Origin of the sequence: Shewanella sp. (genome assembly GCF_047975355.1) — a bacterium.
GTDB lineage: Bacteria > Pseudomonadota > Gammaproteobacteria > Enterobacterales > Shewanellaceae > Shewanella.
The window spans coordinates 172684-288026 of sequence record NZ_JBKEDJ010000006.1 but is presented as its reverse complement, the minus strand read 5'-3'; the positions used below and the strand labels follow the sequence as shown (position 1 = coordinate 288026).

Sequence of the window (115343 nt, the reverse complement as noted above, 5' to 3'; positions counted from 1 at the left end):
GAATAAGCAGTTCGAGAGTCTGCTCGACGGTTTCCTGGTAAGCCCTATCATCCGAACCCTTAGTCAGTTCAATATCATAGTGCGACTGCTGTTTACGACTCGGGAAATTCTCTTTGCAGTGGATGGAGCAACTGATAATGCCTTGATGCCTGTGGCTAAGGGTGGCGGTGCCATCGCCTTGGTGCACATCACAATCAAAAATCAGCACTTTATGTAGCTGTTGCTCGGCCATCAGTTTTCGAGCGGCAATAATTAAATCATTGAAAATACAGTAGCCACTGCCAAAGTCATAATGAGCATGGTGATAGCCACCCGTTAAGTGAAGGGCGATACCCGTTTGCAAGGCTAAACGAGCAGTCAAACTCGTCCCCGATACCGAGTGCAAGGTGCGCTCGACCAAGGCTTCACTCCATGGAAATCCGATTCGTCTTAAGGCCGCGTTTGCTAGTCTGCCTTGGATAAATTGCTCGACATAATCTTGGTGGTGTACCTGTATAACATCCTCTGCCGTCATCGGTGAGGGCGTATGAAACTGAGCTGGAACAGCCAGTTGTTTATCGAGTAGATACTGATAGAGCCGTGCGTATTTGGTTGTGGGAAAGCGATGGTGGGCGGGTAACGCCAGCTTAGAGTAGCTGGCGTGATAAACCAATGGGATCATCTTAATTAGAGCTGTGAAATGGCCCAGCTCATAAACTCTTTACGTGTTTTCTCATCGGCCTGTAACCACCAGTATTGCAACATCTGCTGTGGATTTGCACCAGCTGCTTTAGAAGCATCAACCGGAGCGGTTAATGAGGTGGCATTAACTGCCGCCTGCGCCGAAGTCGGTGCTGGTGTCGCTGCTGCAACTGCCGCAGTACCTGCTGTGCCAGTGGCTACGACTGCTGTACCCGAAACATCTACCGCTTGGTTACCGCTAAAGAGACGGGAGACAAAGCTCTCCTCTTCAATATTGGTGTTTGTCACTTGGTAATTTACCTGACCTTTGTCAGAACGAGTTAACACCACTTGCGGGTTTTGAGCGAAGGTTTTAGGCTTTTTAACGACCTTGCCTTCAGCGGCTTGCAAATAATATTGATGATCGCCATCGACTTCTAAGGTCACGATAAAAGGCGATGACTTAACGAAGGTTTGGCTGTCACTGAAATCGTCTTCCACCATTTCGTGGTAACGGATGGCGATTTTGTGAGTGCCTGGCGCCAACTCTAAACTGCTTTTATGATTGAATACGCTGGACTCGACTTTTTTGCCATCGAGGGCAAGGTATTCGAAGGACATAGGGATATTCAGATCTGCAGCAAAGGCTGAGGCAGAGCCGAGTAACACTAGCAGGCTGCTGATTGGCAAAAGTGATTTCATTGTTGCTCCTTAACGATTATGGCTCTGATGCGGACGTTCGAATGCTTGAATGCGATCTTCGATATAACTGATGGCTTGCCTGCATTTACCCAAGCGACGATGCATCAAAAGGATGTCATTTTGCAAACGGATTTTGTCAGCACTATGACAGTTTTCAAGTTTTGACTCCATTTCTGCAATTTTTTGTTCAAATTTCTTCGCCCAATTCAGATGCTTATTCAGTTCGGCATAGATTTCGTGGCTATTTTGTAACACATTGCTGGCTATCCAAGCAAACCCGCTGGCTTGGTGCGACTGGGTCTGTTGTTGGGTAAAACGCGCGCGTTTACTGGCACGTTGTTGATTTTTAGATTTTATATCGATTGAGGTTGTCAGTAATGCCCGCTTTACCGCGGTGAAGCGGTCTTGAATACGTTCACAGCTCATTGCGATGGTTTGCGGCGCGAGTTTTAGGGCGATCTGCTTCTCTAACTGGCCGATACTACTTCGAATTTGCTCAATGCAGGGCATCAGTTGAGCGCCGTTTTGAATAAATAGCGATTGATTAAAGCGTTCTATATCTTGCAGAAGTTTGCGCTGGCTCGGGGCAAGATGACTGTCGTGTTGCAGCACTTCTTGTTCTAGAGTTTTTAGCTGATTTTTCAACATGCTGATTAGCTGCGAAGTGTTCAAAACCATGCGCTCCACGCCAGATTAGCGGCAATTGATAGGACAATTAATATAAACAAAGGCCGAATAAAAGGCATACCAAATTTTATCGCGCAGCGTGCACCGATAAACGAGCCGAGCATCATACACAGTCCCATCCACAGGCCGATTTGCCAATGAACTTGCCCAAGAAAGCCAAAGATCGCCAGCGCCGTCAAGTTACTGGTAAAGGTCATGGCTCTGGCGAGCGCACAGCTATGTAAGAGCGGCAGTTTGTATAAAGAGCCGGAACTGACCGTCCAAAAGGCGCCAATACCTGGGCCGGCAAAACCATCATAAGCACCCAATAATAGGCCCTGAAGGCTTTGTTTGAGTTTGGATTGGGCTTTTGTTGGTGCCTGACAGTCGGTATCCGAAATCGCATTGGGGCTCAGCAAGCTGTAAATCGCGATGCCAATAATCAATAGCGGTAAGGCTTTTTCAAGCCACTGTGCATTTAATAAGTAAACCAACACACTGCCAAGCACCGCGCCAATAAAGGTGGCGATAAACGCCATATACCAAAAGCTGGGTTTGAGCAGATGTTGGCGATAATAGGTCCAAGCCGCCATGGAGGAGCCAAAACTGGCGGCAAATTTATTGGTGCCTAAAGCGGTATGGGGCGGGATCCCAAGGGTAAGCAGGGCTGGAATGGAGAGCAAGCCTCCACCACCGACAACGGCATCGATAAAGCCTGCAATTAAGCCAATGACAGCCAACAGGGCCCAGTTACTGGGCTCGAGTAACAACTCCAAATCTTAATCCTACTCAATGACTCGTCTAAAGGGGGGCAGAGCGTCTAACAAGGATTTGCCGTAACGTTTGGTCACTAATCGTCTATCTAGAATAGTGACTCGGCCATAATCCTGCTCTTTACGCAGTAATCTACCACAACTTTGGATAAGCTTTCGCGATGCATCTGGAATGGTGAGTTGCAGAAATGGATTTCCGCCCTTTATTTTCACATACTCGGCATGGGCTTGCTCGACGGGCGAGGTCGGCACAGCAAAGGGCAGTTTAGTGACGATGAGGTTGGTGAGGTAATCTCCGGGTAAGTCTAAGCCTTCAGAAAAACTGCCGGTGCCGAACAAGATACTCGGCTCACCTTTGTCGCACTTGGCTTTGTGGGTCTCAAGCAATTGTTGGCGCGGGGCATTACCTTGAATAAGAATTTCCTGCGAGAGTTTTCCCTCGAGCAATTCGGCGACTTTCTCCATTTGCCAGTAAGATGCAAACAACACTAAGGTGGCCATTTCGCCTTCAATCAGCTCCTGAATGTGCTCGGCAAGTTCTGCGGTATAGGCATCGTCCGTCGGCTCGGTTTTCATCTTAGGCAAGTAAAGCGTGGCGTTATTCGGATAATCGAAGGGGGATTGCAGGGCGAGATAACGACTACCGTCCTTTACCGATAATCCCACCTGATGGGCGAAATGGTCGAAGTTATTCAGCGCCCGCAGCGTTGCGCTACATAGCACGACGCCAGCCGCCTTTTGCCACAGCATAGATTCGAGCATAAAACCGACTTCAATTGGTGAGGCGCTAAACAGATAATCGACTTGTTTGCCTGTAATTAACTCGATCCAACGGGCCATTGGGGCCCCTTTAGTGGAATCTTCCTTGGCCATCATTTTCCAGAGCTTTTGCAGGTTTTCGAGTCGCTGCAACATAAAGCCCATTTCGGCCTGTAGCGCTTCCGCTTGGTGCTTAGGAATGTCGCCATCTTTTATCGCCTCGGCCAGCAATAATTGCATCTTGTTAAATTGCTTGAGGGCAAGATTGGAGGTGGCCGCGAGATTCTCGGCTGGGATTTTTAACGCATCGGGCAATTTGCCGTGTTCGAAGCGATAGCGGCTCTCGAGATTGGCAAACTGTTTGGTCTGGGTATCACAGAAGTGGGCAACTTGATTGAGCTGAGCGATTAAGTCACCGATATGATCCTGCATCGCCTGCGCTGGGGCGATGATGTTATTGCTCTTTATCTGATTTTGTAATTTTGCACTGGTCTTACCGACTTTTTCGAGCCAGTCGGCGGCGCCCCTAAGCGTTGCCTGGGCGCTAGAAAAGTCCCGGGCGACGATAGGTAAGTGGTGGGCTTCGTCAATGACGTAAAAAACGTCTTCTGGATCGGGCAAAATCACCCCGCCACCGAGCTCTAAGTCGGCAAACAGCAAACTGTGGTTGGCGATCAGTACGTCCCAGGTGTCCACATCCTCGCGGGCCTTGTGAAACGGGCAATTACGATGACTGGCGAGTTGCCGGTGACAACTGTGTTTATCGCAGGCGATTTGCTGCCAAAGATGATCCGGTATCGGTGTCGATAGGGTATCGATTTCACCGTTCCAGCGGCCTTCATTAAAGTCGCTTAGCAGCTCCTGCAGCATGGCAATTTGGCTGTTATCCGGCTTTGTTTGCCACATGGCCATTTGGGTACTGTTATCATCGCCGATCAGCATGGCAAGCTTGGATAAACAGACATAACGCTGGCGCCCTTTTACCAGACCGAAGCGAAAGTTTAACCCTGATTGTTCGAGAAAAAACGGCAAGTCTTTGTGCAGCAACTGCTCCTGCAGCGCAACGGTTGCCGTGGCGATACAGACCTTTTTTTTACTCGCGAGTGCAAGCGGGATCGTGCCTAAAATATAAGACAATGATTTACCAATCCCCGTACCTGCTTCGACTACTATGATGCGTCTATCTTTGTCATAGTCGCCCGCAAGGGTCTTAGAGATTTCTGCCACCATAAAATTTTGCTCGCGCCGTGGCCTAAAATTAGGCAAAGCGGCGGCAATATCTTTGTAGATAGCGCGGATCTGGTTTTTTACGTTGTCAGGTAACATGCGGCACTACTTTATTGAATTAATGCTGTACATAATAACAGTGATTGCATAGCCTAAGAAACTTTTATGCCATTTAATGGCAATTTTATTGTATGCCCCGTGAATCAATAAGCAGCGAGAGCCTTAAGATTGAAACCTGAGTTGAATCACCCCGAGCGCTTGACGCATGAAACGGCCTCACCAGTGAGTGTACAGGGACGGGTCCTGACGCGCCATGCTAATACGCACGGTGCATCGCTAGTGCTGCAGTATTATCTCGCAACCGTTTCAGGTCCTGTACTGGTGGAGTTACCTGGCTCTGAGTACATTTGTTTTTGCCATCAAAGCGATATACCAGCTTTGCAGTTACAAACGCCGGGGCTTGCGCTGCGCTTTGTGCCACTCGCGCTTAAAAGCTTTAAAAGGCAAGCAGTAGCGGCGATTTATGCTCAATCGAACAGTATGTTTCGTAGCTTACAGCGGATAGCAACGGATGCTGGCATTCCCTTATTTGAGGCCGATATTCGCCCTGAGCAGCGCTTTTTAATCGAACGTTTTGTGGCGCTAGATGTGGCATTTTTAGGGCATTATGTCAGCAAAGCTGGCATAGATGGGCAGTTGCCTGTTTTTAGTGCCATTCGCGCTAAAGCGGTTGCGCCGCAGCCAGCAATTAAACTGCGCTCAATCTCCCTCGATTTTGAATGCAGTTTTGACGGTTTACTCTATTCCGTGGCCCTTTATGGGCGCGATGCTCAATCTCAGCCCTATGAAAAAGTCATTATGGTGGGCGAGACGCAGCCTGGTGCTGCAATCTATATCGAATGGGTGAACGATGAGGCGACGCTTATCCATCGTCTAATCGCTTGGTTTGCTGAGTTCGACCCCGATGTGATCATTGGTTGGTCTGTGGTGACCTTTGACTTAGCCCTGTTATATCGGCGTGCCTTGTTGCATCGAATACCGCTGCGTATTGGTCGAGGTGGCGCGGTCCTTGAGTGGAAAGTTGAGAATAAATTTCGGCCAGAAACCTTAATTTTGCCAGGGCGAGTGGTGCTCGATGGTATCGATTGGTTAAAGGCGGCCTTTTATCAGTTTGAGCGTTTCTCCTTGGAGTTTGTCGCCCAAGCGCTACTCGGTGAAGGCAAAGCAATTCACGATGTGGAAAATCGAGCTCAAGAGATTGATGCGCTATTTGCCGAAAATAAACAAGGCCTTGCGCATTATAATCTGACCGATAGTCGCTTAGTGTGGGATATTTTTGAACATACTCAATTGTGGGATTTTGCCCTCGCTCGCGCCGAGTTAACGGGGCTAGAACTTGGGCGAGTGGGGGCGTCAGTCGCGGCATTTAATCATTTGTATTTACCCCATTTACACCGAGCAGGCTATGTCGCGCCAGCAGAACCTGCCAGCCAAGGGATTGAAAGCCCCGGTGGCTATGTGATGGATTCTGTCCCTGGTTTTTATCAGCATATTTTAGTGTTTGACTTTAAAAGCCTTTATCCATCGATTATCCGAACTTTTTTGATTGATCCTAAGGGGTTGATTGAAGGTTTAGATAATGAGGACGGATCTGCATTAACTGAGCCTGAAACTGTTCCGGGTTTTTTGGGGGCTCGTTTTAGTCGGCAGCAACCAATCCTGCCAAGACTTATTCAAAATCTCTCAGAACAGCGTGAAAAGGCAAAGCGAGAGGCGAACGCACCTCTATCGCAAGCGATTAAAATCATAATGAATTCGCTCTATGGGGTTTTAGGCTCCCAAGGTTGTGTGTTCCATGATGCCAAACTGGCAAGCTCTATTACCATGCGTGGTCACCAGATAATGAAACAGACCCGCGCTTGGATTGAGGCGATGGGCTATCAAGTCATTTATGGGGATACCGACTCTACCTTCGTTTATTTAGGCCCTGAACCTGAAATCAATGATATTAATGCATTAGGTAAGCTGATTGCCGTGCAAATCAATCAACAATGGCAGACTAAAATCGCGAAGGATTTTCAATTAGAAAGTTTCCTCGAATTACAGTTTGAACGCCACTACGAACAGTTTTTTATGCCGACATTAAGGGGCTCGGAAGAGGGGAGTAAGAAACGCTATGTGGGTGCTTGGCGTAATCAAAATGGATCGTTAGAAATCACTTTTAAGGGAATGGAGCAGGTTCGCAGTGATTGGAGCCCCTTGGCGCGCAAGGTGCAGGCGGAACTCTATGAACGCATGTTTAATCAGCGCGATATTAGTGGTTATTTGGCGAATGTGATAAGCGAGCTATTGGCCGGAAAGCGTGATGATGAGTTGATATTTAGTAAACGCATGCGCCGTAATTTAGACGAATACACGGCCAAGTCTTCTCCCCATGTGAAAGTCGCTCGACAACTTTGTGAATTAACAGGAAAGTCATCCTTTGGCAAGCGAGGGGCGCAGATTGATTATGTAATTACTGTAAACGGTCCTGAACCAGTTTCGCATAGATCGTCTACAATTGATTATCAGTACTACATTGATAAGCAAATTGGCCCTATCGCCGAGCCTGTATTTTCAATAATGAAACTAAATTACACTAGCATTACGTCGAACCAATTGTTGTTAATTTAGTGTTTGCATTGTGTGTTTTGTGTTTTGTTTGCTGGTCTTTGTAGTGTTTTAACCTGTTTTATAGAGGTTAAACACGCTGTTTTTGTGATGTTTCTCTACATAATCTTTAGGTTTCGCTTGGAGAGTGTAATGAAAATTTGCTACTCTCACTGGGAAATTGTAAGGAAATATAACAACGGAATGACGTTGGTAAAACATAAACGAAAAGGTTAAGCACCAAATGAACAAAACGTTAGTAGCAACTGCGCTAGCAGCACTCTTTCTCGCTCCAACTGTATCTGCAATCGAAATCTACAAAGATGATAAAAATGCGGTAGAGATCGGTGGCTTTATTGATGCGCGTGTAATCAACACTCAAGGTGAAACTGAGGTTGTTAATGGTGCTTCTCGAATTAATTTTGGTTTCAGCCGTGAGTTAACCCACGGTTGGAATGCATTTGCCAAATTGGAATGGGGCGTTAACCCTGTTGGCAGCAGTGACATTGTGTATAACAACCGCTTTGAATCGGTGCAGGATGAGTTCTTTTACAACCGTTTAGGGTATGCAGGCATCAGCCACGATGAATACGGCACTATCACTATTGGTAAACAATGGGGTGCTTGGTATGACGTGGTTTATAACACTAACTACGGTTTTGTGTGGGATGGTAACGCCGCTGGTGTTTACACTTTCAATAAAGACGACGGCGCGGTAAACGGCGTCGGTCGTGGTGATAAAGTCGTCCAATACCGCAACAGCATCGGTGATGTGAGTTTTGCGGTTCAGGCGCAATTAAAAAACAGCAGCTTCTACACCTGTGACATTGAAAACATTACAGAAGAAGCCTGTGAAATGGAATGGAATGCAGGTAAGAAAGAAGCGCAACAAGTCACCTATGATTACACCTATGGCGGCTCTGTAACTTATAAAGCGACAGATAAGCTTAGCTTGATGGCGGGTATTAACCGCGGTGAATTTGATATTGCCTATGGTAATGGCGATCAGAAGACTGCTGTTGATCTGATCTACGGTGTGGGCGCAACTTGGGGTGACTTCGATAAAGATGGCTTATATGTAGCAGCCAACGTTCACAAAGAAGAAAACCATGATACCGATAACATTGGTCGCTTGATCAAAGATGCCTATGGTGTTGAAACTTTAGTGTCTTACAAATTTGACAATGGCCTACGTCCATTTGTGTCTTACAACATTCTGGATGCAGGTAAGGATTATGTTATTCAACCTAACTTTAACGCCGATCCTAACGATGTGTTCAAACGTCAGTTTGTAGTTGTAGGTTTACACTTTGTTTGGGACCCAAACACAGTACTCTATGTTGAAGCACGTAAAGACTACAGCGACTTTACCAGCACCGACAAAGCACAAGAAGCCAGAATGTCATTATCAGAAGATGATGGCATCGCCATTGGTATCCGCTATACGCTTTAAGCCTCATTAGTTATCTAGTCTCTAGATAACTAAAAATTTAACAAAAACGCCAGTCAGCAATGACTGGCGTTTTTGTTTTAAAGTTTTAAAACTTTAGTATTAAACGGAAATATTTTAGTTGTAAAGATAAAGTATTATTTTTTGTGGTAATAAATAAAACTAAAGGTTTATATTTTAGAGGGTTTTTGATGTTCAAAAAGATGTAAAGTTAAAATGTTTCATTTAATTTATTGTTTAATAAGGTAGATTTTTTTGCTTATTTAATCGGGTGGCATGTTGTTTGTTTTTCCCATTTACAGTGCTAAGCGTCTATCATGTTGCTGATGTTTTTATTATGTGATTACAATGTTAATAAATATAGGATTAAGCCTTTATTTAAATTTCCGTATCGTCGTCAATGGAAATAATAATAATTTTTCAAGGGAGATTGACAATGCACAATAATAATTTTTTAGCGACCTCTATACGACTCGCTTTAACTAGTTCTCTTGCTTTGGGGGCCTTTTCCGTATCTTCAGTGTCCATTGCAGAGGAAGATACCGCCAAAGTTGAGCGTATTGAAGTAACTGGCTCTCGCATTAAGCGTAGCGATTTGGAAGGCGCTTCGCCCGTTACAACAATTACAACAGAAGACATGAAGTTAGAAGGTAACTTCACTGTTGCCGATGCTTTACGTAACAGTAACTTAAACACTTTCGGTTCTTTTTCTGAAAGGTCTGGTAGCTCTGCCCAATCACAAGCAACGATAGATTTACGCGGCGCAGGTTCTGATAGAACGCTTGTTCTGATTGATGGTAAACGTTTCCCTGGGTCACCAACATTAGGCGGGGGATCGGCAAACCTTAACGCGATCCCAATGGCTGCCGTTGAACGTATTGAAATTCTCACTGATGGTGGTTCTTCTACCTATGGTTCTGATGCTATTGCTGGCGTTGTGAATATCATCATGAAAAAGAATTACCAAGGACTAGAATTTAATGTCGGAGGTGGTTCACGTGAAGCTGATGGCGGATTAACCAGTAAAGAGTTTTCTGTCGTTGCTGGTTATCAAATGGATAAAGGGAATATTACATTCTCGTTCGACCATCAAGATAGAAAAGGGATTGCGGATGGTGACAGACCCTATACTGCGGCAAGTATGTCAGATCTAAATGGCGATGGGATTATCCAAGCATATACTGAAACGACAGGTTGGAGTATCTACGGTGCAACGGTTGCATCTCCTGATTTTTCTGAAACCCAAGCTTCTCCATTATGTGACGACTTAGCAGCTCAGTATGGTTCTGATGTATTCAAAAAAGTTGCGGCAGATGATGATTGGGGACCTGGCTCAACTTATTGTATGTATGCCAACGCGAACGTTTCATACAACAAAGCATCAACGGACCGCAATACAGTTTATGTTGATGCTAACTATGAGGTTGCAGAGAACATTGAGTGGTTTGGTAGAACCATGATTACTCAAGGTAAATCTTTTGGCCGCTATGCTCCTCCGGCTGCTGCATGGAATAAAATGTCTGCGGATAATCCAAACAACCCATATGGTGTTGAAACGACAGGTTATTGGCGTTGGGTTGGTATTGGCACTCGTGATGGTAATGTCGACGATTATAACCAAGATTATTTAACTGGGCTACGCGGAACTCTGCCTTCATTAAATGATGCAACTTGGGAATTTTATTATCATTACAATAAAGCAGATAATAAATCGATCGGCGAATATTATCTAAGTTATGCGGGTCTAGCCTACAACGAGCAAAATGGAATTGATCTTGGCTCGGAAGAAGGCATTGCTAATATGAAAGCAACGACACTGACTCAAGATACGGCAACTTTCCATCAATATAATGCTGGGATTGGATTCGATGCTTTTGAACTTCCTGGCGGTGCAGTTGCTCATTATTTCGGTATGGAATATTTTGAGCAAGATTTTGCATCTGTGTATGACGCACAATCAGAAGCGGGCCTAATTGGTGGTAGTGCCGGTAACTCTGCAAGTGGTGACCGTCAAGTGTGGGCTGCGTTTTATGAAGCAGTGCTTCCAATTACAGATACAATCGAGTTAAACGTAGCTGCCCGTTATGATGATTACAGTGACTTTGGCACAAACGTTGCCCCCAAAGCTGCAATTCGTTGGCAAGCTCTTGATAATTTAGTTGTTCGAGCATCCTACTCCGAAGCTTTTAGAGCTCCTAGATTGGATCAGTTAAATGCGGCCGATACATTTAGTGCAGAAAGTGGTAAAGATTATCCATTCTGTGGCTCGAATGGCCAAGAGTCTTGTCCGACAAAACAATTTGACACATATATCTCATCTAACGATAGTTTAGATGCAGAAACTTCAGACTATCTGAATCTAGGTATTGCTTGGGATGTTGTTGAAGAGTTTTCGGTTAAATTAGATTACTTTAATCTGAACATTGATAACGCAATTTCTCAGCGTTCAGTCACTAACGTAATTCGTGGTATTGCGAACGGACAGCTAACGCCTGATAGTACTTTCTATGTCGAACGTGCTCCTTCATCACCAGATGGTTCATTGGGACGCGTATTGAAGGTCGGTACTGGCTACGCCAACGGCGATAAATTAACAATCGAAGGCATAGATTTAGCATTTGCGGCAAACTTTGCGACTGGAATTGGTGATTTTGGTATCAATTGGAATAATAGTTTTGTCCTAGATTATACTTCAGAGCAAGTCGGTGGAGCAGCTGCTCAAAACACCGCAGGCTGGGAAGGACAACCTGATTATAAATCTGTATTAACCACAACCTATACCATTACTGACCATAAGTTCTCATGGAATATGAATTATACATCTGGTACTTATGCTAAAGAGAATGCGATCCAAAATGGTTCGGTTCTGGTGCCGGAAGGTGATTTAGATTCATGGCTGATCCACAACCTAACTTACACATACGACATTGGTAACTTTGGCGCTATCACTTTGATGGTGAATAACCTAACTGACGAAGACCCTGTGTTGAATAATGGAAAGTATGAAAATGCGGATCTATATAATAACTATGGTCGTGAATATCGAGCGAGTTATACTGTCAAGTTTTAAAATATAGACTTAAAAAATGCCGCTTCTAGAAGCGGCATTTTTATTTTGTAAATTTTTACTCATTTTATGAAGGAGAACAATTTTAAATTATTATAGGAGGCTGTCCGCATTCTTCTTACTAAGTTTATTTTCCGCAATTTTTGCATTTAATGAAATGTGAGTATCAGACTTATTGATTATCGTGTTCAACAATCATGTGTTGAGTAGTGGTTTCTTAAACCGTCCCATCAATACAGTAGCTTTGCCTACATTAGAAATGCTCCCTCTACTACATCCATAGTCAAAAATTCGAACAGCATATAAATTGGCATCAAACTTTATCACCAACTTGTCGAGCCCCCTTAAGTTAGTCACATTTTTTTTACATCCGAAATTATGCCTGCATAAGTCTTTCAGATTTAACTTATTTATGAGTATGAAAAATAAGCAAACTTTAGACTTAGTTCCAAGTGTACCTAATTGAGCCTGGTGCTGGTAATTGTTGTATCTTTTTGTTTTTGTTGATTTATTTTTAGCGTCTGTACAGTGTGGTGTACGGTGAATGTAATTCTATTGTCGTATTTGTTGATTTTATGTTTACCATGTGTTTTTATTGTGTCGACTTGGTTCCGCCTGTTAACAGACTGATCTAAGTTGTTTAGTAAAAATAATAAATAACAAATATCCAGGGAGATAGACAATGCATAAGAATAGCTTGCTAGCTAAGTCAGTGCGTTTTGCGTTGATTAGTGGTGTGACTGCTGCGACGTTAAGCGTACCATTCACTTTTGCTGCTGAAGAAGATGGTGCAAAGGTTGAGCGTATTGAAGTTACTGGCTCACGTATCAAACGTAGTGATTTAGAAGGTGCTTCTCCTGTTACCTCTATCACGACTGAAGATATGAAAGTTGAAGGTAACTTCACCGTAGCTGATGCACTGCGCAACAGTAACTTAAACTCATTCGGTTCATTCTCTGAGCGCTCGGGTAGTTCTGCTCAATCACAAGCTACTATTGACTTACGTGGTGCTGGTTCATCTCGTACTTTAGTTCTTATTGATGGCAAACGTTTCCCTGGCTCTCCAACATTAGGTGGAAGTTCTGCAAACTTAAACGCCATTCCTATGTCTGCTGTTGAGCGAATCGACATTCTGACTGACGGTGCATCATCTACATACGGTTCTGATGCAATCGCTGGTGTTGTTAACATCATCATGAAAAAGAACTACCAAGGTGTTGAATTCAATGCTGGCGGTGGTTCACGTGAGGCCGATGGTGGATTAACCAGTAAAGAATTCTCTGTAGTCTCTGGTTATCAAATGGATAAAGGTAATATTACTTTCTCTTTTGATCATCAAGATCGTAAAGGCATTTCAGATGGTGACCGCCCATACACTGCGGCAAGTATGAATGATGCTAACGGTGACGGTATTATCCAAGCTTACACAGAAACCATCGGTTGGAGTATTTATGGTGCAACAGTAGCTTCTCCAGATTTCTCTGAAGCTCAAGCATCACCTTTGTGTGATGATTTGGCTGCACAATACGGTTCAAATGTATTCCAAAAAGTGGCGGCTGACGACGATTGGGGGCCAGGTTCAACTTACTGTATGTACGCGTTTGCTAACGTGTCTTACAACAAGGCTTCAACTGACCGTAACACTGTTTACGTAGATGCTAATTATGAAGTCGCACAAGATGTTGAGTGGTTCGGTCGTGCAATGGTAACTGCCAACTCTTCATTTGGTCGTTACGCTCCACCTGCGGCGACTTGGAATAAAATGGCTGCTGATAACCCTAATAACCCTTATGGCGAAGTGACTACTGGTTACTGGCGTTGGGTGGGAATTGGTACTCGTGATGGTAATGTTACCGACTATAACCAAGACTATTTGACCGGTTTACGTGGAACGCTACCTTCGCTGAATGATGCTTCATGGGAAGTTTATTATCACTATAACAAAGCTGATAACAAGAGCGTTGGTGAGTATTATTTAAGCTATGCGGGTCTTGCATATAACAATGCAAATGGTATTGACCTAGGTTCAGAAGAAGGTATTGCTAACATGAAAGCAACTACCTTAACTCAGGATAGTTCAGTATTTAATCAGTGGTTTGCGGGTATCGGGTTTGATGCTTTTGAATTACCTGGCGGTACAGTAGCTCATTACGTTGGTGCGGAATATTTTGAGCAAGAATTTGCTTCTGTTTATGATGCTCAATCTGAAGCTGGCTTAATTGGCGGTAGTGCTGGTAACTCTGCAGGTGGTAGCCGTGATGTTAAAGCGGTGTTCTACGAAGCGGTATTGCCAATTGTTGATAGTGTAGAGGTTAACTTAGCTGCTCGTTACGACGATTACAGCGACTTTGGTGGTGAGTTGTCACCTAAAGCATCTGTTCGTTGGCAAGCATTGGATAGTTTAGTTGTTCGTGCTTCATATTCAGAAGCATTCCGTGCACCTTCTCTAGACCAATTATATGCAGCTACATCATTCAGTGCTGAATCTGCTCGTGACATTCCATATTGTACTGACCAAGGTATTGCTGAAGCTGACTGTCCAAGCAAGCAGATTGATACATATTACTCGGCAAACAAAAACCTAGAGCCAGAAACTTCTGACTATATCAACCTAGGTGTTGCATGGGATATTGTTGAAAACGTTGGTTTGACAGTCGATTATTTCGACCTGACAGTAGAAAATGTGATCAGTTCACGTACAACTCAATCTGTGTTGAAAGGTATTGCTGACGGTACTATCACTGCTGACGATACATTCTACGTTATTCGTGCTCCAAATGGTGCAGATGGTTCTTTAGGTAAAGCCTTAGAAGTTGGTACAGGTTATGCGAACGGTGATAAGTTTGAGATTGAAGGTATCGACGTAGGCCTGAATGCAAACTTTGAAACAGGCATCGGTGATTTTGGCATTAACTGGATGAACAGCTTTATTCTAAGCTATATCACTGAAGACACAGCTGGTGTATCAGAAGATATCGCTGGTTGGGCTGGTTCTCCTGATTATAAGTCTGTATTCACTACAACTTATTCATTTGGTGATAACACACTCGCTTGGAACATGAACTACACCAGCTCTACCTATGAGTCGGGTACTACTGGTCATTTAGATTCATGGTTAATCCACAACATCAGTTATAGCTATGACGCTGGTAACTTCGGTAAAATTATGTTAGGTATTAACAACTTAACTGATGAAGATCCAGTATTGAGTTCAGCTGGTGTTTATGAAAATGCTGACTTGTATAACAACTACGGACGTGAGTACCGTGCTTCTTATACGATCAAATTCTAATAAATACTTGATAATCGTTTAACACTAAAAGGCCAGTTCTAAACTGGCCTTTTTATTGGTATCTTTTAGTTAGTTATAGTTGTTTTTAATGTAGTAAGAGTTTGAGTTTCATTCGATAAAATTGCTCCAACCTGTTACTATGCTGTTAAATGAAAAGTCTTTATAATTCATGGCTATACATAAGCAGGTTCATTGCCAGTATTATTAACCCTTCTTTACTAATCTTGGATATTAAATAGTTGTTTTATATGTAGTCTATTAAATGTTTTTTTATTGGGATAGATATCAATGAGTGAGCACTGGAGTGAGTACTGGAAGTCAGGACACTTAACATCATTTGGTAATGAGTTCAGTGATAATTATACAGGCCAGTTACGTAGCATATGGGAGAGTATATTTAATCGTTTACCAAATAACTTTAAATTGTTGGATGTTGCTACTGGAAATGGAGCATTGCCACTTTTAGCTCAAGATTATCTCAAAAAGTTTAATTTTATAGGTACTATTAAAGGAATTGATTTTGCGAGTATAAATCCTCAGCCATTGATAGAGTATCATCAGAATAAGAAAATCAATATTGATCTGCTCGGTAACGTGAGAGCAGAGTCTTTGCCTTTTTCAGATAATGAATTTGATGCAGTTATTTCACAATTTGGCATTGAATATTCTGATATCAAAAAATCGTTTTATGAAGTTAATCGAGTGCTCGTTAATGGAGGGATTTTTGAGTCGATAATCCATCATAAAAATTCCTCAATTATAAAAAATAATACAAGGCTGCTTAATTTTTTGGGTCTTGCTCAGATTGAATCGGTCATAATGGTCTTGAGGCAACTTGCTCAAGATATGGGAAATATGCGTGGCCCTGATGATTTGAAACGAGTAAAGTCTTGCCCCAAATGTGAGAATAGTCGGTTAGAGGTTAATCGTCTTCTAGCTGAAATCGCTACATTTGATGAAATTGCATTTCGAGATACAGAATTACTGACTTATGTCAATAATTTTTTCAAGAGTGGGCTTTTCTGGTCTGTGGATAAAAAACTTGAATATCTTGATTTTGTCGAATCCCAACTCCTTGTTTACAAAAATCGGCTCAACGAACTCGTTGCTGCGGCTATGGATTCCGACAACATAAACAACCTCAAACTATATCTCACAACATTTCATGTCGCAGATCTAGTTGTAGATGAGGTACATAGTGATAAGAATGAAATCATTGCTTGGCACATGCGATATACAAAATTGAGAAATATTGATAGCTAATGCAAGTTCTTCCTTAACTTTAACTGGTACTTATCCTCATGCATAGTTAGCTATGAAGTCATAAATTTTTTAGCAACTATAAATGTAAAATTTTAGATTTATTTTGAAAAGTCATTTTTTTCATGTGTTTACATGGGTTTGTTAAGTGTGATTAAAGATTTTTATTCTACATGTTTTGTTGATGTTGTTTAAAAAAACACCTTTCGTAAAAAAATTCATAACTAAGACTTCTTTACACTAGTTTTTACGTGTCTCGAATGTTGACACAGGTCAACATTTTGTGAAATGATGCCAGCGGGTCTATGCCTGTAAAGGCATAGGAAAGGGAAGAAAAAACTAAGAATCACAAGAGAAAGATATACTTACAGTAAGCATTTACTAAAGTAAGTCTTGCTTAAAGTGATGTTGCTGTTAAGTTAACTTTTTATTCACTTCAAATTGGTTGGGAACTATGTCCAAGGTAAGCAATAGAACAAAAATCGCTACTGCACTTGTTGGCGTGCTGGCATTAGCGAGCAGCAACTTAGTAGTTGCAGACCCTCTTACCGACGTGCAAAAAGCGGATAGTATGATCCATGCTGATGCTGCTGCGTCGCAAAAGAATGTTGATAAATATTTCGATCAAGCACAGGACATGCTCTTTGAGTATGGTTCAGTTGCTGATGAGCGTGAATCACTGAAGTCATATAACGATTACGTTGCCAGCTTAGTTGCTGATCAACAAAAAACAATGGACGCGATTCAAACAGACATTAACGGCGTAGATAAACTGCGTCAGGGCGTTGTGCCTTTAATGTTTAAAATGGTTGAGTCTTTAGAACAGTTCGTTCAATTAGATTTACCATTCAACTCTGAAGTTCGCGCTAACCGCGTTAAAGAGTTAAAAACACTGTTAAACACAGCTGAAGTGACTTTGGCTGAAAAATACCGTTTGATCCTAGATGCGTACAGCATCGAGCGTGAATACGGTAGTGCTGTTGCAGTTAACCAAGGTAAATTGACCTTAGATGGTAAAGAAGTATTAGTAGACTTCTTTAACTTAGGTCGTGTTGCTTTATACGCACAGAGCTTAGATCAGAAGACTGGCTGGATGTACAACTCTCAAACTAAGGCTTGGGATAAGTTAGATGACAGCTACTTGCGTGAACTGACAAAAGGTATCCGCATTGCCCGTAAACAAGGCGCTCTAGATCTATTCGCGTTACCAATTCCTGCTGCGGAGACTGCACAATAATGAAGAAGTTAATTACTACAGCTGTATTAGCTGCAAGTTTTTCTTTAACTGCTGGTATGGCAAGCGCTGCTGATGCGCCTAAGACCATCGACCAATTATTGCAGCAAGTTAAAGTTGATCGCGCTGCTGAAGGCAAAGTTAACAGCAAGCGTGAGCAAGAGTTCCAAGCTGAGCGTGGCGATAAAGCGGCTCTGTTAAAGCGTGAAAAAGATGCTTTAGCGGCTGAAAAGCAACGCGGTAAAGACCTTAACCAAGCTTTCTTAGATAACGAGCGTAAAATTGCTCAGTTAGAAGAAGACCTGAAAACTGCTCAAGGTGACTTGGGTGAGATGTTCGGTGTGGTTAAAGGTGAAGCGGGCGATTTCGCTGGTAAATTAGCGAGTTCAAACGTAAGTGCTCAATACCCAAATCGCGATAAATTCATTGCTGATTTAGGTGCTCGTAAGCAATTACCAAAAATCGAAGAGTTAGAGCAATTCTGGCAAGAGCAGTTATTCGAAATGGTACAATCTGGTAAGGTTGTTAAATTCGAAGGTTCTGTGACTGGTATCGATGGTAGCGTTAAAAACACCACTATTCACCGTATCGGTGCTTACAACATTACTGCAGATGGCAAATATGTTGTTTATAACCATGACCTAGGTCTAATTCAAGAGTTATCACAACAGCCAGAAGGTTACCAAGTTAGTGCAGTAGGTAAGTGGGAACAAACTACTTCAGGTACTGCGCCATTCTATATCGACCCAGCTCGTGGTGTTCTGTTAAATATCTTCACTAACAAAGCTAGTATGGAAGACCGTATTGAATCTGGTGGTACAATCGGTTATATCATTATGATTTTATTAGCTTTAGGTCTGTTAATCTCTGTCGAGCGTTTAGTGACAATGACTATCATTGGTGCTCGTGTGAACAGCCAACGTAAGAATATTGATAACCCAGGTAACAACGCCTTAGGCCGTATCCTGAAAGTGTATCAAGAGAACAAAGACGTTGACGTTGAAACATTAGAGCTAAAACTCGACGAAGCGATTTTGAAAGAAACGCCTGCGTTAGAGTCTCGCATTTCAATCATCAAAGTTTTGGCCGCTATCGCACCAATGATGGGTCTGTTAGGTACAGTAACCGGTATGATTGCAACCTTCCAAAGTATCCAATTGTTCGGTACTGGCGATCCAAAACTGATGGCTGGCGGTATCTCTATGGCGCTGGTCACTACAGTTCAAGGTCTGGTTGCGGCTCTGCCTCTGATGTTAATGCACGCAGTTGTTGTTGCTCGTAGCAAGTCAATTGTGCAAGTTCTGGAAGAGCAAAGTGCTGGTATCATCGCAGCGCACGCTGAGAAGAGGGCTGACTAATGATGATTCACCTGATGGACATATGGGATTCCGTCAGGGGCTTCATGGCCTCCGGAGGCGACGTCCTCTGGTTAGTCGCGTTTGTGCTGTTCTTAATGTGGGTATTGATGCTTGAGCGTTACTGGTATCTCAATTGGATATCACCAAAGCAACATAAAGCAATCATAGCTGCATGGGATGCTAGAGAGGAAACGACCTCTTGGTATGCACACCGTATCCGTGAAGCTTGGCTGTCCCAAGCGAAGCAAGATTTGAATGCACGTATGCTGGTCATTAAAACCTTAGTAGCGATTTGTCCTATGATAGGTTTGTTAGGTACTGTTACCGGTATGATTTCAGTGTTCGATGTGATGGCAGTTCAGGGGACGAGTAATGCTCGTTTAATGGCGGCTGGTATTTCAATGGCAACAATGCCCACTATGGCGGGAATGGTTGCAGCATTATCGGGAGTATTCTTCAGTACTCGCCTTGATGCAAAAATGAAAATCAGCTTAGAAAAGCTAAAAGACAGCATGCCGCACCACTAGAGAGAGATTGAACATGGCACGTAAAAAGCATTCCAGTGTAGACGAGGAAGCGCAAATTGATATGACACCGATGCTCGACATCGTGTTCATCATGCTGATCTTCTTCATTGTAACAACGTCATTCGTGAAACCATCTGGTTTGGACTATAACAAACCAAAAGCTTCACAAGCGACATCTAAGCCTTCGGCCAACATCTTTATCGGCGTCAGCAAAACTGGCGTGATCATGATGGAAAACCGTCAGGTTGATATCGAGCGTGTAACTGCAAACGTTGAGCGTATGCTAGCTGAAGCGCCTGAAGCAGCAGTGCTGATCCAGGCGGATAAAGATACGCAACACGGCTTAGTTGTTAAAGTTCTAGACCAAGTCAAAGCGGCTGGTATAGATAAGATTTCGGTATCTGCGGGGAACGATTAATATGCTAAGAGCACTAGTATCAATCATTATTGGTGCTGCTGTGACTTTTGGTCTGTTCGCTTTTATGGCGTTCTTGGTCGGTGGTGGGGCGCAACGCGCTGAAACATCGGCCGAGACCCCTGTAATTGAAATCACAATGGATAGACAGGATTCAAAAGCACAGAATAAGCCAAGGGTAGTGCCTAAGCCACCACCACCACCAGAGCAACCACAGAAGCCTGATACTACGCCACCAGACTCTTCATCAAATATTGATACGTCTATGTCGTTCAATATGGGTGGTGTTGAAGCCGGTGGTCACAGTGCCGGTGGCTTCAAATTGGGTAATATGATGACTCGTGATGGTGATGCAACACCAATCGTTCGTATCGAGCCACAGTACCCAATTGCGGCAGCACGTGATGGTAAGGAAGGTTGGGTGCAATTGCGCTTTACGATTAACGAGTTAGGTGGTGTTGATGATGTTGAAATTATCAATGCTGAGCCGAAGCGTCTATTTGATAAAGAAGCAATCCGTGCACTGAAAAAGTGGAAGTACAAGCCGAAGATTGTTGATGGCAAGCCACTTAAGCAACCAGGTATGACAGTGCAACTAGACTTCACTTTAGATAAAGGAGGCAAATAACAATGCGTAATGCACATAAAATCGCAGTTGCGTTATTGCTCTCTCTTTGTGGTGGCGCCTTATCCGTTTCTTCGGCTGTTGCAGCCGAGAAATGTGAAATTGATAAGCGCCAATCTAAAGCGGTAGGCGAAAGTGCTGCGAAGAAAGTTCAAAAATCATTCGAAGCTTATACTAATGGTCAGTTAGATCAGGCTATTGCTATCCTGCTTGAAGCGAATGCAAAGAATGATTTCGATAAAGCGTATGTTGCGCGTATGCTCGGTAACTTCTATGCCGAAAAAGGCAAGATGGATACCGCGATCAAGTACCTAAAGCAAGCCGTTGAGGCTGATATTTTAGGTGGCACAGATCACGCTGCAACACTGCGCCTCTATGCCGATTTATTGTTACAAGAGAAGAAGTTTAAGGAAGCAATTCCTTACTATTACAAGTGGATGGATTTCACTTGTAAGGCAGACTCTCAAATGTATCGTCGTATCGGTATTGCATACACAGAACTGAAACAGTGGGACAAAGTGATTGAAGTGGCTGATAAAGGTCTTTCACTTGCTGAAGCTCCTGATAAAGGTCTGTATCAGATGAAACTGACGTCTTACTTCAACCAGAAGAAGTATAAAAAAGCCGTTGGTGTGTTGGAAGTCATGGTGCCGTTATTCCCGGATGATGGCAGATTATGGGTTCAGTTAGCACAGTTTTATCTGATGGTAGAAGACTATGATAAGTCGCTAGCGACTTATGATTTGGCTTACCGTAATGGTTTCTTGGATACTGGAGCTAACATCACTCGTTTAGCTCAGCTGATGGCACAGAAAGGTGCGCCATATCAAGCGGCTAAAGTATTCCAAAAGAACATGAAGTCTGGCCTCATCACTGAAGATGCTAAATCTTATGAGATTTTGGCTGGTTTCTACCAAAACGCGAAAGAGTTCAAAGAAGCTGCTGAGTTTTATGGAAAAGCGGCTGCTATCAATAACGATGGCAAGCTGTATCTGAAACAAGGCCGTTTACTGAGCTTGAATGAGAAATACTCTGAAGCGATCCCTGTGCTTGAGAAAGCCATCTCTTTAGGTATTGAGCATCCAGGTGAAGCAAACTTCGAATTGGCGCTAGCCCATTTAAGTTTGAAACAGTACAAGTCAGCTTATAACCGCGCTGTATTAGCCGCGAAGGATAAGAAGACTGAGAAGAGTGCAAACAGCTATATCTCTTATATTAAAGAGAAAGCACGTATGCATAATGTCGAACTGTAATTCACTGTATTCGCAATGCAGATCTAAAAAGCCCCGTAAGGGGCTTTTTCTTTATTGGAGTTTTACAAGCACTTGTGACTGTTGCTGGTTGCGTTCGAGCTCAAGTGATAGCTTAGAGACGTTGTTAAACAAAGATTCTATACGCTTTTCTTGCGTGGGTAAGCACAAACAAGCTGCGAGCTTATAGTCAATTTTCAGTTTGTGATTTTTACCAAACTCTTGATTAAATTCTTGAATATGGTGTGCTATTCGCTTTAACACCACTTCAGTACCTTCCTCATCAATATTGAAAAGCCCTAAAGCAAAATGGTTGTGATCTAATCTGGCAATCAGATCAGTCGCTCGTAATAGTGCTTCTTGTACCTGTTTAGTAAAGAATTCGAGTAAATGGGGTTGTTTGACGGTTTCATGAATGTGAGGGCACAGATACAATAACGCCAAGCTTTGCTGCTCACGTATGTGCCTGTGCCACTCTCGGTTGAATACTTCCATGAAATAGGTTTGGTTGTAGACCCCTGTTTCAGGATCCCTAAAACCTGAGTTACGAAATGAGTAGATCATAGATGAATCCCGTAAGCAGACTTTGAACTAAGTATAGGAAGAGTTTGGCTATCACGGACCCAAAAGGAGAAATATAAAAAATGAAATTAAGTTTATTAGCGGGAACGATAGCGTTAGTGTTTGCTTTACAAGGTTGCTCAAAGCCTGAGACAACTACAGTTGGGCAGGAAGGGACGGCCCAAACTGCACCGGTGCAGGCAGAAACTCAAACTGTTGAGTCAAAATACGCCGCACTAGTCGATGCCTATTTTAAAGATTACTTAAAGTTAGAGCCGATTTACGCCACGTTTGTTGGTGTTAATGACTACAACGCGCAGTTCGGCGGCGACTTAACCGAGGAATATCTTAAGGCGCGTCATGATCTTAATACTCGTTATTTAGCGCAAGTGAGGGCGATTGACCTTGAGCAATTGCCAGCCGATTTACAACTCAGTTACGCGCTGTTTGTTTATGACCGCGAAATGGCCCTAGTGGACGAAACCTTCCCATCACGCTTTATGCCGATCAGCCAGTTCTACAGTACTGTGATCACTATGGTGCAATTGGGTAGTGGTGAGAGTGCGCAGCCTTTTAATACAGTGCAGGATTATCGCAACTGGGAGCAGCGTGTTAACGGCTTTATTGATTGGATCCAATTGGCCGAGAATCGTATGAATGAAGGTATTGCGAGTAAGGTGGTGTTACCGCGCGTGTTAGTTGAGCGGATTATTCCCCAGCTTGATGCCATGCTTACCACAGATGTCAGCCAAAGCATCTTCTATTCACCGATTAATCACTTCCCTGAAGGGTTTTCGGATCAAGATAAAGCGGAGCTAACAGCAAGTTATCAGGCGATGATTAATGAGCGTTTAGTGCCTGCATTAGCGGGGCTGCGCGATTACTTCAAGCAGACTTACTTACCTAAGTCCCGTGCGACGGATGGTTGGTCTGGTCTGCCAAATGGTAAAGCTTGGTATCAGCATTTAGCCAATTCTCATACCACCACAACCATGCCAGTGGATGACATTCACCAAATTGGTCTCAATGAGGTCGCACGAATCCTTTCTGAGATGGACAAAGTGCGTGAGCAAGTGGGTTTTAAAGGTGACTTAAAAGCCTTTTTTGCCTCTTTATCGTCTGAGCCACAATACTTCTATGACGATCGCCAAGGCTTAATCGATGGTTATATGGTGTTGAAAGATAAGATTAACCAAGTATTGCCACAGTATTTTAATGTGATGCCAAAGGCCGACTATGTGGTTAAACCGGTTGAAAGTTTTAGAGAACAATCGGCTGCGGGCGCATCCTATGAATCACCAGCTGTGGATGGTAGCCGTCCTGGGGTGTTTTATATCAACACCTATAACCTAAAAGCTCAGCCGAAATGGGGTATGACGACGTTGTCATTACATGAGGCCGCGCCTGGTCACCATTTCCAAATCGCCATTAAGCAAGAGCTAACGGGCGTTCCTGAGTTCCAACGCTTCAGTGGTTATACCGCCTTCGAAGAGGGTTGGGCGTTGTATGCTGAATACTTAGGCATCGAAATGGGGCTCTTTAGCGACCCTTACCAATACTTCGGTAAGCTTTCAGATGAAATGCTGCGTGCGATGCGTTTGGTGGTGGATACAGGATTACATGCCAAAGGCTGGAGCCGGGAGCAAGCGATTCAATATATGAAGGATAATTCGCCCATGGCCGAGTCGGATATTATTGCTGAAGTTGAACGTTATATGGCGATTCCGGGTCAAGCTCTGTCCTACAAAGTAGGTCAGCTAAAAATCCTTGCCCTACGTGAGCGTGCTGAAAAAGCCCTAGGTGATAAGTTTGACCTAAAAGCTTTCCATGATCAGATCCTCACCTCTGGCTCGCTACCTATGGCGGTGATGGAGCAGAAGATAGACCGCTGGATAGCGGCGACTAAGGCTTAACACTGAGTCAATTATGCTGCGCCGTTATCGATAACAAAATCAATGACGGCGCAGTTTAAGACTTTTTAATTAAACAGAATGTTTTTATACTCAACATTCACATCCCGTTTAGATGTCATATAAACGGGAACCATATGATATTTGGGGCAAATGTCTCAGGATTATTCAGGGAGTTTTACCATGGTTCAGGCTACAGCAAGACATTTGTTAGTGAGCAGCGAAGAGCAGTGCCAAGCACTTAAACAACAGATCCTCGATGGTGCCGATTTTGCGCAAATCGCCCGCGCCCATTCTTCATGTCCATCGGGCGCACAAGGTGGTGAATTAGGTTCATTCGGCCCTGGGATGATGGTGCGTGAGTTTGATGAAGTGGTATTTAGTGCGCCATTAAACGTGGTTCAAGGCCCAGTCAAAACCCAGTTTGGTTACCACTTACTCGAAGTGACCAGCCGCGGTTAATCGTCTTCTTGCCGAGACAATGGCAGCGTTTGGCTGCCATTTTTTTTGAGTTTGTTCGCTCATCGGGGAGTCACTATGCTTGAACTATATACCGACAGATTAAGACTTCGCAGTTTACAAGCGAAGGATTGGGACCACTTCTTGGCATTACATCTAGATCCTGACATCAATCGCTATGTGCGTATTCCTGAAACTCCCGAAGTGATCCGGCAAAAGTTTGAGCAGCGCTCAGTCACATGGGACTATACCTCTGGCGATTGGCTTACGCTGGTGATCGAAACTCTGGATACCAGTGAGTTTATCGGTTTAACTGGTCTTCATTGTCACAGTGTGGAGGAGCAACGTGCCGAGGTCGGTTATTTGCTGGCGCACGCAGGGCAAGGTAAAGGCTATGCCACTGAGAGTTTACAGGCGGTTGTCGATTGGGCGTGTTTAAGTCTGTCAGTCCATAAATTGGTTGGGTACTGCGCCAAAGATAATATCTGCTCAGCCCGGGTGATGGAGAAATGTGGCTTTCAACTCGAGGGCGTATTTCGGCAGCATTTTAAGATAGGTGATGAGTGGCTAGATGAATCCGCCTATGGGCTGCTCGCCGATGAAAGGCAAAGATAAGTTAAATTATCTGCATCCCATGGTACATGCTGCTATAATGCCGCAGGTTTATTTTTTGAGGCGTGTTTAAGTGGCGCAAATTAATCAGTTAGCTTTGTATCCTGGCGAAGATTTTATTGAATTGTACAAAGTATTAAAGGTACAAGGCATGTCGAATGCCGGCGGCGAAGCCAAGCATGTTATTGATGAAGGTTTGGTTACCGTCAATGGCGAAGTGGAAACGCGCAAACGTAAAAAAGTCGTTGCGGGTGACATCGTTAGCTTTAATGGTGAATCGGTTCAAATCATTGCGGCTGAATAAGCCAGATACTGTGGAGTAGGATATGCAATTTCCAGACGACGATAATGGCAAAATGCTGGCTGCGATGGCCGAAGCCGGAATTGACCTCACTAAAGCCCTCGATGTTGATTTCTTTTTAGTTTTCGATGATCAGCGCGATGCTGAAACTGCACTCGAAGAGTTAGCTAACTCCGATTTAGAAGGCGAAGTTGAGCTAAACCTTAACGATGAACTCGGTAAGTGGGAAATCATCGTATGCATCAACATGGTGCCAGACTACGATGACTTGGTTGAACAAGAGACCATTCTCAATGATTTTGCGGCCGAGTTTGGCGGCATGACCGATGGATGGGGCGTGATGCAACATCAAGAAGGTGATGATGAGTTTATGGATGACGACCATGTTCACGATGAACATTGCCATCACTAAGCCTATCGCCGGATAAGCGTTAAAAACCACCGCTCAGGTGGTTTTTTGCTATCTAGGCTTTGTCTATATCTGACGATTGCCTATATGGGGCAAATAACTCGAGCATCCAATCGATAAAGGCCTGCACCTTTAACGGTAGGCTAGGGGATTTGGGCGTGAGTAAGTAATAAGCGTATGGGCTGGTAAAAGGCGCTTGAAACGGGATCACTAAGCTGCCATTGGCCAATTGATCTTCGATAAAAAAACGTGGGATCAACGCTGCGCCCATGCCACTGGCCGCGGCTTGACTCAACATATAAAAATGCTCGACGCCAAAGGTTTGCGCCTGTGTGAGTACCAGTCCCACTTTGTCCGCCCAATACTCCCACAGCTCTGGCCGTGTGGTGTGTTTCAGCAGAGTAACCTGATTGATGTCTTCGATGCTTTTGAGTTTAGGCGCGAGTGACGGCGCACAAACTAAGCACAAGTCTTCATCCATCAGCTTGATGTAATTAACCCCTCTGGGGAGTTGAGTGCTGCTGCGGATGGCAATGTCGTAACGGCCTTGGCTGAAATCGACAGCAAAGTCACCAATCGAGAGATCCACATACAAATGCGGATGCCGAGATTTAAATTGCTCCATCCGGGGGATTAACCAGTTGATGGTTAAACTAGGCAACACATTGATAGCTAAGGTTTGTGGTCGCGAGCCTTGGCTGCGTAAATCGGCGGTGGCACTGGACAAAGTTTGCAGAGCCGCTTGCACATGCGGCAAGTAGCGCTTGGCTTCGTCCGTGAGTGCGACTTTTTTATGCAGGCGCACGAAGAGGGCAAAACCTAAGAATTCTTCTAGTACACGGATTTGTTTACTGATGGCGCCATGGGTGACATGCAGTTCTTTACTCGCAAGTGTCATGCTTTGCAAGCGGGCGGCAGACTCGAATGCTCGTAATGCATTGAGGGGCGGCAAGGAAGTAAACATAGGCGTATCCGAATCGAGTAAATGATAAGGGTATTTAGTGTGAGCTTTGCTCACGCTAGCGCGACAATAACTCCTTTGCGTTTATAAGGCAAACGCAGTCTAATGCGAAGCCTTAGCTCCTATTACTCAATAATAACAATCATGGAATTTGAACTGACTCTACAAATTGCGGCATTACTCTTTGGCGTGGCTATGGTGGCGGGGTTTATCGACTCTATCGCCGGCGGCGGGGGATTGCTAACTATCCCTGCGTTAATGTGGGCGGGTTTACCGCCGGCGGTGGCACTCGGGACTAACAAATTACAGGCCTGCGGTGGCAGCTTTTTTGCGAGCTTGTACTTTGTGCGTAAGGGATTAGTTGATTTGAAGGCCGTTAAACAGTCCCTTATCTGTGCCTTTGCGGGCGCCGCCTTAGGCACTATTCTGGTGCAGTTGGTCGATGCCAAAGTGCTAGAGTTAGTCTTACCTTTTTTAATCCTCGCGATTGGTTGTTATTTCTTGTTTTCGAAAAAGATTTCGGAAGATGACCGCCACCAAGTGTTAACGCCTACCGTCTTTGCCTTTACCGCCGCGCTCGGTGTGGGTTTGTATGATGGCTTTTTTGGTCCTGGCACAGGGAGTTTCTTCGCGCTGGCCTTTGTGACCTTGGCCGGTTTTGGTCTGGCAAAGGCGACGGCACACGCCAAGGTGTTAAACTTCTCGACCAATATTGCTTCGCTTATCTTCTTCACCTTAGGTGGCAAAGTGATTTGGGTGCTCGGCTTAGTGATGCTGGCTGGGCAGGCAATCGGTGCGACTTTAGGTTCGCGCTTAGTCGTGACCAGAGGCACTAAGATCATTAAGCCATTGGTGGTGACTATGTCATTGGCCATGAGTGTGAAACTGTTAGCGAGCCAATATCAACTGTTTTGATATAGCCGCTATTGTATTTGACTCTCCCTTGATAAGGCCGATTGCCTATTTGTGCTGCATAGTCCCATGAGCACAGTTTTCGGCCTTATTGCTGTAAATCTCCTCAGTCCCTTGGTATTCGCTATACTCCGCAGCAATGTTTAGGATAACCTAGCATTTTTAAAGCGTTTTTAGGGTCAATTGACTGTGTTATTGCCAAGCGTTTGCGCCGGAACTTCGCAAGTTAAACGGTAAGCGCCAGTGCGATAGAATCGGCTTAGCATCCATTAAGGTTTAACAACGATGAGATTTATCCATACCTCGGACTGGCACATTGGCCGCCAGTTACATAATCAATCACTTTTAGAAGACCAAGCCTATGTGCTTGATCAAATTGTGATATTGGCAGAGCAGCACTCTGTCGATGCGGTGATTATTGCCGGGGATATTTATGATAGGTCGATTCCACCTGCCAGTGCCGTGGCTTTGCTCGATGAGGTGCTTAATCGCCTTATCACAGAGTTAGGATTGCAAGTGCTGATGATTGCCGGTAACCACGACGGGCATGAACGCTTAGGCTTTGCGGCCAAACAAATGGCGGAGAGTGGTTTGCACATTATTGGGCCACTGCAGGCTGATTTAACGCCGATCCGCTTTACCAGCCCAAGTGGCGATGCTTACTTTTATCCGCTGCCTTACGCCGAACCTGCAACCGTGCGCCAAGTATTTGAGGCGGATGCTAAGGGGCTTAGCGTATCCAGCCATGAAGAGGCAATGGCGCTACTGTTAGAACAAGTCCGCTCCCACGACAGCCAAGGGTTACCTAAAGTCGTTGTTAGTCATTGCTTTTTAGATGGTGGCAGTGAGTCAGAATCTGAGCGGCCGTTGAGTATTGGTGGCGCTGATAAAATCTCCCCACGGCTTTTTAGTGAGTTTGACTATGTCGCCCTCGGCCACTTACACGGACCGCAATATAAAGGCAGTGAGCATGTACGTTATTCCGGCTCGATTTTGAAATACTCCTTTAGCGAACAGCATCAACACAAGTCAGTCACTTTAGTGGATATTGCCGCACAAACTCCGGCACAGATCCAACTCTTGCCCTTAACCGCGCTGCGCGATGTGCGGATTATCGAAGGAGAATTGGCGCATTTATTAGATCTTGGGAAGACCGATGCCAAGCGTGAGGATTACCTGATGGTCAGACTCCTTGATAAACACGCCATTTTAGATGCCATGGGCAAATTGCGCAGTGTCTATCCCAATGTGCTGCATCTCGAACGTACTGGATTAATGGCGGGCGAACAGGCCGTCGCACTCAATCGTGACCATATCAAAAAAGGCGAAATGGCCATGTTCCGTGATTTTTTCAGTCAGATTTCTGGCGAGGAATTGAGTGATGCGCAGCAAACGGTCATGGATGAAATTTTAACTAAGCTTCACAGGGATGAAGGCGATAGCGGTGAATCTACTCGCGTTGCAGCAAAAGGGGAGCAATCTGCATGAAGCCTCTCTCGCTGTCGATGTCGGCCTTTGGCCCCTTTGCCTCGACTCAAACCATTGATTTTACCGAACTGGGGAATAACCCCTTATTCCTGATCAACGGGCCAACAGGCGCGGGCAAAACCACACTGCTCGACGGAATTTGTTTTGCGCTCTATGGCAAAACCACGGGTAACGAGCGCGAAGGCAGCCAGATGCGCTGCGATATGGCCGATGATAACTTACTGACTGAGGTAACCTTTCATTTTCAATTAGGTAGTACGGGTTATCGTATTCGCCGCGTCCCCGAGCAGGAAAGATTAAAGAAAAGCGGTGATGGCTCAACGGTACAAAAGAGTGAGGCGCAGCTGTATAAGATTGCCCCGGATGGCAGTGAAACCCTTATTGTCGCCAGTAAAGTGTCAGACGCCACGGCCGAAATCGAGGCATTAACCGGCCTAGATGTGGAGCAGTTCCGCCAAGTGATGGTACTCCCGCAGGGGAAGTTTCGCGAATTGCTGATGGCCGACTCTAAGGCGCGTGAGCAAATTTTTAGTCAATTATTCCAAACCCATATCTATAAGCGCATCGAAGATACCCTAAAGGCTAAGGCGGCGGATATTCGCAACCTTGTCAAAGAGCAGCGCGCCCGCCGTGACGGTATTTTGCAAACCGCAGCACTGACATCCGATGACGAACTTGTTGCAGAGTTTAGTCGCATTGAACCCGAATTCGCGGCGGCAACGGCAGCAAAGGAGCAGAGCGTTGCGGCGCATTTAGCGGCATTAAAACAGCGTGATAGCGCGCAGCAACTCTTTGCTGAATTTACTCGCTTACAGGAATTGCAGGCTGAGGTATCTCGCCTTAATGAGCAACAAGGGAACATTGCAACGCAGACTGCACGGCTTGACGTCGCCAAGCAAGCATTACGGGTAAAACCCTTATTAGATAATGTCTTTTCGCGGGAGCAAGAAGCGAGTCTCGCCGCCACTCAGCGCGATAGCGCGCAGTCGACACTCGATGCCGCTAAGCTCGCACTCGTTCATGCTGAAACTGCGGCGCAGGAAATTATCCCCCTTGAACATAAGCTGCGCGACGTTGAGCAGCAAAATAGTCATCTCAGTGCCTTAGTGCCGCAGCTGGCTGAGTTTGCTAGCCTTGAGGAAGCTTTAGCACAGGCAAAAGAGATACTACAACACACCAAATTGCAGGGGCAGGAGAGTAAAAATACGCTTGCAACGCTAGTGGAGCAGCGCAGCCATTGTGAGAATCAACTGCCAGCCTTGCAGCAGCAAAGCGAGCAGCAACTTGCCACCGCGCAGGCGCTGCAGCAACACCGTCATATGCTCGAGCAGTTCAAGCAGTGGCAACAGATCTGCGCTAAAGTCGCGCATACTCAAGGGGTTCTTGAGCAGGTCGGCTCACAAGGAAAAGCGCTTAATACCCAATATCAAGCTGCCTCAACGGCTTACAAGTCTTTGCAGCTGAAGTGGTTTCAAGGTCAGGCAGCCATTTTAGCTAGAGAGCTAGAACCCCATGAACCATGCCCGGTTTGTGGGAGTTCGGCCCATCCTCATCCCGCGGTGAGTCATGAGGATTTACCGACGGATCTACAATTGCAGGCGGCGCAGGATGCCGAGGCCTTGGCGCTCGATAATCTCAATAAAGCGCGGGCAGAATATCGCGGGCTGCAAAAGCAATTAGAAGCACAGCAACAGCAGGCGAATGAGCTGGCAACAGCCCTTGGCGATAAGGTTGAGTTGTCGCTTGAATCCCATCGCCAAACGTTAGACGAACTGACACTGCAAGCGAAACTGGCCGACGCTGCGGCGCAAGCGCTGCAGCAGTTACAGCAACAGATCAAAACCTTGCAACAGCAAGAGTCTACATTGACGCAGCAATTAGAACTTGAGCGTGACCGTTATCGTGAACAAGAAGGCAAAGTGGAGCGTCTATCGGGTCAATTAGCGGAAAAAGCGCTGAGGATCCCAGAAGAATACCGAACACTTGAGGTGTTAAATCAAGCGATTGCGAACAATCAGCAGCAGCTAGAACAGACGCGTCAGCGGATTGAAGCGCTCAGAATTGCGTTACAACAGGCGGCGCAGCACAGTGTGGCGGCGCAAGCGGCTTTCACTGCAGCGATAGAGCATTGTAATCGCGCCAATGAGCAGCAGGCAGAAGCACAGCTGGCACTTATGTCAGCACTTGATAACGCAGGCTTTATTGATAGGGATGCATTGCGCGAGGCCTTGTTAACGGATGAGCAAATGCAGACGTTGGCCGAGGGCATAGAAACCTATCACAGACAGTGCGCCTTAAATCAGTCGCAACTGACTCAGCTTACAACCAAGTTAAGCGAGTCGACATCACCTGATCTTGATGCCTTAGAGGCCTTGCTCACTGAGCGACTTGCACAGCTTAAAACGGCGGAAGAGGTATGGAGCCAACTCAACACTCGGCTCACCCTGCTTAACAATACCCAAACTCAGCTGGCGATTGTCGATCAAAAGGCCAAATCCCTCGAGGATGAATACGCTGTGATTGGCACCTTGGCCGATGTTGCCAACGGTAATACCGGCAACAAAATTTCCCTGCAACGCTTTGTACTCAGTGTATTACTCGACGATGTGTTGCTTGCGGCAACGCAGAGGCTGCATTTAATGAGTAAAGGTCGCTACCGATTATTGCGCAAGGAAGATAGAGCTAAGGGCAATAAGGCCTCAGGGCTAGAGCTTGAAGTCGAGGATGCCTACACCTCTAAAGTGCGTCCCGTGGCGACCTTAAGTGGTGGTGAGAGTTTTATGGCGGCCTTGTCTATGGCCTTGGGCTTATCGGATGTGGTTCAAGCCTACGCGGGGGGGATAAAACTCGATACCTTATTTATCGACGAAGGCTTTGGCAGCTTAGATCAGGACTCCCTCGAACTTGCCATTCGAACCCTGATGGATTTGCAGTCGGCAGGCAGGATGATTGGGGTGATTTCCCATGTGTCTGAAATGAAAGAGCAGATAGGCACCCGAATTGATATCTTGAAAACCTCCCATGGGAGTGAAATCAAGGTGATTTTGCCTTAGGCTAACTTAATCGGAGAAATATTGGCTTAACACATTGTTTTTATTGATATGATAAACGAAATTTTGCGCTATTTAACATCTATATACAGAACACACAATAGGTTTAAAGTGCTAACTGACGCATGTTTTTAGTAAATAGTGCTATAAAAGTGCAAAATAGCGTTTGTCATAATCGGTTTTTTGGGATAAGTTGACAAAATTCGGGCTTCCCCCTGAGGGACTGGTTCAAAAATATAACGCAATAACGATAACAAAAGGTGAAAGCGTTGCAGACAGGTAAACCCAATTTGGCTAATTTTCCGCAAATTCGTTTGCAGAATTTATCTTCAGCCCATAAAAATATTCTCCTCGTTGGTGGTTTATTAATCGGTGCGGCGATGTTGATGCCGAATGCCAACCATGTGGTTCCTACTGCTCAACGTATTCCCGTCGCGCTCGATCTTGAGACGATTTTGCCACAGGTTTCTGAGCCTGTTGAAACAGCTCCAATTGTCGATAATACCCCTCATTTTGAACGTGTCATTGCTTCTGGCGATACCTTAAGTGCTTTATTTTCTAAAGCCGGTGTTGATCAGCAAACCATGTATAAAGTATTAGAAGCCGACTTAAACATTCTGGCGCTCGATACCTTATTACCCGGTAACCGTATTCAATTTTGGTTGGATAATGAAGGCCAACTGCAAAAGTTAGAGCTGTATTTTAACGCTGCCCGCCAAGTGGTATTTACCCGTTACGAAGATGGCAGTTTTAACGTTGAAGAAATTAACGTTGAAGGTGTGTGGCAAAACCGTATTCTCACCGGCGATATTAAAGGTTCATTCTACGTTTCGGCGCAAAAAATGGGTTTAGCGGCGGCCGATATTCAGCGGATTGAAGATTTACTCAAAGAGAAAGTGAATTTTGCACGGGATTTACGTGCAGGTGATAAATTTTCTGTTTTGGTAAATGATCAATATGTTGAGGGCGAAGCAACGGGAAGCAGCCAAATATTAGGCGTGAGCATTAAAACCGGACGCTCAGAAATTAGTGCATTCCAACATACCGATGGAAGTTATTATGATGCTAAAGGTCAAAGTTTAGTACGCGCGTTTCAGCGCATTCCATTGGCTAAACAACCACGCATGAGTTCTCGTTTTAACCCTACTCGTAAGCATCCTATTACTGGTCGTATTTCTCCCCATAACGGTACCGACTTTTCAGTGCCTATTGGCACTAAAGTAGTTGCGCCTGGTGATGGTGTAGTAAGTTTAGTCACCGATCACCAATTCGCGGGTAAATATATTGTGGTTGAACACGGTGGTAAGTACCGTACACGTTATTTACATCTCTCTAAGGCTTTAGTTCGTAAAGGTCAAAGAGTGACTCGTGGCCAAGTGATTGCTTTATCAGGTAATACTGGACGTTCTACCGGCCCGCATTTACATTATGAATTCCATGTTAACGGTAGGCCTGTGGATCCAATGAGAGCCGATATCCCAATGGCAAGCCAATTAGCGAATCAAGAATTACGTACCTTCACCAATATTGTGAAGAGCCGCCAAGCGTTAATGAATTTGGGCTAATCCATTCATTAATCCATTCGAACTGAATATAAAAACGCCGATGAATCTTGATTCATCGGCGTTTTTATTTGTGCTTCGTTTAGATAACCTTTGGGGGAAACTCAGTATCCATCATGATGCTTATTCAATAGTGTGGTGTGTAATAGGAATAAGGGAGTGAGTTTTACTGCTTTTAATGAGCGATAAATCAAGCGAGATAACCCCTTTACGCATACAAAGAAACAGCATAAAGGATAAGAGCTGAAATAAGCTGTTTGCTGATATAAGTAAGTTGTTTTGTTTTATGCTAGCTTACCTTTATCTGCTTTGATTTCATTGAAGCAAATAAGCAGTCAACCAGAATAATTAACTTGCCTGACGTTTCTGAATCGCCTTTAGGGCACATTTACACAGGCGGCCTTTTAATGCTGGACAGCCTCCGCAAGGGGATTTTTTATAAGGACGAAGTGCAAAACTGCGTTCAGTGGCTAATGGACGGATACGCTTAATAACAGCAGATGATAAAAATTTAGCATCATTTGCGGCACTAAAATGGGCTTTTGCTAATTTAAGTTGTTTTTTACGTGCTGTTTTATTGAGGGTTTGGATTTGCTGTTTCGCCACATATTCAGCCAATAATTGGCTTAAGTGTTTACGCTGCTGTTTTTTATGTTGAGCGCGAGTCGCATGCATTATTGGCGTATTTGCAGAATAAAGGTTTTGCAATTCAACAGGGCTATTAGATTTTGCCTGCTGCTTTTGCAGTTTCTTGGCCTGTTTGTTACACCACTTTTCTAGCTTTTTATCAATCTTTTGCTTTTTCATACGACTTTTTACACGGCTTGAGTGCGGTAACGGATAAGACAGATTTATTCTAAATGAAAATTGTTATCAGTCAACTGCGCGTGATAAATCGACGAGTAAAATACGAGCTTACTCGAAAAAGTTTATTTAGTTTGAGTAGGGCGATTGGTTAGCGTCGATGCAGGTTAGCAGTAAACGCAGATCGAATTCGAATTGATGGTAATCTGGCTCCATATAAGTACACAACTTATAGAAAGCTTTATTATGATCTTTCTCTTTTAAGTGAGCGAGCTCGTGTACAACCACCATGCGGAGCAAGGGTTCTGGAACACGCTTTAAACGGGAAGAGATACGGATTTCGTTCTTAGCCTTGATTTTATTCCCTTGCACTCTGGAGACGTAAGAATGTAAGCCAAGTGCATGATGACTCATGCTAATTTTGTCATCGAAGATCACTTTCGACAGGGGAGATGATTGGCGTAAAAACTGATTTTTTATCCCTTGGGTATAGTCATAGAGGGCTTTGTCGCTGCGGATCTCGTGGACAGTGGGATGACGGCGCAGCAAAACATCCGCAAGCTTTCCACCTTCGAGTAGTTGCTGAACTTGGCGTTGGATATCCGGACTATAACCGCTTAAATATTTTAAGGTTTGCATTGTTTTGAGCTGTGGGGAAACGAGCTTAGCGCTAAGTTGCGCTAAGCTCACAGGCTTTAAGCTTTACCGAAGATACGGCGATTTTGCTGAGCGTAGGCGGCCTCAAAGGCGGGTTGTTGGACGCGTTTGAGATCTAAGCTGTCAAAATCAACTTGAGGCGGATTACGCTTGTTTTGTTCCTTGATCGCAACAGGCGATAACAAGGTCACCGGTAGATCGCCGAGTTGAATTGCGGCTTCGAGTTTAAAGCTGGTGGCAGAGCCTGCCAGTTTGCCTTTTTGCTCGCGCTCGATAATCACAATTTCATCGACCTTATAATCTTCCATTAACTTATGGAAAGCGAAGTGAAATTCACGGATAGTTTCCGCTGAGGCTGATTGAGCGACGCTAAAAGACACTTTACGGCAGCTTGGTACGTTGAAGGTTTCACCTTCGTAGCTCAGCAGACTGATAATGGCTTCGCCGCCTTTTAATTCAACACCACAAATTCGCATGTTACACCTTTAAATATCAACATTTCTTACATATGGCAGGAGCATATTCCCACCCGTAATGTCGAGAGTCTGCACTATGGACTCTCGCGAGTAAATCTTTAACGCTCGTCGTCATTATCTTGTAGCAGGGGCGCCGCAGGTTTTTTACGCATGGGCGCATCACCTACATCAACCCCAGTAATAAAGCGTTTGTCCCGTGATGGAGCCGCTTTAACGGTTTTTGACTTGGCGTTCGCTTTGGTTTTTGTGCTTGCCTTAGTTACCGCTTTAGTCGCGGCGGCTTTAGGCTTGTCTTTTAAACCACTAAATTTAGCTTCGAGGCCCTTAATCACACTGATCTCAAAGGTCTTTCTGAGGAAGAGTTGCACTTTCTTAAAGTTATCCCAATCTTTAGGGCCAACGAGGGATATTGCATCACCTTTGGCACCCGCCCGGCCAGTACGGCCTATGCGGTGGACATATTCTTCGGCAAATTTGGGCATATCGAAGTTAATGACTAGGGAGACATTGAGTAAGTCTAAGCCACGGGATGCCACATCTGTGGTAACCAAAATTTGCTGCTGGCCACGGGCAAATTGATCCATGATCTGATTACGGGCCGCCTGCTTAAGTTCACCACTTAAGGCCGCACTCGCAAATCCCTGCGCCGCGAGTTTTGCGGCTAAGCGTTCGGTATCGGCGCGGGTGGCAGTAAAAATAATCACTTGTTTGTGGGTTTCATCGCTGAGCAAACGCGTGAGCAGGGCTTCTTTGTGATCTAAATGATCACACAGATAAATCCGCTGGGTAATGTCCTGATGCTCAGTGTGGGCTGCGCCAATCGCCACATGTGATGGACTTTTGAGTAATGCCGCCGCAATCTCATTGATTTCACTGTGATCTAAGGTTGCTGAAAACATTAAGGTCTGACGGCGTTTATGATCGGCCGCAGCGTTAATAGCTTTTAATTGCGGCGCAAAGCCGAGATCCAACATACGGTCGGCTTCATCGAGGACAAGTAGTTCTAATCCATTGAGGAATAAGTTTTTTTGCTCTAAGTGATCGGCGATACGCCCCGGTGTCGCCACGATAAAATGCGGCTCTTTTGCCAGCGCCTTGGCCTGATCGTTAAAGTTTTCTCCGCCCAATACGCTAATGGCTTTGTATTGGGTGTTCGCCACCAGTAAACGTAACTGGCTATACACTTGATGGGCCAATTCGCGGGTCGGTAATAAAATCAGTACTCTAGGATCGCGCTTACTTAAAGCGCGGGTGGAGATAACCCTTTGCAATGCTGGCAACAAAAATGCCAAGGTCTTACCTGACCCTGTCTTCGATGATGCCATTAAGTCTTTACCTGCCAATGCGATAGGCAGCGCTTGTTCCTGGATGGCGGTTGGGGTTGCAATCCCCATATGCTTTAAGCTTTGTAACAGACGCTGGTCCAGAGAAAAATCAGTAAACTGCAAAGGTATATCCCCTAAATCTGAGTGAGGGCAGATTATAGCCTTAAATCACTATGCTCAGCTATCTTGATTGGTCATTATCTTACTGAATCCGCTAAATTGCGGCTCATATGGCAGACATAATTTCGTGCATCCATTCACTCCTCACTATTGCTTGCTGAACAACTTAGTGCGCACCTTCTAGCAATGGCTGTGTATGATGGTCGATTGCAGGGTATTAGACACACGCCAGTGCAGAGGCAAGCGGAAAAATCAGCGATTAATGATTGACACTGTTATGGGCGGAATTTAGCTTATTCAAATCATAGAGTTGTTAAGGGAAACATAGTATGAGCAAAGGGACAAAACCGACAATAGGTATTGCCTTAGGAAGCGGAGCCGCCAAGGGCTGGGCACATATTGGCGTACTAAATGGGCTCGCTAATATGGGGATTAAACCCGATAAGGTGGCTGGGTGCTCAGTCGGTGCCTTGGTGGGGGCTGCTTATGCTCATAATCATTTAGCCGAGCTTGAAGAGTGGGTACGCAGTTTTTCGAGCTGGGATGTCCTCGGGTTGATGGATATTCGTTGGCGCAAGGGGGGGTTGATCGGCGGTGAGAAAGTCTTCGATGTGCTGCAATCACGTATTGGGGATATCAATATTGAAGATTTGGACCGTCCCTTTGCGGCCATTGCGACGGACTTGTATTCAGGGCAAGAAATCTGGTTTCGTCATGGGGATTTACGCCAAGCCGTGCGCGCCTCTTGCTCTATGCCGGGGATATTAGCCCCCGTGCGTCAAGGGGAGCGTTGGTTAGTCGATGGCGCTGTGGTGAACCCTGTGCCTGTGTCGGTGAGCCGTGCCATGGGCGTCGATATAGTCATTGCCGTGGATTTGCATGGGTTTCATTCTGGACGATTGCAGGTATTGCCCGTCAATATGACCAGCCATAAGGCGCCGAAGGAAGAAACCGAAATGCCCGCACGCCAAGAAACCGGCTTTATGGATTTGTTTGCGCGGGGGCGGGAATATGTCAGTAGCTTAACCGACAAGTTTTCCCTCGGCACTAAATCCAACCCTGGTATGATTGCGGTGATGTCACAGTCGATGGGGATTTTAGAGCAGCGCCATAAACGGGCACGGTTGATGGGAGATCCTCCCGATGTCCTAGTGGTGCCAGAAGTGGCCAATATCGGCACCATGGAATTTCATCGCGCCGATGAAGCGATTGCGGCGGGGGAGGCGGCTGTTGCGAAAGTGGCGCACTTGATTGAAGCCGCGATTTGGAAAGGTTAATCGGCTACGATGGTTCATCGGTAAATATTGATTTAGGCAAGTGACTGTTTGATTGGCTTATTTTTTGCTTTAACTCCATCACACAGTGTTAGATGCCGAATTATTGACGATGAATCCTCTTTTAAATGCCTTAAATCTGAATCGTAGCAGTGTTGCCGATGCCTATGGCTTGAACAGCAAGAAGACGGACACGAGTAAGGCCGAATCCAGCACGGATGCTAAGTCATCCACTAAGGATACGCCTAAGACTGAAGCGAAACCGAGCGATGAGATTGCCTTGTCACCTCGCGCGCTTAGGGCACAAAAAATCCAAGCCATGTCGAAGGATTTTTTTGCCGATGGCCAGTTTAGTGTGTCAGATATTCCGGCCTTAGTGTCTCGGCTGCAAAAGGACGGTATTTTGTCCGATGCCCAGGTCGAACGCCTGTCGCAAAACGGCATCAGTTTGCCGAGCCAAAACCCCAGCAAGCAATCCTTGCAGGAGTTTATCGATGATGAGCTCAAGTCCTTGGCGGAAAAGTCGCCAAACAGCCCGATGATCAACACTTTAGTCGACGCTCAAAATGTGCTGTCGAATATGGACGATGCGCAATCTCCCGTGTTGGCACAAAAAGCGACCAAGGTATTTGGTCAATTAACCGATTACCTGAATAGCAATCCCACTCTGAGTGACACGCAAAAGCAGTTATGGCAAGGGCTTAAATCGACCATGCAAGTGGCCTCATCCATGGGCATGCAGCAATCGGCATCGGGACAATTGAGTAGTTATCTTGCTTTAGCAAAGCGCTAAGGTTAACAAGGGGTTAACTTTAGCCACGTTGCAATATGTTTTTAAAACATAGGACTTTGGCTTTTAAGTCAAGGTCCTTTGCCGTTACTGGCACCATTCTTAGCGTCTGCTATCTTGCTTTATAGCCAAGGTCAAGGCTTAAAACTGAGATCATTGGACTTAGCTACAGTTCTTATTTGTTCTTTTTATCCATCCGATAAATCATGATCTGGATCATGGAATTTTAGGCGGCGATGCCGCTTAATTGCCTAGATATTGTGTTTATTGGTTATCTGAACACTATATGTAGTGTTAATTTTAATCGGAATGGAGAGGAACTGAACAATGCCAGTCGTGATCAAGCGGGATGGTTGCCGCACACCTTTTGATGAAACAAGGATAAGAGATGCAGTGATAGCGGCTGCAAACTCGGTTGGGATAGAGGATGCTGACTATGCCGCGACGGTCGCCGCTTGTGTGAGAGAGCGAGTGGCAAACTTAGCTGAAGTCGAGATCCACCATTTACAGGATGCGGTTGAAAATCTATTGATGGAAGGCCCTTACAAGTCTTTAGCACGGGTCTACATCGAATATCGTCATGACAGAGACATTTGCCGCGATGCCACCAGCAAACTCAATCTTGAAATCCGTGGTTTAGTCGAGCAGAGCAATGCCGCGCTGTTAAATGAAAACGCCAATAAAGACTCTAAGGTGATCCCAACCCAACGGGATCTATTGGCGGGTATTGTGGCTAAACATTATGCCAAGAGCCATATTCTGCCTAAGGATGTGGTGGTTGCGCACGAAATCGGCGAAATCCATTATCACGATCTCGATTATTCGCCGTTTTTCCCGATGTTTAACTGCATGTTGATTGATTTGGCGGGCATGCTGACCCACGGTTTTAAGATGGGCAACGCCGAAATTGAGACCCCAAAATCCATCTCCACTGCTACGGCTGTTACGGCGCAGATTATTGCCCAAGTGGCGAGTCATATTTATGGCGGCACTACGATTAACCGTATCGATGAAGTGCTTGCGCCTTTTGTGGCGAAGAGCTATGACAAACACTATCAAGTGGCACTCAATTGGCAAATTAAAGATGCCAAGGCCTATGCGACGGCGCTCACCGAAAAAGAATGCCATGACGCTTTCCAATCCCTTGAATATGAAGTAAATACCTTACATACCGCCAATGGGCAAACGCCCTTTGTGACCTTTGGTTTTGGTCTTGGTACCTCGTGGGAGTCGCGTTTAATTCAGCAATCCATGTTGAAAGTACGTATGACGGGCCTAGGTAAAAATCGTAAGACTGCCGTGTTCCCTAAACTGGTGTTTGCGATTCGTGATGGCATTAACCACAAGGCCGGTGACTGCAACTACGATGTCAAACAAATGGCCCTAAAATGCGCCAGCATGCGCATGTATCCGGATATTTTGAACTACGAGCAAGTGGAAAAGGTCACGGGATCATTTAAAACTCCTATGGGCTGTCGCAGCTTTTTAGGCTCCTATAAAGAAAATGGCGAACTGGTCCATGAAGGGCGCAATAACCTTGGGGTGGTGAGCTTAAACTTGCCCCGTGTGGCCCTCGAAGCCAATGGCGATGAGACTGAATTCTATCGCATTTTAGATGAGCGTTTACTGCTTGCCCGCCGAGCATTAGATACCCGCATCGAACGCTTAAATGGCGTTAAAGCCAGAGTTGCACCGATTCTGTATATGGAAGGCGCCTGTGGTGTGCGCCTGCGCGCCGATGATGATATCGCCCAAATCTTTAAAAATGGTAGGGCATCGATTTCACTCGGCTATATTGGCTTGCACGAAACCATCAATGCGCTCTATGGGACTGAAACCCATGTGTTTGATGACGCTCAGCTTCGAGAAAAAGCGGTGGCGATTGTTGCGTACCTCAAAGCGGCCACCGATGCTTGGAAAGCCGAAACTGGTTATGGTTTTAGCCTCTACAGCACGCCGAGCGAAAGTCTCTGCAGCCGTTTCTGTAAGCTCGATGCGCGTCAATTTGGTGTTGTTGTAGGCGTAACCGATAAGGGCTATTACACCAATAGCTTCCACTTAGATGTGGAAAAACGAGTGAATCCTTACGATAAAATAGATTTTGAGCAGCCATATCCTGCGATCGCCAATGGGGGATTTATTTGCTACGGCGAATACCCCAATATGCAACACAATATCGAAGCGCTCGAAAATGTGTGGGATTATAGCTATAGCCGTGTGCCTTACTACGGCACTAACACCCCGATTGATGAATGCTATGACTGTGGTTTTACGGGTGAATTTAGCTGTACCAGCAAAGGCTTTACTTGTCCTAAATGCGGTAATCATGAGCCGAGCAGGGTATCTGTGACACGTCGTGTATGCGGCTATTTAGGTAGCCCTGACGCTAGGCCATTCAACCATGGCAAACAAGAAGAAGTGAAGCGCAGGATCAAACACCTGTAACACTTTTGCCTTGTTTGTTTTGTTACACTGGCACAGTTGCACTAGTGGCAACTGTGCTTTGATTTTTAGCCCGTAGCCATACTGGGCTTTAAAGCGGACACAACAATGAACTATCACCAATATTATCCCGTTGACGTGGTGAACGGTCCCGGCACCCGGGTAACCCTGTTTGTTTCAGGTTGTGAGCACCAATGCCGAGGTTGCTATAATCAAAGTACTTGGGATGTGCGCTCAGGCCATTTATTTGATAAGGCAATGGAAGATACTCTTATCGCCGATTTGCAGGATGAGCGCATTGTGCGCCGCGGCTTGTCACTCTCTGGAGGCGATCCACTTTTACCCGCCAACCTTGAGGGTATCCTCGCGTTAGTGAAGCGGGTGAAAACCGAATGTCCAGGTAAAGATATTTGGCTGTGGACGGGATACACCTGGGATGAGCTGAGCGATAAACAGTGGGCGGTACTGGACTATGTGGACGTGCTGGTGGATGGTAAATTTGAACAGAGTCTTGCCGATCCGAGCTTGCCATATCGTGGCAGCAGTAATCAGGTGATCCGTTTCTTATAAAAGCGGTAACGAGGATTGCTAACTTGCTGTTATAATCCCACACCTTGACACAGTGACCCAGACATTCAGACCACATTTTGGACCAATATCGGCTGGGATTCACTTAAGTAATTTAAGGTAACATAATGAATTTAAAGCAAGAACTGCAGCAGCTTAACGATAAGTTAGATAAGTTTCGTCGTAAACTGGCGGCAGCAGAGCAACGTGGCGATGCCGTTATTGTGGCGCAATTTAAACGCGATATTGCGGCAGTCACTAAGCAAATCAATAGCGTAAAAACGCAGCAGTCACGTCTTTTACAAAAGCAAGGCACGGATATTCAACACTTGCCATTTCATCGCGCACTCACTAAAGCTGAACAGGCCGATATGGGTCAACTGAAAAAGTCAGTAAAAGGCTTAGTGGTTGTGCATCCCATGACGGCTCTCGGGCGCGAAATGGGTTTAACCGAAGTCACAGGTTTTGCGCCCGAAAAGTTTTAAACTTTATTGGCAAGTTATTCATTGAGTTGCAAAATAAGGCAAATGCCTATTTTGCAGCGCCTTGAATAGTGGTGTGACAGATTGAGCTATGCCTGTGATATCGCCGCAAGCTTTGATTTATAGTTGATTCAATTACTAAAGTATTTCGTGATCATTGAAAACACTTTAGAATAGGCGCTCAGTAGGCGAAGAGTCCAATCATCGTTTTTTTTATGGATGTTCCTTCCGTCTCATGGAATGAGAGTAGTCGTTAAGGTTAAGTCATGTCGATAAAATATGTCGCGACGTCAAAATTACCCACCCCCTGGGGCATTTTTGCCATGCACGGTTTTGAAGATACCGAAACAGGCAAAGAGCATGTTGCCCTCACATTTGGCACCCTAAGTAGCGATGAGCCCGTTTTAGGCCGTATTCATTCTGAGTGTCTCACAGGCGATGCCTTGTTCAGCTTACGCTGTGACTGTGGATTCCAGCTGCAAACTGCGATGCAAAACATTGCCGAAACGGGCAGTGGATTTATCTTATATTTGCGCCAAGAAGGCCGCGGTATCGGTCTGCTGAATAAGATCCGTGCCTATGAATTGCAGGATAAAGGCGCCAATACGGTTGAGGCTAATGAGCAATTAGGTTTCCCGGCGGACATGCGTAAGTACGATATGATCCAACCTATGCTTGAACAAATTGGCGTGAAGCATGTACGCTTAATGACCAATAACCCTCGCAAAGTCAAAGCGATGAAAGAAATCGGCATCGAAGTGGTTGAGCGTGTTCCCCTGCAAGTCGGTAAAAACCGCTACAATGAAGCTTACTTAAAGACCAAATCCACCGAACTTGGCCATATGATGTCTGAGTATCATTTTACGGATGAAGAGTAATCTTTAACCCAAGCGATAACCGATTAGGCATAGCAAATCAGGATCTGTTTGCATAAATTGAAGACCATCTTTAGCCGGTTACTCGTTAAATGCTTTTCCTGTTCGGCGCTATCAATGGGGTGTGTCTTCCCACTGTTGGCGTCGACCGCTCCCATTGCAAGCCACACCCCAGTGCAGACCGCACAGCCATCTCAGTCGTTTGCTCAAATGAGCCCCGAATCGCCGATTGATGGTCAAAATAATCCTAACTCTGTTTATGCCTTTGGCAGTTATCTAGGTACGGGTGTGTATCGTGCCGCCGATCAAAATGCCACAGTGGTGAGTATTCCCTTAAGCTTTGATTTCTTAAAGGATGAGAGCAGCCAAACCTGGCTGCGTTTACCCTTATCCTTCGGTTTTTTTGACTACTTAGCTAAAGATATTACCGATGGTGAATTGCCTTCCTCGGTCGGCACTATGACGATGACGCCAGGCATAGAGCATCATTGGCAGGCAACGGCAAACACGCTGATGGAAGCCTATCTGGATGTGGGCTTTGGGACGAATTTCGATACCGATGCCAACGTGGCAATTTTGGCTTCGGGCGTGAGTAGCTTGTATGATTTCAGCCTTGCGGGTGAAGACAGCGTCTGGGTGTCGAGGCTCAGGTTTGCTGGTTACAGTGAGCGGGTAGGGAAATTAACCGACCAATTTGCAGTGCTGCAAACTGGGGTGGATATTGGTCTTTCGCCGCGCTGGCAATGGTTGAATATTCAGATGCAGCCGAGAGTCTTTGCGGTTGGTTATTGGTATTTCAACGAGCTGGATTTTAGTCAAGATGCTGAAAATGAAACCATAGTCTCCGGCAGCTATGAGATTGGTGCCACGCTAGCGTTTTCTAAGCCCTTGGGCGGAGAGCTCCTCGGCATAGATAGAATCGGGATCAGTTATCGCACCGGCGACGGGTTAAATATCTGGCGACTATTATTTAGTTTTCCGATTTAATCTGTTTCAACCCAAGCTCATGACGTGTTGATATACAAAGACTAACGCAGATTGGCGCTAAGTCTTAGCCTGCAGATTTTTGCGCATCCCGCATTTTCTTATCCATTAACACGGCAATTTGATTACCGAGTTGCATAATTTGCTCCTGCAATAGCTTACGTTGTTGAGCCGCAGCTTCAGAATCATCTCCTTCGAGTTTCGTGAGCATTTCCTGCAAGGCTTTGATTTGTTCCTTTATGCGTTTAATTTGCTCATCAATAATCGATGTGGGCTCTTCGGTATCAGTTGTTTCCGTTTGCTGCAATTTTTCTGCTGCTTGCCCCCTTAAAGCTGAACCTACTTCAGTGGCGAGGGCTTGTCTTCCCGCATTGGAGATATTGACCGTTTCTTGAGGTGACGAGTCTATGGTCTCTGTTGAGCCGTTGGATGAAGGCGTGGTGGTGATATAGGCACTGGACACTGACTTAAAGGCGCCGCTGCTTGCCGTAGTATTTAATCCATTAATGTTCACGATAGATTCCTTTGAGACTTCAATGTGGCTGCTCAACTATCTTCATAAGAGTGACAAAAGCTGAGTCACACATCTGAGTGCCAAGTTTTGATTGCTAAACTGTGAGTGCCGAATGTGCTTTATCGAGTTATCGGCAGATGGATAAAAAACTCAAGCAGATTTTCCTCCTTATTTTGCAAAGGGCGCGATATGTGGGATTAAGAACCGGGCAAACAGACAGTGAGTTATCGCTTAAGGGGGCGCATAGTCGGATTGACCTGCTAAATCAGAGGATTTGGTAATACGGTATATCTAAGGTAACGTAACTAAATTAAACGTAGCTAAATTAAACGAAGCTAAGTTAATTGTACTACAATAATTTTACCCTACTAGGATGCGAGTCAATGGATCATAAAAAACGCGCCGCACTACTCACGACAGCCACTTTTAAGGCGGTTTCTCTCTTATCACTCAGTGTCTTGAGTGGTATTTCTGCGCCGGCAATGGCCAAGAATATCTTAGATAAATTGACGGTTGCCGAAGGCTTTAACGTAAGCCTATTCGCTGATGATGTTGAAAATGCGCGTGAAATTACCGTATCCGATAAAGGCATCGTCTATGCGGGCTCGATGAAGGCTGGGAATGTTTATGCCCTAATCGACCGTAACCAAGACGGCGTTGCCGATGAGAAAATCCTAGTTGCCTCAGGACTTAAGCTACCTTCAGGTGTGGTCATCAAAGATGGCGATCTGTATGTCTCCGAAGTCGAGCGCATCATTCGATTCAAGGATATAGACAACAACTTAAACTCACCCAAATTTGAGGTGGTCTTCGATGGCTTTCCAAGTGAAACCCACCATGGTTGGAAAGTGTTAGGGGTTTCACCGACAGGCGAGTTAATCATTCCGGTGGGCGTGCCCTGCAATGTGTGCGCGGAGAATGAACGCTATGGGCGTATTTTCTCGCTGAATCTGGAGACCAAAAAATTAACCACTATCGCCCAAGGCGTTCGTAATTCCGTCGGATTTGATTTTCAGCCCGGCACTCAAACTCTTTGGTTTAGCGATAATGGCCGCGACATGATGGGCGATGATATTCCTCCCTGCGAAATCAATAAGGTCAGTTACTTGGGTGAACATTTTGGCTTCCCTTATGTGCATGCAGGTACGATTCTTGACCCTGAGTTTGGCCAAGGTAAAGATCCTGCGAAGTACACTGCACCGGCGCTTTCCTTAGGCGCGCATGTGGCGCCGCTGGGTATTCATTTTTATCTTGGTAAACAGTTCCCTAGCGATTATCAACAGCAGTTGTTTGTGGCAGAGCATGGTTCGTGGAATCGCACTAAGAAAGCGGGTTATAAAGTGGCCGTGGCGACAATAGAGCAAGGTAAGGTGGTCAAATACACCCCATTTTTAACTGGCTTTATGCAGGATGAACAAACCTTTGGTCGCCCTGTGGCCTTTGCTGAATTGGCCGACGGTAGTTTACTGGTGTCGGATGATTATGCGGGGGCAATTTACCGTGTGACTTATCCGCAGACAAAGTAGCCTAAAGGTAAAGTCTAAACGCTAACCCAGCTGATAAACCCCTTAAAAAATAATGCGCGGGATAATCGAGTGAATTATCCCGCGCATTTTTGTCTGTTCTTATTAGTACGCTTTGAATGTGCTCGCGAAATTAGTCGCGCTTGCCCCAGATATGGCTATTGATCTGGCCATCCGTTGTCGATGCCGCAGCATTCGCCTGAGCAGGTTTTTGTGCTGGTTTTGTAGGCTTTTTGGTCGGTGTTTTCGCCGGAGCGTTGGATGATTTTGCGGCGGGCAACGGCAGTTTATTGGTCTTTAAATATAAATATTCTACTTTTTCTCGCGCCCAATCGGTCTTTCTTAAGAAACGTAGGCTCGATTTGATGCTCGGATCTTCGGTAAAACAGCGGATTTTGATGCGAGCACCGAGTTCTTCCCAGCCATAGTGTTCGACCAGTTGGGTGACAATGGTTTCCAGTGTGATGCCGTGTAATGGGTTATTTGATTGAGTCATCTTGAATATAGAGCCGTGAACAATGGCTGGATTATACCAGTAATATGGGCTCAGGCTTTAGGGGATAGATAAAAAAACGGGCACTTATCAGTGCCCGTTCAATTTCAATTGCGTTATTTCTACATGGTTTTGCTAGAAATTAGGCTTCATCTGGTAATTCGTCATCGCTATCGATTTCACCTTTACCTTTGGTTTTCACAATGAGTAAGCCAGTGATCACTAAGGTTGAGATGGTTCCTGCAATGGTAGACAGGGTCATAGGTAAGCCCGCACCTAAAGTTGCTGAGTTAAGCAGGAAGGTGATAACCACTGTAGTCATAAACATAGCAGGGATGGTAGTGATCCAGTGCAGTTTGTTATGACGCAGCAGATAAGCGGAGGCCGTCCAAAGCATTAATACTGCGGTCGCTTGGTTAGCTACACCGAAGTAGCGCCAGATTACGCCGAAGTCGACTTGAGTCAGTAAACCACCAATCACAAATAATGGGATGGCCAGGACTAAACGTTTTGGTAACGCGACCTGTGGTATTTTAAAGAACTCAGCCAAGATCAAACGGGCAGAGCGGAAAGCGGTGTCGCCTGAGGTAATTGGCAGAATGATTACCCCAAGGATGGCCATAAAGCCACCGACAGCACCTAATAGACCGGTAGAGGCTTCGTATACTACGTTTGCAGGGTTGCCCGCCATGCCAGTGCTTAGACCTTCAACACCGTGGAAGTAAGACAGTGCAATCGCACACCAGAGTAGGGCGATGATACCTTCACCTATCATGGCGCCAAAGAACACGAAACGGCCGTTCTTTTCGTTTTCAACACAACGCGCCATGAGTGGAGATTGCGTCGCGTGGAAACCAGAGATCGCACCACAAGCAATGGTGATAAACAGTGCAGGCCACAGTGGCATATCTTTAGGGTTTAAGTTTTGGAAGAAGTCACCAGCTTGTACATTAGGCAGCAGGGTATGTTCGCTCGATAATATGATCGCAAAGGCTAAACCGAACGACATGAAGAACAGCAACGCGCCAAAGAAGGGATACAGACGGCCGATAATTTTATCGACAGGTACCACAGTGGCAATCAGGTAGTAAACGAAGATAATCGCGACGAAAATGCTCACATCCCAGCCAGTTAACTTACCTAACAGTCCCGCTGGAGCAGAGATAAACACCACACCCACAAGTAAAAGCAGGATGATGGCAAACACGTTCATAAAGTGTTTGGCGCTCTTACCTAAGTATTTACCTGCAAGGTTTGGCACAGATTGGCCACCGTTACGGACCGACAGCATACCTGAGAAGTAATCGTGCACCGCACCAGCGAAAATACAACCGATCACAATCCACAGCATTGCTGCAGGACCGTAAAGCGCACCCAGGATTGGGCCGAAGATTGGACCCACACCCGCAATATTCAATAATTGGATTAAGTACACTTTGCCCTTGGACATAGGTACATAGTCCACGCCGTCGGTTTGGCTAAACGCCGGCGTTTGACGTTTTTCATTAATACCAAATACTTTTTCGACAAAAGCACCGTAGATAAAATAACCGCCGATCAACAGACCGACGCAGAGCAGGAACCACATCATTTTAGTTATCTCCCCATTTTGAGTTGTGCAGAGTGTAAACATGTTGTTTACACAAAACAGGGCTAACTGAGTGAGAGGTCGATAATGCTGGCTCAGCGGCAATAGAATGGGGTGAGCGGTTGCATACGTATGTCATTCATAAGTATTAACCGCCCTGAAAGGTTCTGATACGACTATGAGCGGTTGGTTTTGTGACTATTGAAAGCCAAATAATTGCTTAAGACTTTTGAGATAGCGGCGGGACACGGGCACTTTGTCACCAAGCAAAGTCGTCACTTCGGCGCCAGTATCGAGCAGTTCTATCTCGGCAATGGCCTTTGGCGAAATCAAATATTGGCGATGACACCGCACCAGCGGCGTTTTTTCTTCTAACACTTTAAGGGTGAGTTGGGTATGGACCTTGCCCTTAGTACAAGCAACATGAATACCACTTAAATCGCTAAACACATATTCAACATCTTGAATGGGTATCACTTTTAACTTACTGCCGCTGTAACAGGGTAAATGTTCCAGTGTCGATGGCGCGATTAGATTCACGGCTTGTGGCGTGAGATCCTTCCGCACTCGTTTCAAGGTTTGACTGAGGCGCTCGGCATCTATGGGTTTGAGTAAATAATCAAAGGCATGATTATCAAAGGCTTTTACAGCAAACTCATCGAATGCGGTCACGAACACGATCTTCGGCAAGGTGTCAGGATCGAGCATAGCAATCAGCTCCATGCCTGAAATCCGCGGCATTTGGATATCGAGAAAAATCAGTTGGGGTTTTTCTTTGGCAATGGTTTGCAGTGCCTCAATCGCATTCGAGCATTGGCCGATAATCTCAATATCGGCTTCTTGGCCGAGCAGATCGGCAAGCTCTTCGCGGGCAAACAATTCATCATCGACAATTAAACAAGTGATCACGTGCTAGTTTCCGTATGTTCTATGGGTAAGCGGATGGTGACTTTGGTGTACTCATCCGGCTCGCATTCCACCTGGATGCCATACTGCTCGCCAAACAGGTTCTGGATCCGTTTATGGACTAAATTCATTCCTAGCCCTTCAGAGCCAATAATGGGTTGGTAAAGTCCCGCATTATCAGTGACTTCTAGGACTAATACCTGTTCATCCATCCGGCCCGTCACTTTGATTTGCCCTTGCTCAATCATATGGGAGGTACCGTGTTTTACGGCGTTCTCAATAATGGGCTGAAGGGTAAATGCAGGTACTTTGCAGTGATACAGTGACTCAGGGATAGCAATGTTTACCTGTAATTTATCAATAAATCTCGCTTTCTCAATGGTGAGATAGGAGGCGATGTGATCGAGCTCATCCCCGAGCGTAACTAAACCCGTGGTGCGTTTTAAATTGATCCGTAAAAACTGCGACAACTGCTGTAACAGCTGTTTTGACATATCCGGATCACGCTTAATAATCGCGCTGATGGTATTGAGTGCATTAAATAAAAAGTGCGGATTCACTTGAGCTTGCAGTAATTTTAGTTCTGCCTGGGTGAGCAGATTTTGTTGCTGTTCAAAGCGACCATACAGAATTTGGTTCGACAATAGCCGCGCAATCCCTTCACCCAAAGTGCGGTTAATGTTTAAAAAAAGTTTATTTTTAGGCTCGTATAACTTGATGGTGCCAATGACCTCGGTATCACTGCGAAGTGGGATCACAAGGCTCGAACCGAGTTTACACTGACTCGAAATCGAGCAGGAATAGGGCATCTCCACCCCATCGGCAAACATCACTTTGTTCTGGTTGATGGCCTCAAGGGTAATTTTTGAGGAAATCGGCGTGCCGGGAATATGATGGTCTGCGCCTATACCAATAAAGGCCAAGAGTTTTTCACGATCGGTAATGGCAACGGCGCCGACATTGGTCTCTTGAATCACAATTTGCGCGACTTTGCCACTGCTCTCTTCGTTAAAGCCCTTAGAGAGTAAGCCAACGCTACGCTCGGCAATCTTTAGTGCCTTGGTCGAGAAGGTGGAGGAGAGCTTATCGAACATGGTTTTTTGGTCGCGGATCATGCTCATAAACAGCGCCGCACCGATGGAGTTGACCAAGAGCATAGGTGGAGCAATTTGTCTAACTAACTCCCAGGCATCATCGAAGGGCCGAGCAATCAGTAAGATAATGCTCATCTGCATCAGTTCGGCGTAAAAGGTTACTAAGCAAACTAAGAGCGGGTTGTAGATAAGCTCGCTCTTGCCCGCACGACGTAGATAAAAGCTGATCATTCCTGCAGAGAGGCCTTCTAGGGTGGTGGAGATAGCGCAGGCTAAATCGGTAAAGCCGCCCATGCTGTAGCGGTGTAAACCACCTGTTAGCCCGACTAAAAATCCGGTGACAGGGCCGCCGAGTAAGCCGCCTAACACGGCCCCCATGGCGCGAGTATTAGCTATGGCCCCCGAGGTCTGCTCACCAAAATAGGTCGCCATGATACAAAAACTCGAAAATACAAGATAAATAAACACCTTATGGGGCAGGCGAGGTGCTGTTTCGGCAAACAGTTTAAAAAGCGGCGTTTTACTGACCAAATACACTATCACCAAGTAGAGTGACATCTGTTGGGTCAGGAGTAAGATCAAGGACATAGTGGCTCACTTTATTATCACCGCGGTTAGCGCAGGTGTTGAAATCGGCAGAATGTGCGCAAGATCAGGGTTAACATTCAACAGTTCGGATATAAAGCTTAATCTTATTTACATCTTTTGGAGAGGCTATGTCCGATTCTGTTCACGGTCATGACGTTATGGCGCTGATGGTAGCTCAAGAAAATCCGCTTTTAAAGTCTGAGTTTATTGCTTTGATGGCACAAACCTTTGGTGAGACTGCGCGTTATCATACCTGCAGCGCCGAAAATCTGAAGGCGGAAGAGCTCATTAGCTTATTGGTTGGTAAAGGAAAAATGCAGGAGTCAGCGCAAGGTTTGACACTGGTTGCGGGGCGGCAGTGTAATCATTCCCATTAAGAGGGCTCGCGATATTCTAGCCAATTGACGTTCAACCAAACTGACGTCAGTTGAGATCAAGCTCGTCTAACTCAAGTTTGTTGGTATCAATGGCCACATTAATCTGTGGTCATTGATTAACCCTTCAAGCTGAATTGCATTATTGGTGTTTTTGATGTGGGACCATCTTAAACCTAAGCAATAATACTAAAATATTAACTTTTGATTTTTGAAGAATTAAGCTTATCGGTCAAGCTTCATCTTTCTTACTTTTGTTGACCACTCTCAGTTGTTCCTCTGTGCTTCTTCGGCTGAACTCATCAATCAGAATACGCAGCAAACGCGACTTAGCGATTTTGGTTTCCTTTGCAAGCACATCCAACTGAGAAATACTGGTTTCGGTTAAGGTGAAAGTGGCGTGGCGATAAATTTTAGTGGACTTTTTGTCTAGGCCCTTAGGCTGCGCGAGTGATGCAGTGCTTAAAAGACTCGCCTTACCTAAAGCGTAGTTATTAGCATCTTCAATAAAATCATCAACAGAAACAGATTTGATGACCTGTTTGGGTTTCTTGCGTTTAAGATCAGTTAAGCTCATAACTATTTTCTGGAGGTAAGGTGAACAGCTCATCCACAATTGCGCGGATCTCGTCGGCCGCTTTTCCATCTGGCTCTATTTCCATCACGGACGATCCTTTTTCCTCACTGTCATCGTAAATATTTCTGCAGAAAGTCACCGAGTTAAGCACGCGTAGTCCAAAGGATTGGACAACCTCTTTCGCTTCAAGGATCCGTTTTACCTGTGTAGGTAGCGCGGGACATTGGGTAAGCACTATGGTGGCCACCATTTTGGGGTTAACCATCTTACAGGTGCTGAGCATGTCTTCCATATGGGGCAAAGTTTTCAGATCGCGACGCTTTGGTCTTAGGGGGATCACCACATACGTAGCCACCGACATGGCGGCACGCATGGCAAGGTTATCTTGGCCACCGCAGTCAACGATGACGTAGTCGAAACGCTCGTTGAGACTGAGCAGATCGTTACGGATCTTGCCGTAAAGTTGGATACAGTTAATGGCAGGGAGGCTAGGGTCGTTGTTTCTGGCTTGGATCCAATCGGATGTAGTACGTTGTGGGTCACAGTCGACCATAAGCACATTGGCGGCAAATTTTTGTTTAATATAAACCGCCAAGTTTTGCGCGAGGCAACTCTTGCCACTGCCACCTTTTTCACCACCCACCAGCAATATCATAGCTATGTCCCTTGTACGAATAGTTTAACTAATTCAGTGTAGAACAGCTCAATCGACCCTGCGTAGCTGGATTGAAATTAAAGCAATTGCATGGCGACATGATAACTTTGATCATGACGTTTAGAGCAGCGGCAGACCTGGCCTTTAACACTATTCTGATGGTCGGTATTAGGATTAAAGGTTACTTGAACTAAATCACCCAGTGAGAACGGTTTTTTGTAATCAAACAGAATACCTCGACGGGCTAAATCGATGCATACGCCTTGGTCGGTATGGTTAACTCCGTCATTGTCAGTCCAATGTAAAAGTACACGTTCGGCTTCCATATCAACGCGAAGCGACCCACGTTTTTCTTCAAATCCTGTTGGATGGTCACCCATAACTCAATTGCCCCGTAAATAATTGATCTCAGTAAAACTAGCATAATTGCTTTTTGGCAGAATACCAATGTGAAAGCGAGGTCTTAGGTCGGGATTTTAGTGGCAGGAGCATGGCGCCATTGCGTTTGGTTGGCAATGGCGCGCCGGAGGGTTAATTATCGTATTCTTGATTTTTAGGGTAGGGCATTTTTAATTGGCCCCAACGGATAACGATAACCGTTGCCGCTAAGATCAAGGTTGAGAGTGAAATGGCCGTAATTCGCCAGTCATCCATGCTCTTCATATCTAAGATTAAATATCGGGCAAGGGCGACAATGGCGATATACAGTGGCATACGTACGGGTAATTTGCCCGATTCGGCGTAGTTGGCCACCATGGCGAGTACTTCGAGGTAAATAAACAGTAACAGTAGATCAGCAAGCGCAACGGCGCCTACGTTGAAGACATGAACTATCTCTTGACCGATAGCGACAACGGTCGCAATCGCAATGATGATTAATACTAGATGCTCAACGGCTTTTAAGCCCTTAGCACCGTATTGACGATAAAATGGCATAGGCACTCCCCACTGAATATTTTTATAAATAGTAACAGTAAAAATACCTTAGGTAGGGAAAAGAGGCGCGATTCTCTGTGACTCAATTCACAAGATAACAATTGCTCGTTGAGCCACAGAATTAAAGCGCTGAGATTTTAGACGCTGCTTTCTAGCCTGGGCGACCATCGGCCCGCACGCGACAAAGCATCGGCCCGTAGCAGTAGCAGAAACAGCCAAACGCCAGAATCCAAAACGCAATGGCGGTAAGCATGAGTTCGATAAACCAAGCGCTGAGTATGCCCGCTAAGACGCGAAGCACAGTCGCTAAGAGGATTAAGGCAAAAGCCAGCACCATCGGGCGGGGCGGTGTAAGGGAACGTCCCGTATGCCCTAGTGATACCCGTGACATCATTGCCAAAATCATCCCGCCAAGCCCTCCCACGGTAATGGCATGCATGCCGACGGAAAGTGGTAATCCGGCTGCAATCAGCATTAATCCTATCGGTATACACAAGTAACTTAAATGAAGTGACCATAGCAGCGGCACAGACCAGCTCGCGCGCCATCCCCAGCGAGACCAGCGAAATAAGAGCACTAAACCTGCTATACCCGCAAAGATACGGGTCAACAAGGTGTCTGCTAAAAAGAGGCTAACGGCGAGTGCCATCAGGCTCGCAAAACTTAAATACTCTATCGCAGGGATAGGAGATTGTTTTTGCCACTTTGTCGCGCGCTCGGTAAAAAATGGGATCACTCGACCACCAAGGAGCGCAACAATTACTGCGACCAGTATTACAGCTGCATAAAGTCCGTTATTCATCCAGTTCAATTGATTGGTGGTTAAGCCGTAATAACTCATCCCATTAAATACTGTGAGTAAACCGAGGATGGGGATAAACACAAAGTTACGCCACTGGCGTACCTCTATCACCGAAATGGCTAACAAGGTGGCGGTAAGCGGTAAAAATAACAGATCGATAGCCATGATGGCGGTAAGCGGAATGCTGAAGGGCAAGATAAACAAAAACCGTGGCAGCAACCACACCATAAATAGTCCTGCCAAGGGCAAGCCCTTAATGCCTGGGCGTCCGGTCCAGTTTTGTACGGCTGTCAGTAAAAAACCTGCCACGACTGCGCAGACAAAACCAAAAATCATCTCATGACCATGCCACCAGAGTGGATTGAGTGTGCTTGGGAGCGAAAATTTGCCTGAAAGCAAGCCGCCCCATATGCCTAAACTTAAGAGGCTAAACAGGCTGGCAAATAGGAAAAAGGGTCTAAAACCTAAGCGAAACAAGGCCACTTTAGGTTGTAGGTGTGCGGGTTCATCAATATTTAGCATAAATATGGGGAGTGATGGTTAGCATGGGAATATTTTAAGCTGCAAATAAAATGAATGTATATATCTCCTTATGAGTAACAGTGAGTCTAGTGTGATGATTGTTGTTAACTTTCCTCGTTATCATCGCGAGATAATTATCTAGTGTGGGGGATATAAGACGCTGAATTAACGCTTATAAGTTTAGTCAGCGGCGAGTTTTACAAGGGAAGATAAAGAGGGGGAGTACTGGAGGATGTTGCTTAACTTGTTGAATAGTTGGGCGAGCGAATCTTTTAATACAACAAGTTAAGCCTGTGTTACTAAACCACTTATCTAAAATATGTGCATCTCAGAAATATACTTAGGTGCGATACGCTCGAGCAATATGAATCGCCGGCAATGTGCTCTGAAAACTATTTTGTCTTACGCTTTTGCCATTTAAACATAATGGAGTATTTCCAGAGATTACTGATCGTCAGGTATCCCACGGCGGAAAAAACGACGCCTAAAACCAAGCAACCGAGCAAAAATGCGGGGCCAATAGTCGCTAATGAAGATTCAATCCATTGCCAGCTGGCTTCAAAGGCAAATTCCTGTGGTGCATGGCCTAGTATTTTGGCGCCCAATAAATAGGCCCCATAAAACATAACGGGCATGGTCAGGGGATTTGTGATCCACACTAGCGCGACGGATACGGGGATATTGACTTTAAAGAGGATGGCAAAGGCGGCGGCAGCCACCATTTGAAAGGGCATAGGGATCCAAGCAACGAACAAACCTATAGCAAATGCGCCCGGGGCAGAGCGACGATTGAGCGCCCACAGGTTAGGGTTATGTAACAAGCGACCGAAAATGCGTAGGTGTTTGTGCTCACGCAGGGTTTCAGGCTTAGGCATATATTTTTTGATTAATTTTTTTGGCATAGGCTGAAATTGCTGTCTTAACTTAATTCACTATGAATGGATTCATTTTTGGCTTTAGTGCCACCTTATTATCAGCGATGTTGTGGCCTTCGCTGCTGCCAATAGGTTGTTTACCCTACCTTTGCCTTGGGGCGCTCATCGTATTCAAAAAAGCACCTAGTTTGTCAGGTGTGCTTTTTGCGATGTGTTGGCTTACGGGGTTTTGCTTAGTCTTATCTCGGCAGGAGCTTCCTTTATCGCAACAGCCAATTCACATGAGGGGCGAAATCATATCACTAGTTAGTCAAAACAGCGACTGGGTTAGCTTCGATATTATTGTCGATAAACCAAATTTAATCTTTGGGCCAAGGGCTAAATTGCGTTTGACCTGGCAATCCCCAGAGACGCTGCAAGTCGGGCAAGTTTGGTCTTTTACCCTGATGCCTAAAAGCATCTCTAGCGTGTTGAATCAAGGCGGTTACAACGAACAAAAGCAATTGATTAGCCAGCATATTGTGGGTAAGGGAAGAGTTCTCCATGGCAAGTTACAAACATCAAATTTCTCGTTAAGAAATCATCTCATCGAGCAGTTAGCTCCTAAGCTGTCGATATTAGCGCAGGGGGATATTTTGTTGGCACTCATTTTGGGGGACAAGCAACTGATATCGGCCAGCAAATGGCAGGCTTTGAGGCAAACGGGAACTGGGCATTTAGTGGCGATTTCTGGATTACACTTATCGGTGATCACCGCTTGGGTGTATACCTGTATTTTGTTTTTTCTCACTCGATTAGCGGCACATCCGAGTCGGCGTAATTTAGTGATTGCGCTATCGCTCGCCGGAGCAAGCGCCTTGTTTTATAGCTATTTAGCGGGATTTGCCGTTTCGACACAACGGGCGCTAGTAATGATTTTATTGATCATGTTATTGAGTTTATTAAGGCGTTACTCGAGTGCTTGGGACCGTTTGTTATTTGCCCTCTTTATTGTGCTATTAGTCGATCCGCTTGCCTGTTTGAGTGCTGGTTTTTGGCTGTCATTTTGTGCCCTCGCGATTATTTTATATACCTTAGAAAGCGCGCCAGTAGCCCAACCCATTGAGAGTAAAGCCACTTTTATGGGGAGAGCGAGAATCAGATTAGCGCAATTCTGGTCGATTCAATGGCGTTTAAGTCTGGTATTAGGATTGGTGCAAGCTATCTTTTTCGGCGGCCTGAGTGTGCATAGTCTCTGGATGAATATGCTGGTGGTGCCTTGGTTTAGTCTTATCGTTATCCCGATGTCGATGCTGGCTTTTATTATCTGGTGGATAGGCACGCTTTTTGGGCAATCATGGCTCGGATTATTCAATCTGGCCGATTTAACATTATTACCCTATGGCAAATTACTCGAACTCAGCGGCGATTTACCTGCCCATTGGTATGCAGTTTCCGAGACATTATTAGCGGGCGGCCTGTGTGCACTCTTGGCGCTGCTATTATGGCGCTATATTCCGCATCAAGGTCAATATGGACTTTGGCATTTACCCATAGCCATGCTGTTTATCCCACTCATTTTATTAATTTTACAGCGTACTACAGAACCAACTTCGCCCAAATGGGTACTGCATCTACTCGATGTTGGGCAGGGATTAGCCGTGGTGATTGAGCAGGATAACCGGGCACTCATCTATGATACAGGCGCCGCCTTTGGTGAAGATTTTAGCTATAGTGAACGGGTGATTATCCCGTTTCTTAATAGTCGAGGATTGGCTCAGGTGGATTATATTGTCGTGAGCCATGGCGATAACGACCATGCTGGCGGCGCCAAGGTGCTAGCAAAAAACTATCCAAGGGCTAACTGGATAACCGATGTGGCTCACTTAGATGGTATGCCTTGTTTGCCAAAGCAAATTCAGTGGCAACAATTAAAGTTAAGCTTTATTTCCCCGCTGACGGCGACTGGCGGAAATAACGCCTCCTGCGTAATGCGGATCGATAATGGCGCGCACAGCTTGTTACTCAGCGGGGATATAGAGAAGAAAACCGAAGCCCTATTGATAGCACAATCGCTTGCTGGTGTTGAGCTTAAAAGCCAAGTGTTAATTGCGCCGCATCATGGCAGTCGAACCTCATCCACTCCTGCCTTTATCGATGCCGTAGCCCCTGAATTAGTGCTGTTTCCCGCAGGTTTGAACAATCGTTATGGCTTCCCTAAGCCTGATGTGGTTGCGCGCTATCAGGCGCGGCAGATAAGCTATTTAACGACTGGGGTTGAAGGCCAAATTAGTGTCATCTTTACGAATGGGCGGTTGGAGGTGAAAACCTATCGGCGTGATTTAGCGCCATTTTGGTATAACCGCTTGTTTAGATTTGGTGACTTGATTAATCCAGAGTAGAATGACCACTTTGCCATAATTTAGTGTTTTCAATGACAGCATCTCCTAAAGACGAAATGTGGACAGTTTTCAAACGATTACTGGGCTATCTCAAACCGATGAAGGGCATGTTTTTGCTTTCAGTTTTCGGCCTGATTGTATACGGGCTTGTTGACGCAGCCTTTATTTCCTTTATTGGTCCTTTTATCGATAAAGGGTTTTCCAGCAGTACACCAGCGATCAGTAACGGTATCGCACTCCCCACTAGCCAAGGCTTTCATGCCGATAATAAAGTGCTATTAATGGCGCCGATAGTGGTTATTTTAATGTTCTCCCTGCGTGGCTTTGCAAACTTCGTATCCACCTATGGCATCTCCTACATGAGTGCCCGTTTGATCATGGATATGCGCCAGCAAGTGTTCGAACATTATCTGAGTTTGCCCGTGAGCTACATGGATAAGGAAAACACTGGTAATCTGATTTCAAAAGTTACCTTCGACACCGAGCAAATTGCTCGAGCATCCGGCAGTGCCTTGATTTCGATTGTCCGTGACGGTGTAACTGTTATCGGTATGCTGGGGTTGATGTTTTATAACTCCTGGAAGCTCTCTCTATGTATCTTAGTGATCGGCCCAATTATGGGGCTTGTGATCACTATTGTGAGTCGCCGTTTCCGTAAAGTGTCAAAACAAATCCAAACGGCGATGGGCGATGTCAGTGCGGCAACCGAGCAGATGATCAAAGGCCATAAAAACGTGTTGGCCTTCGGTGGACAAGAAACCGAAACGGCTCGCTTTGCCAAAATTAATGACAGAAACCGTCATCAAAATATGAAACTTGCGGTCGCGCAAGCGGTTAGCCAACCGCTTATTATGGTGATTGGCTCCTTTGCTTTGGCCTTTGTACTATATGCGGCGAGCCTCGACAGCATGAAAGCTGATCTGACCGCAGGTACCTTCGCGACCATTCTCGGCGCTATGATGGCCATGCTACAGCCCATCAAAAACCTTACTCGAGTCAATGCTGAATTTCAGCGCGGTATCGCGGCTTGTACCACTGTTTTTGAACTGTTAGACACTTTGCCTGAGTCCGATACCGGAACCTATTCCGTCAAGCGCGCTAAGGGCAACTTACGTTTCGATAATGTCTCTTTCAGTTACGAAGGGCAGGAGCGTCTTGCCTTAGATAAAATTGATTTTGAAGTCACTCAAGGACAAACCTTAGCCTTGGTCGGGCGTTCTGGCTCGGGTAAATCCACGATCGCAAGTCTAGTGACGCGTTTTTACACTGGCTTAGAATCTGGTGATATCAAGCTTGATGATGTGAGTATCTATGATTACTCATTGAAGTCATTACGTAGCCAAGTGGCTTTAGTTTCGCAACAGGTAACACTGTTCAACGATACTATTGCCAATAACATCGCTTATGCCTATCCGGGTGAAGCGACCCGTGAGCGGATTATTCAGGCGGCGACTTTGGCCCATGCGATGGAATTTATCGAGCAATTGCCTGAAGGTTTAGATACGCAAGTAGGTGAAAACGGCGTGTTATTATCGGGTGGCCAAAGACAACGTATCGCGATTGCCCGCGCTATGCTGCGTGATGCGCCAGTGCTGATCCTCGATGAGGCAACCTCAGCACTCGATACTGAATCTGAAAAAGCCATTCAGCAAGGGTTGGACAATTTACGTCAGAATCGTACCTCGGTCGTGATTGCCCACCGTTTATCTACCATCGAAAGTGCCGACCAAATTTTAGTGGTAGATCAAGGCCGTATCGTAGAACGCGGTACTCACAAATCCCTTCTGGAACTTGGCGGCATGTATGCCAAGTTATACCAAATGCAGTTTGGTAGCTAAATGCAGGCACTGGTGAATAAAATTTGGTACGAGGGCCACCCATTGCGGTGGCTCTTACTGCCTTTTTCGGTGCTATTCGCTTTGATTACGGCTATCCGCCGCAGTCTTTTTCGGTTTGGACTCAAATCCCAAACCAACTTGCCTGTACCCATTATCGTAGTGGGGAATATCACCGTTGGCGGCAGTGGTAAAACGCCCACAGTCATCTATTTGATTGAACTGCTGCGTCAACATGGGTTTAACCCAGGCGTCATTAGTCGTGGTTATGGTGCGGATATCCAAGGGGTTAAAGTGGTGACCGCAAAGGATGCTGCCACCGAGGTAGGCGATGAACCCGCCATGATAGTGACGCGCACTGGCGTGCCTATGGTAGTGGGGGCGAAGCGTGTCGATACCGCCAAGGCGTTGCTGGCACAGTTTGCCGTAGATGTGATTATCTGTGACGATGGCTTGCAGCATTACGCCCTCGGCCGCGACATTGAGCTGGTGGTCATTGATGGCAAGCGAGGCTTAGGGAATCGGCATTTACTTCCCGCAGGGCCGCTAAGGGAAGGTGCTTGGCGCCTAAACCAAGTGGATTTTGTGGTGGTGAATGGTGGGCCTGCGCAGCCCAATCAATACGAGATGCAACTGAGCCCGAGCGCGGTGTTACCCGTTAATCCTCAGGCTTTGGCCGTGTTTGACCCAACTCAACCTGTGGTCGCGATGGCAGGCATTGGTCATCCCGCGCGATTTTTTGAGACGTTAACCCAGCAGGGCTTTCAACTCGCATTATCCCATGGCTTTGACGACCATCAAGCCTACGATAAACAAGTATTATGTGACCTCGCAGCATCTCGGCCGCTGATGATGACAGAAAAAGATGCGGTTAAATGTCGCGATTTTGCACAAGAAAACTGGTGGTATTTGGCTGTGGATGCCAAGCTATCGCCACAATTTGATCAACAGTTGCTGAGTCGTTTACGCTCAGTGGCTGCAGCTAAACAAGGAAAATCCCATGGCGTTTGATAAAAAACTGTTAGACATAGTTGCTTGCCCTGTATGTAAGGGAAAATTGGAATACGATAAAACAACGCAGCAATTGATTTGTAAGGCAGACAAATTAGCCTATCCGATCACGGACGGGATTCCTGTGTTACTCGAAAACCGTGCGTTACCCATAAACGAAGCGGTTTGATTTCGAAATCAAACCAGTGTGCCACAGAGACTGAGATCGATTGGCCGGCAGTTTGTGGTTTAAGATGAGTTTCTTAACGGCATACTCTTTGAGATAAGGGCGATGGTCTCGCCCTTAACATTAGTTTAATAGCGCACGAATTTTTGTTTATCTTCCTCGGTGGCGCCTTCTTTACATTCTCCGCGAATTTCACCGCGTCCCGATTCAATATTTCGACTCAATTCGAAATAACCCTCGCGGCAATAGCCCGTCATTTCTAAGGTTTTTTCTAGCCCTAGTTCTACCTGTTTGCCCCAGATCTCGAGTGACTCAGCCTGTTCTTTGCGACTACGACGTTGCTCTCTGGGATCTTGTGCGACTTGGCGCATGCGCTCCTCATGGGGAAATGGGCGATCGGCACTCTCTTTTTTCGATTTGTCTTCGGCTAAACCGGCTTGATAGGTAAAGAGTTTAAGGCCATCGGCGCGAAGATCGGTTGTGAGTTTATCCTTAAACTTACCTGCAAATTCAACGGGATCTATCGGGGCGCTGCTACAGGCGAGTAGGATAAAGCAGCTCAACAGTGTCAGACTTATCGATCTTAATGGCATATGAGGGATTACTCTTAGATGATTCACTTATCGAAGAATACCTTAATATGCCGCCAAATATCATGCAATTATCGGTTTTATTCACGATATACTGACTCTCGTATACCGTGATTATCTTTACCGCTTTATCACGCCGAATGGCGCTGTACTGAGGGAGCCTTTTTCATGTTGGACTTTTGGGCGAATCGTTTTGCACAAATCGAATGGGATATCAGCCCGTTGCAGTGCTTGAGTCTGTTGCTACTGGCGCTGTGGATTTATGCCATTTGGCCTAAGGAGGAGCTACAGCAAGTGCTGAAGGACAAAGGCTTACAATGGCGGCTGTTATTGACCCTGATTGCGGTGAATACCCTGTGGTTGCTTAATGCCAGTATTCAAGTGGGATTGCATTTACATTTTTTAGGCATAGTCACTTGTCTATTAATGTTTGGTTGGCGTTTGGCCACGGTTGCCTTGCTGCTACCGAGTGCTTTTTTCAGTGTGTTTGTGTTAAAGCACCCCGCCGAGTTTGGCGCATTTAGTCTGTTTGCCATCGCTATCCCTTTGTTTTGTGCTTTTATCCTCTACAGCCGTAGTTATCATTTATTTCCTAAACATATTTTTGTGTTTATTTTTGTGGGCGCCTTTATTAATGCCGGGTTGTCGACGGTTTTTCACCAACTCAGTTGGGCATTTTGGCTTTGGTGGTCAATGGATTACGACTGGGGCGTATTGATTGATAACTATCTGATGTTAATCCCGCTGTTAGCTTTTCCTGAGGCGCTGTTAAATGGGATGGCGGTGACGCTATTGGTGGTGTACCAACCCCAATGGTTGTTTGACTATTCTGATCGCGAATATCTGTGGCGCAAGTAAAGAAAGGCGTAAATAAAAAGCGCGCCATCGGGCGCGCATTGAGTTTAGGCAAAGCGTTGATCTAAGTAGTTAATGATTTCCTTAGACTCATACAGCCATTGTACTTGGCCATTCTCTTCGATACGTAAACAGGGGACTTGTTGTTTACCGCCTTGGGCGATGAGTTCATCCTTATGCGGTGATTGTTTTGCATCAACAGTTTGGATATTGAGTCCTTGACGGCGCATAGCGCGGCGCACCTTGACGCAGAAAGGGCAGGCATTGTACTGATATAAGGCCAGTGCTTGGGTCTGGGCATCGATCTGTTGTTGTTCTGCCTGTGGGCGTTTACGCTTCTTTGGAGCGAAGACAAAGTTAAGTAACAAAATGATCCGGCCTAAAATCCAGCGAATAATAAACATAACTACCTCGAGTAAAAGTGTGTTAACGCGCCGCAGTATTGGCTGTGCGAAAGGGTATTCAACTTGCGAAATGTGATTTCGCTCGCATAAAGCCGCAGAGTGTAACCTAAGGGATGTGTAAGGCCAAGGGGATTGAGATTGAGGCAGAGAATTGAATTTAGATATAAAAACGCCCAGTGTGAACTGGGCGTTTTATTATTCATGCGCTGATATGTGGTTAGTTCGCTTCGATGCTCATATTCACCTGCGCCGCATCTTGGTTAAGAGTTACACGGCTCTCGAGCAGGAAAATCCGCTCAGGCACGATTCCTTTATTGTCAACAAGATAGGCCTTAATTGACTTAGCTCTTTCTTGGGCTAAATCACCAAGCATACCTTGGCTGACGTTTTGCGCTTTCACCGTGAGGTTATAAAGCGCTATGTGCCAACGGGTGGTAAGCTCCTCTTTACTCAGCGGAGCATCTTTAGCCTCGGCGACAATATTATCTTTCACCTCATCCGGAGCGGTTTTTACTTCCTGCTCGTACAGTTTAACCAGCGCATCGGCAAGTGTGCCTTCGGTTGGGAATTGGCTTGGGCTGAGATCTGTGGGTAATTCTGTCAGTGGCATATTGGCCAGGGTGGCCAGCTTGCGTTTCATCATGCGCTCGGCAATTGCTTGGCTATCCTTGATAGCATCAACGCTGCCCTCTAGGCTCAGTTTGAGCATAGGGCGATCATCTAAGCCTTTGGCGAGAGTATCTAAGCTTTCCTGCTCACGCTGAGTGAGTTCATATTGGCCCGGTTCGAAGGGGATCTTATCTAAGGTTTCATCGGAACCTACAAGACCGACAAGAAAAGAGAAGGGCGCAGTAACGGCTTTGGTGATCACATTGGTAATAGCTGTCATGATAATGCCGCCCACACTAAAGCTGGGTGAATCTAAATCGCCAGACACTTCCATCCCGAGATCAATCACGCCGTGGCGGTCCTGCAACAGGGCAATCGCTAGTGTTACAGGTAAACTGGTGGCTAAGTCACTGTTACTGCGTTTACCCAGTTTGAGCTGATCAATCACTAAGTGGTTGCTGCCCTTGAGTTGGTTCTGCTCCAGTTTGTAGTTGAGAGCCAAGGATAGTTGGCCTTTATCTATGTAATAACCTGCATAGGTGCCCGAGTACGGGTTAACTGAGGTCAGCTCGACGCTCTTAAACACCAGATCTAAGTCAAGATAAGGTTTATCCAGCAGAGGGTTAATATCCCCTTTTAAGGTGACTGGGGCATAACGATCGATTTTACCTTTAATATCGACCGATGCCTTAGTGCCGGGTTTTGAAGATAAGTGGCTGATATGCCCCTCAAGCTGCTCTATGCCTGAGGCAAAATTAGGCGTGAGTGAGTTATCGGCGAAAAATGCCGAGCCTTGATTAAAGCTAATTTTCTGAATATCTAAGCTTAACTCGGGCTTTTTAGTCGTGATATTGGGGCTAACCTGCGTTGTTGCCTCTGTTTTTGCCGTTTGTTCAGTGGCCTTAGGCGTCTCGGTCGCAGGCGTTTCAACAATCAGATTACTGATATTAGTTGTGCGATCCTTCGCAATCACCACCTTAGCGTAAGGTTGATTAAAGCTTAAATGGTCGATAGTAATTTTATTTAGCTGTTGGTCAAAATCGAGCTGATTAATATGCATTTTTTGCCATTTGACCAAGGGGGCTTTGCGAATGCTGTCGAGGATGGCCAAATCATCCAGCTCTACACTGCCCTGATAAATGGCTTTGCCTTTACCATCGGCGTTGAGCTTACCATTACTGCTGAATAGACCACTGCTTAGCTGCATATTCACATAGGGCGCAAGGTACGGTTGGAATTGGGCCAAGGCGAGCTGCTCGACTTTAAGGTTGGCACTGATGACTTCGCCCGGCACATCGACTTGCCCCTTGGAGATAAAGCGTCCTTTATCATTCAACCCAAAGGAGAGTTCATATTCGATGGGCGACTTTAAATCGCTCACTATGGCTTGTGTCGCAAAATTAAGGGGATAAACACGCCATTGCAGCGCGGTTTGGGTGAGCTTACGCTCCTCAAGCTGAATATCGTAGTTTTCGATACTCAGCCCGCCGAGTGTGACTAACCAAGCATCTTGCTGTTCAGTGGCACTCGTATCCGTGGCTTGCGAAGCAGATGTCGTGTCTGCTGCAGTTTGAGTTTCTGCAGCGCTAGGCGCTGTGGCACTGGTGCTTGTGACCATAGATTTTGGCATTAAAAGCTGTGCTAAATCGATGCCTTGTTCATCCAGTTTGGCCTTAAGACTTAAGCCTTCACTGTGGATTTGCTTGATGTTGACGCGCTGCTTAGCAAGGTTGAGGTTAACGCCATCAATCGCCAGTAGGGGTAAGTCAATAACGGATTGGTCACCATTGAGTAAATCGACTTTCTCTACAATGACTTGGCCACGCTCGGCCGTGAGTTGTAAATCTCCGTCCTCTGGTAACTCAACTTGGTAATGGCTGTTGATACTGAGCTCACCCGCAGCCAGTTTCACATTGAATTGGTCGGCAACAAATTGCCATAGGGGAGCGAGTTTCAGTTTTGCGAGTTGTACATCGCCAACAAGCTTAAAGGGAAAGAGCTGGAATTGCCCGGCGAGGCTGACTTCACCCGCATGGGCATCCTGCAACTGGGCGACAAATTGGTTATGTAGCACGTTAGGAGGGGTTGCGACAGTAGTTGCAGTGTTAGCACTGGCATTGTTTGTTACAGCAACTTCAATCGCTTTGCCATTCAAAGGGCTTGTGGGACTGGTCGTCATCAGATACTCAGTATCTAACTGACTAAGTTTGAAATTGATATTGGGATAATCAACCAAAGCTTGTGTGATTTTATCGTCAAATTTGACCTTACCCGCCGTTAAGCTGAACTCGCCTAAGATAACGCGTAGCGGGCGAGTATTTTCAGCGGTTGTCTCTGGCTCGCTAGGAGGCGTAGGCTGATTAAGGCGAGTGATAATGTCGTCAAAATTGAACCGAGTTACCCCTTGTGTTTGAAAACGACTGACATTGACAAAGGGGCCTTGCAGCTGGATATAGTCAATCACGACAGCTTGGTTAAAGACTGACTGCCAAAAATTCACTTCAAATTGCAGCTGAGATAGTCCGGCAAAGGCTTGATTATCTTTCTCTTTAACTTCGAGCTGCTCGATATTGACTCGATAGGTAAAAGGATTAATTCGCATATCCTGTAACGTTACAGGACGGCCCAATACTTCAGTAAGCTTTTCAGGAGCAAACGACACTATGGTCTTGGGAAGCACAAATCCAAGGACGATAAGATAACTTAAGTAGGTAATCGCTAAATAGACGAGAAATTGTTGGTATCGAGGTCGGCTAAAAAAGGCGATTTTTAACCGTGATAGCTGAGTCAACATAGTGAGATTAAGGCTCCAATACGCACGCTGGCGCTAAATCTATCAGTAAGTGCGGCCATTTTAGCGAATAATGCTTAAGAGTGCATGATTTGTTTTGAATTTTTCCAATTAAATCTGAGTATTACCTTGTAGTAACTGATTAGGGTTATAAGCGATAAGTAAGTTATAAACCTAGATTCACAGCAGCAACATTTTTGTGCTTTGTAACTGTTCGACTGATATTCACGCCGTTTATCAACGCTGAGAAGGCACAGGTATTCAGCGCTGATTATGCTGAAAGATAACTTATCGCCGCGATAATGGCACCCTGTGGATCTTTTATCCAACAAAAACGACCCACTTTGGGAATATCTTCTGGGCCAAAGAGAATATCACCGCCGAGTTTTTTCGCATTGATCGCCACTATATCCACATCGGCAACGGTGACGTAACCCGTCCAGTGACAAGGGAGTGCGGGGATCAGATTATCGGTAATCCCACCAATACCAACACCTTTATTTTCAATGAGATGATACTGACCATGGGGCATTTTTACCGTTCTAAACTGCCAACCAAACACTTCGCCATAAAAGCGCATGGCTTCTTCGGTATCGTGGGTACTGAGTTCATGCCAACCTAAGGCACCAGCGGTATTAAATGCAGAGTCCATAAGCGCATCCCTTATGTTTGGAGTTATTGAGCTGACTAATAGTCACCTTGAGTGTAGACGATGCTTTTCAATAATTCCTAAGCCGATTGAGAAATGTGCAATTATTTTCCTTAAAATCATTAAACTAAGTTAATGTTAATTAATGAAATAACTATATTCACCCGCCGAACGGTTATGGATTCTATCCCTGAGTGCCCACGGCTTGAGTTTGCTTGGTTTGGCCTATGTTTTATCGATCTTGGGTTAGGTTTCTCATCCCTTTTCAGCATTAGACCTTCATCCCCTTCGCTTGCTAAACTAGCGCCATTTGCAATCGAGTTGATAGCTTAAGAGGGGAGTAAGATTGAATAAAAGTTTAGTGACAAATGTGTTGGCAGCCATTTGCGTGGCATTGGGATACGCATTGAGCCTACCCATTCTGTTTAATGTCGGTTTGTTTGCCTTATCTGGCGCGATTACTAACTGGCTTGCTGTGTATATGTTGTTTGAGAAGGTCCCCGGTTTATATGGTTCGGGCGTGGTGCCATCTCGTTTTGAAGAGTTCAAAGCGGGCATTGCGCATCTTATGATGAAGCAGTTTTTTACTACGGAGAATATCGACCGTTTTCTATCAGAAAAAGAAGGCATTAGCCAAATCGATTTAGCACCTGTGATTGATAAAGTAGACTTAGCGCCGTCCTTCGATGCCTTGGTTAACACAGTGGCCCAATCTTCCTTCGGTGGAATGTTATCCATGTTTGGCGGCACAGAGGCGTTAATGCCGCTAAAAGAACCTTTTATCGACAAGATGAAAGCTGCATTGGTGGAAATGTCCCAGAGTGAGCAGTTTCGCAACTTATTGAAACAAGAGATTGAACAACCGAATGTGATGGCCGATCTGCAAACGAAGATCGCCAATATCGTTGAGCAACGCCTTAATGAATTAACCCCGCAAATGGTTAAGCAGATAGTGCAGGAGATGATCCAGACGCATTTAGGTTGGCTCGTGGTGTGGGGCGGTGTGTTTGGTGGCGCTATTGGACTTGTCGCCGCCCTGGTACAAGGTTAATCTGGGATTAGCCAACATATTTGGAGGGAACTTTGGCTCCCTTTATATTTTGATTACTCATTATTAGCAGGGAAGGTTATGGAGCATCACAGCATTAATTATTTAGAAATCCCCACCACAGATATTGGCAGTTCCAAGGCCTTCTTTAATAAAGTATTTGGTTGGCGGTTTGAGGATTACGGCCCGCAATACAGCTGTTTTATTGATGTGGGGATCACAGGTGGTTTTTATCAGGCTGAGGTGACTTTTAACCTGGAGAGAGGCTGCCCATTGATTGTTTTATACAGTAAGGATTTAGAGAAGACTCAAGCGGCTGTAAAGGCGGCTGGCGGCAGCATAAGTACGGATATTTTTAACTTTCCGGGTGGACGACGTTTCCATTTTTTTGAGCCTGCGGGCAACGAATATGCGGTCTGGTCAGAATAATCATCTCGAACATCCCTGTGTGCGAAATTGCTGTCTCGATCAACAAGATATCTGTATGGGTTGTTTTAGGCATTTGGATGAGATTTTAGCGTGGAGCGCCATGACACAGGCAGAGCGTTATGACTGTTCCTTAAGGATGGCCGAGCGTAAAGCGGTGTTCGAGGCAAAACGAAGCGCAAACCTTTAAGCCGTAAAACGGTTCATTAAGGTTATCTACAAGTAAGAGTAAGAAAGGCGGCGCCTAGCAGTACTAATGCCAAAGCGCCGCTGGAATATTTTAGACTGGGTCGACCACTATATGCTCAAGCTCAATAGCGGCCACAGCGTGTAAGGCATCCATGGTTGCGCCCACTAAGCTGATTTTCCCCTGTGATGACTCAACCAACATGGCGCGGCGGATTTCGCCAAAATTGCGGTTATGCCGAGTGAGATTCGACAAGGCCATCTGCATTGGCAGCATGGAGGGGTTAAACGCCGCGTTTTCAGCGTAGCGACCACAATAGGTTGCGCCATCTGAGGTTTCTAGTACCACAGCGGCGTAACTTTGGGTATAAGGCGCGTAGCTTAGGCCCGCATGATCTAACGCCTCAATCACCATAGGATCGCTGCTATCGAGGGCAAATTCGGTTTCCTGCTTGGCCAGTAAGGGCGACTGCACATTTAAGTCCTTTGGCCCAAACGCGTAGGGCAGATAATAGGACAGTAAATGGCTGTCTTGCGATGGCAAATGGATCTTGATCTGGCCACCCTCAACGAGTTCATTCATAAACTGACGGCAATGACCGCAGGGGCTGGCATTGACTATTATGTCGACAATTTGGCTCTCGCCACTTAACCAAGCGTGACTGATTGCGCTTTGCTCCGCATGCACTGAGTGAAATAGGGCTTCGCCGGGCAACTCTAGATTGGCGCCCATGTAGATGTCGCCACTTTTTCCTTTGGCAATCGCACCGACATAAAACTCGCTGATAGGTGGTTTCGCCAAGGCGGCGGCGATAGGCAGCAGCGCCAGTAATACTTCGGCTTCGGTCATTTTGCTGCTTTGGACTATCTCTGCCAGCTGCTGTGCATCGATATGTCCCGCAAAGTTTTGATGTAACAGGGGAATTAATGCGTCAGCCAATGGGGTTGGCAGCTGGGTTATGCTTCTGATAAATCTATCTTGCATTTCCCGACTCCTTGTTTGTTAAGTTCATGGAAGAACATTCTAGTAATTTTGTTACAGTATAAATGCGAGTTAGTTCGCGTTTAAGCTTAAATTTAACGCCAGTTAGGTTATTGCTGAAAAAAGTTATCAGTCTGGCGTTAAATGACTTTCTTATCTTGTTGAGTTATCTGCTGCTACGCGATTTACTATTCTGCGCTTTAGAGTCCGCGTAGATAGTGACATAGGGCCGCGAGTAGCTTTTGTTTGTGCTCATCGCCCTCGGTATCTTGCAGTAGATTTTCGAGCTTGAGTAAATAATCCTGATCGCTCAAGCGCTGCTGACAGAAGGTGCGCCAACGCTGGGCTTCTTGGTCATCAAGTAGCTCGGGGTAGTTGCGTGCCCGATAGCGAAATAGCATCTCGGGAATCCGTCCATCATCAAACTGTAAATCCAGTGCCGCTAAATTTTGCGGCAAGGTATGGCGAATAATCTCCATCTTGGCTTTATCGGCAGGGCTAAAAAATCCACCCGAATACAGCATTAAGTCAGGATCTGTGGCTGAAAATTCGCCTTCATGCTCAAATAGTTGCGCCAGTTTTTCTCGCAATTCCGGGTGGGTCTTTAAGCGTTTGTATTGTTCTCTAGCAAAGGCTTTATCGATATTGAGTCTTTCTGCTTGGGCATCATCCAAAATCTTGGCCGAGGTAATAAAAGGGCATTTGTTAAGATGAACTTGTTTGACAGGAATAGGTAATTCATCTTCCGCCAGTTCGGTCCTAGGTGTATACATGCGCGTTTTTATCTGCTCAACATCCAGCTCAAACAGCGGGCTTAAATCCATGGCTAAGTTAACGCAAATAATGGCGTTTTTATTACTTGGATGGTGGGCAACGGGGACAATGAGGGTTGTACAACCCTGTAGAGCACTGATTTTGGAACTGACATGGGCAAGTGGCTGCATATTCAACACATCGATTTGTGCGCTCACGGCTTGTTTACGGCGCAGTTCAAAATAGTATTGATATAACTTAGGTTGCTTTTCTTTAATCAGTTTGGCCATGGCGATGGTGGCATAGACGTCTGACATAGCATCGTGAGCTTTCTCATGGCTTAAGCCATTAGCTTGGGTCAGGTGCTCTAACTTAAAACTGGGTGAACCATCTTCCTTTAATGGCCAATGGATCCCTTCGGGTCTAAAGGCATAGCAAGCTCTTACTAAATCAATGATATCCCATCGAGTATTGCCATTTTGCCATTCGCGGGCATAGGGATCGATAAAGTTACGGTAGAAACCGTAGCGGGTCACCTCATCGTCAAATCGTAGTGAGTTATAACCAGCGACACAGGTATTCGGTTGGCTAAAGAGTGCATGGATACGTCCCATAAACTCGGTTTCTGGTAATCCTTTTAAATTGGCTAATTGTGGCGTGATCCCTGTGATTAAAATGGCTTCGGGCGAGGGGAGGTAATCCGTTGATTGTTTACAGTAAAAGGTCTCGGGTTCACTGATTATATTGAGATCTAAGTCTGTGCGGATCCCGGCAAACTGGGCTGGTCTATCCTTGGCCGGATTGGCTCCGAAGGTTTCATAATCGTGCCAAAAAATACTTGGCTGAGATGCTGTATACATAATTTCAATCAAATGACGGTTTTATCGAATGATAGCATCTTAACACTTAAACTCACCGCAATATTCATTAGCAAAAACCGAGATTGGAAATTTATATCGAAAAGATAAACGCTTAATAGGTGATCTTTACCTTGGTTGGCAGTTACAATTCCCCCTTGAACAGGGAATCAGTCATATGCATCATCAATATCTTAATGAACCTATGGTACTCGACGTCGGGCAGACCTCGACGCTGACCTTAACCTTGCCCAGCAATATTAGCGACTTTATTGTGCTTGAGGCGATGGGGGGACCATTGCTCGAGTTGATTGTGGTGTTAGAAACACCGCTGCCGCAAATTGCTGTCCGCTTTCAACCTATTTTGGGACTCAAACTCAATGCTGCAGTGGTTAGAACCACAAGCTCTGTTGCATCGACTTTACGGCATTTAGGGCAAGGCGTTCGGCTTTATCCTCGTCTGGGTACGGCACCTAAATTTTGCGCCCAGGAGCTGCGGTCTGGAATTTCCATTAAAGTGGATGTGCCCGAAGGAATAGCTTTGTCCCTGCAATCGACATCTAAGTTTGAGTTAGTCACACTCGAATCCGATGTCCGGGGATTACACGAGCCTAAAGTGCTAATGATGGCGAAAGCGATTTTAGCGCGGGAATATGACTATAATGCCACTGCCGAATCCCTCGCCGTGTGCTTGACTGAGATCGAGCAAGTCCGGCTTGAGTTGCAAGCGTTTTTGCGGGGGGAGCTGGGACTCTGTCATGCCAGTTTAGCCGAAGAGGCAGTGCGACTCGATCCCTTGTTGCAACAAAAACGTCAATGGCTGTTTCGTACTTATACCCATATGTTCGAGCGCCCCAACTTCAGTCGTGCCGCCAATGACGGTTTGAACATTGATAAAGCCTTAAGGAAGCTCGAATGTTTTGAGCTGCTCGCCTCCCCAGAATTACTACAAATGGTGGAGCGACTCATGGAAGATGAGGCCTAAGCTAGCCATTCCAATCATTTAAGAGTTAACCAATGCAATATATATGTCCTTTGTGTGCTTTACCGCTCACCCTGACTGAACGAACCTGGGGATGCCCGCAGGCACACAAGTTCGACATGGCCAAAGAAGGCTATGTGAATCTGCTCCCCGTGCAGAAGAAAAATTCCAAAGATCCCGGTGATAATCAGCAGATGATGTTGGCTCGCAGGGAATTCTTAAATGCCGGTTATTATCAAAGCTTAAGCGACAGAGTAAACCAATTGGCATTTCAGTATGCTAGCCAAGCTCTGCGTATCCTCGATATCGGCTGTGGCGAGGGTTATTACAGCCATCGTCTATACAATACACTGGCCGCCGATCATCCTTGCCAACTACAAGGCGTCGATATCTCTAAATCGGCGATAAAATATGCCGCCAAACGTTATCCTAACTTAAGCTTTTGTGTGGCGAGCGCCTACGAAATGCCCATTCAATCCAATAGTATCGATTTGGCAATTCGCATTTATGCCCCATCAAAGGTGGAAGAATTACAGCGGATCATGGCGCCTGGAGGGATTCTGATCACTGTGTCACCAGGACCTTTACATCACTTTGCGCTGAAGCAGCAAATTTATGCCGAACCTAGATTACATCCAGAGTCAGATGCAAAGGTAGAAGGCTTCGACTGCTTACATCAAGAGCGGCTTAGGTCACAACTTGAGCTTCATAACAGCCAAGACATTAGCCATTTTCTTGAAATGACCCCCTATGCTTGGAAATTTTCTGCGGAACAAAAGCAAGCATTTGCTCTAAGGGGGTTAAGTTGCGAATTAGATTTTCAGATTGAAGTTCATCGCATTTCAGTCTAGAGATTGATTTTAACCTATTGAAATAAATTATTTAAAATGCTTAACTGTCGATGCTTAAGCCGTAAGAACATGCCGTTCTGCGAGCCGGTAGCAAAACCTTAAATTGGCTTGGTTTAAATAAATTTTTCAAAGTGTCGCAGTGTGTTGACTTATCTTTAGAATGGTTTATAGTTTTACTAGCTTGAAGGTTGGGCTTATATTTATGTGTTCAATACGACCAGTTCGTCCTGTAAACATAAGTAATACCGGCATTTTCCAGCTCCACCGCCGTTAAGGCTTTAATTTTTTATTTACAGGATTTATATCATGTCTCAAGTTACTGGTGTAGTTAAGTGGTTCAACTCTGACAAAGGTTTTGGTTTCATCGAGCAAGAATCTGGTCCAGACGTATTCGTTCACTTCCGTGCAATCAACTCTGACGGTTTCAAAACTCTTGACGAAGGTCAAAAAGTGTCTTTCACTGTGACTCAAGGTCAAAAAGGTCCTCAAGCTGAAAACGTAACCGTAATCGGTTAATTTTCAGTGCTGTTAGCCTAGAGCTAATAGCAATGGATTTAAGAGCTGTGGTTTATTCCATGGCTCTTTTTATTTGTGCTGTTTTTATGTTTTTCTGCTTTTTTATCTTACCCTTGTTTAGCCTGAATTCTTTCTGATTTACTTCTGTTTGTGACCTATATAGACAATCTTTTGAGGTGATAATTAAACCTTCAGATCGCTGGCCACATACAATCATGCGCTGTATATAACAATAAACCCACGGTCATATGGCTAAGCTAAGCTTTAGACCGCGGGTGTGTACTTTTATGTTGGAATGAACTGGGAGTTCATTTATGAGTCAAGCTTATCGTCCGCGACTTTATAGTGGGGATCGTCAAGCAGATTGACTTCAACCAGATCATCTGCTTTGTGAAGCAAGGCTTTACAATCGGCACTTAAATGCACTAAATGCAGCTTTTTCCCCATTGCCACATAACGTTCTGCGAGTGTATCTATGGCTTCTAGCGCCGAATGATCGGCTACGCGAGAATGCTTAAAATCGATCACTACATCCTGCGGATCCTGTGATGCATCGAATAATTCGAGGAAACTAGCCACTGAGCCAAAAAACAGTGGGCCATTAAGCTCATAGACTTTCCAGCCCAAATTATTTGAAGTCACTTTCACACTAATGTGTTTAGCATGTTGCCATGCAAATACCAGTGCGGATACGACTACCCCCACAAAGACTGCAAAGGCGAGATCGGTAAATACAGTCACTGTGGTGACGAGCACAATCACGAAGGCATCATGTTTAGGCACTTTGCCCATAAACTTAAAGCTTGCCCATTCAAATGTGCCAAGCACAACGATAAACATCACACCAACCAGGGCTGCTAGTGGAATGATTTCGATAAAGGATGCGCCAAAGAGGATAAAGGTGAGTAAGCCGATAGCCGCAGTAATACCCGATAATCTGCCTCGTCCACCAGAGTTAATGTTGATCATAGATTGACCAATCATGGCACAACCGCCCATGGCACCAAAAAAGCCGCTAGTAATGTTACCCACACCTTGGCCGATACATTCTTTATTGCTACGTCCACGGGTATTGGTCATCTCATCGATAACCGTCAAGGTCAACAGTGACTCGATTAACCCGACTGCGGCCAAAATGAAAGAATAGGGAAGGATGATATAGAGAGTCTCAAAGTTAAAGGGCACCTCAGGAATGGCAAAGCTTGGGAGTGAGCCTGCGATCGTGGCGTGCTCATCACCACTCATGGTTTTCAGAAAATCCAACACGTTACGAGTGTCTAGATCAAAACCTACAACAATGGCTGTCACGCTTAAAATGGCGACTAAGGATGAGGGGACTGCGGTAGTCAGTTTAGGGAGGAAGTAAATAATCACCATGGTCAGTGCGACTAGTCCCAGCATTAGCACCAAAGGCTCTTGGGAGAGCCAGACTAAATTTCCTGCCGCATCTTTCACTTTAAATTGGCTGAGTTGAGCTAAGAAGATCACTATGGCGAGGCCGTTCACAAAACCTATCATTACAGGGTAGGGTACGATGCGAATAAATTTACCCAGCTTAAAGACCCCCGCACTGATTTGGATTAACCCCGCCAGCACCACTGCGGCAAATAAGTATTGCACGCCATGTTCAACCACTAGGGATACCATAACCACGGCCATTGCACCTGTTGCGCCCGAAATCATGCCTGGACGCCCACCGATCAGGGCTGTCACTAATCCCATAATAAAGGCTGCATAGAGGCCGACCATAGGTTCGACATTGGCGACAAAGGCAAAGGCAACGGCTTCTGGAATTAGTGCAAGTGCGACTGTCAGACCCGAGAGAATATCGGCTTTATGGCTAGATGTTTTGTGGCGAAAGAGATCGAACATGAAACCTCTGTTAATGGTTAGGGTTGGCAAAATAGCCGCGAATATTAGCAAAAAAGCCGATTGAGCTAAACCTTAAATATGGCTTAATTAGCTGAAAATAAAAAAGCCATGCAAGTGCATGGCTTTTTTCACAAGGCCTTGGGGATTATGGGCGAGCCATATCCGATTCGGCGCTATTGCTTTGCTTTAGTTTAGGTGCAGCGGCTTCGGCTGTGGCGGTATTGTCATACTCGCGGCCTTTTGGCACTTCTACCTGTGTTCTGACTTCTACCGTTGGCTTAGTCATCTCTGATGACACCATTGAACCAAAACGACTAGCCGCTTTTGGTTTGCTCACTACGGCTTCTGCAACGGGCACTGCGGTGGTTTGTGTCACAACAGGCTTAGCTTGTGGTTTAACAATGGGGGCTGGTTTTGCCATTGGGGCAGAGGCCACTGATTTTACGGCTTCTTTCACTTCGGCTTTTTCTTCTACAGACGTTACCGCTTCTACAGACTCGGCCTTTGTTTCAGCTTTAGCTTGAGCAACTGTAGTTTCAGCTTGAACCACAACGGCTTCTGCTGCTTTAGCTGGCTCAACAGCAACTTCTTCAGACTTAACAATTGTTTCTGCCTTGTTGTTTACCACAGTCTCTGGTGCTACCTCTGTTGCAATAGCTTCAGATTTGACATCTGTCACTTGCTCGGTAGCAACAGTGTCAGCGACTGAACTGTCCTGGCTGGTTGTTTCAGCCACAAAAATAGCGACATCGACCGTTTCTACTACAGGTGCAGTTGGGGTAGCCGTGGACTCCAGTGCGACTTCGACTGGTTTAGTTTCAGTCTTTTCAGCGATATCTGCGGTTTGAGCTGCAGGAGCAGGATAGTCTTGAGCTTCACCTAGAGCTTCGTTTGGTACGAATTGCGCAGGTGCAGAGGTTCCTTGCTCGTCTTCATCACGGCGACGGCGTTGACCCGCGGCTCTTAGATGACGTGGGCTGCGGCGACTACGACGTTGTCCATCGCGAGATTCGCGTTTAGCTTTATCATCCGCATCGGCATTGACTTCTGCGTTATCTGCATCGGTCTCTGTTTCTGTCTTAACGCTTTCCGTTACGTCGGCAGGGGCTTCGGCACTGTTTTCAACCGCAGGCGCTTCAGCAGCTACGGCTTCAGCATTTGCTTCCACTTGGCTAACCGCATCAGTTGCTTCAGTTGTCTCATTGGCAACTGCGGCTTCTTTGCGTGGCTGGCGGCGTGAGCGCGGCGCTTTTGTTTCTGCTTGTGGTTCCACTGCAACCTCAGCATTGGCTGCTACCACTTCGGCTAATACAGCTTCTTCCTGAATTGGCGCTTCAGTGGTTTCATTGGCGTTGTCGATACGCACTTTACGGCGCATGTTACGGCGCTGACGACGCTCACGGGCCACTTCTTGCTTTGGTGTTTCGTCTTGAGCGTCGGAAACCACATCTTTAGGTGCTTGATTACGGCTCTTAGGCTCTGGTTTAGTGCGTTTTGCATTCTCGTCTTTTTCACGAGCTGGACGTTCCTGAGCCTGTGGTGCATCGGCCGCTTTCTTGGCATTACGCGTGCGTGGCTCGCGGGTGCCATCTTTGGCTTTATCTGCATCTTGGTTATTGCGAGTGCGACGAGTGTCATTACGACGGTTACGACGGTTCGCATTGGCCGCTTGGCTATCAGGCTTCTTGGTTTCTGTTGTCTTTTCAGCCGCAGGTTTATCGCTTGAACTGAAGAAGGCACCAATCGCGCTGAACAATTTGCTGAAGAAGCCTGGTTCAGCAGCTTCGACTTTAGCCACTGGTGCAGCAGCTTGTTCCACTTTCTGTGGCGCAGTAAAGCCTTTTAGGGCTGGCGCTGGCGCAGCAGTACGTTCCAGTTTACGGGGCTCGTATAACTTGGCTTCTGGCTGTTCGATGCGCTTGTAGCTGGATTCATCGATTTCATCGTCGGTGCGGTGACGAATCACACGATAATCAGGAGTCATCATGTGCGGATCTGGGATCACATAGACTTCCACATCATGGCGTTGCTCTGTGATACGAATCGCTTTGCGTTTTTCGTTCAGCAGGAAGGCCGCCACATCGACAGGCACTATGGCTTCGATTTGTGAGGTGTTTTCTTTGATCGCTTCTTCTTCCATCAAACGCAGAATCGACAGCGCTAAAGATTCGGTACTACGAATCGTGCCTTGGCCATGACAGCGAGGGCAGATATGCGCAGCTGATTCTTCTAACGAAGGGCGCAGACGTTGACGCGACATTTCCATTAGACCGAAGCGAGAAATACGACCTAATTGCACGCGGGCACGGTCGTGGTGCACGGCATCGCGCAGGCGGTTTTCAACTTCGCGTTGATGGCGCACAGGCGTCATATCGATGAAGTCGATCACGACCAGACCACCTAAGTCACGCAGACGTAATTGACGGGCAATCTCATCGGCGGCTTCAAGGTTGGTGTTTAATGCGGTTTCTTCAATATCGCCGCCCTTAGTTGCGCGGGCAGAGTTGATATCGATTGAGGTTAAAGCTTCAGTCGGGTCGATAACAATCGAACCGCCCGATGGCAGACGCACTTCACGTTGGAATGCCGATTCAATTTGCGACTCGATTTGGAAGTGAGTGAACAATGGCACTTCGGCTTCGTAGAGTTTTACACGCTCAACAAAATCAGGGCGTACCAGTGCGATATGCTGTTTGGCTTCTTCAAAAATACGTGGGTGGTCGATTAAAATCTCGCCCACATCACGGCGCAGATAATCACGAATTGCACGCACAATCACGTTACTTTCTTGGTGAATTAAGAAAGGCGCCGCTTTGCTTTGCGCGGCTTCGGTAATGGCTGCCCAGTGGTGCTGTAGAACTTTTAAGTCCCACTTCAGTTCAGTCGATTCTTTGCCAACACCCGCGGTACGCACGATAAGCCCCATACCCGCTGGGACCTCTAAATCGGCCATGGCTTCTTTTAATTCGGTGCGCTCGTCACCTTCGATACGGCGAGAAATACCGCCAGCACGAGGGTTGTTTGGCATCAAGACTAAGTAAGAACCCGCTAAGCTGATAAAGGTCGTCAGTGCAGCACCTTTATTGCCGCGCTCTTCTTTGTCAATTTGAACAATAACTTCTTGTCCTTCACTGACGACTTCTTTGATGTTTGGGCGACCTTGGAAAGAATAACCTTTAGGGAAATATTCTCTGGCGATTTCTTTTAGCGGTAAAAAGCCGTGGCGCTCGGCACCATAATCAACGAAAGCGGCTTCTAAAGAGGGTTCTACGCGGGTAATTTTACCCTTGTAAATGTTGGATTTTTTTTGCTCGTGACCAGGACTTTCAATATCCAGATCGTACAGTTGTTGCCCGTCAACCAGGGCAACACGCAACTCTTCTGATTGAGTTGCATTGATTAACATACGTTTCATGATGACGTCATTCTTCTTTAAATGGAGGTCATCAAACAATCGCGTTTCGCTGCATTACGGGCCTAGCAGTAGGTCAACGAAGCCTCACGGCTGGTGGCTAGGCAAGGTGCGCATTACTGTTAGACGCAGTCGCTGCGTGTCGCATCCTATTTATGGCTTATTTTTTAATGATTACAAAAACAAGGAATTCGTTGTAAAACATCAACCAACCCCATAAATTCTTTCATTTCGTTCCGGTAATGCCCAAGTCGAATCGGTTTGTCTGACGACAAGTTAAAATATATTTCGAAATCGGTGAGAAAAACTTTAGATAAACCTAGTCAAAGTAAGGTTAGATTCTCGATTTAATCGTAAAAAACGCATTTGTGGTATTTTTACTCAGTATACGATTTGCAAATCAATGAGTTGCTATCAAGAAAATCTTTTTTAATCTATAAAGCTTTTCACTTGGGACTGGGACCTTGTGAACACTTTATTCACGGCTTATCCCTAATCGCTGGTGAAATATAGCAATAATCAAAAAATTCAGCAATGGAAAGGCACAATTCTTCTTAAGTGTTGTACAATGGCCGCCGTTTTAAGCAGATGGCACATCATGAATACAGAATCTCCACAGCTACAGGTGCAGTTGATCACGATTGACGAAGACCACCTCGACCAACGAATCGACAATTTTTTAATCACAGTGCTAAAGGGCGTTCCTAAAAGCATGATTTACCGTATCGTCCGTAAGGGCGAAGTACGGGTGAATAAAAAACGCATTAAGCCCGAGTACAAATTGCAAATGGGTGATGTGGTCCGTGTACCGCCGGTCAGAATGGCTGAGCAGGATAATCGCACCGCGCCTTCGGCAAACTTGAGCAGAGTGTCACAGCTTGAAGACCGTATTTTGCATGAAGACAATCATCTGATCGTATTGAATAAGCCTGCGGGGATTGCGGTACATGGTGGCAGTGGCGTCGATTATGGTGTGATTGAAGCGCTGCGCTCCTTACGTCCGCAACAGAAATTTTTAGAACTGGTTCACCGTCTGGATAAAGATACTTCTGGCGTGTTACTGGTTGCGAAAAAACGCAGTGCCCTTAAGCATATGCACGATCAACTGCGTCAAAAAAAGATGCAGAAGGATTACTTGGCCTTAGTCAAAGGTGAGTGGTCAGCGCAGGATAAAGTGGTTAAACAGCCACTATTAAAATTAACGCTTAAGTCGGGCGAGCGTATCGTTCGAGTGAATGCCGAAGGCAAACCCTCGGAAACGCGCTTTAAAATTGTACAGCGTTATCAAGGTTGTACGCTGGTGCAGGCGAGCCCTGTGACAGGACGTACTCATCAGATTCGGGTGCATTGCCAATATATGGGACATCCTATCGCCTGTGATGAGAAATACAGCGAGCAGGCTTTCGATGACAGTATGCGCGCACTGGGGCTGACGCGACTGTTTTTACATGCGGCAGAGTTGATGTTTATTCATCCTGAAAACGATGAGGTGATGCGAGTTTCAGCGCCGCTCGATGATAATTTGCAGCAACTGCTAGGCAAGTTAAAGCGCGCTTAGCGTTTTTTCTGCACCAATTACCCACGGATAACCTGAGAGCGTGAAAGTGTCAGTGAGTCATTCAACCCCACGAAAATATGATTTAGTGATTTTTGATTGGGATGGCACGTTAATGGATTCCATCGGCAAGATTATTGTTTGCATTGAGAATATGGCAAGGGCGCTGGTGTTACCTGTGCCTTCAGAAGCGGATATTCGCAATGTGATTGGCTTGTCGATGACGAAGGCGTTACAGGTGTTATTTCCCGCAGGTTTGACTTCAGTGCCGTCGCGTATCGGATGTGCAAGCAGTGCAGCACAAGAAAATGCTGCTCAAGCGCTTGTGGGCACCGATGATTGCTATATTAAGATGCGCGCCGAGTTTAAGACGCAGTATTTGCACCTTGATACCACGCCAACGCCGATTTTTAACCAAGCCCCCCAATTACTCGAATCATTATCAACTGCAGGGTACCAACTTGCCGTCGCGACGGGTAAGGCGAGAGCAGGCTTAGTGCGCGTGTGGGAGCAATCCGGCTTAGGGCACTACTTTATCGCTTCTCGCTGCGCCGATGAGGCGCAGAGTAAACCTGATCCAGAAATGATCTTAAGTCTGTTGCAGGAGTTAGGCGTTCAGCCTGAACGAGCCCTGATGGTCGGGGATTCTTTACTGGATTTAACCATGGCGGCAAATGCGGGCATCGACAGTGTGGGCGTAACATATGGCGCCCATAGTGAAGATACACTACGGCAGGCGAATCCCATCGCCTTGATAGACTCGCCTGAAAAACTGTTGCAGCATTTATAAGCACCAATCCATCAATCAAAGTACCTTTGGCCGATATGGACAGAAGTGTCACCTAGTTTGCATATCACATTGGTTTAGGTCGTTATTGCTGTAGTCTCGCCTATATAACTGCCTTAGGGCTAGTCAGCTAAGACATCTATTCCTTGGTTAAGCAGCATTTCCGTTAACAGGATTAAAGGTAACCCAATCAGAGTATTAGGGTCGCGTCCCTCTAAGCGATTAAACAAGGCAATGCCTAAGCCTTCACTCTTAAAACTGCCGGCACAATAAAACGGTTGTTCTTTGTCTACATATGCAACGATTTGCGCTGCCGTGAGTTCGCGAAAATGCACTGTGAAAGGTTCGACTTGAGCCGTCACTTCTCCAGTCTTCGCATGGTAGAGCGCAAGGCCGGTATAAAAGGTAATGACTTTACCTGAGGCTTGGCTGAGCTGCTTAATCGCATTCTCTCGATTTAATGGTTTACCGATGATCTTGCCATCAATGACCGCAACCTGATCGGAGCCAATGATTAATCCATGTGGGAAATGAGTTGCACCAGCTTTGGCTTTGGCTTTGGCAAGCCTTAACACTAAGTCTTGGGCTGACTCATTTGTCATTGGGCTTTCATCGATATCTGGATTGCAAGATCCAAAGGCTAAGCCTAACTTTTGTAATAGTGCTTGCCGGAATACAGAGGTGGAAGCGAGGATTAACTGGGGCGTCATCGTTAATAATCCGTAAGAAAACTGCACCTATTGTCACCAATCGGGATGATGGAATGCAAGTCGCGGTAACATAAGCCGCCACTTTAAAGTCGCAAATTAGGTATTCTTTCGGTGAGTGCGGCTATTTTAGACGGCTAGCGCTTGTGCGCCGCCCCGTGCTTGGGTAAAATTTCGCTTCCGTTAATTCAATGTTGGGGCTAGAGAATCATTTAAGTCGCAAACTGGGACTTAAGTTAGAAATTTTTCTTTGACTCTAGCGTTTTCAAACTATAATATGCGCGCCTTATGCAAACAGTAAAGATACCGGTTTCAATTGATCCTATTCGCGCCGCCTCGAGCCGTTCTACCTATGAGGGGATAGTGCCAGGGCAGCAATTGAAAAGATTAAATGAGTTATGTGCCGGCGACTGTTCCGATGTGGCAGTGTCGATTGAATGTGGCGTAGATTTGCAGGGGATAGTCTACCTGAAAGGGAAGGCTGTGACGGAGCTCACTCTGGTTTGTCAACGTTGCATGACACTATTTACCACTGAGGTTACGGTCGAGTTTTGCTTCGGTCCATGCCGGACTAAGGCAGAAATCGATGAGCTCCCGGATGCGTATGACCCAATTGAGTGCAATGAGATTGGCGAAGTACGTCTGCATCAATTGATCGAAGATGAATTGATAGTCGCTATGCCTATCATCCCGATGCATGAAGAAACTGATTGTAACATCGGGTCAATGGACATAGTTGTAGGCGAGATCGAACCCGCTCAAGAGGAGCGTCCAAATCCGTTTGCAGTGTTAGAAAAACTGAAGAGCAAGTAATCTAGGAGACAGGGCCAATGGCTGTACAACAGAATAAAAAATCTCGTTCTAAGCGCGGTATGCGCCGTTCACATGACGCACTGAGCACCGCTCAGCTGTCTGTTGACGCTACCAGCGGTGAAGTCCATATGCGTCACAACGTGACTGCTGATGGTTTCTATCGCGGTAAAAAGGTAATCAACAAGTAATTTGTTGGTTTCCTAATGACGAGTCTGACGCTCGCGTTAGATGCGATGGGTGGCGATCATGGCCCCCACGTCACGGTGCCTGCAGCCTTGCGGGCACTAAAATCTCACTCTTCCCTTAAAATCATTTTAGTCGGCGATAAGACTGAAATTGATGTCTATCTGCGTCAAGCAGAACAACCGTTACTCTCACGTATTGAAGTCATTCACACCGATGAAGTGGTGAGTATGTCCGATAGACCCGTGCACGCTTTACGTACCCGCAAGAATAGTTCGATGCGCTTATCGATTGAATTGGTGCGTGACGGAAGAGCTGCTGCGTGTGTGAGTGCGGGCAATACTGGTGCCTTGATGGCCATGGCCAAGGTGTTATTGAAGACCTTGCCCGGTGTAGACAGACCCGCGTTGGTCAGTTGTTTACCCTCGGTCACGCAAAAGCCAGTTTATTTATTGGACTTAGGTGCCAATATCTCCTGCGATTCAGAAACGCTTTTCCAATTTGCCGTGATGGGCTCTGTGTTGTGTGAGGCGGTGGATAAAAAATCCCGCCCGAAAGTTGCACTCCTGAATGTGGGCACAGAAGAAATCAAAGGCAACGATCAGGTTCAACAAGCGGCGCAAATACTGCAAAACACCGATCAGATTAATTACACCGGCTTTATCGAAGGTGATGAAATCTACTCGGGCAATGTGGATGTGATCGTTTGTGACGGTTTTGTGGGTAACATCACGCTCAAAACCTCTGAAGGCATTGCCAAGTTATTGGTCCATCAGTTAAAACGTGGCCTAACCCAAGGTTTCTTTGTGCGTTTTTTGGCAAAACTCATTGCCCCACGCATTCAGGCGGTCCTCAGCCAGATGAACCCCGACCACTATAATGGTGCAAGTCTGATAGGATTGCGCGGCATAGTTGTAAAGAGCCATGGAAATGCGGATGAAACTGCCTATTTACAAGCAATTAGTTTGGCAGTGACTGAAGCGCAACGTCGACTCCCCGAAATGATAAAAGATCGTTTGGAGTCGATTCTTTTAGATATAAATAACTGATTCCTCCTTATGCATACAAAAATTCTCGGAACTGGTAGTTATCTGCCAGTGCAGGTGCGTAGCAATCAAGATTTGGAAAAAATGGTGGAAACCAGTGACCAATGGATTGTTGAACGTACAGGTATTTCAGAACGCCGCATTGCGGCGCAAGACGAAAATGTCTCAACTATGGGCTATCAGGCGGCATTGAATGCGTTAGAGATGGCCGGCATAGAGGCATCAGAGTTAGATATGATCATTTGTGGCACCACCAGTGCGGCAAATGCGTTCCCTGCGGCAGCCTGTGAAATCCAAGCCATGCTTGGCGTGCATACTATTCCGGCCTTTGATATTGCGGCGGCTTGCTCAGGTTTTGTGTATGCCTTATCTGTGGCGGACCAATTTGTTAAAAATGGTACCGCGAAAAAAGTACTGGTGATTGGCGCTGACGTATTATCCCGTCTGTGTGAGCCAGAAGATCGCACTACTATCATTCTATTTGGTGATGGTGCAGGGGCGACGGTTATCGGTGCTTCCGATGAGCCTGGTATTATTTCGACCCATATTTATGCAGATGGTCGTCAGGGTGACTTACTCAAGTGTGCCTTCCCACCTCGTCAGGGTGAAAGCTCTGAAGCGGTTGGTTTTATGACCATGAAAGGCAATGACGTCTTTAAAGTGGCGGTAACTCAGCTATCCCATGTTGTGACTGAAACATTGCGCCTGAATAATATCGACAAGTCGGAAATCGACTGGTTAGTACCGCATCAGGCTAACTTCCGCATTATTAATGCCACGGCGAAAAAGCTAGACATGAGCTTAGATAAAGTGGTGTTGACCCTTGCCAAACACGGTAATACCTCGGCGGCGTCGGTACCGATTGCCTTAGACGAAGCCGTGCGTGATGGCCGGATCCAACGTGGCCAGTTGTTGCTGCTCGAAGCCTTTGGTGCTGGTTTTGCGTGGGGCAGTGCGCTCGTCCGTTTTTAACCGTATCTGGATACGACTAAATTCCTAACTATCGTTATCTTGGTTTGCTGTCCAAGATAACGGTTTAGTGTTCAATAAATTAAGTTCGCCATAGGTAATTTGATATGGAAAATGTAGCTTTTGTATTCCCAGGCCAAGGTTCACAGGCTCTAGGCATGTTAGCCGAGCTGGCTGGTGCACAGCCGATTGTGGGACAAACCTTTGCCGAAGCGAGTGAAGTGTTAGGGTATGATCTGTGGGCTTTAGTGCAAGACGGCCCCGTTGAAACCTTAAATGAAACCGACAAAACCCAACCTGCATTATTAGCGGCGAGTGTTGCCATTTGGCGCGCTTATGTCGCTTCGGTTAAGGCCATGCCAGCAATGTTAGCGGGTCACAGCCTAGGCGAATATTCTGCATTAGTCTGTGCTGGTGTCATCGACTTTAAAGATGCGATCAAACTGGTTGAGCTGCGTGGTCAACTGATGCAACAAGCTGTACCAGCAGGCACTGGTGCCATGTACGCCATTATCGGTCTGGATAATGACGGTATTGCTAATGCGTGTATTGAAGCTGCCCAAGGCGAAGTGGTGAGCCCAGTTAACTTTAACAGCCCAGGCCAAGTGGTTATCGCAGGTCAAAAAGAGGCGGTTGAACGTGCCGCTGCGGCCTGTAAAGCGGCGGGCGCCAAAATGGCAGTTGCACTGCCTGTCAGCGTGCCATCACACTGTGCATTAATGAAACCTGCTGCTGATAAATTAGCCCTTGCCTTAAACGATGTGCAGTTTAACGCACCAAGCATCACAGTTATCAATAACGTGGATGTGGCATCGCCAACTGCGGTCGCCGACATTAAAGATGCGCTGGTGCGTCAACTCTATTGCCCAGTGCGCTGGAGCGAAACTGTTGAATTAATGGCCGAACAAGGCATTAGTCAACTGGTAGAGTGCGGCCCTGGTAAAGTATTGACAGGTCTTGCGAAACGCATTAATAAATCTCTTTCTGCCCAAGCAGTTAATGACGTTGCATCCCTTGCCGCGTTAACTGAATAAGGAGTTTGTATGAGTATCAATCTGAGTTTAGCGGGCAAAGTTGCCTTAGTGACAGGCGCGAGCCGTGGTATTGGCCGCGCGATTGCCGAAACCTTAGTCGAAGCCGGTGCGATTGTGGTAGGAACTGCCACAAGTGAGAAGGGCGCCGCAGCAATTCAAGAATATCTGGGTGACAAAGGTTTTGGTTTAGTGCTTAATGTTACCGATAGTCAATCCGTCACCGATTTATTCGATTCGATCAAAGAAAAAGCGGGTGATGTTGATATTCTAGTCAACAACGCGGGTATCACCCGTGATAACTTGCTGATGCGAATGAAAGATGATGAATGGAACGATATCATCGATACCAACCTGACATCATTGTTCAGACTATCAAAACCTGTGATGCGTACCATGATGAAAAAGCGCTTCGGCCGGATCATCAATATTGGTTCAGTGGTAGGCACTATGGGCAATGCAGGTCAAGTTAACTACTCGGCTGCAAAGGCTGGTTTGATCGGATTTACAAAATCTCTTGCAAGAGAGGTTGCATCTCGTCAAATTACAGTTAATGCTATCGCTCCTGGATTTATCCAGACCGATATGACTGATGAGCTGACCGAAGATCAGCAAAAAGCTATCATGTCTCAGGTTCCGATGGAACGATTAGGGCAAGCGCAAGAAATTGCAAATGCAGTGCTCTTTTTGGCGTCGGATTCTGCCGCTTATATCACAGGCGAGACTTTGCATGTGAATGGCGGTATGTACATGGTTTAAGGGCGGATGGCAGGGATACTGTCGCAACTGAGTAGTGATCTGTATCAATTGGTCGCTAAATTTCGTGGTTAGACCACGAAAACTAAGCTTGCATTGTCAGCCAAATCTAATAAACTACTCGCAATCTTACGCAAGTGCGTAATTTGAATAGGAAAGAAAACTAATGAGCAACATCGAAGAACGTGTAAAGAAAATCATTGTAGAGCAACTGGGCGTTAAAGAAGAAGACGTTAAACCAGCGGCATCTTTCGTTGACGATCTGGGTGCAGATTCTCTGGACACTGTTGAGTTGGTTATGGCTCTGGAAGAAGAGTTTGATACCGAGATCCCTGATGAAGAAGCTGAAAAAATCACTACTGTTCAAGCAGCGATCGATTACGTTTCTAAGAATCAGTAATTCTGAATTCTAGAGAACAGGCGGCAAATATGCCGCCTGTTTTTGTTTTACCCCCGCCTAATTCTGCAATAGTGCCATTCAATCGTCTCGGGAAGCTGTGTTGCATTTGTCCATGGGATGCTCGCCGCAGATTGGCGAAAACTTTCTAATGATAGAACCGCATTTGTCTGTCATAACTTAATCTATTTAGCATTCAAAAGGTGACTGCCGTGTCTAAACGTCGTGTAGTGGTAACCGGTTTAGGGTTAGTAACGCCCGTGGGCAATACTGTCGACACTACTTGGAAAGCCCTGCTTTCGGGTAAGAGTGGGATTGCGCCCATAACCAAATTTGATGCCAGCGAATTCACCACTCGTTTCAGTGGTTCTGTAAAAGATTTCGATGTCGAACAGTACTTAACCAAAAAAGACGCCCGTAAAATGGACCTCTTTATTCAGTATGGTATGGCTGCGGGTATTCAAGCTATCCAAGACTCGGGTCTGGATATGAGCAAAGTAAACCCTGGCCGCGTCGGTACTGCTATCGGTGCGGGCATGGGAGGCATGTGGCTGATTGAACAAAACCATAGTGCGCTATTAAGCGGTGGCCCTCGTAAGATTTCGCCTTTCTTCGTGCCTAGCACCATCATCAATATGATTGCTGGCCATTTATCGATTATGTACGGTATGACAGGCCCTAACTTTGCCGTCACTACCGCTTGTACTACCGGTGTGCACAATATCGGTTTTGCGGCGCGCACCATCGCCTATGGAGATGCTGACGTGATGGTTGCCGGTGGCGCCGAAGATGTCACTTGTCCATTAGGCGTCGGTGGTTTTGGCGCGGCTAAAGCGCTATCAACCCGTAACGATGATCCAACAGCAGCCAGCCGTCCATGGGACAAAGACCGTGATGGTTTTGTCATCGGTGATGGTGCGGGTGTGATGGTGATGGAAGAGTACGAACACGCCAAGGCACGCGGCGCGACCATTTATGGTGAGCTCGTCGGTTTTGGTATGAGCGGTGATGCTTTCCATATGACATCGCCACCAAGTGATGGTGCAGGGGCTGCGGCGGCTATGGTGAATGCGGTGAATGATGCCAAGCTGCCATTTGAGAAAATTGGTTATATCAATGCTCACGGCACTTCAACACCTGCGGGTGATAAAGCAGAAGCAGCAGCGGTTAAATCTGTGTTTGGCGACCATGCCTACAACTTGCTCGTCAGCTCGACTAAGTCTATGACAGGTCACTTGCTGGGCGCTGCGGGTGCGGTTGAAGCGATTTTCACCCTGCTTGCGCTACGCGATCAAGCTGTACCGCCAACCATCAACCTCGATAATCCAGATGAAGGCTGTGATTTAGACTTTGTGGCGCACACTGCCCGCGATGTGAAGTTAGAATACGCTCTGTGTAACTCCTTCGGTTTTGGTGGTACTAACGGCTCATTGCTGTTTAAGAAAGTCTAAACAGCGGTTAGCTCGATAAAAAATGCGCCTATTGGCGCATTTTTTTATGCTCGAAGAGTGCCGAACATCACTTTCTAACGTGCTGATATCCTATGGTTAATCTTTATTCATCCTACTTGTTTAATCCTGCTTGCCGCCGATAATGACAGGCATACTCCGTCTAAAGGAAGCTTGTCATGTTAAATCCTCTGGTGATCCCGCTGGTGCCTATCGTTGGGGCGGTAGCCGCTAATTTAACCGAGTTAATTCGCGGTGAATCTAAAGCTTGGCATCCCAATACGAATATCGGCATGAAGACTTTCACTTTTGCGATTGCGGCATATGTGCTGGTGTGGTTTGCGTTGTTGGTGACCGCCATCAGTGTCGGCGGTAACAACCATATGTCATCGGGATTTGAAGTGATAGGGCTGTTTTTGGCGGGGTTGGGTATTTACACTTATGGCAAGGGTACTCGCTTTGTTAGCAGCCAATTACAGCTGTGGTTATACCGTCTTGCTCTTCCGGGATTATTACTGTCTTGCGGGTTGATAATCTACTTCGGCTAAATCGGTTCTCTTCGCCAAGACAATCGTAATTATCTTTACGCTATTATGCATTTCTATCGTAAACTCAACTTATTGCAAAATCATTGAGCCACAGAGGCTGAATAAGTTGAGGTTATATGGCTGGTATCGATAGACAAATTACCCTGAGATTTTTGTCAGAGCCTGCGGATGTGAATTTTGGTGGTAAGGTTCACGGTGGCGCTGTGATGAAATGGATTGACCTTGCAGCCTATGCCTGCGCCGCGGGTTGGAGTGGTAAATATTGCATTACTGCTTACGCCGGCGGTATTCGATTTGTGCAACCTATCCTCGTGGGCAATATTGTCGAAGTCAGCGCCAAGGTGATTTATACCGGCAAGACCTCGATGCATATCGGTATTGATGTTCGGGCAGGGGACCCTAAGGTCTCTGAGCGCCATCTCACTACTCACTGTATCGTTATCATGGTGGCCGTGGATGAAAACGGGCAACCGACACCCGTGCCTGAATGGGTGCCACAGACTGAGCATGATATTCACCTGCGTGATTCTGCGCTGCGTTTAATGGAAATGCGCAAGAAAATTGGCGCCGAAATGGAAGCCCATGTGCAAAAGTGATTTAGGCTCGTGATACAAAACCAAGGCGCCAGTGTGCGCCTTGGTTGTTTCTGTCGAACACTGCGTTTGCTGCCAAGGGCGTTTTTGCTCTGACGCTTGCCTAAGCGAGTGCTACACTGCCGCCAGCGTTTTCTCTACCGATTGACTCTGTAAGTTGAAACACTTGCTCGCATTTTTTTAGTTTAGGTCGGGTCTTTCTCGGAGTAACATAAGCGCGCGTTCTGCGTGTCGTTAGTCCATTTTGTCAATTCAGTGTTGTCAATTTAGCGGCGTTAAATGAACACAGTAAAAATGTTTGGTGTAAAACGTTTCACCCTCTTTATCAATTAAAGGAATTCCTCATGGCAAAAGTCGCATTTATTGGTTTAGGCGTAATGGGTTACCCCATGGCAAGACACTTACTCAACAAGGGCCATGAGGTTACTGTGTATAACCGGACTTTTACCAAAGCACAAACCTGGGTCGAGAACTATGGCGGCCGTTGCTGCCCAACGCCTAAAGAAGCGGCTATTGGCCAAGATATTGTTTTTACCTGCGTAGGCAACGATAACGACTTGCGGGAAGTGGTATTAGGCAATGATGGCGTCATTCATGGACTGGCGCCTGGCACTGTATTGGTTGACCATACAACGGCTTCTTCCGATGTGGCCCGTGAGTTACATAAAGTGCTGGCCGAAAAAGGCATCGATTTTCTCGATGCGCCTGTATCGGGTGGCCAAGCGGGCGCCGAAAATGGCGTGTTGACTGTAATGGTCGGGGGCGATCAAGCCGTGTTTGAGCGTGTTAAGCCCGTTATAGAAGCCTTTGCTCGTTACGCTGAACGTTTAGGTGAGGTGGGTGCTGGCCAGCTCACTAAGATGGTCAACCAAATTTGTATCGCAGGTGTGGTTCAAGGTCTTGCCGAAGCACTGCAATTTGCCCGTAAGGCTGGTCTTGACGGTGAAAAAGTGGTTGAGGTGATCAGTAAAGGCGCGGCACAAAGCTGGCAGATGGAAAACCGCTACAAGACCATGTGGGGTCAAAGCTATGATTTTGGCTTTGCCGTCGATTGGATGCGTAAGGATTTAGGCATAGCCCTAGAAGAGGCTCGCCGCAATGGCTCGCACTTACCCTTAACTGCGTTAGTGGATCAGTTTTATTCTGAAGTTCAAGCCATGGGCGGTAATCGTTGGGACACCTCAAGCTTATTAGCGCGTTTTGAGAAAAGCACTAAGTAGGCGGTGATTGCCAAATAGATGACCACCGTGAATTTGATGGTATAAAAAAGCCCAGTCATGCACTGGGCTTTTGTATTGATGGAGGATAAAGACCGATTAGTCTGCCCAGCGAATATGGGTAATTAAACTGTGACTCTCGCCGGGAGCCAGCGTTAATTTATCTTCAAGCACATTGGCAGCTTCGAGACACACCATAGTCAAATAGTCATCGTCATTAAAGCGGGCAAGACGAGTCGATTTTTCAATCCAAGGGTTCCATAGCACGGCCGAGTGGCTATTTTCGCGGCTCACTTCAATCACACCTTGGGGCGTATGTAAGTGTTGTACTGGACCTAGGTTGGTGTAAACGCGGTCGGTTTCGCGGTCGAATAGCACATCATCTGTTGTTTGCGGGTAAGGCCCTTCGGCAAACTCAATATATTGAGCACCGTTAAAGCCAGTGGCTTTAAGCTGGTGAATATCTTCAATCGGAAAATAGCTGTGTAATGCTTGGGTGAGCGTTACGGGCACATCGCCAAGGTTAGTGTTAACTAAGCTGATACTTAAGGTTTCACCTAAGGTAAAGAGGACGTTGACTTGGGTATGGTGCGGCCAAAAGACCTTATCTTCTTCGCTGATCGTTAAGCTGAAATGCAAATCCACCAATTGATTACGCATCTCAACCGACTCGAGTGTCCAAATTCGGGTGCGGGCAAAACCATGCTGTGGAAAATTAGCTTGATTACTCATGCCAAACCAAGGCCAGCAGACGGGGACACCACCACGGATCCCATTACCGGGTTGATAGTCATCCGCCGAAGACACCCATAACAAGGGCGGCTTACCTACGGGTTGAAAATGGTCGATTTGCGCGCCCTGTAAAAAAATCCTTGCTTGGCATAACGCAGTGTTCACTTCGATATAATCGAGCCCGTTTGCGTGTTTTTTGGTGGTAACAGAACCCATAGTAACAATATCCTCAACCTGATGACGTATCAGCAATACAAGCACTTAGCTTACAAACTTTTGCACTTGAGCATAAGCCTTTGTTGCGATCAATTTACGGTTTCGCTGTTCGATTGTGCAAACAAAAGTCATTGCGCCAAGGTCCAGATGCTTCCTTTTTCAACAGATTTAGCTAAAGTGGTCAGAGCACTTAGTTCATTGCCATAAAACAAGAAAGGGAAGCGATTATGCCAGTCTATCAAGCACCACTACGTGACTATCAATTTATCCTCGATGAAATGTTGCTTATTTATCAGCAAGATGCTCTAAAAGGCTTCGATGAAATCGACCCCGATCTGGTCGATGCCATCCTACAGGGTATGGCGGATTTCAGTACTGAGGTGATGTTGCCGTTAAATAGCGTAGGGGACGTGCAGGGCTGCAAACTCGTGGATGGCAAAGTGGTTACCCCCGAAGGTTTTGCCGACGCCTATCAGCAGTTTGTCGACAATGGCTGGCCAACACTGACCTGTGATCCCGCCTATGGCGGCCAAGGGTTACCCGAAGTGGTCGGTATTTTCGCCACCGAGATGCAAACCTCGACCAACATGGCCTTTGCCATGTATCCCGGCCTTACCCATGGCGCCTATGCGGCCATTCATGCCCACGGCAGTGAGGCGCTTAAACAGAAGTATTTAGCCAAATTAGTGAGTGGTGAATGGACTGGCACCATGAACCTAACCGAATCCCATGCCGGAACCGATTTAGCACTGCTGCGTACTAAGGCCGTTCCCGCGGCGGACGGCCATTTTGCCATCACTGGGGAGAAGATTTTTATCTCCTCGGGTGACCATCAATTTACCGATAACATAGTGCACTTGGTATTAGCCCGTTTGCCTGATGCGCCTGAAGGGGTGAAAGGGATTTCGCTGTTTGCTGTGCCCAAAGTGTTAGTCAACAGTGATGGCAGTTTAGGTGAGACGAACTGCCTCTATGCTAGCGGCCTTGAGCACAAAATGGGGATCCATGGCAACTCAACCTGCGTGATGGTATTTGAGGGGGCACTCGGTGAGTTAGTTGGCGAACCCCACCAAGGGCTGCGCGCAATGTTTACCATGATGAACCAAGCGCGCCTTGGTGTCGGGATGCAGGGATTAGGCGTCTCTGAAATCGCCTATCAAAATGCCTTGGCCTATGCCAAGGACAGATTGCAGAGCCGCGCCATCAGTGGGGCTAAGGCGCCCGAAAAAGACGCCGATCCGATCTTGGTTCACGGTGATGTGCGCCGGATGCTGTTATCGCAAAAAGCCTTTAACGAAGGTGCCCGTGCACTCGTTGGCCAGCAGGCGCTGTGGCTCGATGAGGCAGAGCGCCATAGCGATCCTGCCAAGGCAAAAGTAGCTGCCCAATTAGCGGCCTTATTTACGCCAGTGGTGAAAGGTTTTATCACAAATCGTGGCTTTAACGCCTGTGTGGATGCCCAGCAAGTATTTGGCGGTCATGGCTATATCCACGAGTGGGGAATGGAGCAATTTGTGCGTGATAGCCGTATTGCACTGATTTATGAAGGCACTAACGGCATTCAGGCGCTCGATTTAGTCGGGCGTAAACTGCTAAGCGATCGCGGCGCTGCCATGCAACAATGGTCTGCGCTAGTTACTGAGTTTATTCAATCACAGGGCAAAGATGCGCAAATGCAGCCCTATGTGAGCGGGCTAATGGATTGCGCCACCGATTTACAAAAGGCGAGTGGTTATTTAGCGACCCATGCGGCCAGCAATCCCGACATTATCGGCGCGGCATCGATGGCGTATTTAGAGTTGTTCGGCATTACTGCTCTCGCATGGATGTGGGCGCGCATGGCTAAAATTGCACTGACTGCGCTCGAAAATGGCACGCAAGAGACCGACTTTTATCAAGCTAAACTGAAAACGGCGGACTTTTATATGGCGTATTGGGCCGTGCAAAGCCGCAGCCTGCGTAAACAGTTGGAGCAGGCGAGTGAGATGTTAACAACGCTCGATGAAGCTATTTTTTAAGCCTTTACATTCAAAGCGTTATAACCAATGAAAACAGTAAAAAGCCAGCAGAGTGATGCTGGCTTTTTTATTGGAGATGGCTTTTATTAAGCGCCATTCAGTAAGAGCTATGCACTAAGATCCATACACAAAGAACCATGCACTAAGAGCCATTCCGCTATATCCATACATAACGAGTGGACTCTCTTTACAATTGTTACAAACCCCGACCGATGTAAATTTAAATGAGAATTATTGTCATCTAATAATCAAACTTTATAATGACGGCACATTTTAGATGACATGGGTAAACCACTGGTTTGCTCAAGGTTGGGGGACTTTGTGAAATCACGTTTTACCTATTCAATACTAACGCTTGCCCTGATGCCGCATTTGGTCTTTGCGGCTGCGCCTAACGCTCAAGAGCGTCAACCCGAACAAGAAAGTGCTTCAACGGCACAAGCCGATATACAAACCAACACACAGGCCGAAGCACAAGCCAGCACACAAGCCGAGACTAAGGCACCTGAGCGAATTGTCGTGCGTGGTCGCGCCATGCAAATGTATGTCGATAAAGAGACGGAAATCGGCACTAAAACGGCAATTAATGTGATGGAGCTGCCGCAGTCAGTACAAGTGCTGACCGAGCAACTGATTGACGATCAAGCCGCCCGCAATATTACTGACTTATACCGCTCCATTGCCGGTGTGAGTGAATTTAGCTATTCCGGCGTGACCTTTCGTGGTTTTCGCGACGATGCCAACGTGTTTTACGATGGCGTGCGTGGCGACCCGTATTCGGGATTCTCGGTGCCACAACTGTTCAACGTGCAGCGAGTTGAGGTATTAAAAGGCCCTGCCTCGGCACTCTATGGCGGCGGTGAACCCGGCGGCATGATTAACTATGTGACGAAAAAACCAACCTTTGTCGAGCGTAAAGAGCTCACCTTAAGCACGGGCAGTTACGACATGATGGGCGGCTCGCTGGATTTCACCGGCGGCTTAAGCGAGGATTTAGCCTATCGATTGGGGGGCTATTATCAACAGGAAGATAGCTTCCGTAACAATGCCGATAGTTTAAATGCCGAAGTAGCAGGTGGCTTACTGTATGAAATCAGTGACGATACTAAGCTCACCACCACATTCGATCTGATAAGACAGGATTTGGGCGGTAATCGACTCCGTGGTGTACCCGTGGATGATGCGGGGAATTTCCTGGTTGACCCTTCCTATAATGCCAACGAGAAGAGCGACTTCCAGAAAATGGATGCCTTGGTGCTGCAAGCGATTCTCGATCATCAATTTAGTGATGATTTTTCGGTAAAAACTCAAATTCGTTATCTGAATAATGAATCCGATCAGCAATATCACGAATCCCGAGGTTGGGTCGATGTGAACGGTGATGGTAAGGCAAACAGCGCAGATGGCACCATCAAACGTGAATATCGTGTTCAATCCCGTGCCAATGACGAAATCAGTTTAACCAACGATTTTGTCTATCGCTTTAATGCCTTAGGTTTTGAGCATGAGTTCCTGTTTGGTGGTGATTATCACTATGTCGAAACCGAATACCATTACAAGTTGGCGACCAGCAAGGAAGGCGTGGGTAATCTCAATATCTTTGAGCTGAATTACGGTGAAACTAATCCGAGTGCTTATCAGTTAAAAGACATGGATACCGACGGTACCCGCTCCAACCGTTTTGGCCTCTATCTGCAAGAACATCTGCATTTCAACGAGCAGTGGTCTTTAATTGCGGGTCTACGCTTTAGCCAGTTTGATGATTACGATAAAAAGACCGGATTCTCCTTTAGCGATAATGCCATTACCCCAAGGGCTGGGCTGAATTATCGTCCAATCGAATCTATGTCTTTCTATTTGAACTACTCAGAGAGTTTCAATCCGGCATCATTGTCGGATCAAGAGAGCATTAAAAGTGACGGTGCACTCGATCCCGAAACTGGTAATCAGATTGAACTTGGGATGAAAAACGAGTGGCTTGATGGCCAGTTTATGACCACGCTTGCACTTTATCGCATTGAAAAACAAAATGTGGCCCAGGCAAACCCTTTAGATACTGGGGATGATGATGGTATTCCTAACTTGGTTAATTTAGGTAAAGTACGTAGCCAAGGGGTGGAATGGACGCTGGTGGGCGATCTCACGGATAACCTTACCGTAACGGTCAACTATGCCTATAACGATACCGAAGTGATTAAAGGTGTGACCAATGACAGCGTAACCAACACCTTTGGCGACGGCAAACACTTTGCCAATGCGCCGCGTCATCAAGCAGGTTTATGGACGCGTTACGATATTCAAGCGATTGATTCGGCGATTGCTTTTGGGATGGACTATGTGGGCGAGCAATTTAGCCTTAATGGTCAAACGGTGAAGCCCCATACAGTGTTTGATATGAGCTGGACGACCCAATGGGATCAAACCCAAGTGCGCGTAAATCTGAAGAATATCTTCGACAAGGAATATGCTGTTAGCGGATTTAGTGAGCGCAATGGCCATTTCCCCGGTGAGCCACGTAATGTCACCTTGGAGTTGACCCATAAGTTCTAGGGTAAAGCTTCCAAGTGTCATCTATGCCCGCGTGATGATTCGCGGGCATAGATTAATTACCAATAAATTGTATATAAAGATAAATTCCGCTATGCCTTTTAATATGCATGAGCATTTTTGCATTGCTGCTAACCATGCCATGATTCGCGTAACATGCTTCTCATATTTCATTTATCGATTACAACGATAGATTCTATCCGTTTTTGACTGTGACAATCTTTGTTTAGACTGAGCTTATCTATTCTCCATTGCGTCTTTGTTGCGATAAGGTCAGTTATGCCGCCGATTAGCCATTTATCTTCTGCCTCTCAATCTGTTACCACGCCGAAAGTAGCGTTAATTGCAGAAGGCGGTGGCCAGCGCGGCATTTTTACCGCAGGCGTACTCGATGCTTGGCTTGAGGCGGAGTTTGACCCCTTCGATTTATTGATTGGCACCTCAGCAGGCTCGCAAAACTTGACCAGTTTTTTAGCCAGACAAAAGGGTTACGCCAAAAAACTCATCCGAGGGCTAACGCGCCATAAACGCTTCTATCAACTAGGCCGCGGTCTGATTGGTGCCAATGTTATCGATCTCGACTGGTATTTCGAGCAGACTCAGCGTGGCAGTTTTAAGCTGGATTTAGCGGCGGCCAGTCAATCCCTCAATGGGCGAGAGCTCCTTATTACGACTACACGAGTCTCTAATCGCCAAGGGTATTTCTTGAGTCCAACCAGTCATGAGCACTGGCGTGAACTACTTAAAGCCTCTAGCGCTTTGCCTTTTTTATATAAACAGGGGGTCAAGTTAACGCCTTGGTTAGGGATTGAATCTGCTCATCATACCGATGCGACACTCGAACCCGAGCAAGACTTTTACCTCGATGGCGGCTTAGCGGCGCCGTTGCCCGTGCGTGAGGCGTATAAACGTGGTGCCCGCAAAATTGTGGTGGCTAGAACGGTCAATGAGGACTTTCAAGCTCAATCGGCTTGGGTACATAAGCTTAAATCGTGGATCTGTGTCTCTGGCTTTTGCCCTAAGACCATTGATTACTTAGTGCAGCATGAAGAGGCCTATCAGGCCGAGTTAGACTTTATTGCCAATCCTCCCGATGATGTTGAAATTGTGCAGATTTTTGCGAAGGCGCCATTACAGAGCAAGCTGTTAGGCAGCGCAGATGCGGATTTACGCATTGATTACCAGCAAGGGATAAAGGCGGGGAAGGCGTTTCTTGCAAAGTCCTCTTGGCAAATTACCAAGGCTAACGATGCGACGCCCGTTGCACCGCTGGCGATATCGGCCTAGGTTATTTGTTCGATCTTAAGGTGATATTCCAAAGCCGTATTTATGCTTGGCGCCGTGTGGTCATGCTAAATTATTAAAAATTATATAGTTAAAGATAAAAGCCACCCTAGGGTGGCTTTTATCTTGATGGCATGCGTCAGCGATTAATAGCTGGCGGCATGCACTGAGCGTACGGCGCGACCAGAGGGGTCGATAATTCCACGTAGGCTTTCATCCCATGCCAGCGCTTCTGGGGTAGAGCAGGCGACCGATTTGCCACCGGGCACGGTTTCAGCGGCACTTGGCAATGGATAATGCTCTTCAAAGAAACAACGGTAGAAATAGGCTTCCTTGGTTTCTGGTGTGTTGTACGGGAAGCGGAACTTCGCGTTAGCCAGTTGCAAGTCGTCTACTTGCTCAGCGGCATGGGCCTTCAAACCATCGATCCATGAGTAACCCACGCCATCGCTGAATTGCTCCTTTTGACGCCAGGCGACTTCTTTTGGCAACTTATGTTCAAAGGCTTGGCGCAGAATGTGTTTCTCAATGCGGCCATCCTTAGACATTTTTGCCTCAGGGTTGATACGCATCGCCACATCCATAAATTCCTTATCGAGGAAAGGCACGCGGGCTTCGAGTCCCCACGCCGCCATGGCTTTGTTGGCGCGCAGACAATCGAACAAATGCAGTTTATCCAGTTTACGCACGAGTTCTTCATGGAAGGCCTGCGCGTTTGGCGCCTTATGGAAGTACAAGTAACCGCCAAAGAGTTCATCGGCACCTTCACCCGATAACACCATTTTGATCCCCATCGCCTTGATTTTACGGGCCATCAGGTACATAGGTGTCGCGGCACGAATGGTGGTCACATCATAGGTTTCTAAGTGGTAGATGACTTCCTTAATCGCATCTAAACCCTCTTGGAAGGTAAAGTTGATCTCATGGTGAATGGTACCAATCGCATCGGCAACCTTTTTAGCGGCGGCTAAATCGGGTGCGCCCTTTAAACCCACGGCAAAGGAGTGTAGCTGTGGCCACCAAGCGCCACTTTGATCGTCATCTTCGATTCGGCGCTTGGCAAAGGTTTGGGTAATCGCCGAGATCACCGAGGAATCTAAACCGCCAGACAATAACACGCCGTAGGGCACGTCGGACATCAATTGGCGCTTAACTGCGGCTTCGAGGGCATCGCGTAATTCTTCTTGGCTGGCGCCGTTATCTTTCACCGCATCAAAGCTCTGCCAATCGCGAGTGTAGTATTGCACTGGCTCACCTATGGTTGAGTACAGATATTGCCCTGGCTGGAATTCAGCCACGGTTTTACAGACGGGCATCAGCGCCTTCATTTCGGAGGCAACGTAGAAGTTACCCGCCGCATCACGCCCAGTGTAGAGCGGGATAATGCCCATATGATCGCGGCCAATAAGGTAGGCGTCTTTGGCTTTATCGTAGAGTACGAAGGCGAAAATACCGTTTAATTTATCAAGAAATTCAGTGCCATATTCCTGGTACAGCGCCAATATCACTTCGCAGTCAGAGTTGGTTTGATAGCTGTATTTATCGCCGAGTTGGGCTTTGAGTTCTTTATGGTTGTAGATCTCACCGTTGACCGCGAGGATAAGGCTGCCGTCTTCGGTTAACAGTGGCTGCGCACCGTGTTCAATATCGACAATCGCCAAGCGCTCATGGGCCAAAATCGCTTTATCGCTGGCGTAAATGCCTGACCAATCGGGGCCACGATGGCGCATCAGTTTGGACATTTCCAGTGCCACTTGGCGCAGCTCTTTCGCATCGGATTGAATATCTAAAATTGAAAAAATCGAACACATAATGCAACTCCTAAACCGCTGTATTTCATTTGAGGATGTCTCAATTGAGTATCAATGTGCCAGCGATTCGGGATTTTGCCAAATGTTATTTTTGATGATTCGTTCGTTTTTAGGTGTTTTGAATGAGTTTGATGTATCTCTAAAATGATTTTAATTGATGTTTATTTAAATAATTTAGTTTTTTTATGAGCAAAGTGTTTTTGTATGTTGGTTGCAAAGCGGGATATTGGTAAATACGTAATGTTCACTCAAGAAAATCCGTTTTTGGCAAAATCATCATAAATGTGAGCAAGATAGTGATCCAAGCGCAAATGTTGCTGATTTAATAACCAGTTTGTCGGCGGTCATTGCGCGTGTTGCTACAGTCAAGGTCAAATTGTGAGCGTAAAGTGGGGAAGCTCGTGAAAATAATAAGGCACCTTTCAAGGTGCCTTATGGGATGTTTTAGCGATGAATCGTTTTCAAGTGCTTACTTTGCGGCCGTGGCAAGTTCCGTTTTGGCAGGACGCAGGCTGTTGAACTCAGTGCCTTGATAGTAGCCTGGCCAATCTTGGCTGTTACCTAAGGTGCGAGTCACCTGATAGTAAACTTCGAGATCTTGAATCGCACCGCTCAGATCCCAGTCTTCACGGTATTCATCGCAGACATTGTGGTAGCAGCCCTTCATGGTGGCTTGCATTTGAGTCTTATAGCTTGCTGTTGCGGCATCTATGGGTTCGCTTCCGCCACCAGCAAAAACCGCAGGCACGCCAAGTTTGGCAAAGCTGAAGTGATCAGAGCGGAAGAAACCGCCCGATGCAGGATTCTTTTCACCCAAAGCAATACGGTTTTGCTGTTTGGCGGCATCGACTAAGTAGTTTTCAAGCTCGGACTTGCCTTTACCGACGATAGTGAAGTCCTTGGTTTTTCCATAGATATTGGTGCTATCTAAGTTGAGCACTGCCACGGTTTTATCAATGGGATAGATAGGGTTGGCGGCGTAATAGCGTGAGCCGAGTAAACCCTGCTCTTCACCCGTCGTCGCGATAAAGGTCACCGAGCGAGCTAAGCCGTGACCCTGTTTAGCGTTATCGGCCAGCTGTCTGGCGATTTCTAAAATGCCCGCAATGCCCGATGCGTTGTCCATGGCTCCGTTGTAAATCTTATCGCCTTCTTTACTGTCATCTTTGCCAATATGGTCCCAGTGCCCAGTAAATAGGATTTGCTCATCTGCCTGCTTAGTACCCGGAAGCGTGGCGACGACGTTATAGCTGTTGGCGTATTCGGCTTTGTTTTTAAAGGCGATGTTGGCCGTTTGCTCTAGGGGTAAGTTAATGGGGCTATCGGCGGCGCGCGCCATCAGCGTTGGTAGGGATAAACCCGCTTTTTCAAATAATTGTGTTGCAGCATCTAAGGTTAACCAGCCTTCGACTTGCACGCGACTGTCTTGCTCGGCTTTGCTGAGGACTAAATCCTGCTGCGCACCGGTCCAGCTGTTTTCAACCACGGACCAAGGATAAGAAGCAGGCTCTGTATCGTGAATGATCAACGCACCGAGTGCGCCTTGGCGGCTGGCTTCTTCAAATTTGTAACTCCAGCGACCATAGTAGGTCATGGCTTTACCGTTAAACTTGCCAGAGTCAGGGCGGGCAAAGCCGGGATCGTTCACAAGGATCACCGCAATTTTGCCTTTCATATCCACATCTTGGTAATCGTTCCAGCCATATTCCGGCGCATTTACACCGTAGCCAACAAACACTAAGGGCGCGTTTTCGATATTGACGCCGCCATTATCGTGACGACTGTTTAAGACGATATCTTTGCGATAGGTTAACGGCAATCCTGCCAAGCTGATTTGCTGCGCATCGTAGGCGGTATAACTCACCATAGGTACAGGTTGTAAAAAACTGCCTTGATAGGCGCCTTTGAGTCCCATTTCGGCAAAGGCCTTAGACAGATAGTCTAAGGTGAGCTTTTCACCGTGGGTGGTGGGGGCGCGGCCCTCAAACTCATCGGAGGAAAGATTTTTAATATCGTCTCTAAAGCGTGTTTCATTCATTTGCACGGGTTTCAGTGCTGCACTGCTGTTAGCATCGGGCTGGGCCGAATTAGGGCTGCAGGCGCTGAGCATGGCTAGCGCGCAGACAGGATACAAACGTCGCATAGGTTAATCCTACTGTTGTTTTTAGGGCGTGTTTCACGCATATATCAAAGGGGTATGTCGCGCCTTATCATGAAGCAAGCGCTATTGGTGGACAAGGGAGAGCCAAGGGGAAAAATGTTACTTAATGTTGCTTTACCGTATCGAGTCTGTTGTGGTTCTCAGCACGCTAAGGTGCTGAGAATCGGGCGATTTAAGGATTAAACCACATCAATATCGCCGGCGCAGGCGAATACATGATTCGGGCGGAAAGGCTCTTTATCGATATCTTCAAGCTTACTCACGCCGCTGGTGACCAGAATGGTCTCAAGCCCTGCTTGAAAACCCGCCAGAATATCGGTGCGCATATTGTCGCCAATAATCACTGTATTTTCGGAATGGCCGTCGATATGGTTGAGCGCGGAGCGGATAATCCACGAGCTGGGTTTACCCACATAAAAGGGTTTTTTGCCAGTAATACGCTCTATCGGTGAACACAGGGCGCCGCAGGCTGGACTGTAAGCGGGGCCGTGGGTGTCGGGGTTGGTGGCGATAAAACGGGCACCGCGGGCGACGAATCCGGCGGCCTTATGGATCATATCCCAGTTATAGGAGCGGGTTTCACCGACAATCACGAAGTCGGGATTAATGTCAGTAATGGTAAATCCTGCTTTGTAGAGCTCATGGGTGAGGGCGCCTTCGCCAATCACAAAGGCTTTACTGCCTTCCTGATGCTTTAAAAAGTCGGCGGTGGCCATGGCCGAGGTGTAAAAACATTCTTCTGGTACGTCTATCCCGGCGGCGCTGAGGCGGTTTTGCAGATCTTTACCCGTTTGTACTGGGTAATTGGTCAGAATAACGAGGGGATTGCCTTGGTCGAGAACGCGGTGGATAAATTTATCACTGCCGGGGATCAGCTTATTGTCGTGCAGGAGTACACCATCGATATCGCAGATAATATTTTTCATCTAATAGTCTCTTGTATGCCGAACAAAATCACTTTTCGTTAGCTTATCTAATGCCACATTAGGCGAGAAAACAATGATTTTGTATGACAAGGCGAAAAAAAGAGACCCTTAAGGTCTCTTTTTTTCGCGAGGCAGTGTTTAATCGGGGGCGTAGCCGTTAGGTCCGATTAAGGTGCCATCGAGATAGGCTTGGCCGTCCTGCATTTTAAGGCGCTGATGGCTGAACCATTTCACCACCAAAGGATAAATCGCATGCTCTTGCTCATGGACACGAGCGGCGAGCATCTCTGCGGTATCATCCTCATAAACAGGGACTTTTGCCTGTAAAATCACCGGGCCTGCATCCAGCTCTGGCGTGACAAAATGCACACTGGCGCCGTGTTCAGTGTCTTTGGCATCAATGGCGCGCTGGTGGGTGTTTAATCCGGTATATTTAGGCAGCAACGAAGGGTGGATATTGATCATGCGTCCTAAGTAACGATTCACAAAATCGTTGGTCAGAATACGCATAAATCCGGCCAACACGATCAAGTCGGGTTGGTACTTTTCAATTGTTGCCATTAACCGTGCATCGTAATCAGAGCGAGATTCACCTGAATGAGCAATCACGCAGCTGGTATCAATTTCACTATGATGGGCGCGAATTAAACCGTAGGCATCGGGTTTATTACTGATCACTCCGACAACTTCGGCCTGCAGATTATCGTCACAACCGTCGATAACGGCTTGCAGGTTACTGCCATTTCCGGAAATTAATACAACTACACGACAGCTTTGGGGCATTACAGGATCTCCACTTGCTCTTCATTGCCTTCGCGAGCAGCGATAGCACCGATTAGCCAAGCTTGTTCGCCTTCGGCGGCGAGCAGTGCCAGTGCGGCATCGACTTTATCGGCTGGCAGCGCAACAATCATGCCGACACCACAGTTAAAGGTGCGGTACATTTCATATTCTGCAATGTTACCGTTTTCCATTAACCAATTGAAAACAGCAGGCCATTGCCATGAATCACCTTGGATAACGGCTTTGCAGTTTTCAGGCAGTACGCGGGGGATGTTTTCCCAGAAACCGCCGCCAGTGATATGCGCCATTGCGTGCACGTCCGATGCTTCGATCAGCTTGAGCAATGATTTAACGTAAATTTTGGTTGGTTCTAACAGATGTTGGATCAATGGCTTGCCATTGAGATCCTGTTGAGGGTCCGCTTGGCTGACTTCTAATACTTTACGAACTAATGAATAGCCATTTGAATGAGGACCGCTTGAGGCTAAGGCGATCAGCGCATCACCCGCAGCCACTTTACTCCCGTCAATGATGTCGGCCTTTTCAACCACGCCCACACAGAAACCTGCGAGGTCGTAATCTTCGCCTTCATACATGCCTGGCATTTCAGCGGTTTCACCGCCGATTAACGCACAACCAGATTGGAAACAACCTTCGCCGATGCCGTTAACAACAGAGGTTGCTGTTTCTACATCGAGCTTGCCTGTTGCGTAGTAATCGAGGAAAAACAACGGCTCAGCGCCTTGAACGATCAAGTCGTTCACACACATGGCCACTAAGTCGATACCGACTGTGTCGTGTTTTTTGTAATCGATAGCTAAACGCAATTTAGTACCAACACCATCGGTGCCTGAAACTAAAACAGGTTGCTTGTATTTAGTGGGTAATTCACACAATGCGCCAAAACCACCTAAGTTGCCCATTACCTCTGGACGACGGGTACGTTTAACAGCCGCTTTAATGTTACTTACCAGTGCATTACCAGCATCAATATCAACGCCAGCGTCTTTATAGCTCAGTGGGGTAGGAGTGCTCACGGAGGATCCTCTCGGGTACATCGTTATTGGATTTTTATGCGGCGGTATTCTACCAGCTTGTGCTAGGGGTCGAAAGCCATGATTTGGATTTATCGACTTGCGGGGAGTATTTTTAGCTTCACAGGGGGATATTTCACATTTTCTATCCTGCGATTGGTCATAAAATAGTAGATGAATGGGCGCATCTTAAGCGATAGGCAATAATTCTTGGGATATTGCTCACGATTAGCTCGAATGGCAAAACTTTATGTTTTACCCAATAAACAAATCATCTAAAATCTGAAAAATTTGCCTAAGATATTTCGCGAACAACAGTAGGAGAGAAAAATGAAAGTTGTCGAGGTTAAACACCCGTTAGTGCGTCACAAAATCGGCCTGATGCGTGAAGGTGACATTAGCACTAAACGTTTCCGTGAGCTAGCCGCCGAAGTGGGCAGCTTGTTAACCTATGAAGCTACCGCAGATTTCGAAACCGAAACTGTTACGATTGAAGGCTGGAATGGTCCAGTTGAAGTGGATCAGATCAAGGGCAAAAAAGTGACTGTCGTGCCTATCTTGCGTGCGGGTTTAGGCATGATGGACGGTGTACTTGAGCATATTCCAAGTGCGCGTATTTCGGTTGTAGGTATTTACCGCGACGAAGAAACCTTAGAGCCAGTGCCATATTTTGAAAAGCTGGCCAGCGACATGAACGAGCGTATCGCCCTGATCGTTGACCCTATGTTGGCAACTGGCGGCTCTATGATTGCGACTATCGACCTACTGAAAAAACGCGGTTGTACGTCAATTAAAGCCCTAGTGTTAGTTGCTGCGCCTGAAGGGATTAAAGCCTTAGAAGCTGCGCACCCAGATGTAGAGCTGTATACCGCTGCTATCGACAAGTGCTTGAACGATAAGGGCTACATTCTGCCTGGTTTAGGTGATGCGGGTGATAAGATTTTTGGTACTAAATAATCTGTTGGTTTAATTCCTATCATTAAAAAAGGGAGCTTTAGCTCCCTTTTTTATGTGCTTTTACCTAAAAACTCTTGAGTTTTGATACTTTGGGGTGTTAACGAGTTGTTGAGTTGAAACAGTGACAATGCTATTTTTCTGCGTTTAAAGACATGCCTAGCGTTAATCATTGATTTTGGTTGAGGTAAATACAAATGTGCACGGAGAATGCATTTAATGGATGTTGTTCCAAATTATAACAACTACACCTTGGATGAACTGATTGATGTCCAAAGGAATATCAATAGGGACAAATATCCTGATAGAGCGGCAGAGGTTGACGCACTTATCTCGCTAAAACTTCAGGATCCTGAGGTTAAATCGGTCATGGATAAACAAGCGGAATTAGAAAAATACGCTACGTTTTGTCCTCGATTTTGGTCCTCCATAATCGATAGCGTAATCATCAGTATTTGTTCTGTGATTATTGTAGCTGCGATTACACACGTAGCGCCTGTATTCCAAGTCGCGTTAAGTTATTTCGATACTTGGAAATTTGCATTGTATTCCGTGCTGCTCCATACCCTTTATGGTCAAACATTTGGGAAAATGATCTTTGATATCAAGGTAGTTGACTATAAAACTGAAGGGGCCATTAGTCTTAATCAAGCGCTATTAAGGGATTGTGTTCCCATCATCATGTTAATTTTACTTGTGTTTTTCAGTGTATTTTTCCCGCTTGAGACTACAGAAGATATGTCGAGTTGGAAGCTTTATACCATCATTAGTTTAAGTATCTCTTTCCTTATATGGCATCTACTCGAAATCATTACCATGTTATTTAATGAAAAAAACAGGGCTATTCACGATTATTTAGCTGGGACGGTCGTTATTCGTACCTGACTTGTGTGCCTAGCAAATAAAAAAGCGTGGAATTATCCACGCTTTTTTATGTTAACGCTCATGAGTCTAAGCCTTAAAGAACCATGGCGGCAATCCAGCCAAACACTAACAAGGGGATGTTGTAGTGAATAAAGGTTGGGATCACGCTGTCGCGAATATGGTCGTGCTGACCATCGGCATTTAAACCTGACGTCGGGCCAAGTGTTGAGTCTGACGCCGGCGAGCCAGCATCACCCAGTGCCGCGGCAGTACCGACTAACGCGATTGTGGCGGGTACGGAAAAGCCAAAGCTTAGGGCCAATGGGACATAAATGGTCGCGATAATCGGAATGGTCGAGAAAGATGAGCCAATACCCATAGTAATTAGCAAGCCGACTAATAACATCAAGAAGGCGGCGAGGGCTTTATTGTCGCCAATCAAAGTGCTTAATGACGAAACTAATGTGCCGACTTCACCGGTTTCTTTCACTACTGCAGCAAAGCCCGCGGCTGAGATCATGATAAAGCCAATATTGGCCATCATGCGCACGCCTTGAGTGAAAATATCTTGATCGGCTACGTGTTTAAGTGCGCCAGAAAAACTGAAGATCATAAAGCCGACTAAGGCACCAAAGATCATCGAATCAGTCTCAAGCTGCACAAACAAGGTTGCAAGTATAGCTACTGCGGCGATAGCAATATTACGCTTATTGAGAGTCTCTTCGGGCTCGGCAGTCAGTACCTTAGCTTCATCGTAAACCCTCGGCTTGCGATAGCTTACAAATACGGCAAATAGTAAACCTGTTACCATACCGGCAGCAGGGATAAGCATGGCTGGCGGAATTTGCTCGCGCACGGCGACTAAACCATTACTGGTAAGGTTAGAAAGCAAAATATCATTTAAGAAAATGCCGCCAAAACCTACGGGTAAAATCATATAGGTGGTCACGAGACCAAAGGTCAACACGCAGGCTACCAAACGGCGATCGATATTCAGCTTGGTCATCACATGTAGTAGTGGTGGCACTAAGATCGGAATAAACGCGATATGAATTGGCAGAATATTTTGCGACGCCATCGACATCACTAGCAAAGATAACAACAGTAACCAGCGCACCCAATTGGTGTTGGTGGCATTAGGTTCCTTACCTAGGCTTTTAATGATGGAGTTTGAGATCAGTGTCGTTAAGCCTGAATGGGATAATGCTACGGCGAAGGCTCCGAGTAAGGCGTAACTGAGGGCGATTTGCGCGCCGCCACCTAACCCCGTATTAAAGGCATCAATCGTTTGATGCAGATCCATCCCCCCCACTAAACCGGCAACGAGGGCACTGATTGTGAGCGCAACAACCACATTCACCCTCGCTAAACTGAGGACTAACATCAAACACACAGCAATAACGACTGCATTCATAGACAATATCTTAATTCTGTAAACCAAAGGGACTATTTTCGACTGCAAAGGCCGTGTCTGTCCAGTTTACGGCGGCTTTATCTGAAAAATAACTGAAAATGTGAATTGGGTGGGTTTTTACTGTTAGATGAATGTGTTCAACAACGCTTACCACTCGTCCAGATTGCTCTATCCTTAAGCAGTAGTGTCAAAATGCCCTTGAAAAATGTGATATTGGTCTTAAATAGGTTGTAAGGCAAAACGCACGACTTATAATGCCTAAAGATTTGATTGGTAAGCGCTCTCAAATACACTCGTGCAAATAAGCGCAAGCGTGTTTGAGGGATGTTTTACTTTATAGTTAGTTCAACTCATAGATGGAGATATAAAATGAGCGTATTAGTAGGCCGTCCGGCTCCTGATTTCACTGCTGCAGCTGTATTAGGTTCTGGCGAAATCGTAGATAGCTTTAACTTAACTGCGGCCATCAAAGGCAAGCCAGCGGTTGTATTTTTCTATCCACTTGACTTCACTTTCGTTTGTCCATCAGAGTTGATCGCTTTCGATCACCGCATGGAAGAGTTCACTAAGCGTGGTGTTGAAGTGATCGGTGTGTCTATCGATTCTCAATTCACTCACAACGCATGGCGCAACACCCCAGTAGAAAAAGGTGGTATTGGCCAAGTGAAATACACTTTAGTGGCTGACGTTAAACACGACATCTGTAAAGCATACGATGTTGAGCACCCAGAAGCTGGTGTGGCTTTCCGTGGTTCATTCCTGATCGACAAAGAAGGTATGGTACGTCACCAAGTGGTTAACGATCTGCCATTAGGCCGTAACGTTGACGAAATGCTGCGTATGATCGACGCACTGCAATTCCATGAAGAGCACGGTGATGTTTGCCCAGCTGGTTGGGAAAAAGGCGACAAAGGTATGAACGCAAGCACTGAAGGTGTTGCGGCTTACTTAGCTGAAAACGCAAGCTCTCTGTAATTTACGGATCTTCGTTTAATAAAAAAGCTGCCCATGGGCAGCTTTTTTAATGGCGTATTGGCAAGCATTAATGCTTATTTCTCACTGTCCGCATCATCTGGCTCTTTAGCGGCTAATAATGGCCAGCCACCTAAACTCTTCCAGCGGTTGACTATGTAACAAAACAGCTCAGCCGTGCGCTCGGTATCGTAGAGTGCTGAGTGGGCTTCTTTATTATCAAAGGGAATACCCGCCATAATGCAGGCTTTCGCCAGTACCGTATGGCCAATTGCTAATCCCGCGAGTGTCGCAGTGTCAAAGGTCGCAAAAGGGTGGAAGGGGGAGCGTTTTAAGTCACAACGCTCAATCGCTTTACTCACAAAGCCATGATCGAAGGCTGCATTGTGCGCCACAATAATACTGCGGTGACAATCGGATGCCTTCTGCGCTTTTTTAACGGCTTTGAAAATCTCCAAAAAGGCTTCTTTTTCGCTGACGGCGCCCCGCAATGGATTGGTTGGATCAATACCATTAAAGGCCAGCGCTTCGGGTTCTAAGTTTGCGCCTTCAAAGGGTTCAATGTTGAAGTGCAGAGTTTTATCAATGCCAAGCAAACCTTCATCATCCATTTTTAACAGCGTGACGGCTATTTCCAGCAACGCATCGGTTTGAGAGTTGAAGCCCGCCGTTTCGACATCTATCACAACCGGAAAATAGCCTCGAAATCGGTGTTTCAATTTGTTTGCGTCGCTAATATCGCTCATTAAAGTACCCAAGAAAAATCACAGGGCGCTATTATGCTTAATGTACTAGGATGTGTCATGTTTGATTGGTGGTTTTATGAGCTAAAGGAACTAAAAAGTTTGCCGATAAAACCTCGTAACCGAATAAACACGAGTAAGGGCGATGTGGCGAAAACTGATATTAGTATCAATTTTATGCGTTCCAGCAACTGCAATGGCAGAGTTGCGCCACTATGTGGCCTCTTTGGGAGAATCCCAATGGCGAGTCAGTCAAAACAGCCCCATTGTGTGCCGTCTTGAACATGATATTCCTTCCTACGGTAAAGCGATTTTTACCAGTGAAGCGGGAAAGCAATTAAATCTAAATTTCACCTTAGATATGTGGGTGAAACCCGATCAAGTCACCCAAGCTAAGCTGATGAGTAGAGCGCCGAAATGGCGGCCAGGGGTGGTATCGAAAGAAATCACTTCGTTACGTTACCAAAAGTATTTTAATGGTGAAGTGCCTAAACGCGCCGCGTGGTCCATGTTAAACGAGCTAAGCCGTGGTATGGAGCCGACATTTTACTATGCCGATTGGTATGATGAGTCCAATAAAATTGCCGTAGGCTTGTCTGCGGCCAATTTTGGCCGTAAATATGCTGAGTTTAAGGCATGTTTGTCGCATTTATTGCCCTATAGCTTCGAAGATATTGCCTTTACCATACTTAATTATGACGAAGGCGGAACGGATTTAACCCGCTTCTCACAGCAGCAACTTTCCCGCATTCAGGAATACTTATCTTACGATCCTGATGTGGAATTGGTGTTAGTCGATGCTTATACCGACAGTTATGGTGGTCGCTCCGTTAACCAAAAAGTGTCGGACAAACGTGCTGAGTCAGTCAAAGATTTCTTTGTTGCCAGTGGTATTCCACAGGATCGGATTGTCACGGTAGGCCATGGCGAACGTCGCCATGTGGCGTCAAATGACGATACTGAGGAGAGGGGACTTAACCGTCGTGTTGTTATCCGGATAAGCAAGCCACTCTAATTCAAGCCAAAACAGAAGTTTAACTTTCAATGCCAAGTCTAAGCACTTGGCATTGTTGTTTCTTAATGTGCTGTATTGGTGTTAGTTACATCGGGAGCTAACGTTCTCTGCCTATTTAAAGTGCAGTGCTACGCCTAGTGCGGTGCTTTTATGGGCGAGTAGCGGATTTTTATGTAACAAAAAAAGACGGAGAACAGTCCAGTTATTGCCGAGCGTTTGGACCAAGATAAAAAAAAAGCCCGCTTAATCTAAGCGGGCCGCAAAAAATGCATTTGCAATCAACAAATTGAAGGAAGGAAGTCAAGCATAAGAACCAGGGATGAACTGACGTACTCAAAAAGACATCAGTTTAAAAGTTCTTTGTTTTCCATATCCGCTAGCGGATATCTCCTGAAAACAAGCACATTCTAGTGTGTCCCAAGGGCTCAAACAAACGAGAAAAATTGCCAAGACACATTAGCAAAACTAATGGATGATTAAGTGAACTAGCTCACTTAAGTCACTATTTAGCTTGATTAACAACTTGTCAGTCAAAATTTATGCATAAAAATACACTTCAATAAACTGATCATTGCTACCACTTTGTTAAATCTTGCATCTCCGATAGAAAACCTCATCTTTTGTTGCGGCATTGCCATGAAAAATTTTGCTTGTATAGTACTTGCTGCAAAAGAGCGTTAAGCCGGAAATCACTAAAAGGACGATAAAAGATGGCATTAAGATTTCGCCTTGCCCAGCAAGGTTTATTAGTGGCCACATTGGGCATGGCGTTGGCCGCCTGTCAGAGTGGCAATACGCCAGAAGAAGCTGCTGCACAGCAAGTCAGCGCGAATAAATTGGTTTACCCTGAAACGAGAAAAGACAGCCTAGTCGACACTATTCATGGTGTTGCGGTAGCGGACCCTTACCGTCACCTTGAAGAAAACACGCCCGAAACAGAAAGCTGGGTTAAAGAGCAGCAAGCTTTTGGTCAAGCATACTTGGCAAAAATTCCGAATAAGCAAACCGTGGTTGACCGTATCACCGAGCTGTGGAATTACGAGAAAATCTCAGCCCCTTTCGAGAATGGTGATAATCAGTTTTACTACCGTAACGATGGTTTACAAGCGCAATCGGTGCTCTATGTAAAAGGCAAAGACGGCGTTGAGAAACCTGTACTGGATCCTAATGGTTTTTCAGCCGATGGTACTGTGGCGCTCTCCGGCGTTTCTGTCAGTAATGACGGCAAGATTTTAGCCTATGGTGTGTCAAAGTCGGGTTCTGACTGGCAACAATGGCAATTTATCGATATTGCCACGGGTAAAAAACTTAAAGATGAACTCAACTGGATTAAATTCTCCAGCGCCGTGTGGGATAAGGAAAACCAAGGGGTTTTCTATGCCCGTTACGATGCGCCTGCGGGCGGTGATTTACTGGCCGATGTGAACTTTAATCAAAAAGTGTATTACCACAAATTAGGCACAGATCAGCGTCAAGATTTATTGATTTACGAACGCCCACAAAATAAAGATTGGGGATTCGGCATCGATGTGTCAGAGAAAGGCGAATATTTACTGTTGTCGATTTCGCAGGGCACAGACAAGCGTAATCGTTTCTTCTATAAATCACTGTTTGAACCTAAAGCTCAAGTGGTGGAATTAATCCTTAACCTCGAAGCGGAATATGAGTTTTTAGGCAATGATGGCGCAGTGTTTTATTTCAAGACCGATTTAGATGCGCCAAATGGTAAAGTGATTGCGATTGATACCCGTAATAGCGATAAATCCCAGTGGCAAACCATTATTCCTGAATCGAAAGATCCTATTAATAAAGTGGCCATGATAAATGACCATTTAGTCGTGAGTTATTTGCACGATGTATTGGGACAGTTATCGATTTTCAGCATGGGCGGACAAAAGCGTCAGGATGTAACGTTACCTGGTAAGGGAAATGTCGCCGGTCCTTTCGGTAAAGCGAGCAAAGACTATTTCTACTATGTCTTTAACAGCTATATTCAACCCGAAACAACCTATAAGTTTGATTTTAAAACCGCAGAGTCGACTGTGGTCGCTAAGCCGCAGGTGTCGTTCAATCCCGATGACTATGTGTCTGAGCAAGTGTTCTACACCAGCAAGGACGGTACGCGCGTGCCTATGATGCTGTCCTACAAGAAGGGCCTTGTGAAGAACGGTCAAAACCCAACGCTACTCTATGCCTATGGTGGTTTTGCGATTTCAATGACACCGCGTTTTAGTCCTGCCAACATTGCATGGTTAGATATGGGCGGCATTTACGCCGTACCAAGCCTACGTGGCGGCGCGGATTACGGTGAAAGCTGGCACCAAGCCGGGATGTTCGATAAGAAGCAAAATGTGTTTGATGACTATTTTGCGGCGGCCGAATACCTAATCAACGAAAAATACACTAACAGCACTAAGTTAGGTGCCTATGGTCGCAGTAACGGTGGTTTGTTGATGGGCGCTGCGGTCACTCAACGTCCAGAACTCTTTGCCGCCGTGTTACCGGCCGTGGGTGTGCTGGATATGCTGCGCTTCCACAAGTTCACCATTGGCTGGGCTTGGACCAGTGAATACGGCAGTGCTGACAACGCTGAGCAATTCCCCGCGTTATTGGCTTACTCGCCTTACCATAATGTTAAAGCACAGGCTTATCCGGCAACTATGGTGATGACGGCTGACCACGACGATCGCGTGGTGCCGCTACACAGCTTTAAGTTTGCTGCCATGATGCAAGAGAAGCAGCAGGGCGATAAACCCGTCATTATGCGCATTGAGTCCAATGCAGGGCACGGTGCGGGCAAACCAACGGCGATGAAGATCGACGAGTTTGCCGACATTTACAGCTTCCTGTGGCAAAGCTTTGGTCTGACATTGCCGCAAACCCTCGCAAAATAGCGAACTATGTTAATGAAATGGGGTCGTTTGACCCCATTGTTATTTACAAATCCCTCAATTGCGCTGAAACCCGCGCTATCCCTATCTATATCTTCGTCGGGTCATTCACAAGTCTTGTTTCCCTAGGTATAGTAAGCGTCAATTTTTCAACCAAAATTTGCTGATTTCAAATGACGTTTAATTGGCCCATTTCAGTCTATTACGAAGACACCGACGCAGGCGGCGTTGTCTATCATTCGAACTATCTCAATTTTTTTGAGCGGGCGCGAACCGAATGGTTAAGAGCCTTAGGCGTAAGTCAGACTGCACTGTTAGCCGATGATACGGCATTTGTAGTTAAGCGGGCGGAATTGGATTTTAAAAAAGCCGCGCGTTTTGAACAGAACCTTATTGTAGAAACTAAGGTCATAGAGTTGAAAAAGGCCTCGTTGGTATTTCATCAACGGTTGGTTGATCATCAGGGAGACTGTTATTGTGAAGGCACAGTGCTCGTGGCCTGTGTTGCCTTATCACGAATGCGGCCCCGAGCTATCCCCTTAAATATTGTGCAGGAGTTTGACAGTGCAAGCTGATATGTCGATTGTCGGGTTATTTTTACAAGCCAGTTTATTAGTGAAATTTGTGATGTTCACTTTACTTTGCTTGTCTGTAATGTCTTGGACGGTGATTTTACAACGCCGTAGCTTATTGACATCTGCAAAAAGTAAATCGGCAAAGTTTGAAGATAAATTTTGGTCAGGCGTTGATTTAAATCGTCTGTATAAAGAATTATCGGCTCGTCCAGATAATACTGGCTTGGAGTCATTATTTGTGACGGGTTTTAAAGAATATTCACGTCTAAATAAATTAAATAGTAAAGTGCCTGATGCAGTGATGGATGGTACTTCGCGTGCCATGCGTGTGACTTTATCCCGTGAGTTAGAAAAGTTAGAAGCCAACTTACCTTTATTGGCAACCATTGGTTCGACTAGCCCTTATATCGGTTTGTTTGGTACGGTATGGGGTATTATGAATTCATTTATCGCTATCGGTTCAATGGAAAACGCCACACTCGCCATGGTGGCACCAGGTATTGCAGAAGCGCTTATTGCAACGGCAATGGGTCTGTTTGCGGCAATTCCAGCGGTTATCGCCTACAACCGTTTTGCCACTCAGGTTGAAAAGCTGGAAATTGGTTACGCTAACTTTATGGAAGAGTTTTCTAGCATCCTGCATCGCCAAGCGTACAGTGAGAAGGAAGGCGCATAATGCAAGGAGCTTATCAGCGTAAACGTCGTCGCCCTGTTGCTGAAATCAACGTTGTGCCATACATCGACGTCATGCTCGTATTGTTGATCATTTTTATGGTAACAGCGCCGATAGTGACC

The 115343-nt window shown here is 46.1% G+C and carries 103 protein-coding genes (2 of these 103 only partly in view); 64 read left to right on the top strand and 39 right to left on the bottom strand.

Features of this window, described 5'->3' with window-relative positions:
- The 5 genes in view from ACK5NH_RS03985 to dinG are tightly spaced (at most 9 nt apart) and all read right to left on the bottom strand, a layout consistent with a single transcriptional unit that may run on beyond the window.
- Positions 1–661, bottom strand: partial view of a histone deacetylase gene (locus ACK5NH_RS03985; RefSeq protein ID WP_416917882.1) — the 5' portion only. 242 nt of this gene lie to the left of the window's left edge; only the first 661 of its 903 coding nucleotides appear in the window; it begins with the start codon at positions 659–661; its stop codon lies beyond the left edge, outside the window.
- A gap of 5 nt (positions 662–666) precedes the next feature.
- Positions 667–1362 (bottom strand): DUF2057 domain-containing protein, encoded by a 696-nt coding sequence (locus ACK5NH_RS03980; RefSeq protein WP_416917881.1) that lies wholly within the window; start codon positions 1360–1362, stop codon positions 667–669.
- A gap of 9 nt (positions 1363–1371) precedes the next feature.
- A complete protein-coding gene (locus ACK5NH_RS03975; protein WP_416917880.1) occupies positions 1372–2040 on the bottom strand; it encodes a primosomal replication protein in 669 nt (222 codons plus the stop codon).
- A complete protein-coding gene (locus ACK5NH_RS03970) occupies positions 2031–2804 on the bottom strand; it encodes a sulfite exporter TauE/SafE family protein (RefSeq protein ID WP_416917879.1) in 774 nt (257 codons plus the stop codon). Before ACK5NH_RS03970 ends, ACK5NH_RS03975 begins: the two co-directional genes overlap by 10 nt.
- A 9-nt stretch (positions 2805–2813) precedes the next feature.
- Positions 2814–4886, bottom strand: coding sequence for an ATP-dependent DNA helicase DinG (gene dinG / locus ACK5NH_RS03965; RefSeq protein WP_416917878.1), 2073 nt, complete (start codon positions 4884–4886; stop codon positions 2814–2816).
- A 141-nt stretch (positions 4887–5027) separates the two neighbouring features.
- On the opposite strand from dinG, the gene ACK5NH_RS03960 reads away from it, so the two are divergent.
- From ACK5NH_RS03960 to ACK5NH_RS03910, 11 genes are all read left to right on the top strand, one after another.
- Complete coding sequence (locus ACK5NH_RS03960) at positions 5028–7460, top strand: DNA polymerase II (protein ID WP_416917905.1); 2433 nt, start codon at positions 5028–5030, stop codon at positions 7458–7460.
- Between the two features lie 220 nt (positions 7461–7680).
- The gene (locus ACK5NH_RS03955; RefSeq protein ID WP_416917877.1) at positions 7681–8889 is read left to right on the top strand and encodes a porin; all 1209 of its coding nucleotides are present in this window, start codon (positions 7681–7683) and stop codon (positions 8887–8889) included.
- A 433-nt stretch (positions 8890–9322) separates the two neighbouring features.
- On the top strand, positions 9323–11956 hold the full coding sequence (locus ACK5NH_RS03950) for a TonB-dependent receptor plug domain-containing protein (protein WP_416917876.1): 2634 nt from the start codon (positions 9323–9325) through the stop codon (positions 11954–11956).
- A gap of 679 nt (positions 11957–12635) precedes the next feature.
- Complete coding sequence (locus ACK5NH_RS03945) at positions 12636–15245, top strand: TonB-dependent receptor (RefSeq protein WP_416917875.1); 2610 nt, start codon at positions 12636–12638, stop codon at positions 15243–15245.
- Between the two features lie 288 nt (positions 15246–15533).
- A complete protein-coding gene (locus ACK5NH_RS03940; RefSeq protein WP_416917874.1) occupies positions 15534–16508 on the top strand; it encodes a class I SAM-dependent methyltransferase in 975 nt (324 codons plus the stop codon).
- A 451-nt stretch (positions 16509–16959) separates the two neighbouring features.
- Positions 16960–17742 carry a DUF3450 domain-containing protein gene (locus tag ACK5NH_RS03935; RefSeq protein ID WP_416917873.1) on the top strand — a complete coding sequence of 261 codons (783 nt, stop codon included), beginning with the start codon at positions 16960–16962 and terminating at the stop codon, positions 17740–17742.
- Positions 17742–19097 carry a MotA/TolQ/ExbB proton channel family protein gene (locus ACK5NH_RS03930; RefSeq protein WP_416917872.1) on the top strand — a complete coding sequence of 452 codons (1356 nt, stop codon included), beginning with the start codon at positions 17742–17744 and terminating at the stop codon, positions 19095–19097. Before ACK5NH_RS03935 ends, ACK5NH_RS03930 begins: the two co-directional genes overlap by 1 nt.
- A complete protein-coding gene (locus tag ACK5NH_RS03925) occupies positions 19097–19624 on the top strand; it encodes a MotA/TolQ/ExbB proton channel family protein (RefSeq protein ID WP_011626575.1) in 528 nt (175 codons plus the stop codon). Before ACK5NH_RS03930 ends, ACK5NH_RS03925 begins: the two co-directional genes overlap by 1 nt.
- A 13-nt stretch (positions 19625–19637) precedes the next feature.
- On the top strand, positions 19638–20042 hold the full coding sequence (locus ACK5NH_RS03920; protein ID WP_011623215.1) for an ExbD/TolR family protein: 405 nt from the start codon (positions 19638–19640) through the stop codon (positions 20040–20042).
- A gap of 1 nt (position 20043) precedes the next feature.
- Positions 20044–20667, top strand: a complete 624-nt coding sequence (locus ACK5NH_RS03915; protein WP_416917871.1) for an energy transducer TonB — start codon at positions 20044–20046, stop codon at positions 20665–20667.
- Between the two features lie 2 nt (positions 20668–20669).
- Entirely contained in the window at positions 20670–21917 is a 1248-nt protein-coding gene (locus ACK5NH_RS03910; RefSeq protein WP_416917870.1) for a tetratricopeptide repeat protein, read from the top strand.
- A 51-nt stretch (positions 21918–21968) separates the two neighbouring features.
- On the opposite strand, the gene ACK5NH_RS03905 is transcribed toward ACK5NH_RS03910, so the two are convergent.
- Positions 21969–22478, bottom strand: a complete 510-nt coding sequence (locus tag ACK5NH_RS03905; RefSeq protein ID WP_416917869.1) for a diguanylate cyclase domain-containing protein — start codon at positions 22476–22478, stop codon at positions 21969–21971.
- A gap of 80 nt (positions 22479–22558) precedes the next feature.
- Here ACK5NH_RS03905 and ACK5NH_RS03900 point away from each other — a divergent pair, with 80 nt between their 5' ends.
- The 5 genes from ACK5NH_RS03900 (at position 22559) to ACK5NH_RS03880 (ending at position 26169) form a co-directional block, all read left to right on the top strand.
- The gene (locus ACK5NH_RS03900) at positions 22559–24388 is read left to right on the top strand and encodes a DUF885 domain-containing protein (RefSeq protein WP_416917868.1); all 1830 of its coding nucleotides are present in this window, start codon (positions 22559–22561) and stop codon (positions 24386–24388) included.
- A gap of 180 nt (positions 24389–24568) precedes the next feature.
- Positions 24569–24847, top strand: coding sequence for a peptidylprolyl isomerase (locus ACK5NH_RS03895; RefSeq protein ID WP_011623210.1), 279 nt, complete (start codon positions 24569–24571; stop codon positions 24845–24847).
- Positions 24848–24922: 75 nt separating this feature from the next.
- On the top strand, positions 24923–25459 hold the full coding sequence (locus ACK5NH_RS03890; protein ID WP_416917867.1) for a GNAT family N-acetyltransferase: 537 nt from the start codon (positions 24923–24925) through the stop codon (positions 25457–25459).
- A 70-nt stretch (positions 25460–25529) separates the two neighbouring features.
- Entirely contained in the window at positions 25530–25760 is a 231-nt protein-coding gene (locus tag ACK5NH_RS03885; RefSeq protein WP_011623208.1) for an RNA-binding S4 domain-containing protein, read from the top strand.
- A gap of 22 nt (positions 25761–25782) precedes the next feature.
- Complete coding sequence (locus ACK5NH_RS03880) at positions 25783–26169, top strand: ribonuclease E inhibitor RraB (protein ID WP_011623207.1); 387 nt, start codon at positions 25783–25785, stop codon at positions 26167–26169.
- Between the two features lie 52 nt (positions 26170–26221).
- Here ACK5NH_RS03880 and ACK5NH_RS03875 read toward each other — a convergent pair whose 3' ends face one another.
- Positions 26222–27130, bottom strand: coding sequence for a LysR substrate-binding domain-containing protein (locus ACK5NH_RS03875; RefSeq protein WP_109285815.1), 909 nt, complete (start codon positions 27128–27130; stop codon positions 26222–26224).
- Positions 27131–27271: 141 nt separating this feature from the next.
- Between ACK5NH_RS03875 and ACK5NH_RS03870 the strand changes: the two genes are divergently transcribed.
- The 4 genes from ACK5NH_RS03870 to ACK5NH_RS03855 all read left to right on the top strand — a co-directional run bounded on the left by ACK5NH_RS03870 (position 27272) and on the right by ACK5NH_RS03855 (position 34142).
- Positions 27272–28042, top strand: a complete 771-nt coding sequence (locus tag ACK5NH_RS03870) for a TSUP family transporter (RefSeq protein WP_416917866.1) — start codon at positions 27272–27274, stop codon at positions 28040–28042.
- Positions 28043–28324: 282 nt separating this feature from the next.
- Complete coding sequence (locus ACK5NH_RS03865; protein WP_416917865.1) at positions 28325–29527, top strand: exonuclease SbcCD subunit D; 1203 nt, start codon at positions 28325–28327, stop codon at positions 29525–29527.
- Positions 29524–32580, top strand: a complete 3057-nt coding sequence (locus tag ACK5NH_RS03860) for an AAA family ATPase (RefSeq protein WP_416917864.1) — start codon at positions 29524–29526, stop codon at positions 32578–32580. Before ACK5NH_RS03865 ends, ACK5NH_RS03860 begins: the two co-directional genes overlap by 4 nt.
- A 266-nt stretch (positions 32581–32846) precedes the next feature.
- Entirely contained in the window at positions 32847–34142 is a 1296-nt protein-coding gene (locus tag ACK5NH_RS03855; RefSeq protein ID WP_416917904.1) for a peptidoglycan DD-metalloendopeptidase family protein, read from the top strand.
- Positions 34143–34487: 345 nt separating this feature from the next.
- Here the strand turns inward: ACK5NH_RS03855 and ACK5NH_RS03850 are convergent, their stop codons facing one another.
- The 4 genes from ACK5NH_RS03850 to ACK5NH_RS03835 all read right to left on the bottom strand — a co-directional run bounded on the left by ACK5NH_RS03850 (position 34488) and on the right by ACK5NH_RS03835 (position 37524).
- Positions 34488–34946 carry a hypothetical protein gene (locus ACK5NH_RS03850; protein WP_416917863.1) on the bottom strand — a complete coding sequence of 153 codons (459 nt, stop codon included), beginning with the start codon at positions 34944–34946 and terminating at the stop codon, positions 34488–34490.
- Between the two features lie 126 nt (positions 34947–35072).
- The gene (locus ACK5NH_RS03845) at positions 35073–35582 is read right to left on the bottom strand and encodes a M48 family metallopeptidase (protein ID WP_011623200.1); all 510 of its coding nucleotides are present in this window, start codon (positions 35580–35582) and stop codon (positions 35073–35075) included.
- 56 nt (positions 35583–35638) lie between these two features.
- Complete coding sequence (locus tag ACK5NH_RS03840; RefSeq protein ID WP_088213060.1) at positions 35639–36076, bottom strand: DUF3010 family protein; 438 nt, start codon at positions 36074–36076, stop codon at positions 35639–35641.
- A gap of 98 nt (positions 36077–36174) precedes the next feature.
- The gene (locus tag ACK5NH_RS03835; protein ID WP_416917862.1) at positions 36175–37524 is read right to left on the bottom strand and encodes a DEAD/DEAH box helicase; all 1350 of its coding nucleotides are present in this window, start codon (positions 37522–37524) and stop codon (positions 36175–36177) included.
- Positions 37525–37850: 326 nt separating this feature from the next.
- Between ACK5NH_RS03835 and rssA the strand changes: the two genes are divergently transcribed.
- The 7 genes from rssA to ACK5NH_RS03800 all read left to right on the top strand — a co-directional run bounded on the left by rssA (position 37851) and on the right by ACK5NH_RS03800 (position 44938).
- Positions 37851–38798: a patatin-like phospholipase RssA gene (gene rssA, locus ACK5NH_RS03830; RefSeq protein WP_416917861.1), complete on the top strand. Its 948-nt coding sequence runs from the start codon at positions 37851–37853 to the stop codon at positions 38796–38798.
- Positions 38799–38907: 109 nt separating this feature from the next.
- The gene (locus ACK5NH_RS03825; RefSeq protein WP_416917860.1) at positions 38908–39588 is read left to right on the top strand and encodes a hypothetical protein; all 681 of its coding nucleotides are present in this window, start codon (positions 38908–38910) and stop codon (positions 39586–39588) included.
- 324 nt (positions 39589–39912) lie between these two features.
- Positions 39913–42030 (top strand): anaerobic ribonucleoside-triphosphate reductase, encoded by a 2118-nt coding sequence (nrdD, locus tag ACK5NH_RS03820; protein WP_416917859.1) that lies wholly within the window; start codon positions 39913–39915, stop codon positions 42028–42030.
- A 105-nt stretch (positions 42031–42135) separates the two neighbouring features.
- Positions 42136–42597, top strand: a complete 462-nt coding sequence (nrdG, locus tag ACK5NH_RS03815) for an anaerobic ribonucleoside-triphosphate reductase-activating protein (protein WP_416917858.1) — start codon at positions 42136–42138, stop codon at positions 42595–42597.
- A gap of 125 nt (positions 42598–42722) precedes the next feature.
- Entirely contained in the window at positions 42723–43079 is a 357-nt protein-coding gene (locus tag ACK5NH_RS03810; protein ID WP_011626561.1) for a YibL family ribosome-associated protein, read from the top strand.
- Between the two features lie 263 nt (positions 43080–43342).
- Positions 43343–43954: a GTP cyclohydrolase II gene (gene ribA, locus ACK5NH_RS03805; protein WP_416917857.1), complete on the top strand. Its 612-nt coding sequence runs from the start codon at positions 43343–43345 to the stop codon at positions 43952–43954.
- A 114-nt stretch (positions 43955–44068) separates the two neighbouring features.
- Positions 44069–44938 (top strand): hypothetical protein, encoded by an 870-nt coding sequence (locus ACK5NH_RS03800; protein WP_416917856.1) that lies wholly within the window; start codon positions 44069–44071, stop codon positions 44936–44938.
- Between the two features lie 64 nt (positions 44939–45002).
- Here ACK5NH_RS03800 and ACK5NH_RS03795 read toward each other — a convergent pair whose 3' ends face one another.
- Complete coding sequence (locus ACK5NH_RS03795; protein WP_279769054.1) at positions 45003–45449, bottom strand: FlxA-like family protein; 447 nt, start codon at positions 45447–45449, stop codon at positions 45003–45005.
- A 482-nt stretch (positions 45450–45931) separates the two neighbouring features.
- On the opposite strand from ACK5NH_RS03795, the gene ACK5NH_RS03790 reads away from it, so the two are divergent.
- On the top strand, positions 45932–46975 hold the full coding sequence (locus ACK5NH_RS03790; protein ID WP_416917903.1) for a PQQ-dependent sugar dehydrogenase: 1044 nt from the start codon (positions 45932–45934) through the stop codon (positions 46973–46975).
- Positions 46976–47105: 130 nt separating this feature from the next.
- Here the strand turns inward: ACK5NH_RS03790 and ACK5NH_RS03785 are convergent, their stop codons facing one another.
- The 4 genes from ACK5NH_RS03785 to ACK5NH_RS03770 all read right to left on the bottom strand — a co-directional run bounded on the left by ACK5NH_RS03785 (position 47106) and on the right by ACK5NH_RS03770 (position 51641).
- Entirely contained in the window at positions 47106–47468 is a 363-nt protein-coding gene (locus ACK5NH_RS03785) for a VF530 family DNA-binding protein (RefSeq protein WP_416917855.1), read from the bottom strand.
- 139 nt (positions 47469–47607) lie between these two features.
- Positions 47608–49056, bottom strand: coding sequence for a carbon starvation protein A (locus tag ACK5NH_RS03780; RefSeq protein WP_416917854.1), 1449 nt, complete (start codon positions 49054–49056; stop codon positions 47608–47610).
- 195 nt (positions 49057–49251) lie between these two features.
- Positions 49252–49962: a two-component system response regulator BtsR gene (gene btsR, locus ACK5NH_RS03775; RefSeq protein WP_011717493.1), complete on the bottom strand. Its 711-nt coding sequence runs from the start codon at positions 49960–49962 to the stop codon at positions 49252–49254.
- Positions 49959–51641 (bottom strand): LytS/YhcK type 5TM receptor domain-containing protein, encoded by a 1683-nt coding sequence (locus ACK5NH_RS03770; protein ID WP_416917853.1) that lies wholly within the window; start codon positions 51639–51641, stop codon positions 49959–49961. Before ACK5NH_RS03770 ends, btsR begins: the two co-directional genes overlap by 4 nt.
- Positions 51642–51769: 128 nt before the next feature.
- On the opposite strand from ACK5NH_RS03770, the gene ACK5NH_RS03765 reads away from it, so the two are divergent.
- The gene (locus tag ACK5NH_RS03765) at positions 51770–52018 is read left to right on the top strand and encodes a YecH family metal-binding protein (protein WP_416917852.1); all 249 of its coding nucleotides are present in this window, start codon (positions 51770–51772) and stop codon (positions 52016–52018) included.
- Positions 52019–52247: 229 nt separating this feature from the next.
- Here ACK5NH_RS03765 and ACK5NH_RS03760 read toward each other — a convergent pair whose 3' ends face one another.
- The 6 genes from ACK5NH_RS03760 to ACK5NH_RS03735 all read right to left on the bottom strand — a co-directional run bounded on the left by ACK5NH_RS03760 (position 52248) and on the right by ACK5NH_RS03735 (position 56409).
- Positions 52248–52592, bottom strand: a complete 345-nt coding sequence (locus tag ACK5NH_RS03760) for a replication protein RepA (RefSeq protein ID WP_416917851.1) — start codon at positions 52590–52592, stop codon at positions 52248–52250.
- Complete coding sequence (locus ACK5NH_RS03755; RefSeq protein WP_011623182.1) at positions 52579–53247, bottom strand: AAA family ATPase; 669 nt, start codon at positions 53245–53247, stop codon at positions 52579–52581. Before ACK5NH_RS03755 ends, ACK5NH_RS03760 begins: the two co-directional genes overlap by 14 nt.
- A gap of 77 nt (positions 53248–53324) precedes the next feature.
- Positions 53325–53627, bottom strand: coding sequence for a PilZ domain-containing protein (locus ACK5NH_RS03750; protein ID WP_416917850.1), 303 nt, complete (start codon positions 53625–53627; stop codon positions 53325–53327).
- Between the two features lie 151 nt (positions 53628–53778).
- A complete protein-coding gene (locus tag ACK5NH_RS03745; RefSeq protein WP_011072739.1) occupies positions 53779–54183 on the bottom strand; it encodes a phosphate-starvation-inducible protein PsiE in 405 nt (134 codons plus the stop codon).
- Between the two features lie 151 nt (positions 54184–54334).
- Positions 54335–55507, bottom strand: a complete 1173-nt coding sequence (locus ACK5NH_RS03740; protein ID WP_416917849.1) for an NnrS family protein — start codon at positions 55505–55507, stop codon at positions 54335–54337.
- 392 nt (positions 55508–55899) lie between these two features.
- Complete coding sequence (locus ACK5NH_RS03735; protein WP_011623178.1) at positions 55900–56409, bottom strand: DUF2062 domain-containing protein; 510 nt, start codon at positions 56407–56409, stop codon at positions 55900–55902.
- Between the two features lie 32 nt (positions 56410–56441).
- On the opposite strand from ACK5NH_RS03735, the gene ACK5NH_RS03730 reads away from it, so the two are divergent.
- From ACK5NH_RS03730 to ACK5NH_RS03715, 4 genes are read left to right on the top strand one after another with little or no spacing between them, the layout of a single operon-like run.
- A complete protein-coding gene (locus tag ACK5NH_RS03730; RefSeq protein ID WP_416917848.1) occupies positions 56442–58763 on the top strand; it encodes a DNA internalization-related competence protein ComEC/Rec2 in 2322 nt (773 codons plus the stop codon).
- A 32-nt stretch (positions 58764–58795) separates the two neighbouring features.
- Complete coding sequence (msbA, locus tag ACK5NH_RS03725; protein WP_416917847.1) at positions 58796–60601, top strand: lipid A export permease/ATP-binding protein MsbA; 1806 nt, start codon at positions 58796–58798, stop codon at positions 60599–60601.
- The gene (lpxK, locus tag ACK5NH_RS03720; protein ID WP_416917846.1) at positions 60602–61609 is read left to right on the top strand and encodes a tetraacyldisaccharide 4'-kinase; all 1008 of its coding nucleotides are present in this window, start codon (positions 60602–60604) and stop codon (positions 61607–61609) included.
- Entirely contained in the window at positions 61599–61778 is a 180-nt protein-coding gene (locus ACK5NH_RS03715) for a Trm112 family protein (protein WP_416917845.1), read from the top strand. The genes lpxK and ACK5NH_RS03715 overlap by 11 nt, the downstream gene beginning before the upstream one ends.
- A 125-nt stretch (positions 61779–61903) precedes the next feature.
- Here ACK5NH_RS03715 and ACK5NH_RS03710 read toward each other — a convergent pair whose 3' ends face one another.
- A complete protein-coding gene (locus ACK5NH_RS03710) occupies positions 61904–62368 on the bottom strand; it encodes a hypothetical protein (protein ID WP_416917844.1) in 465 nt (154 codons plus the stop codon).
- 165 nt (positions 62369–62533) lie between these two features.
- Between ACK5NH_RS03710 and ACK5NH_RS03705 the strand changes: the two genes are divergently transcribed.
- Positions 62534–63223: an energy-coupling factor ABC transporter permease gene (locus ACK5NH_RS03705; RefSeq protein ID WP_416917843.1), complete on the top strand. Its 690-nt coding sequence runs from the start codon at positions 62534–62536 to the stop codon at positions 63221–63223.
- Between the two features lie 44 nt (positions 63224–63267).
- Here ACK5NH_RS03705 and ACK5NH_RS03700 read toward each other — a convergent pair whose 3' ends face one another.
- From ACK5NH_RS03700 to ACK5NH_RS03690, 3 genes are all read right to left on the bottom strand, one after another.
- Entirely contained in the window at positions 63268–63624 is a 357-nt protein-coding gene (locus tag ACK5NH_RS03700; protein ID WP_416917842.1) for a glutaredoxin family protein, read from the bottom strand.
- 217 nt (positions 63625–63841) lie between these two features.
- Complete coding sequence (locus ACK5NH_RS03695; protein WP_416917841.1) at positions 63842–67027, bottom strand: DUF748 domain-containing protein; 3186 nt, start codon at positions 67025–67027, stop codon at positions 63842–63844.
- Between the two features lie 268 nt (positions 67028–67295).
- Complete coding sequence (locus ACK5NH_RS03690; RefSeq protein WP_416917840.1) at positions 67296–67676, bottom strand: VOC family protein; 381 nt, start codon at positions 67674–67676, stop codon at positions 67296–67298.
- A gap of 343 nt (positions 67677–68019) precedes the next feature.
- Between ACK5NH_RS03690 and ACK5NH_RS03685 the strand changes: the two genes are divergently transcribed.
- The 3 genes from ACK5NH_RS03685 (at position 68020) to ACK5NH_RS03675 (ending at position 69337) form a co-directional block, all read left to right on the top strand.
- Entirely contained in the window at positions 68020–68724 is a 705-nt protein-coding gene (locus ACK5NH_RS03685) for a DUF445 domain-containing protein (protein ID WP_416917839.1), read from the top strand.
- A 78-nt stretch (positions 68725–68802) separates the two neighbouring features.
- The gene (locus ACK5NH_RS03680; protein WP_416917838.1) at positions 68803–69150 is read left to right on the top strand and encodes a VOC family protein; all 348 of its coding nucleotides are present in this window, start codon (positions 68803–68805) and stop codon (positions 69148–69150) included.
- Positions 69131–69337, top strand: a complete 207-nt coding sequence (locus ACK5NH_RS03675; protein WP_416917837.1) for a DUF1289 domain-containing protein — start codon at positions 69131–69133, stop codon at positions 69335–69337. The genes ACK5NH_RS03680 and ACK5NH_RS03675 overlap by 20 nt, the downstream gene beginning before the upstream one ends.
- A gap of 90 nt (positions 69338–69427) precedes the next feature.
- On the opposite strand, the gene cdd is transcribed toward ACK5NH_RS03675, so the two are convergent.
- Entirely contained in the window at positions 69428–70318 is an 891-nt protein-coding gene (cdd, locus tag ACK5NH_RS03670) for a cytidine deaminase (protein WP_416917836.1), read from the bottom strand.
- Positions 70319–70515: 197 nt separating this feature from the next.
- Positions 70516–71928: an exodeoxyribonuclease I gene (gene sbcB / locus ACK5NH_RS03665; RefSeq protein WP_416917835.1), complete on the bottom strand. Its 1413-nt coding sequence runs from the start codon at positions 71926–71928 to the stop codon at positions 70516–70518.
- A gap of 175 nt (positions 71929–72103) precedes the next feature.
- On the opposite strand from sbcB, the gene ACK5NH_RS03660 reads away from it, so the two are divergent.
- From ACK5NH_RS03660 to ACK5NH_RS03650, 3 genes are all read left to right on the top strand, one after another.
- Positions 72104–72910 carry a hypothetical protein gene (locus ACK5NH_RS03660; protein WP_416917834.1) on the top strand — a complete coding sequence of 269 codons (807 nt, stop codon included), beginning with the start codon at positions 72104–72106 and terminating at the stop codon, positions 72908–72910.
- A 32-nt stretch (positions 72911–72942) separates the two neighbouring features.
- Positions 72943–73758, top strand: a complete 816-nt coding sequence (gene rlmA, locus ACK5NH_RS03655) for a 23S rRNA (guanine(745)-N(1))-methyltransferase (protein WP_416917833.1) — start codon at positions 72943–72945, stop codon at positions 73756–73758.
- A gap of 306 nt (positions 73759–74064) precedes the next feature.
- Complete coding sequence (locus ACK5NH_RS03650; RefSeq protein ID WP_011072720.1) at positions 74065–74274, top strand: cold-shock protein; 210 nt, start codon at positions 74065–74067, stop codon at positions 74272–74274.
- 312 nt (positions 74275–74586) lie between these two features.
- Here ACK5NH_RS03650 and ACK5NH_RS03645 read toward each other — a convergent pair whose 3' ends face one another.
- Entirely contained in the window at positions 74587–76146 is a 1560-nt protein-coding gene (locus tag ACK5NH_RS03645) for a SulP family inorganic anion transporter (RefSeq protein ID WP_416917832.1), read from the bottom strand.
- Positions 76147–76291: 145 nt separating this feature from the next.
- Positions 76292–79561 (bottom strand): ribonuclease E, encoded by a 3270-nt coding sequence (gene rne / locus ACK5NH_RS03640; RefSeq protein ID WP_416917831.1) that lies wholly within the window; start codon positions 79559–79561, stop codon positions 76292–76294.
- 595 nt (positions 79562–80156) lie between these two features.
- Here rne and rluC point away from each other — a divergent pair.
- Together rluC and ACK5NH_RS03630 are read left to right on the top strand one after the other, a co-directional pair.
- Positions 80157–81116 carry a 23S rRNA pseudouridine(955/2504/2580) synthase RluC gene (rluC, locus tag ACK5NH_RS03635; protein ID WP_416917830.1) on the top strand — a complete coding sequence of 320 codons (960 nt, stop codon included), beginning with the start codon at positions 80157–80159 and terminating at the stop codon, positions 81114–81116.
- 112 nt (positions 81117–81228) lie between these two features.
- A complete protein-coding gene (locus ACK5NH_RS03630) occupies positions 81229–81903 on the top strand; it encodes an HAD-IA family hydrolase (RefSeq protein WP_416917902.1) in 675 nt (224 codons plus the stop codon).
- A gap of 119 nt (positions 81904–82022) precedes the next feature.
- Here ACK5NH_RS03630 and ACK5NH_RS03625 read toward each other — a convergent pair whose 3' ends face one another.
- Positions 82023–82610, bottom strand: coding sequence for a Maf family protein (locus tag ACK5NH_RS03625; RefSeq protein WP_416917829.1), 588 nt, complete (start codon positions 82608–82610; stop codon positions 82023–82025).
- Between the two features lie 285 nt (positions 82611–82895).
- On the opposite strand from ACK5NH_RS03625, the gene yceD reads away from it, so the two are divergent.
- From yceD to ACK5NH_RS03570, 11 genes are all read left to right on the top strand, one after another.
- Entirely contained in the window at positions 82896–83420 is a 525-nt protein-coding gene (gene yceD, locus ACK5NH_RS03620) for a 23S rRNA accumulation protein YceD (RefSeq protein ID WP_011623156.1), read from the top strand.
- A gap of 17 nt (positions 83421–83437) precedes the next feature.
- Positions 83438–83608, top strand: coding sequence for a 50S ribosomal protein L32 (gene rpmF / locus ACK5NH_RS03615; protein ID WP_011072715.1), 171 nt, complete (start codon positions 83438–83440; stop codon positions 83606–83608).
- A gap of 15 nt (positions 83609–83623) precedes the next feature.
- The gene (gene plsX / locus ACK5NH_RS03610; protein ID WP_023267848.1) at positions 83624–84652 is read left to right on the top strand and encodes a phosphate acyltransferase PlsX; all 1029 of its coding nucleotides are present in this window, start codon (positions 83624–83626) and stop codon (positions 84650–84652) included.
- A 9-nt stretch (positions 84653–84661) separates the two neighbouring features.
- Positions 84662–85621, top strand: a complete 960-nt coding sequence (locus tag ACK5NH_RS03605) for a beta-ketoacyl-ACP synthase III (protein ID WP_416917828.1) — start codon at positions 84662–84664, stop codon at positions 85619–85621.
- 104 nt (positions 85622–85725) lie between these two features.
- A complete protein-coding gene (gene fabD / locus ACK5NH_RS03600; RefSeq protein WP_416917827.1) occupies positions 85726–86652 on the top strand; it encodes an ACP S-malonyltransferase in 927 nt (308 codons plus the stop codon).
- A gap of 21 nt (positions 86653–86673) precedes the next feature.
- Positions 86674–87408: a 3-oxoacyl-ACP reductase FabG gene (gene fabG, locus ACK5NH_RS03595; RefSeq protein ID WP_197062292.1), complete on the top strand. Its 735-nt coding sequence runs from the start codon at positions 86674–86676 to the stop codon at positions 87406–87408.
- Positions 87409–87571: 163 nt separating this feature from the next.
- A complete protein-coding gene (gene acpP / locus ACK5NH_RS03590) occupies positions 87572–87805 on the top strand; it encodes an acyl carrier protein (RefSeq protein ID WP_006081231.1) in 234 nt (77 codons plus the stop codon).
- A 209-nt stretch (positions 87806–88014) separates the two neighbouring features.
- Complete coding sequence (fabF, locus tag ACK5NH_RS03585; RefSeq protein ID WP_039978489.1) at positions 88015–89253, top strand: beta-ketoacyl-ACP synthase II; 1239 nt, start codon at positions 88015–88017, stop codon at positions 89251–89253.
- A 176-nt stretch (positions 89254–89429) separates the two neighbouring features.
- Positions 89430–89798 carry a hypothetical protein gene (locus ACK5NH_RS03580; RefSeq protein WP_416917826.1) on the top strand — a complete coding sequence of 123 codons (369 nt, stop codon included), beginning with the start codon at positions 89430–89432 and terminating at the stop codon, positions 89796–89798.
- Between the two features lie 116 nt (positions 89799–89914).
- Positions 89915–90394, top strand: coding sequence for an acyl-CoA thioesterase (locus tag ACK5NH_RS03575; RefSeq protein ID WP_011623149.1), 480 nt, complete (start codon positions 89915–89917; stop codon positions 90392–90394).
- 341 nt (positions 90395–90735) lie between these two features.
- The gene (locus ACK5NH_RS03570; protein WP_416917825.1) at positions 90736–91611 is read left to right on the top strand and encodes an NAD(P)-dependent oxidoreductase; all 876 of its coding nucleotides are present in this window, start codon (positions 90736–90738) and stop codon (positions 91609–91611) included.
- Between the two features lie 96 nt (positions 91612–91707).
- Here the strand turns inward: ACK5NH_RS03570 and ACK5NH_RS03565 are convergent, their stop codons facing one another.
- The gene (locus ACK5NH_RS03565) at positions 91708–92556 is read right to left on the bottom strand and encodes a D-hexose-6-phosphate mutarotase (protein ID WP_416917824.1); all 849 of its coding nucleotides are present in this window, start codon (positions 92554–92556) and stop codon (positions 91708–91710) included.
- Between the two features lie 227 nt (positions 92557–92783).
- On the opposite strand from ACK5NH_RS03565, the gene ACK5NH_RS03560 reads away from it, so the two are divergent.
- The 3 genes from ACK5NH_RS03560 (at position 92784) to ACK5NH_RS03550 (ending at position 98408) form a co-directional block, all read left to right on the top strand.
- On the top strand, positions 92784–94574 hold the full coding sequence (locus tag ACK5NH_RS03560) for an acyl-CoA dehydrogenase C-terminal domain-containing protein (protein WP_416917823.1): 1791 nt from the start codon (positions 92784–92786) through the stop codon (positions 94572–94574).
- A 321-nt stretch (positions 94575–94895) separates the two neighbouring features.
- Entirely contained in the window at positions 94896–97124 is a 2229-nt protein-coding gene (locus ACK5NH_RS03555) for a TonB-dependent siderophore receptor (protein WP_416917822.1), read from the top strand.
- 276 nt (positions 97125–97400) lie between these two features.
- Positions 97401–98408, top strand: a complete 1008-nt coding sequence (locus tag ACK5NH_RS03550) for a patatin-like phospholipase family protein (RefSeq protein WP_416917821.1) — start codon at positions 97401–97403, stop codon at positions 98406–98408.
- Between the two features lie 143 nt (positions 98409–98551).
- On the opposite strand, the gene asnB is transcribed toward ACK5NH_RS03550, so the two are convergent.
- The 5 genes from asnB to purM all read right to left on the bottom strand — a co-directional run bounded on the left by asnB (position 98552) and on the right by purM (position 105123).
- A complete protein-coding gene (gene asnB / locus ACK5NH_RS03545) occupies positions 98552–100216 on the bottom strand; it encodes an asparagine synthase B (RefSeq protein WP_126511528.1) in 1665 nt (554 codons plus the stop codon).
- A 469-nt stretch (positions 100217–100685) separates the two neighbouring features.
- A complete protein-coding gene (locus ACK5NH_RS03540) occupies positions 100686–102359 on the bottom strand; it encodes a M28 family metallopeptidase (RefSeq protein WP_416917820.1) in 1674 nt (557 codons plus the stop codon).
- Between the two features lie 197 nt (positions 102360–102556).
- On the bottom strand, positions 102557–103303 hold the full coding sequence (locus ACK5NH_RS03535; protein WP_011626525.1) for an HAD-IIA family hydrolase: 747 nt from the start codon (positions 103301–103303) through the stop codon (positions 102557–102559).
- Positions 103304–103441: 138 nt separating this feature from the next.
- Positions 103442–104086: a phosphoribosylglycinamide formyltransferase gene (gene purN, locus ACK5NH_RS03530; RefSeq protein ID WP_011623140.1), complete on the bottom strand. Its 645-nt coding sequence runs from the start codon at positions 104084–104086 to the stop codon at positions 103442–103444.
- The gene (gene purM / locus ACK5NH_RS03525) at positions 104086–105123 is read right to left on the bottom strand and encodes a phosphoribosylformylglycinamidine cyclo-ligase (RefSeq protein ID WP_011623139.1); all 1038 of its coding nucleotides are present in this window, start codon (positions 105121–105123) and stop codon (positions 104086–104088) included. Before purM ends, purN begins: the two co-directional genes overlap by 1 nt.
- A 327-nt stretch (positions 105124–105450) precedes the next feature.
- On the opposite strand from purM, the gene upp reads away from it, so the two are divergent.
- Together upp and ACK5NH_RS03515 are read left to right on the top strand one after the other, a co-directional pair.
- The gene (gene upp / locus ACK5NH_RS03520; RefSeq protein WP_416917819.1) at positions 105451–106077 is read left to right on the top strand and encodes a uracil phosphoribosyltransferase; all 627 of its coding nucleotides are present in this window, start codon (positions 105451–105453) and stop codon (positions 106075–106077) included.
- Positions 106078–106293: 216 nt separating this feature from the next.
- Complete coding sequence (locus ACK5NH_RS03515; protein WP_416917818.1) at positions 106294–106959, top strand: RDD family protein; 666 nt, start codon at positions 106294–106296, stop codon at positions 106957–106959.
- A 73-nt stretch (positions 106960–107032) separates the two neighbouring features.
- Here ACK5NH_RS03515 and ACK5NH_RS03510 read toward each other — a convergent pair whose 3' ends face one another.
- Positions 107033–108352, bottom strand: a complete 1320-nt coding sequence (locus ACK5NH_RS03510) for a Na+/H+ antiporter family protein (protein WP_416917817.1) — start codon at positions 108350–108352, stop codon at positions 107033–107035.
- 369 nt (positions 108353–108721) lie between these two features.
- Here ACK5NH_RS03510 and ACK5NH_RS03505 point away from each other — a divergent pair, with 369 nt between their 5' ends.
- Positions 108722–109327 (top strand): peroxiredoxin, encoded by a 606-nt coding sequence (locus ACK5NH_RS03505; protein ID WP_011623136.1) that lies wholly within the window; start codon positions 108722–108724, stop codon positions 109325–109327.
- A gap of 74 nt (positions 109328–109401) precedes the next feature.
- Here the strand turns inward: ACK5NH_RS03505 and rnt are convergent, their stop codons facing one another.
- The gene (rnt, locus tag ACK5NH_RS03500) at positions 109402–110070 is read right to left on the bottom strand and encodes a ribonuclease T (protein WP_416917816.1); all 669 of its coding nucleotides are present in this window, start codon (positions 110068–110070) and stop codon (positions 109402–109404) included.
- A gap of 142 nt (positions 110071–110212) precedes the next feature.
- Here rnt and motY point away from each other — a divergent pair, with 142 nt between their 5' ends.
- The 5 genes from motY to tolR form a co-directional block, all read left to right on the top strand.
- Positions 110213–111082, top strand: a complete 870-nt coding sequence (motY, locus tag ACK5NH_RS03495) for a flagellar protein MotY (protein ID WP_416917815.1) — start codon at positions 110213–110215, stop codon at positions 111080–111082.
- A 710-nt stretch (positions 111083–111792) separates the two neighbouring features.
- Positions 111793–113976 (top strand): prolyl oligopeptidase family serine peptidase, encoded by a 2184-nt coding sequence (locus tag ACK5NH_RS03490; RefSeq protein WP_416917814.1) that lies wholly within the window; start codon positions 111793–111795, stop codon positions 113974–113976.
- A gap of 170 nt (positions 113977–114146) precedes the next feature.
- A complete protein-coding gene (gene ybgC, locus ACK5NH_RS03485; RefSeq protein WP_011626519.1) occupies positions 114147–114548 on the top strand; it encodes a tol-pal system-associated acyl-CoA thioesterase in 402 nt (133 codons plus the stop codon).
- Positions 114538–115224, top strand: a complete 687-nt coding sequence (gene tolQ / locus ACK5NH_RS03480) for a protein TolQ (protein WP_416917813.1) — start codon at positions 114538–114540, stop codon at positions 115222–115224. Before ybgC ends, tolQ begins: the two co-directional genes overlap by 11 nt.
- Positions 115224–115343, top strand: the beginning of a protein-coding gene (gene tolR, locus ACK5NH_RS03475; protein ID WP_416917812.1) for a protein TolR. The gene runs 315 nt beyond the window's last position; the window shows 120 of its 435 coding nt (coding positions 1–120); it begins with the start codon at positions 115224–115226; the stop codon falls past the right edge of the window. Before tolQ ends, tolR begins: the two co-directional genes overlap by 1 nt.

Coding starts and splice junctions, on each gene's coding strand:
- yceD (WP_011623156.1), top strand. CDS start 82,896: ATGCAAACAGTAAAGATACCGGTTTCAATTGATCCTATTCGCGCCGCC.
- ACK5NH_RS03580 (WP_416917826.1), top strand. CDS start 89,430: ATGTTAAATCCTCTGGTGATCCCGCTGGTGCCTATCGTTGGGGCGGTA.
- ACK5NH_RS03920 (WP_011623215.1), top strand. CDS start 19,638: ATGGCACGTAAAAAGCATTCCAGTGTAGACGAGGAAGCGCAAATTGAT.
- ACK5NH_RS03730 (WP_416917848.1), top strand. CDS start 56,442: ATGAATGGATTCATTTTTGGCTTTAGTGCCACCTTATTATCAGCGATG.
- ACK5NH_RS03605 (WP_416917828.1), top strand. CDS start 84,662: ATGCATACAAAAATTCTCGGAACTGGTAGTTATCTGCCAGTGCAGGTG.
- ACK5NH_RS03695 (WP_416917841.1), bottom strand. CDS start 67,027: ATGTTGACTCAGCTATCACGGTTAAAAATCGCCTTTTTTAGCCGACCT.
- ACK5NH_RS03680 (WP_416917838.1), top strand. CDS start 68,803: ATGGAGCATCACAGCATTAATTATTTAGAAATCCCCACCACAGATATT.
- ACK5NH_RS03705 (WP_416917843.1), top strand. CDS start 62,534: ATGTTGGACTTTTGGGCGAATCGTTTTGCACAAATCGAATGGGATATC.
- rne (WP_416917831.1), bottom strand. CDS start 79,561: ATGAAACGTATGTTAATCAATGCAACTCAATCAGAAGAGTTGCGTGTT.
- ACK5NH_RS03560 (WP_416917823.1), top strand. CDS start 92,784: ATGCCAGTCTATCAAGCACCACTACGTGACTATCAATTTATCCTCGAT.
- ACK5NH_RS03880 (WP_011623207.1), top strand. CDS start 25,783: ATGCAATTTCCAGACGACGATAATGGCAAAATGCTGGCTGCGATGGCC.
- msbA (WP_416917847.1), top strand. CDS start 58,796: ATGACAGCATCTCCTAAAGACGAAATGTGGACAGTTTTCAAACGATTA.
- ACK5NH_RS03650 (WP_011072720.1), top strand. CDS start 74,065: ATGTCTCAAGTTACTGGTGTAGTTAAGTGGTTCAACTCTGACAAAGGT.
- ACK5NH_RS03735 (WP_011623178.1), bottom strand. CDS start 56,409: ATGCCAAAAAAATTAATCAAAAAATATATGCCTAAGCCTGAAACCCTG.
- rnt (WP_416917816.1), bottom strand. CDS start 110,070: ATGAGCGATATTAGCGACGCAAACAAATTGAAACACCGATTTCGAGGC.
- rluC (WP_416917830.1), top strand. CDS start 80,157: ATGAATACAGAATCTCCACAGCTACAGGTGCAGTTGATCACGATTGAC.
- ACK5NH_RS03760 (WP_416917851.1), bottom strand. CDS start 52,592: ATGAGCTTAACTGATCTTAAACGCAAGAAACCCAAACAGGTCATCAAA.
- ACK5NH_RS03770 (WP_416917853.1), bottom strand. CDS start 51,641: ATGTCCTTGATCTTACTCCTGACCCAACAGATGTCACTCTACTTGGTG.
- ACK5NH_RS03875 (WP_109285815.1), bottom strand. CDS start 27,130: ATGTTTACTTCCTTGCCGCCCCTCAATGCATTACGAGCATTCGAGTCT.
- ACK5NH_RS03845 (WP_011623200.1), bottom strand. CDS start 35,582: ATGCAAACCTTAAAATATTTAAGCGGTTATAGTCCGGATATCCAACGC.
- ACK5NH_RS03755 (WP_011623182.1), bottom strand. CDS start 53,247: ATGATATTGCTGGTGGGTGGTGAAAAAGGTGGCAGTGGCAAGAGTTGC.
- ACK5NH_RS03800 (WP_416917856.1), top strand. CDS start 44,069: ATGGGGTGTGTCTTCCCACTGTTGGCGTCGACCGCTCCCATTGCAAGC.
- ACK5NH_RS03810 (WP_011626561.1), top strand. CDS start 42,723: ATGAATTTAAAGCAAGAACTGCAGCAGCTTAACGATAAGTTAGATAAG.
- ACK5NH_RS03785 (WP_416917855.1), bottom strand. CDS start 47,468: ATGACTCAATCAAATAACCCATTACACGGCATCACACTGGAAACCATT.
- ACK5NH_RS03710 (WP_416917844.1), bottom strand. CDS start 62,368: ATGCCATTAAGATCGATAAGTCTGACACTGTTGAGCTGCTTTATCCTA.
- ACK5NH_RS03865 (WP_416917865.1), top strand. CDS start 28,325: ATGAGATTTATCCATACCTCGGACTGGCACATTGGCCGCCAGTTACAT.
- ACK5NH_RS03945 (WP_416917875.1), top strand. CDS start 12,636: ATGCATAAGAATAGCTTGCTAGCTAAGTCAGTGCGTTTTGCGTTGATT.
- ACK5NH_RS03765 (WP_416917852.1), top strand. CDS start 51,770: ATGTCCGATTCTGTTCACGGTCATGACGTTATGGCGCTGATGGTAGCT.
- ACK5NH_RS03745 (WP_011072739.1), bottom strand. CDS start 54,183: ATGCCATTTTATCGTCAATACGGTGCTAAGGGCTTAAAAGCCGTTGAG.
- ACK5NH_RS03625 (WP_416917829.1), bottom strand. CDS start 82,610: ATGACGCCCCAGTTAATCCTCGCTTCCACCTCTGTATTCCGGCAAGCA.
- ACK5NH_RS03540 (WP_416917820.1), bottom strand. CDS start 102,359: ATGCGACGTTTGTATCCTGTCTGCGCGCTAGCCATGCTCAGCGCCTGC.
- ACK5NH_RS03790 (WP_416917903.1), top strand. CDS start 45,932: ATGGCCAAGAATATCTTAGATAAATTGACGGTTGCCGAAGGCTTTAAC.
- ACK5NH_RS03675 (WP_416917837.1), top strand. CDS start 69,131: ATGCGGTCTGGTCAGAATAATCATCTCGAACATCCCTGTGTGCGAAAT.
- ACK5NH_RS03930 (WP_416917872.1), top strand. CDS start 17,742: ATGAAGAAGTTAATTACTACAGCTGTATTAGCTGCAAGTTTTTCTTTA.
- nrdD (WP_416917859.1), top strand. CDS start 39,913: ATGCCAGTCGTGATCAAGCGGGATGGTTGCCGCACACCTTTTGATGAA.
- ACK5NH_RS03490 (WP_416917814.1), top strand. CDS start 111,793: ATGGCATTAAGATTTCGCCTTGCCCAGCAAGGTTTATTAGTGGCCACA.
- ACK5NH_RS03860 (WP_416917864.1), top strand. CDS start 29,524: ATGAAGCCTCTCTCGCTGTCGATGTCGGCCTTTGGCCCCTTTGCCTCG.
- ACK5NH_RS03515 (WP_416917818.1), top strand. CDS start 106,294: ATGGATGTTGTTCCAAATTATAACAACTACACCTTGGATGAACTGATT.
- ACK5NH_RS03840 (WP_088213060.1), bottom strand. CDS start 36,076: ATGCGAATTTGTGGTGTTGAATTAAAAGGCGGCGAAGCCATTATCAGT.
- ACK5NH_RS03925 (WP_011626575.1), top strand. CDS start 19,097: ATGATGATTCACCTGATGGACATATGGGATTCCGTCAGGGGCTTCATG.
- ACK5NH_RS03890 (WP_416917867.1), top strand. CDS start 24,923: ATGCTTGAACTATATACCGACAGATTAAGACTTCGCAGTTTACAAGCG.
- ACK5NH_RS03825 (WP_416917860.1), top strand. CDS start 38,908: ATGAATCCTCTTTTAAATGCCTTAAATCTGAATCGTAGCAGTGTTGCC.
- ACK5NH_RS03895 (WP_011623210.1), top strand. CDS start 24,569: ATGGTTCAGGCTACAGCAAGACATTTGTTAGTGAGCAGCGAAGAGCAG.
- ACK5NH_RS03690 (WP_416917840.1), bottom strand. CDS start 67,676: ATGGACTCTGCATTTAATACCGCTGGTGCCTTAGGTTGGCATGAACTC.
- sbcB (WP_416917835.1), bottom strand. CDS start 71,928: ATGTATACAGCATCTCAGCCAAGTATTTTTTGGCACGATTATGAAACC.
- ACK5NH_RS03750 (WP_416917850.1), bottom strand. CDS start 53,627: ATGGGTGACCATCCAACAGGATTTGAAGAAAAACGTGGGTCGCTTCGC.
- cdd (WP_416917836.1), bottom strand. CDS start 70,318: ATGCAAGATAGATTTATCAGAAGCATAACCCAGCTGCCAACCCCATTG.
- ACK5NH_RS03575 (WP_011623149.1), top strand. CDS start 89,915: ATGGCTGGTATCGATAGACAAATTACCCTGAGATTTTTGTCAGAGCCT.
- purN (WP_011623140.1), bottom strand. CDS start 104,086: ATGCCCCAAAGCTGTCGTGTAGTTGTATTAATTTCCGGAAATGGCAGT.
- ACK5NH_RS03510 (WP_416917817.1), bottom strand. CDS start 108,352: ATGAATGCAGTCGTTATTGCTGTGTGTTTGATGTTAGTCCTCAGTTTA.
- fabD (WP_416917827.1), top strand. CDS start 85,726: ATGGAAAATGTAGCTTTTGTATTCCCAGGCCAAGGTTCACAGGCTCTA.
- ACK5NH_RS03870 (WP_416917866.1), top strand. CDS start 27,272: ATGGAATTTGAACTGACTCTACAAATTGCGGCATTACTCTTTGGCGTG.
- plsX (WP_023267848.1), top strand. CDS start 83,624: ATGACGAGTCTGACGCTCGCGTTAGATGCGATGGGTGGCGATCATGGC.
- asnB (WP_126511528.1), bottom strand. CDS start 100,216: ATGTGTTCGATTTTTTCAATTTTAGATATTCAATCCGATGCGAAAGAG.
- rpmF (WP_011072715.1), top strand. CDS start 83,438: ATGGCTGTACAACAGAATAAAAAATCTCGTTCTAAGCGCGGTATGCGC.
- ACK5NH_RS03740 (WP_416917849.1), bottom strand. CDS start 55,507: ATGCTAAATATTGATGAACCCGCACACCTACAACCTAAAGTGGCCTTG.
- rssA (WP_416917861.1), top strand. CDS start 37,851: ATGAGCAAAGGGACAAAACCGACAATAGGTATTGCCTTAGGAAGCGGA.
- ACK5NH_RS03980 (WP_416917881.1), bottom strand. CDS start 1,362: ATGAAATCACTTTTGCCAATCAGCAGCCTGCTAGTGTTACTCGGCTCT.
- upp (WP_416917819.1), top strand. CDS start 105,451: ATGAAAGTTGTCGAGGTTAAACACCCGTTAGTGCGTCACAAAATCGGC.
- ACK5NH_RS03565 (WP_416917824.1), bottom strand. CDS start 92,556: ATGGGTTCTGTTACCACCAAAAAACACGCAAACGGGCTCGATTATATC.
- ACK5NH_RS03850 (WP_416917863.1), bottom strand. CDS start 34,946: ATGAAAAAGCAAAAGATTGATAAAAAGCTAGAAAAGTGGTGTAACAAA.
- ACK5NH_RS03905 (WP_416917869.1), bottom strand. CDS start 22,478: ATGATCTACTCATTTCGTAACTCAGGTTTTAGGGATCCTGAAACAGGG.
- ribA (WP_416917857.1), top strand. CDS start 43,343: ATGTCGATAAAATATGTCGCGACGTCAAAATTACCCACCCCCTGGGGC.
- nrdG (WP_416917858.1), top strand. CDS start 42,136: ATGAACTATCACCAATATTATCCCGTTGACGTGGTGAACGGTCCCGGC.
- lpxK (WP_416917846.1), top strand. CDS start 60,602: ATGCAGGCACTGGTGAATAAAATTTGGTACGAGGGCCACCCATTGCGG.
- ACK5NH_RS03940 (WP_416917874.1), top strand. CDS start 15,534: ATGAGTGAGCACTGGAGTGAGTACTGGAAGTCAGGACACTTAACATCA.
- ACK5NH_RS03900 (WP_416917868.1), top strand. CDS start 22,559: ATGAAATTAAGTTTATTAGCGGGAACGATAGCGTTAGTGTTTGCTTTA.
- ACK5NH_RS03955 (WP_416917877.1), top strand. CDS start 7,681: ATGAACAAAACGTTAGTAGCAACTGCGCTAGCAGCACTCTTTCTCGCT.
- ybgC (WP_011626519.1), top strand. CDS start 114,147: ATGACGTTTAATTGGCCCATTTCAGTCTATTACGAAGACACCGACGCA.
- ACK5NH_RS03915 (WP_416917871.1), top strand. CDS start 20,044: ATGCTAAGAGCACTAGTATCAATCATTATTGGTGCTGCTGTGACTTTT.
- ACK5NH_RS03975 (WP_416917880.1), bottom strand. CDS start 2,040: ATGGTTTTGAACACTTCGCAGCTAATCAGCATGTTGAAAAATCAGCTA.
- ACK5NH_RS03630 (WP_416917902.1), top strand. CDS start 81,229: ATGGATTCCATCGGCAAGATTATTGTTTGCATTGAGAATATGGCAAGG.
- ACK5NH_RS03505 (WP_011623136.1), top strand. CDS start 108,722: ATGAGCGTATTAGTAGGCCGTCCGGCTCCTGATTTCACTGCTGCAGCT.
- ACK5NH_RS03535 (WP_011626525.1), bottom strand. CDS start 103,303: ATGAAAAATATTATCTGCGATATCGATGGTGTACTCCTGCACGACAAT.
- ACK5NH_RS03645 (WP_416917832.1), bottom strand. CDS start 76,146: ATGTTCGATCTCTTTCGCCACAAAACATCTAGCCATAAAGCCGATATT.
- ACK5NH_RS03715 (WP_416917845.1), top strand. CDS start 61,599: ATGGCGTTTGATAAAAAACTGTTAGACATAGTTGCTTGCCCTGTATGT.
- ACK5NH_RS03780 (WP_416917854.1), bottom strand. CDS start 49,056: ATGATGTGGTTCCTGCTCTGCGTCGGTCTGTTGATCGGCGGTTATTTT.
- ACK5NH_RS03950 (WP_416917876.1), top strand. CDS start 9,323: ATGCACAATAATAATTTTTTAGCGACCTCTATACGACTCGCTTTAACT.
- dinG (WP_416917878.1), bottom strand. CDS start 4,886: ATGTTACCTGACAACGTAAAAAACCAGATCCGCGCTATCTACAAAGAT.
- ACK5NH_RS03570 (WP_416917825.1), top strand. CDS start 90,736: ATGGCAAAAGTCGCATTTATTGGTTTAGGCGTAATGGGTTACCCCATG.
- acpP (WP_006081231.1), top strand. CDS start 87,572: ATGAGCAACATCGAAGAACGTGTAAAGAAAATCATTGTAGAGCAACTG.
- ACK5NH_RS03660 (WP_416917834.1), top strand. CDS start 72,104: ATGCATCATCAATATCTTAATGAACCTATGGTACTCGACGTCGGGCAG.
- ACK5NH_RS03935 (WP_416917873.1), top strand. CDS start 16,960: ATGTCCAAGGTAAGCAATAGAACAAAAATCGCTACTGCACTTGTTGGC.
- motY (WP_416917815.1), top strand. CDS start 110,213: ATGTGGCGAAAACTGATATTAGTATCAATTTTATGCGTTCCAGCAACT.
- ACK5NH_RS03550 (WP_416917821.1), top strand. CDS start 97,401: ATGCCGCCGATTAGCCATTTATCTTCTGCCTCTCAATCTGTTACCACG.
- ACK5NH_RS03910 (WP_416917870.1), top strand. CDS start 20,670: ATGCGTAATGCACATAAAATCGCAGTTGCGTTATTGCTCTCTCTTTGT.
- rlmA (WP_416917833.1), top strand. CDS start 72,943: ATGCAATATATATGTCCTTTGTGTGCTTTACCGCTCACCCTGACTGAA.
- ACK5NH_RS03700 (WP_416917842.1), bottom strand. CDS start 63,624: ATGTTTATTATTCGCTGGATTTTAGGCCGGATCATTTTGTTACTTAAC.